This window comes from Arthrobacter sp. K41 (genome assembly GCF_059089645.1).
In genome coordinates this window covers 172,395-285,875 of record NZ_JBNHEW010000001.1, presented here as the reverse complement: position 1 = coordinate 285,875, position 113,481 = coordinate 172,395, and the positions used below count along the sequence as shown (strand labels likewise).

102 protein-coding genes, 4 tRNA genes and 1 riboswitch (2 of these 107 running past the window's edge) are annotated in these 113,481 nt (G+C 65.1%); of the genes, 32 read left to right on the top strand and 74 right to left on the bottom strand.

The features are described 5' to 3' along the window. From AC5RTE_RS01300 to AC5RTE_RS01275, 6 genes are all read right to left on the bottom strand, one after another. Positions 1-458 carry the 5' portion of an HAD hydrolase-like protein gene (locus AC5RTE_RS01300; RefSeq protein WP_494039609.1) on the bottom strand. 256 nt of this gene lie to the left of the window's left edge, so the window shows 458 of its 714 coding nt (coding positions 1-458); its start codon is at positions 456-458; the stop codon falls past the left edge of the window. A gap of 78 nt (positions 459-536) precedes the next feature. Further along, on the bottom strand, positions 537-3,461 hold the full coding sequence (uvrA, locus tag AC5RTE_RS01295; RefSeq protein WP_494039608.1) for an excinuclease ABC subunit UvrA: 2,925 nt from the start codon (positions 3,459-3,461) through the stop codon (positions 537-539). A gap of 48 nt (positions 3,462-3,509) precedes the next feature. Continuing rightward, complete coding sequence (locus AC5RTE_RS01290) at positions 3,510-3,890, bottom strand: GntR family transcriptional regulator (RefSeq protein WP_494039607.1); 381 nt, start codon at positions 3,888-3,890, stop codon at positions 3,510-3,512. Beyond that, positions 3,887-5,701 carry an ABC transporter ATP-binding protein gene (locus AC5RTE_RS01285; RefSeq protein WP_494039606.1) on the bottom strand — a complete coding sequence of 605 codons (1,815 nt, stop codon included), beginning with the start codon at positions 5,699-5,701 and terminating at the stop codon, positions 3,887-3,889. The genes AC5RTE_RS01290 and AC5RTE_RS01285 overlap by 4 nt, the downstream gene beginning before the upstream one ends. Further along, positions 5,698-7,461 (bottom strand): ABC transporter ATP-binding protein, encoded by a 1,764-nt coding sequence (locus AC5RTE_RS01280; RefSeq protein ID WP_494040128.1) that lies wholly within the window; start codon positions 7,459-7,461, stop codon positions 5,698-5,700. Before AC5RTE_RS01280 ends, AC5RTE_RS01285 begins: the two co-directional genes overlap by 4 nt. Positions 7,462-7,622: 161 nt before the next feature. Then, positions 7,623-8,402 (bottom strand): trans-aconitate 2-methyltransferase, encoded by a 780-nt coding sequence (locus AC5RTE_RS01275; RefSeq protein WP_494039605.1) that lies wholly within the window; start codon positions 8,400-8,402, stop codon positions 7,623-7,625. A 94-nt stretch (positions 8,403-8,496) separates the two neighbouring features. Here AC5RTE_RS01275 and AC5RTE_RS01270 point away from each other — a divergent pair, with 94 nt between their 5' ends. The 3 genes from AC5RTE_RS01270 to AC5RTE_RS01260 all read left to right on the top strand — a co-directional run bounded on the left by AC5RTE_RS01270 (position 8,497) and on the right by AC5RTE_RS01260 (position 12,971). Then, positions 8,497-11,043 (top strand): DEAD/DEAH box helicase, encoded by a 2,547-nt coding sequence (locus AC5RTE_RS01270; protein ID WP_494039604.1) that lies wholly within the window; start codon positions 8,497-8,499, stop codon positions 11,041-11,043. 97 nt (positions 11,044-11,140) lie between these two features. Then, on the top strand, positions 11,141-11,641 hold the full coding sequence (locus AC5RTE_RS01265; RefSeq protein ID WP_494039603.1) for a GNAT family N-acetyltransferase: 501 nt from the start codon (positions 11,141-11,143) through the stop codon (positions 11,639-11,641). Beyond that, positions 11,634-12,971, top strand: coding sequence for an alpha/beta fold hydrolase (locus tag AC5RTE_RS01260; protein WP_494039602.1), 1,338 nt, complete (start codon positions 11,634-11,636; stop codon positions 12,969-12,971). The genes AC5RTE_RS01265 and AC5RTE_RS01260 overlap by 8 nt, the downstream gene beginning before the upstream one ends. A gap of 15 nt (positions 12,972-12,986) precedes the next feature. On the opposite strand, the gene AC5RTE_RS01255 is transcribed toward AC5RTE_RS01260, so the two are convergent. The 4 genes from AC5RTE_RS01255 to coaE form a co-directional block, all read right to left on the bottom strand. Further along, positions 12,987-14,336, bottom strand: a complete 1,350-nt coding sequence (locus AC5RTE_RS01255) for an MFS transporter (protein WP_494039601.1) — start codon at positions 14,334-14,336, stop codon at positions 12,987-12,989. 106 nt (positions 14,337-14,442) lie between these two features. After that, positions 14,443-15,471, bottom strand: coding sequence for a TerC family protein (locus AC5RTE_RS01250; protein WP_494039600.1), 1,029 nt, complete (start codon positions 15,469-15,471; stop codon positions 14,443-14,445). A gap of 202 nt (positions 15,472-15,673) precedes the next feature. Next, on the bottom strand, positions 15,674-17,770 hold the full coding sequence (uvrB, locus tag AC5RTE_RS01245) for an excinuclease ABC subunit UvrB (protein WP_494039599.1): 2,097 nt from the start codon (positions 17,768-17,770) through the stop codon (positions 15,674-15,676). A gap of 104 nt (positions 17,771-17,874) precedes the next feature. After that, positions 17,875-19,095, bottom strand: a complete 1,221-nt coding sequence (gene coaE, locus AC5RTE_RS01240; RefSeq protein ID WP_494039598.1) for a dephospho-CoA kinase — start codon at positions 19,093-19,095, stop codon at positions 17,875-17,877. A gap of 146 nt (positions 19,096-19,241) precedes the next feature. Here coaE and AC5RTE_RS01235 point away from each other — a divergent pair, with 146 nt between their 5' ends. Together AC5RTE_RS01235 and AC5RTE_RS01230 are read left to right on the top strand one after the other, a co-directional pair. Then, a complete protein-coding gene (locus AC5RTE_RS01235; protein WP_494039597.1) occupies positions 19,242-19,931 on the top strand; it encodes an IMPACT family protein in 690 nt (229 codons plus the stop codon). Next, positions 19,915-20,481: a GNAT family N-acetyltransferase gene (locus AC5RTE_RS01230; RefSeq protein WP_494039596.1), complete on the top strand. Its 567-nt coding sequence runs from the start codon at positions 19,915-19,917 to the stop codon at positions 20,479-20,481. Before AC5RTE_RS01235 ends, AC5RTE_RS01230 begins: the two co-directional genes overlap by 17 nt. Positions 20,482-20,595: 114 nt before the next feature. Here the strand turns inward: AC5RTE_RS01230 and rpsA are convergent, their stop codons facing one another. From rpsA to polA, 3 genes are all read right to left on the bottom strand, one after another. Beyond that, the gene (rpsA, locus tag AC5RTE_RS01225) at positions 20,596-22,074 is read right to left on the bottom strand and encodes a 30S ribosomal protein S1 (RefSeq protein WP_139029088.1); all 1,479 of its coding nucleotides are present in this window, start codon (positions 22,072-22,074) and stop codon (positions 20,596-20,598) included. A 215-nt stretch (positions 22,075-22,289) separates the two neighbouring features. After that, positions 22,290-23,576, bottom strand: coding sequence for a GNAT family N-acetyltransferase (locus tag AC5RTE_RS01220; protein ID WP_494040127.1), 1,287 nt, complete (start codon positions 23,574-23,576; stop codon positions 22,290-22,292). Between the two features lie 99 nt (positions 23,577-23,675). Continuing rightward, positions 23,676-26,318 carry a DNA polymerase I gene (polA, locus tag AC5RTE_RS01215; RefSeq protein WP_494040126.1) on the bottom strand — a complete coding sequence of 881 codons (2,643 nt, stop codon included), beginning with the start codon at positions 26,316-26,318 and terminating at the stop codon, positions 23,676-23,678. Positions 26,319-26,523: 205 nt separating this feature from the next. Between polA and AC5RTE_RS01210 the strand changes: the two genes are divergently transcribed. Then, positions 26,524-27,000, top strand: coding sequence for a hotdog fold thioesterase (locus AC5RTE_RS01210; RefSeq protein WP_494039595.1), 477 nt, complete (start codon positions 26,524-26,526; stop codon positions 26,998-27,000). A 56-nt stretch (positions 27,001-27,056) separates the two neighbouring features. After that, positions 27,057-28,622, top strand: a complete 1,566-nt coding sequence (locus AC5RTE_RS01205) for an HNH endonuclease signature motif containing protein (RefSeq protein WP_494039594.1) — start codon at positions 27,057-27,059, stop codon at positions 28,620-28,622. Positions 28,623-28,761: 139 nt separating this feature from the next. On the opposite strand, the gene AC5RTE_RS01200 is transcribed toward AC5RTE_RS01205, so the two are convergent. The 6 genes from AC5RTE_RS01200 to AC5RTE_RS01175 all read right to left on the bottom strand — a co-directional run bounded on the left by AC5RTE_RS01200 (position 28,762) and on the right by AC5RTE_RS01175 (position 32,831). After that, complete coding sequence (locus AC5RTE_RS01200; RefSeq protein ID WP_494039593.1) at positions 28,762-29,328, bottom strand: dihydrofolate reductase family protein; 567 nt, start codon at positions 29,326-29,328, stop codon at positions 28,762-28,764. Positions 29,329-29,413: 85 nt separating this feature from the next. Then, the gene (locus tag AC5RTE_RS01195) at positions 29,414-29,635 is read right to left on the bottom strand and encodes a hypothetical protein (RefSeq protein WP_494039592.1); all 222 of its coding nucleotides are present in this window, start codon (positions 29,633-29,635) and stop codon (positions 29,414-29,416) included. Further along, a complete protein-coding gene (locus tag AC5RTE_RS01190) occupies positions 29,632-30,951 on the bottom strand; it encodes an inorganic phosphate transporter (RefSeq protein ID WP_494040125.1) in 1,320 nt (439 codons plus the stop codon). The genes AC5RTE_RS01195 and AC5RTE_RS01190 overlap by 4 nt, the downstream gene beginning before the upstream one ends. Before the next feature lie 152 nt (positions 30,952-31,103). After that, positions 31,104-31,613, bottom strand: a complete 510-nt coding sequence (locus AC5RTE_RS01185) for an HAD domain-containing protein (RefSeq protein ID WP_494039591.1) — start codon at positions 31,611-31,613, stop codon at positions 31,104-31,106. 16 nt (positions 31,614-31,629) lie between these two features. Then, entirely contained in the window at positions 31,630-32,313 is a 684-nt protein-coding gene (locus tag AC5RTE_RS01180; RefSeq protein WP_494039590.1) for a hypothetical protein, read from the bottom strand. Positions 32,314-32,405: 92 nt separating this feature from the next. Then, entirely contained in the window at positions 32,406-32,831 is a 426-nt protein-coding gene (locus tag AC5RTE_RS01175; RefSeq protein ID WP_494039589.1) for a VOC family protein, read from the bottom strand. A 163-nt stretch (positions 32,832-32,994) separates the two neighbouring features. On the opposite strand from AC5RTE_RS01175, the gene AC5RTE_RS01170 reads away from it, so the two are divergent. Further along, positions 32,995-33,615, top strand: a complete 621-nt coding sequence (locus AC5RTE_RS01170; protein ID WP_494039588.1) for an L-threonylcarbamoyladenylate synthase — start codon at positions 32,995-32,997, stop codon at positions 33,613-33,615. 49 nt (positions 33,616-33,664) lie between these two features. On the opposite strand, the gene ligD is transcribed toward AC5RTE_RS01170, so the two are convergent. After that, on the bottom strand, positions 33,665-34,687 hold the full coding sequence (gene ligD, locus AC5RTE_RS01165) for a non-homologous end-joining DNA ligase (RefSeq protein ID WP_494039587.1): 1,023 nt from the start codon (positions 34,685-34,687) through the stop codon (positions 33,665-33,667). A 69-nt stretch (positions 34,688-34,756) separates the two neighbouring features. On the opposite strand from ligD, the gene AC5RTE_RS01160 reads away from it, so the two are divergent. Continuing rightward, positions 34,757-35,434, top strand: a complete 678-nt coding sequence (locus tag AC5RTE_RS01160; RefSeq protein WP_494039586.1) for an alpha/beta hydrolase family protein — start codon at positions 34,757-34,759, stop codon at positions 35,432-35,434. Positions 35,435-35,470: 36 nt separating this feature from the next. On the opposite strand, the gene AC5RTE_RS01155 is transcribed toward AC5RTE_RS01160, so the two are convergent. From AC5RTE_RS01155 to AC5RTE_RS01140, 4 genes are all read right to left on the bottom strand, one after another. Continuing rightward, positions 35,471-35,623 carry a hypothetical protein gene (locus tag AC5RTE_RS01155; RefSeq protein ID WP_494039585.1) on the bottom strand — a complete coding sequence of 51 codons (153 nt, stop codon included), beginning with the start codon at positions 35,621-35,623 and terminating at the stop codon, positions 35,471-35,473. 151 nt (positions 35,624-35,774) lie between these two features. Beyond that, a complete protein-coding gene (gene hrpB / locus AC5RTE_RS01150) occupies positions 35,775-38,423 on the bottom strand; it encodes an ATP-dependent helicase HrpB (RefSeq protein WP_494039584.1) in 2,649 nt (882 codons plus the stop codon). Between the two features lie 25 nt (positions 38,424-38,448). Further along, positions 38,449-39,084, bottom strand: a complete 636-nt coding sequence (locus AC5RTE_RS01145) for a hypothetical protein (protein ID WP_494039583.1) — start codon at positions 39,082-39,084, stop codon at positions 38,449-38,451. Continuing rightward, positions 39,074-39,385 carry a hypothetical protein gene (locus tag AC5RTE_RS01140; protein WP_494039582.1) on the bottom strand — a complete coding sequence of 104 codons (312 nt, stop codon included), beginning with the start codon at positions 39,383-39,385 and terminating at the stop codon, positions 39,074-39,076. Before AC5RTE_RS01140 ends, AC5RTE_RS01145 begins: the two co-directional genes overlap by 11 nt. 266 nt (positions 39,386-39,651) lie before the next feature. Here AC5RTE_RS01140 and AC5RTE_RS01135 point away from each other — a divergent pair, with 266 nt between their 5' ends. Next, entirely contained in the window at positions 39,652-40,065 is a 414-nt protein-coding gene (locus AC5RTE_RS01135; protein ID WP_494039581.1) for a CBS domain-containing protein, read from the top strand. 40 nt (positions 40,066-40,105) lie between these two features. On the opposite strand, the gene AC5RTE_RS01130 is transcribed toward AC5RTE_RS01135, so the two are convergent. Next, the gene (locus AC5RTE_RS01130; protein ID WP_494039580.1) at positions 40,106-40,621 is read right to left on the bottom strand and encodes a flavin reductase family protein; all 516 of its coding nucleotides are present in this window, start codon (positions 40,619-40,621) and stop codon (positions 40,106-40,108) included. 261 nt (positions 40,622-40,882) lie between these two features. Between AC5RTE_RS01130 and AC5RTE_RS01125 the strand changes: the two genes are divergently transcribed. The 5 genes from AC5RTE_RS01125 to AC5RTE_RS01105 all read left to right on the top strand — a co-directional run bounded on the left by AC5RTE_RS01125 (position 40,883) and on the right by AC5RTE_RS01105 (position 45,763). Next, the gene (locus AC5RTE_RS01125; protein WP_494039579.1) at positions 40,883-41,707 is read left to right on the top strand and encodes a DUF4397 domain-containing protein; all 825 of its coding nucleotides are present in this window, start codon (positions 40,883-40,885) and stop codon (positions 41,705-41,707) included. A 160-nt stretch (positions 41,708-41,867) separates the two neighbouring features. Further along, on the top strand, positions 41,868-42,611 hold the full coding sequence (locus AC5RTE_RS01120; protein WP_494039578.1) for a class F sortase: 744 nt from the start codon (positions 41,868-41,870) through the stop codon (positions 42,609-42,611). A 140-nt stretch (positions 42,612-42,751) separates the two neighbouring features. After that, positions 42,752-43,288 carry an RNA polymerase sigma factor gene (locus tag AC5RTE_RS01115; RefSeq protein ID WP_494040124.1) on the top strand — a complete coding sequence of 179 codons (537 nt, stop codon included), beginning with the start codon at positions 42,752-42,754 and terminating at the stop codon, positions 43,286-43,288. Further along, on the top strand, positions 43,275-44,012 hold the full coding sequence (locus tag AC5RTE_RS01110; protein ID WP_494039577.1) for an anti-sigma factor domain-containing protein: 738 nt from the start codon (positions 43,275-43,277) through the stop codon (positions 44,010-44,012). The genes AC5RTE_RS01115 and AC5RTE_RS01110 overlap by 14 nt, the downstream gene beginning before the upstream one ends. 53 nt (positions 44,013-44,065) lie before the next feature. Beyond that, positions 44,066-45,763, top strand: a complete 1,698-nt coding sequence (locus tag AC5RTE_RS01105) for an alkaline phosphatase D family protein (protein WP_494039576.1) — start codon at positions 44,066-44,068, stop codon at positions 45,761-45,763. Between the two features lie 19 nt (positions 45,764-45,782). Here the strand turns inward: AC5RTE_RS01105 and AC5RTE_RS01100 are convergent, their stop codons facing one another. The 4 genes from AC5RTE_RS01100 to AC5RTE_RS01085 all read right to left on the bottom strand — a co-directional run bounded on the left by AC5RTE_RS01100 (position 45,783) and on the right by AC5RTE_RS01085 (position 49,815). Further along, positions 45,783-47,963 carry an elongation factor G-like protein EF-G2 gene (locus tag AC5RTE_RS01100; protein ID WP_494039575.1) on the bottom strand — a complete coding sequence of 727 codons (2,181 nt, stop codon included), beginning with the start codon at positions 47,961-47,963 and terminating at the stop codon, positions 45,783-45,785. Positions 47,964-47,996: 33 nt separating this feature from the next. Then, a complete protein-coding gene (locus AC5RTE_RS01095) occupies positions 47,997-48,422 on the bottom strand; it encodes a ChaB family protein (RefSeq protein ID WP_494039574.1) in 426 nt (141 codons plus the stop codon). A 117-nt stretch (positions 48,423-48,539) separates the two neighbouring features. Then, entirely contained in the window at positions 48,540-48,713 is a 174-nt protein-coding gene (locus tag AC5RTE_RS01090; RefSeq protein WP_494039573.1) for a hypothetical protein, read from the bottom strand. A 157-nt stretch (positions 48,714-48,870) separates the two neighbouring features. Further along, positions 48,871-49,815, bottom strand: a complete 945-nt coding sequence (locus tag AC5RTE_RS01085; protein WP_494039572.1) for a 5'-3' exonuclease — start codon at positions 49,813-49,815, stop codon at positions 48,871-48,873. Between the two features lie 126 nt (positions 49,816-49,941). Between AC5RTE_RS01085 and AC5RTE_RS01080 the strand changes: the two genes are divergently transcribed. Further along, complete coding sequence (locus AC5RTE_RS01080) at positions 49,942-51,225, top strand: MFS transporter (protein WP_494040123.1); 1,284 nt, start codon at positions 49,942-49,944, stop codon at positions 51,223-51,225. A 33-nt stretch (positions 51,226-51,258) separates the two neighbouring features. Here the strand turns inward: AC5RTE_RS01080 and AC5RTE_RS01075 are convergent, their stop codons facing one another. From AC5RTE_RS01075 to AC5RTE_RS01035, 9 genes are all read right to left on the bottom strand, one after another. Further along, a complete protein-coding gene (locus AC5RTE_RS01075) occupies positions 51,259-53,265 on the bottom strand; it encodes a vWA domain-containing protein (RefSeq protein WP_494039571.1) in 2,007 nt (668 codons plus the stop codon). A 35-nt stretch (positions 53,266-53,300) separates the two neighbouring features. Continuing rightward, the gene (locus AC5RTE_RS01070; protein WP_494039570.1) at positions 53,301-54,689 is read right to left on the bottom strand and encodes a sigma 54-interacting transcriptional regulator; all 1,389 of its coding nucleotides are present in this window, start codon (positions 54,687-54,689) and stop codon (positions 53,301-53,303) included. A gap of 149 nt (positions 54,690-54,838) precedes the next feature. After that, positions 54,839-55,534: a cyclodeaminase/cyclohydrolase family protein gene (locus AC5RTE_RS01065; RefSeq protein ID WP_494039569.1), complete on the bottom strand. Its 696-nt coding sequence runs from the start codon at positions 55,532-55,534 to the stop codon at positions 54,839-54,841. A gap of 377 nt (positions 55,535-55,911) precedes the next feature. Then, positions 55,912-56,616, bottom strand: coding sequence for an AfsR/SARP family transcriptional regulator (locus AC5RTE_RS01060; protein ID WP_494039568.1), 705 nt, complete (start codon positions 56,614-56,616; stop codon positions 55,912-55,914). Positions 56,617-56,810: 194 nt separating this feature from the next. Next, entirely contained in the window at positions 56,811-57,701 is an 891-nt protein-coding gene (locus AC5RTE_RS01055) for an SMP-30/gluconolactonase/LRE family protein (protein ID WP_494039567.1), read from the bottom strand. 202 nt (positions 57,702-57,903) lie between these two features. Then, on the bottom strand, positions 57,904-58,611 hold the full coding sequence (locus AC5RTE_RS01050; protein WP_494039566.1) for a DUF4397 domain-containing protein: 708 nt from the start codon (positions 58,609-58,611) through the stop codon (positions 57,904-57,906). 119 nt (positions 58,612-58,730) lie between these two features. Then, positions 58,731-59,360, bottom strand: coding sequence for a dihydrofolate reductase family protein (locus tag AC5RTE_RS01045; RefSeq protein ID WP_494039565.1), 630 nt, complete (start codon positions 59,358-59,360; stop codon positions 58,731-58,733). A gap of 137 nt (positions 59,361-59,497) precedes the next feature. Continuing rightward, entirely contained in the window at positions 59,498-59,776 is a 279-nt protein-coding gene (locus tag AC5RTE_RS01040) for a YciI family protein (RefSeq protein WP_494039564.1), read from the bottom strand. Positions 59,777-59,963: 187 nt separating this feature from the next. Further along, the gene (locus AC5RTE_RS01035) at positions 59,964-60,845 is read right to left on the bottom strand and encodes a CAP domain-containing protein (protein WP_494039563.1); all 882 of its coding nucleotides are present in this window, start codon (positions 60,843-60,845) and stop codon (positions 59,964-59,966) included. An 88-nt stretch (positions 60,846-60,933) separates the two neighbouring features. Between AC5RTE_RS01035 and AC5RTE_RS01030 the strand changes: the two genes are divergently transcribed. After that, positions 60,934-62,271, top strand: a complete 1,338-nt coding sequence (locus AC5RTE_RS01030; protein ID WP_494039562.1) for a cation:proton antiporter — start codon at positions 60,934-60,936, stop codon at positions 62,269-62,271. Here AC5RTE_RS01030 and AC5RTE_RS01025 read toward each other — a convergent pair. Continuing rightward, entirely contained in the window at positions 62,235-62,399 is a 165-nt protein-coding gene (locus tag AC5RTE_RS01025) for a hypothetical protein (protein WP_494039561.1), read from the bottom strand. The two genes, AC5RTE_RS01030 and AC5RTE_RS01025, sit on opposite strands and share 37 nt — an antisense overlap. Before the next feature lie 245 nt (positions 62,400-62,644). Here AC5RTE_RS01025 and AC5RTE_RS01020 point away from each other — a divergent pair, with 245 nt between their 5' ends. The 7 genes from AC5RTE_RS01020 to pntB all read left to right on the top strand — a co-directional run bounded on the left by AC5RTE_RS01020 (position 62,645) and on the right by pntB (position 71,665). Next, complete coding sequence (locus tag AC5RTE_RS01020; protein WP_494039560.1) at positions 62,645-63,070, top strand: YciI family protein; 426 nt, start codon at positions 62,645-62,647, stop codon at positions 63,068-63,070. A gap of 4 nt (positions 63,071-63,074) precedes the next feature. Beyond that, the gene (locus AC5RTE_RS01015; protein WP_494039559.1) at positions 63,075-64,328 is read left to right on the top strand and encodes an RNA polymerase sigma factor; all 1,254 of its coding nucleotides are present in this window, start codon (positions 63,075-63,077) and stop codon (positions 64,326-64,328) included. A gap of 230 nt (positions 64,329-64,558) precedes the next feature. After that, entirely contained in the window at positions 64,559-65,641 is a 1,083-nt protein-coding gene (locus AC5RTE_RS01010) for a TerC family protein (protein ID WP_494039558.1), read from the top strand. Between the two features lie 717 nt (positions 65,642-66,358). Continuing rightward, positions 66,359-67,558, top strand: a complete 1,200-nt coding sequence (locus tag AC5RTE_RS01005; RefSeq protein WP_494039557.1) for a pyridoxal phosphate-dependent aminotransferase — start codon at positions 66,359-66,361, stop codon at positions 67,556-67,558. Continuing rightward, positions 67,555-68,514 carry a 2-hydroxyacid dehydrogenase gene (locus AC5RTE_RS01000; protein ID WP_494039556.1) on the top strand — a complete coding sequence of 320 codons (960 nt, stop codon included), beginning with the start codon at positions 67,555-67,557 and terminating at the stop codon, positions 68,512-68,514. Before AC5RTE_RS01005 ends, AC5RTE_RS01000 begins: the two co-directional genes overlap by 4 nt. Positions 68,515-68,639: 125 nt before the next feature. Then, positions 68,640-70,193, top strand: a complete 1,554-nt coding sequence (locus AC5RTE_RS00995; RefSeq protein ID WP_494039555.1) for a Re/Si-specific NAD(P)(+) transhydrogenase subunit alpha — start codon at positions 68,640-68,642, stop codon at positions 70,191-70,193. After that, on the top strand, positions 70,190-71,665 hold the full coding sequence (gene pntB, locus AC5RTE_RS00990) for a Re/Si-specific NAD(P)(+) transhydrogenase subunit beta (protein ID WP_494039554.1): 1,476 nt from the start codon (positions 70,190-70,192) through the stop codon (positions 71,663-71,665). The genes AC5RTE_RS00995 and pntB overlap by 4 nt, the downstream gene beginning before the upstream one ends. A gap of 394 nt (positions 71,666-72,059) precedes the next feature. Here the strand turns inward: pntB and AC5RTE_RS00985 are convergent, their stop codons facing one another. Then, positions 72,060-74,201 carry an amylo-alpha-1,6-glucosidase gene (locus AC5RTE_RS00985; RefSeq protein ID WP_494039553.1) on the bottom strand — a complete coding sequence of 714 codons (2,142 nt, stop codon included), beginning with the start codon at positions 74,199-74,201 and terminating at the stop codon, positions 72,060-72,062. Between AC5RTE_RS00985 and AC5RTE_RS00980 the strand changes: the two genes are divergently transcribed. Then, positions 74,200-74,703, top strand: a complete 504-nt coding sequence (locus tag AC5RTE_RS00980) for a hypothetical protein (RefSeq protein ID WP_494039552.1) — start codon at positions 74,200-74,202, stop codon at positions 74,701-74,703. The genes AC5RTE_RS00985 and AC5RTE_RS00980 overlap by 2 nt on opposite strands. Here the strand turns inward: AC5RTE_RS00980 and AC5RTE_RS00975 are convergent. Genes AC5RTE_RS00975 through AC5RTE_RS00965 form a run of 3 tightly spaced genes read right to left on the bottom strand, consistent with a single transcriptional unit; the run spans position 74,700 to position 77,055 of the window. Beyond that, entirely contained in the window at positions 74,700-75,629 is a 930-nt protein-coding gene (locus tag AC5RTE_RS00975; RefSeq protein WP_494039551.1) for a sucrase ferredoxin, read from the bottom strand. The genes AC5RTE_RS00980 and AC5RTE_RS00975 overlap by 4 nt on opposite strands. Further along, positions 75,619-76,824: a cupin domain-containing protein gene (locus tag AC5RTE_RS00970; RefSeq protein WP_494039550.1), complete on the bottom strand. Its 1,206-nt coding sequence runs from the start codon at positions 76,822-76,824 to the stop codon at positions 75,619-75,621. The genes AC5RTE_RS00975 and AC5RTE_RS00970 overlap by 11 nt, the downstream gene beginning before the upstream one ends. A 3-nt stretch (positions 76,825-76,827) precedes the next feature. Next, positions 76,828-77,055: a BatC protein gene (locus AC5RTE_RS00965; RefSeq protein ID WP_494039549.1), complete on the bottom strand. Its 228-nt coding sequence runs from the start codon at positions 77,053-77,055 to the stop codon at positions 76,828-76,830. 1,259 nt (positions 77,056-78,314) lie between these two features. Between AC5RTE_RS00965 and AC5RTE_RS00960 the strand changes: the two genes are divergently transcribed. Continuing rightward, the gene (locus tag AC5RTE_RS00960) at positions 78,315-78,815 is read left to right on the top strand and encodes an HAD domain-containing protein (protein WP_494039548.1); all 501 of its coding nucleotides are present in this window, start codon (positions 78,315-78,317) and stop codon (positions 78,813-78,815) included. Between the two features lie 14 nt (positions 78,816-78,829). Here AC5RTE_RS00960 and AC5RTE_RS00955 read toward each other — a convergent pair whose 3' ends face one another. From AC5RTE_RS00955 to AC5RTE_RS00940, 4 genes are all read right to left on the bottom strand, one after another. Beyond that, positions 78,830-79,054 (bottom strand): helix-turn-helix domain-containing protein, encoded by a 225-nt coding sequence (locus AC5RTE_RS00955; protein ID WP_494039547.1) that lies wholly within the window; start codon positions 79,052-79,054, stop codon positions 78,830-78,832. Next, on the bottom strand, positions 79,051-79,686 hold the full coding sequence (locus tag AC5RTE_RS00950; RefSeq protein WP_494039546.1) for a hypothetical protein: 636 nt from the start codon (positions 79,684-79,686) through the stop codon (positions 79,051-79,053). The genes AC5RTE_RS00955 and AC5RTE_RS00950 overlap by 4 nt, the downstream gene beginning before the upstream one ends. Positions 79,687-79,786: 100 nt before the next feature. Continuing rightward, entirely contained in the window at positions 79,787-80,095 is a 309-nt protein-coding gene (locus AC5RTE_RS00945) for a hypothetical protein (RefSeq protein ID WP_494039545.1), read from the bottom strand. Between the two features lie 68 nt (positions 80,096-80,163). Beyond that, the gene (locus AC5RTE_RS00940; protein WP_494039544.1) at positions 80,164-80,598 is read right to left on the bottom strand and encodes a DUF7793 family protein; all 435 of its coding nucleotides are present in this window, start codon (positions 80,596-80,598) and stop codon (positions 80,164-80,166) included. Positions 80,599-80,654: 56 nt separating this feature from the next. Between AC5RTE_RS00940 and AC5RTE_RS00935 the strand changes: the two genes are divergently transcribed. Next, on the top strand, positions 80,655-81,314 hold the full coding sequence (locus AC5RTE_RS00935) for a hypothetical protein (RefSeq protein ID WP_494039543.1): 660 nt from the start codon (positions 80,655-80,657) through the stop codon (positions 81,312-81,314). A gap of 58 nt (positions 81,315-81,372) precedes the next feature. Here the strand turns inward: AC5RTE_RS00935 and AC5RTE_RS00930 are convergent, their stop codons facing one another. Further along, positions 81,373-82,035, bottom strand: a complete 663-nt coding sequence (locus AC5RTE_RS00930; RefSeq protein WP_494039542.1) for a maleylpyruvate isomerase family mycothiol-dependent enzyme — start codon at positions 82,033-82,035, stop codon at positions 81,373-81,375. A gap of 843 nt (positions 82,036-82,878) precedes the next feature. Between AC5RTE_RS00930 and AC5RTE_RS00925 the strand changes: the two genes are divergently transcribed. Beyond that, entirely contained in the window at positions 82,879-83,328 is a 450-nt protein-coding gene (locus AC5RTE_RS00925) for a hypothetical protein (protein ID WP_494039541.1), read from the top strand. 1,244 nt (positions 83,329-84,572) lie between these two features. Here AC5RTE_RS00925 and AC5RTE_RS00920 read toward each other — a convergent pair. Continuing rightward, a tRNA-Leu gene (locus AC5RTE_RS00920) sits at positions 84,573-84,654 on the bottom strand. A gap of 203 nt (positions 84,655-84,857) precedes the next feature. Between AC5RTE_RS00920 and AC5RTE_RS00915 the strand changes: the two genes are divergently transcribed. Further along, positions 84,858-85,463, top strand: coding sequence for an ANTAR domain-containing response regulator (locus tag AC5RTE_RS00915; protein WP_163163231.1), 606 nt, complete (start codon positions 84,858-84,860; stop codon positions 85,461-85,463). A 102-nt stretch (positions 85,464-85,565) separates the two neighbouring features. On the opposite strand, the gene pyk is transcribed toward AC5RTE_RS00915, so the two are convergent. The 11 genes from pyk to hisI all read right to left on the bottom strand — a co-directional run bounded on the left by pyk (position 85,566) and on the right by hisI (position 100,866). Continuing rightward, positions 85,566-87,056 carry a pyruvate kinase gene (pyk, locus tag AC5RTE_RS00910; protein WP_494039540.1) on the bottom strand — a complete coding sequence of 497 codons (1,491 nt, stop codon included), beginning with the start codon at positions 87,054-87,056 and terminating at the stop codon, positions 85,566-85,568. A gap of 64 nt (positions 87,057-87,120) precedes the next feature. Then, a complete protein-coding gene (locus AC5RTE_RS00905; protein ID WP_494039539.1) occupies positions 87,121-88,578 on the bottom strand; it encodes a glutamate synthase subunit beta in 1,458 nt (485 codons plus the stop codon). Then, on the bottom strand, positions 88,571-93,184 hold the full coding sequence (gene gltB / locus AC5RTE_RS00900) for a glutamate synthase large subunit (RefSeq protein ID WP_494039538.1): 4,614 nt from the start codon (positions 93,182-93,184) through the stop codon (positions 88,571-88,573). The genes AC5RTE_RS00905 and gltB overlap by 8 nt, the downstream gene beginning before the upstream one ends. A gap of 264 nt (positions 93,185-93,448) precedes the next feature. Further along, positions 93,449-94,612 carry a prolipoprotein diacylglyceryl transferase gene (gene lgt / locus AC5RTE_RS00895; RefSeq protein WP_494039537.1) on the bottom strand — a complete coding sequence of 388 codons (1,164 nt, stop codon included), beginning with the start codon at positions 94,610-94,612 and terminating at the stop codon, positions 93,449-93,451. Positions 94,613-94,616: 4 nt separating this feature from the next. Further along, complete coding sequence (gene trpA, locus AC5RTE_RS00890; RefSeq protein WP_494039536.1) at positions 94,617-95,426, bottom strand: tryptophan synthase subunit alpha; 810 nt, start codon at positions 95,424-95,426, stop codon at positions 94,617-94,619. Beyond that, entirely contained in the window at positions 95,423-96,751 is a 1,329-nt protein-coding gene (gene trpB / locus AC5RTE_RS00885; RefSeq protein WP_494039535.1) for a tryptophan synthase subunit beta, read from the bottom strand. Before trpB ends, trpA begins: the two co-directional genes overlap by 4 nt. 122 nt (positions 96,752-96,873) lie before the next feature. After that, positions 96,874-97,695, bottom strand: coding sequence for an indole-3-glycerol phosphate synthase TrpC (trpC, locus tag AC5RTE_RS00880; protein WP_494039534.1), 822 nt, complete (start codon positions 97,693-97,695; stop codon positions 96,874-96,876). Further along, the gene (locus tag AC5RTE_RS00875; protein WP_494039533.1) at positions 97,695-97,982 is read right to left on the bottom strand and encodes an HGxxPAAW family protein; all 288 of its coding nucleotides are present in this window, start codon (positions 97,980-97,982) and stop codon (positions 97,695-97,697) included. The genes trpC and AC5RTE_RS00875 overlap by 1 nt, the downstream gene beginning before the upstream one ends. A gap of 103 nt (positions 97,983-98,085) precedes the next feature. Continuing rightward, a complete protein-coding gene (locus AC5RTE_RS00870) occupies positions 98,086-98,739 on the bottom strand; it encodes a Trp biosynthesis-associated membrane protein (RefSeq protein WP_494039532.1) in 654 nt (217 codons plus the stop codon). Further along, positions 98,739-100,301 carry an anthranilate synthase component I gene (locus AC5RTE_RS00865; protein ID WP_494039531.1) on the bottom strand — a complete coding sequence of 521 codons (1,563 nt, stop codon included), beginning with the start codon at positions 100,299-100,301 and terminating at the stop codon, positions 98,739-98,741. Before AC5RTE_RS00865 ends, AC5RTE_RS00870 begins: the two co-directional genes overlap by 1 nt. Before the next feature lie 112 nt (positions 100,302-100,413). Beyond that, entirely contained in the window at positions 100,414-100,866 is a 453-nt protein-coding gene (gene hisI, locus AC5RTE_RS00860; protein WP_494039530.1) for a phosphoribosyl-AMP cyclohydrolase, read from the bottom strand. A gap of 112 nt (positions 100,867-100,978) precedes the next feature. Here hisI and AC5RTE_RS00855 point away from each other — a divergent pair, with 112 nt between their 5' ends. Then, positions 100,979-101,623, top strand: coding sequence for a TIGR03085 family metal-binding protein (locus AC5RTE_RS00855; RefSeq protein ID WP_494039529.1), 645 nt, complete (start codon positions 100,979-100,981; stop codon positions 101,621-101,623). Positions 101,624-101,689: 66 nt separating this feature from the next. On the opposite strand, the gene hisF is transcribed toward AC5RTE_RS00855, so the two are convergent. The 14 genes from hisF to AC5RTE_RS00785 all read right to left on the bottom strand — a co-directional run bounded on the left by hisF (position 101,690) and on the right by AC5RTE_RS00785 (position 112,985). Continuing rightward, positions 101,690-102,466, bottom strand: coding sequence for an imidazole glycerol phosphate synthase subunit HisF (gene hisF / locus AC5RTE_RS00850; protein WP_494039528.1), 777 nt, complete (start codon positions 102,464-102,466; stop codon positions 101,690-101,692). Positions 102,467-102,515: 49 nt separating this feature from the next. Beyond that, positions 102,516-103,376, bottom strand: coding sequence for an ATP phosphoribosyltransferase (hisG, locus tag AC5RTE_RS00845; protein WP_494039527.1), 861 nt, complete (start codon positions 103,374-103,376; stop codon positions 102,516-102,518). Between the two features lie 89 nt (positions 103,377-103,465). Then, a complete protein-coding gene (locus AC5RTE_RS00840) occupies positions 103,466-103,729 on the bottom strand; it encodes a phosphoribosyl-ATP diphosphatase (RefSeq protein WP_015936881.1) in 264 nt (87 codons plus the stop codon). A 105-nt stretch (positions 103,730-103,834) separates the two neighbouring features. After that, positions 103,835-104,323, bottom strand: coding sequence for a 6,7-dimethyl-8-ribityllumazine synthase (ribH, locus tag AC5RTE_RS00835; protein WP_494039526.1), 489 nt, complete (start codon positions 104,321-104,323; stop codon positions 103,835-103,837). Positions 104,324-104,341: 18 nt separating this feature from the next. Continuing rightward, positions 104,342-105,073, bottom strand: a complete 732-nt coding sequence (gene ribA, locus AC5RTE_RS00830) for a GTP cyclohydrolase II (RefSeq protein ID WP_494039525.1) — start codon at positions 105,071-105,073, stop codon at positions 104,342-104,344. Continuing rightward, complete coding sequence (ribB, locus tag AC5RTE_RS00825; protein WP_494039524.1) at positions 105,070-105,810, bottom strand: 3,4-dihydroxy-2-butanone-4-phosphate synthase; 741 nt, start codon at positions 105,808-105,810, stop codon at positions 105,070-105,072. Before ribB ends, ribA begins: the two co-directional genes overlap by 4 nt. After that, a complete protein-coding gene (locus tag AC5RTE_RS00820; RefSeq protein ID WP_494039523.1) occupies positions 105,807-106,451 on the bottom strand; it encodes a riboflavin synthase in 645 nt (214 codons plus the stop codon). Before AC5RTE_RS00820 ends, ribB begins: the two co-directional genes overlap by 4 nt. Then, a complete protein-coding gene (ribD, locus tag AC5RTE_RS00815) occupies positions 106,451-107,566 on the bottom strand; it encodes a bifunctional diaminohydroxyphosphoribosylaminopyrimidine deaminase/5-amino-6-(5-phosphoribosylamino)uracil reductase RibD (RefSeq protein WP_494039522.1) in 1,116 nt (371 codons plus the stop codon). Before ribD ends, AC5RTE_RS00820 begins: the two co-directional genes overlap by 1 nt. Positions 107,567-107,742: 176 nt before the next feature. After that, positions 107,743-107,896, bottom strand: a riboswitch (FMN riboswitch). Between the two features lie 39 nt (positions 107,897-107,935). Continuing rightward, on the bottom strand, positions 107,936-108,613 hold the full coding sequence (rpe, locus tag AC5RTE_RS00810) for a ribulose-phosphate 3-epimerase (RefSeq protein ID WP_494039521.1): 678 nt from the start codon (positions 108,611-108,613) through the stop codon (positions 107,936-107,938). 104 nt (positions 108,614-108,717) lie between these two features. Further along, positions 108,718-110,343, bottom strand: a complete 1,626-nt coding sequence (locus tag AC5RTE_RS00805; protein WP_494039520.1) for an RsmB/NOP family class I SAM-dependent RNA methyltransferase — start codon at positions 110,341-110,343, stop codon at positions 108,718-108,720. Then, the gene (gene fmt / locus AC5RTE_RS00800) at positions 110,340-111,260 is read right to left on the bottom strand and encodes a methionyl-tRNA formyltransferase (RefSeq protein WP_494039519.1); all 921 of its coding nucleotides are present in this window, start codon (positions 111,258-111,260) and stop codon (positions 110,340-110,342) included. Before fmt ends, AC5RTE_RS00805 begins: the two co-directional genes overlap by 4 nt. After that, entirely contained in the window at positions 111,257-111,871 is a 615-nt protein-coding gene (def, locus tag AC5RTE_RS00795) for a peptide deformylase (protein ID WP_494039518.1), read from the bottom strand. The genes fmt and def overlap by 4 nt, the downstream gene beginning before the upstream one ends. 86 nt (positions 111,872-111,957) lie before the next feature. Continuing rightward, positions 111,958-112,818: a cytochrome gene (locus AC5RTE_RS00790; RefSeq protein WP_494039517.1), complete on the bottom strand. Its 861-nt coding sequence runs from the start codon at positions 112,816-112,818 to the stop codon at positions 111,958-111,960. 95 nt (positions 112,819-112,913) lie between these two features. Beyond that, a tRNA-Val gene (locus AC5RTE_RS00785) sits at positions 112,914-112,985 on the bottom strand. 353 nt (positions 112,986-113,338) lie between these two features. On the opposite strand from AC5RTE_RS00785, the gene AC5RTE_RS00780 reads away from it, so the two are divergent. Beyond that, positions 113,339-113,411: transfer RNA gene (locus AC5RTE_RS00780), tRNA-Gly, on the top strand. Positions 113,412-113,459: 48 nt separating this feature from the next. Next, positions 113,460-113,481: transfer RNA gene (locus tag AC5RTE_RS00775), tRNA-Cys, on the top strand; it runs 49 nt beyond the window's last position.

Genomic DNA, 113,481 nt, shown 5'->3' with positions numbered 1-113,481 from the left:
ATCTCAGTTTTTCCCAGCGGGACGCCGGCCACGGCGGATTCGTCATCGGACGATCCGTGGATTCCGTGGAACAGGCCGTCGATGCCATGGTGCTCCAGCACCGTGCGGGCCAGCCCCTGGGGTTTCTGGGTGGCCACGGCAAGGGGGCGCCCGGCGGCGACGAAGGACTCCAGGAGCTCGCGGACCCCGGGGTAGATCCGGCCCTGGCCGATGCCGGTAGCCACGTAGTACTCCCGGTAGCGGCGGATGACTTCGTCGAGCAGCCCGGCAGGAACCTGGGCCACGTTGAGCAGTGAGTCGCTCAGCTTGGGGCCGATCATCGCTTCCAGCAGGTCCTCGCCGGGAACCGGAAGCCCCACCCCGCGAAGGGCCGAAGCTATTCCATCTGTTATCCCACCGGCGGGGTCGACAAGAGTGCCGTCCAGGTCAAAGATCACGGGCACTGTTGTTTGAGTCACCGGGTTAGTTTCTCACGACAGCAGGGGTGCCTGAAACTCGCATACGCGCAGCGGAATACTTCTGGAAAAACTTCGGTCCTACGGCAGGATTTCGGCGAGGAACGCGGCCGTGTGGCTGGTCGTGGACTTGGCAAGCTGTTCGGGGGTTCCGGCAGCAACCACCTGGCCACCGCCCGAGCCCCCGTCAGGACCGAGGTCAACAATCCAGTCGGCACTCTTGATGACATCAAGGTTGTGTTCGATGGTGATCACCGTGTTGCCTTTGTCCACCAATCCCTGCAGGACCATCAGCAGCTTCCGGATGTCCTCAAAGTGGAGGCCCGTGGTGGGTTCGTCCAGGACGTACACGCTGCGCCCGTTTGACCGTTTCTGAAGTTCCGCCGCCAGCTTGACGCGCTGGGCTTCGCCTCCGGACAGTGTAGTAGCGGGCTGTCCGAGACGGACGTAGCCAAGGCCTACATCCACCAGGGTGTTCAGGTGCCGCGCAATTGGGGAGAATGCGGCGAAGAACTCCGCGCCCTCCTCGATTGGCATGTTGAGTACGTCCGCGATGGTCTTGCCCTTGTAGTGCACTTCCAGGGTTTCCCGGTTGTACCGCGCACCGTGGCACACCTCGCACGGAACATAGACGTCCGGCAGGAAGTTCATTTCAATCTTCAGCGTGCCGTCACCGGAGCAGGCTTCGCAGCGCCCGCCCTTGACGTTGAAGGAGAACCGGCCAGGGAGGTAGCCGCGGACCTTCGCCTCGGTGGTCTCGGCGAAGAGCTTGCGGATGTTGTCAAAAACACCCGTGTAGGTGGCCGGGTTGGAGCGCGGGGTGCGGCCGATGGGGCTCTGGTCCACGTGCACCACCTTGTCCAGGTGTTCCAGGCCCTGCACGGTTTTGTGCCGGCCGGCTACTTGCTTGGCGCCGTTGAGCTTGTTGGCCAGCACCTTGTACAGAATCTCGTTCACCAGGGTGGACTTGCCCGAACCGCTGACGCCGGTTACGGCAGTGAACAGTCCCAGCGGGAAGGCGGCGTCGACGTTGAGGAGGTTGTTTTCCCTCGCGCCCACCACCTTCAGTTCACGCTTCTTGTCGTACTTCCGGCGCTTTTGGGGGACCTCGATCTTCTTGCGCCCGGACAGGTAGTCGCCCGTCAGGGACGAGGTGTTTTCCAGCAGCTCCTTATAGGAGCCGGAGTGGACCACTTGGCCGCCGTGCTCGCCGGCGCCGGGTCCGATATCCACCACCCAGTCGGCCACGTGGATGGTGTCCTCGTCATGCTCCACGACGATAAGCGTGTTGCCCATGTCCCGGAGCCGGGTAAGGGTGTCGATCAAGCGCCGGTTGTCGCGCTGGTGCAGTCCGATGGAGGGCTCGTCGAGGACATAGAGAACGCCCACGAGGCCGGAGCCGATCTGGGTAGCAAGGCGGATGCGCTGGGCCTCACCGCCGGAGAGCGTGGCTGAGGCCCGCTCGAGGTTCAGGTATTCCAGCCCGACGTCCAGCAGGAAGGTCAGCCGGGCCTGGATTTCCTTGAGCACCTGGTGCGCGATCTGGGCCTCACGGCCGGTGAGCACGAGGTTGTTCAGGAAATCGGCGCAGTCGCGCATGGGGAGGGCGGCGACGTCGGCGATGGACTTGCCGTTGATCAGCACCGAGAGGGAAGCGGGGTTCAGGCGCGCACCGTTGCAGGCGGGGCAGGGAATCTGCCGCATGTATTCTTCGTAGCGGTCCCGTGCCCAGTCGGAGTCGGTCTCGCCGTGCTTGCGGTGGACGTACTGGATGGCGCCTTCAAAGCCGGTGCTGTATTTGCGTTCCCGGCCGAAGCGGTTACGGTACTGCACCACCACTTTGTGGTCCTTGCCGTGCAGGACCGTCTGGCGCACGTCCTTGCCCAGCTTTTCCCACGGGGTGTCCATGGAAAAGCCCAGTTCCTTCGCCAAACCTTCCAGGAGCCTGTTCCAGTATTCGGTGGTGGCAGTTCCCAGGGACCACGGCGCGATGGCTCCTTCGGACAGTGAGAGCTCCGGGTTGGGAACGATGAGTTCCTCGTCCACCTCCAGCTTGGTGCCAATGCCACTGCAGGCAGCGCAGGCGCCGAAGGGGTTGTTGAAGGAAAACGACCGCGGCTCGATTTCGTCAATGGCCAGCGGGTGTTCATTCGGGCAGGCAAGGTTCTCGGAGAATGCCCGGAGCCGGTGCGGATCATCTGCGTCCAGGTCAACGAATTCGGCGAGGACCCGGCCCTCGGCAAGGCCAAGGGCGGTTTCGATGGAGTCTGTAAGCCGCTGGCTGATGCCTTCCTTGACTACCAGCCGGTCCACCACGACTTCGATGGTGTGCTTGAACTGCTTGCCCAGCTTCGGCGGATCGCTCAGCTGGACAAGGTTGCCGTCCACGCGGGCGCGGGAGTAGCCCTTGGCTGTGAGCTCCTTGAAGAGGTCAACAAACTCCCCCTTCCGGCCGCGGACCACCGGAGCGAGGACCTGGAAACGTGTGCCCTCATCCAGCTCCAGCAGCTGGTCAACAATTTGCTGCGGTGTCTGCTTGGCCACGGGCTCGCCGCACACGGGGCAGTGCGGGCGGCCCACACGCGCCCACAGCAGACGCATGTAGTCGTAAATCTCGGTGATGGTTCCCACGGTGGAGCGGGGGTTCTTGCTCGTGGACTTCTGGTCGATGGAGACGGCCGGTGAAAGCCCCTCGATGAAGTCGACGTCAGGTTTGTCCACCTGGCCGAGGAACTGCCTGGCGTAGGCGGAGAGCGATTCGACGTAGCGGCGCTGCCCCTCGGCGAAAATGGTGTCGAAGGCGAGGGAGGACTTGCCGGAGCCGGACAGCCCCGTAAAGACGATCATGGCGTCCCGCGGCAGGTCCAGGTCCACATTGCGCAGGTTATGCTCACGGGCGCCCTTGACGACGAGGCGGGAAAGGTCGGGGCGCTTCGGCGGCGTGGAGGGCACTACTGTGACTTCAACGGATTCGATGGCAGATTCTTCAGCTACGGCTTTAGGCACCTACTAATGCTAATCGAAAACTTTTTCGAACACTGACGCCTCGGGCCGTCAGCCGCGGTCGTAGGCTGCCGCGAGCAGCTGGACCGCCTCGGCGAACGACGCGCCCTGGGCTTTGGCGGCGCCTGCGTAGGCTGCGGCGGCCTCTGAAAGTCCGCCGAGGCGTTCATCACGTGCGCACATCACCGTGCCGTTCCTCCCGCGGGTAGCCACCACGCCGGCAGCCTCGAGCTCCTTATACGCCCTGGCCACCGTATGCGGGGCAACATCCAACCGCGCGGCCAGCGCCCTGACAGCGGGAAGCCGCGTGCCCGGCGGCAGCTTCCCGCCGTCGGCAAGATGGATAACCCGGAGCCGCAGCTGCTCGAAGAGCGGCACCGAGCTCGCCGCGTTCGGCTTCCACGAACCCGGGAAGTCCGCTGCCGGGTTCAAATGCCGGCCTCAAGCACGCCGGTCCGCCCCGCCTGCCGGGAGAACTGCGCGTTGTACAGCCGGGTGTAGTAGCTGTTCGCGGCCAGGAGGTCCTGGTGGGTGCCCTGCTCGACGATGCGTCCGTGATCCATGACCACGATTAGATCAGCGTCGCGCACGGTGGACAAACGGTGCGCAATAACAAAGCTGGTCCTGCCGCGGCGCAGCCGCTGCATGGCCTTGCGGATCAGCAGCTCTGTCCTTGAGTCCACTGAACTGGTGGCTTCATCAAGGATCAGCACCGCCCGGCCCGCCAGCTGCGCCCTGGCGATGGTAATGAGCTGCCGCTGGCCCTGGCTCAAACCGTCGCCGCCGTTCTCAAGCACTGTGTCGTACCCCTGCGGCAGTGACCTGACAAAGCGGTCCACGTAGCTGGCCTCCGCTGCCGCCAGGATGTCGGCTTCTGCGGGGTCCGGATGTCCATAGGCGATGTTTTCGCGGATGGTGCCCGCAAAAAGCCATGCGTCCTGGAGCACCACGCCGAATTGGGCCCGAAGGACGTCGCGTGGGAGCGCCGCGATATCCGTCCCGTCGATAGTGATGCGGCCCGAATCCGGTTCGCAGAAGCGCAGCAGGAGGTTGATGACGGTGCTTTTGCCGGCGCCGGTATGACCGACGATTGCCACCGTCCGGCCAGGCTCGACGGCAAAGGCAAGGTCGCGGACCGCCGGCGCTGCCTTCGCATAACCAAACGTCACATTCTCGAAGACGATGCGTCCATGCAGCGGCACGGGCGCAGCCGCTGCCGGCGGGTCGCCGGGCTCTTCCTCTGCGTCAAGCAACGCAAAGACGCGGGCTGCAGAAGCCGTGCAGGACTGCATGAGGTTGAGCATGCCTCCGATTTGCCCGACCGGCTGAGTGAAGAGTCTGCTGAATTGGATGAAGGCCTGGATGCCGCCGATGGTCATTGCCCCGGCGAGAACCTGAAGGGCGCCCACCACTGCCACGGCGATGTAGTTGAGGTTGGACATCAGGACCATCAGCGGCTGCACGATTCCGGCGGAATACTGCGCGCGGGCGGCAGCACGGGCATGCCGCTCATTGCTCCGGGCGAAGACGTCCGCGGCCTGCGACTGCTGCCCGAACGCCTTTATGACCTCGTGGCCTGTGACAAACTCCTCGACGTGCGCGTTCAACTGGCCGGTCTCGGTCCATTGGGCGGCGAACTGGGTTTGCGACTTCCTGGCCACCAGCACGGTAAGAAGGGTGGAAAGGGGAACGGTGGCAATGGCGATCCCAGCCAGCAGCGGCGAGATCCACAACATCATGGCCAGCGAACCGCATAACATCAGGACGGACATGATCAGCTGTGTCAGGAGCTGGTTCAGCGCCTGCGTGATGTTGTCGATGTCGTTGGTGGCACGGCTGAGGATGTCTCCCCTGGAGCGCTCCCGGAAGTAATTCACGGGCAGCCGGTGCAGCTTGCCCTCCACCGACTCCCGGAGGCCGTACATCAGGCCCTGCACCGAGTGGGCGGTCAGCGCCCCCTGGATCCAGTTGAAAAGGGAAGCGCACACGTACATCAGCGCCACTGCTGCCAGAAGGATCCCGAGTCCTTCCTGGTTCAGGGAACGGCGCATGACCCCGTCCACCACAACGTCGGTGGCGTCGCCGAGGAACTTGGGCGCTGCAACGTTCAGCCCGGCGAAGGCGCAGGTGGCAGCAACGGCACCGAGCATGCGGAGTCGAAAGGGCCCCAGCAGGGCAAGGAGCCGGCGTGCGGTGGGCCAGAACCTTGCCGGGGCCGCATCGACGACGGTTGCATCACTCATGCGGGCCCGTCCAATGCCAGCTGGGAGTCGGCTATTTCGCGGTAGGTGCCGGATGTCTCCAGCAGTTCCTGGTGCGTTCCCTGCGCGACGAGGCGGCCGCCGTCGAGCACCAGGATCAGCCCCGCATCTTCCACCGCGGAGATACGCTCCGCGACCATTACTACTGTTGCTGCAGCGAGCGTGGTCTGCAGTGCCTGCCGCAACCGGGTGTCGGTGTCGTAGTCCAATGCTGAGAAGCTGTCGTCGAACAGATACAGGGACGTTTTGCGGAGCAGGGCGCGGGCAATGCACAACCGCTGCCGCTGCCCGCCCGAGAGGTTGGCGCCGCCCTGGCCCAGGGGCGTGGCCAACCCCAGCGGAAGGTCGCGCATAAAGCGCATGGTCTGGGCTGTTTCAAGGGCTTCCCAGAGTTCCTCATCCGTTGCCTCCGGCGCAGCCATGCGGAGGTTGCTGGCGATGGTGCCGGTGAAAAGGTGGGAATGCTGCGGAACTACTGCCATCGCGGCGCGAAGGCTGTCGAAGGAAACGTCCTTGATGTCCACTCCCCCGAGGCTGATGGTCCCCGCCGTGGCATCGAGGAAACGAGGGATCAGGTTGAGAAGGGTCGACTTTCCGCTGCCGGTAGAGCCAATGATTGCCGTCGTAGTGCCCGGGCGGGCGGTGAAAGAGACCCCCGTTAGAACGGGCTCCTCGGCGCCGGGGTAGGAAAAGCCCACTCCCCGAAACTCCAAAGTCCCCGGCGGCACGGAGGGGAACTGCAGGCCGGCCGTGGCGGGACGGCGGGTCTCCTGGTCCAGCCCTTTCGGGTACTGCGGTTCCCGTACCGAGGGCTTTGTGTCCAGGACCGCGCTGATCCGCTCCGCGCAGACCGCTGCCCGGGGTGCTGTCATGAGCACATACATTGACATCATGATGGCCAGCAGGATCTGCATGATGTAGGCAATGAATGCTGTCAGGGCTCCAAGGTTCATCAGTCCTGCCTGGATCCGGTCTCCGCCGAACCAGACCACAACCACCGAGGAAAGGTTAACGACCAGCATGACCAGCGGGAGCATCCCGGCGACGAGCAACGCGGACTGAAGGTTGTTGGCAGTCAGGCTGCCGTTGACCCGTGCGAAGCGGCGGACTTCATGGTCCTGGCGGACAAAGGCGCGGATGACGCCCGCGCCGATGATCTGCTCACGGAGGATCCCGCCTTCGCGGTCCAGCAGGTCCTGCCCTTCCCGGTACAGCGGGATCATCCTGCGGACAAGGAGGTACATGATCAGCAGGAGCAGCGGAACGATGACAATTACCACCGCAGACAGTGCTGCGTCCTGCTGCAGGGCCAGGATTACTCCGCCAACCCCCATGGCCGGTCCTGCCACCAGCAGGGTGAACACGAGTACAGCGAAAGCCTGGACCTGCTGGGTGTCATTGGTGGCCCGGGTGGTCAGGCTCTGTGTTCCGAAGGATCCAACGTCCTGGGAGGACAGGGACTGGATCTTGGCAAAGATCTCGCTTCGCATCTGCTGCCCGATCTTCATTGCAACAACGGCACCCAGGTATCCGGCTGCGATGGCGGCCGCAGCCTGCAGAACGGCAATGACGGCCATGACTGCGCCCAGGCGGGTGATCACGGCGGTCTCACCCGCCACGATGCCGTCGTCGATAATCGCCGCATTGACGGTAGGCAACAGAAGGTTCGCCGCCGCCTGAACAAGCTGCAGGAGGACGACGGCAGCCACGGCAGGTTTGTGGTCCGCCAGCAGCCGCCTCATCAATGCGATCAGCACCATACCTCCACTGCGCTCAGGGAAGCCGCCAACGGCGGTAGTGGCCTCCCCCATCGGCCACCTCCGCAATTGTAAGCTACGTCACTGGCGTTTGCTGTCATATCGTATGACGGGCCTGTGGAGGTCCTCCAACGAATGGACTTTTGTCATCCGTCCTTGCGCCCCACTGCGAAGATCCTGCGGAAGGGAAAAACGGTGCCGTGCACGCCGGATGGATAGGCTTCCCTCAGCGCGGCTGCGTAGCCAGCCTCGAACTCAGCGCCCTCCGCCGGGGAAAGCGCCGCCAGCACGGGCCGCAAGGCGGTACCGCGCACCCACTCCAGTACCGGGTCGGGGCCGGGCAACACCTGCTGGTAGGTGGTCTCCCACGCGTCTGCGGTGAACCCGGCGTCCAACAGTATCCGGAGGTAGTCCGCCGGTTCGCCCACCGACTCTCCGCCCCGCAACACCCCCTGCAGTTTGGGCGCCCACCGGGAGGAGGCTGCACGTTGACGCATCAGCGCGTGGGACGGGGCATTGAAGTTGCCCGGGACCTGCATCGCAAACCAGGACCCGGGACGCAGCGCTGCCAGCCAGGCCCGCATCATGTCCTGGTGGCCGGGCACCCATTGCAGGGCCGCATTGCTCACCACCACGCCGGTTTCCGCAGCGGGCGTCCACTCCGCGATGTCCATGAGCTCAAACCGCAGGGAAGGAGTGCCCGGGGTGGCGTTGCGGGCTTTGCTGAGCATCTCGGCTGAGGAATCCACCCCCACGACGTCGGCCCCGGGCCACCGCTCGGCGAGGGTTGCGGTGAGGCTTCCCGGACCGCAGCCCAGATCCACCACCTGCGCTGGCGACTCCGCATGGACCCTGCCCGTCAGATCGAAAAACGGCCGGTCCCGGTAATCGCCGAACTGGACGTACTTAACCGGATCCCATTTCATATCTGTCTCCACGTTCTGGTTCTGCAGGTACGGCGAAGCCTAACCCGATGGCGGCGGAATCCCGCGGAGCGTCAGGGCACTAAGCTGGAAATCAATGAAACTCGTTGACCAACTGCCCCTTCTGTCCGCCGGGGACCTGCCCGCTGCTGCCGTCGATGCCGATGCCCTTTACACCCGGTTCGTTGAATGGACGGAAAGCCGCGGGTTGGAGCTGTACCCTGCCCAGGACGAAGCGATCATGGAGCTGGCAACCGGGGCCAATGTCATCCTGGCCACGCCCACCGGTTCCGGGAAATCCCTGGTGGCCATCGCAGCACATTTCCAGGCCATGGCGCAGGGCAGGCGCAGCTACTACACCGCGCCCATCAAAGCACTGGTGTCGGAAAAGTTCTTTGCCCTCTGCGACATTTTCGGCGCGGAAAACGTGGGGATGATTACCGGCGATTCCGGAGTCAACCAGGACGCGCCCATCATCTGCTGCACTGCGGAAATCCTGGCCAACACCGCGCTCCGGGAAGGGGCGGCCGCCGAGCTGGGCTCGGTGATCATGGACGAGTTCCACTTCTACTCGGACCCGCAGCGCGGCTGGGCCTGGCAGGTGCCGCTGCTGGAGCTCCCGCAGGCGCAGTTCCTCCTGATGTCCGCCACGCTCGGCGACGTCAGCAGGTTCGAAGAGGGCCTGACCGGGCTGACCGGACGCGCCACCACCACGGTGAGCTCCGCGGAGCGGCCCATCCCGCTGCATTACTACTATCACGAGACCCCGGTGCACGAGACGCTGGAAGAACTGCTCTCCACCAAACAGGTGCCGGTGTATGTAGTTCATTTCAGCCAAATCGAGGCGATCGACCGCGCGCAGACGCTGATGAGCATCAATGTCTGCACCCGCGAGGAAAAGGACAGGATCGCGGAGCTGATTGCCAACTTCCGCTTCGCCGCCGGGTTCGGCAAGACCCTCAACCGCCTGGTCCGCCACGGAATCGGGGTGCACCACGCCGGCATGCTCCCCAAGTACCGCCGGCTGGTGGAGCAACTGGCACAGGCGGGGCTGCTGAAGGTCATCTGCGGCACGGACACACTGGGGGTGGGCATCAATGTGCCCATCCGCACTGTGCTCCTGACCGCTCTGAGCAAGTACGACGGCGTACGCACCCGGCCGCTTAACTCCCGAGAGTTCCACCAGATTGCCGGCCGGGCCGGACGTGCAGGCTACGACACTGCCGGGACCGTGGTGGTCCAGGCACCCGAGCACGTCACCGAGAACGTGAAGGCCATGGCCAAAGCCACCGCCAAGTTCGGGGACGACCAGAAGAAACTGCGCCAGGTGGTGAAGAAAAAGCCGCCGGAGGGTTTTGTGTCCTGGGGCGAGCCCACCTTCAAGCGCCTGGTTGAATCGGTGCCGGAGCCGCTCAGTTCGAGCTTCACGGTGACGCATGCGATGCTGATGAACCTGATGGAACGGCCGGGCGATCCCTTTGCTGCTGCCCGCCGCCTCCTCACCGAAAACCATGAGACCCGGTCCTCGCAGCTGCAGCTGATGAAGAAGGCGCTGGGCATTTACCGGGAACTGCTGGCCGCCGAGGTGGTGGAACGGATTCCGCCCGAGCAGCAGGGCCGGGACGGCCGCACCGTCCGCCTCACCGTGCACCTGCAGCCAAACTTCGCACTCAACCAGCCCCTGTCCCCCTTCGCGCTCGCTGCGCTGGAGCTCCTTGACCCGGAGTCGCCGTCGTACGCCCTCGACGTGGTGTCCGTGATCGAGGCGACGCTGGAAAAGCCGCGCCAGATCCTCTCTGCCCAGCAGAAAAAAGCCCGCGGCGAAGCGATAGCTGCCATGAAGGCCGACGGCATCGAGTACGACCAGCGGATGGCAATGCTGGAGGCAGTGACGTACCCGCAGCCCTTGGCAGAAATCCTGGGCGAAGCGTTTGAGGTGTACCGCAAGGCCGCCCCATGGGTGGGGGATTTCGAACTGGCACCCAAGTCCGTGGTGCGGGACATGTACGAGCGCGCGATGAATTTCGGCGAGTTTGTGCAGTTTTATGGCCTGGCCCGCTCGGAAGGCATCGTTCTGCGGTACCTGGCGGACGCCTTCAAGGCGCTGCGGCAGACAGTGCCGCAGGACATGTTGCGCGAAGACCTGGAGGATCTGACCGCCTGGCTGGGTGAGCTGGTCCGCCAGGTCGACTCCAGCCTGCTCGATGAGTGGGAGGAGTTGGCGTCCGGCGGAGCACCCACGCCGCACGATGCTCCGCCGCCTCCGCCGCCGTCGCTGACGTCCAACATCCGGGCCTTCCGCGTGATGGTGCGCAACGAGATGTTCCGGCGGGTGGAACTGTTTGCGGACGAGGACGCAGCAGCGCTCGGCGAACTGGACGGCAGTGCAGGCTGGGACGCCGACCGCTGGGAAGACGTGCTGGACGACTACTTCGACGAGCACAATGACATTGGTACCGGCCCTGACGCCCGCGGGCCGGGCCTGCTCATCATCACCGAGGAGCCCGGCGTGTGGAAGGTCAGGCAGATTTTTGACGACCCTGCCCGGAACCACGACTGGGGCATCTCCGCCGAGGTGGACCTGGAAGCCTCGGATGAAACCGGAACAGCAGTGCTGCGGGTGACGGACGTGAACCGGCTCTGATCTCCTGCGTGCCCGCGCTGTGGGGCGCCGCTCTTTTGGGGGCGCTTTAGGGGGCGGGCTGACTGCAGCGGCGGGGTCCCGGCGGTAAGCTCGAACAATGAGTGTAATCCGCCCGGCAACCCCTCACGACGTCCCCGCGATCCTCCGCATGATCCATGAACTGGCGCAGTACGAGAAGGAACCCGATGCAGTCCGGAACACCCCGGAACTGCTGGAGCAGGTTCTCTTTGGCAGCAATCCGCGGGTCTTCGCCGCCATGGCCGAGAACACTAACGGCGACGTCCGCGGCTTCGCCCTGTGGTTCCTGAACTACTCAACGTGGGAAGGCGTCCACGGGATCTATCTAGAGGACCTCTACGTCAGCCCGGAAGCGCGGGGCGAGGGGCACGGCAAGGCGCTGCTCCAGCACCTGGCCGGAATCGCGGTCGAGAAGGGCTACGCCAGGGTGGAGTGGAGCGTGCTGGACTGGAACGAGCCGTCCATCAACTTCTACCGCCGCCTGGGCGCCAGGCCCATGGACGGGTGGTCCACTTTTCGACTCACGGGTGACGCCCTCGAGCAGTTCGGCTCCGCCGTGCCGGCCGCCGCCAATGGCTGACGTGAAGACAGCCGCCGCACGCAGCCAAGCCCGGCACGAGGTCAGGGCGCGGCACGAGTTCCGCGGCATGCGCACCGTTGAACACTACTTTTCGGTTCCGTTGGACCACTTCTCCGCCAACCCGGAAACCATCAATGTCTTCGCACGCGAATATGTTTCGGCTTCACACAGCGAGGAAGAGGCCGCCAGGCTGCCCTGGCTGCTGTTCCTGCAGGGTGGTCCTGGCGGGCGGGGTAACCGGTTCGGTGCGCTGGGCGGCTGGAGCAAGGCTGCTGCCAAGGAATTCCGGATCCTGATGCTGGACCAGCGCGGCACCGGCCTTTCCACTCCCCTGGACCGTCATACCCTTCCCCTGCAAGGGACAGCGGACGGGCAGGCGTCGTACCTGGAGCACTTCCGGGCTGATTCAATAGTGGCCGACGCGGAACTGATCAGGGAGGCTCTGGGGGCACCGCCCTGGAGCATTTACGGACAGAGCTATGGCGGTTTCTGTGCGCTCACCTACCTTTCGTTTGCACCGGAGGGCCTGCGCGAGGCGCTTATCACCGGCGGCCTGGCCCCGCTGACAGGGCCGGCTGACGAGGTGTACCGGGCCACCTTCCAGCGCGTGGCCGCGCGGAACACTGAGTACTTTGGCTGGTACCCGGAGGACCGGGCAACGGTGGACCGGATTGCGCGGCACCTCCGGAGAACCACAGAGTCCCTGCCCGACGGCAGCCCGCTCACCGTGGAGCGTTTCCAGATGGCCGGCGCCTTCCTGGGCGGCAACATCCGGGTGAACAGCCTGCACTACCTGCTGGAGGACGCCTTCACGGAAACCGCCCTCGGTGCCAGGCTTTCGGATCCTTTCCTCGAACAGATGCACGGGATTGTGTCCCGCCGTTCCAACCCCCTGTACGCCCTGATGCACGAGTCCATTTACGGCCAGGGTGAAGCCACTGGCTGGTCCGCCTGGCGCGTTCTGCGCGAGTATCCGGAGTTCGGGCCGGACGCTGACCCGCTGCTGCTCACCGGCGAAATGGTCTACCCGTGGTACTTCGACCAGGACCCCGCCCTGCAGCCCTTGCGTGAAGTGGCAGGCCTGCTTGCGGCCAAGGACGACTGGAAGCCCCTGTACGACGTTTCCCGGCTTGGTGTCAACACTGTGCCTGTAGCCGCCGCCGTCTACTCCGACGACATTTACGTGGACCGGGACCTGTCCCTGAAGACGGCCGCAGCTGTCCGCGGGCTGCAGGTCTGGGAGACACCGGACTTCCATCACGACGGGATCGCCGATGACGGCGAGGGGATCTTTACCCGCCTGCTGGGAATGGCACGCGCCGAAAGCTGAGGTGCGGTGGCTGCTCTACCGCGCCACTGTCCCCCGCCGCCGTGCCAGCACTGTGACCGCAGCAGCGGCGAGGACCACCGCCCCCACCAGCGCGCCTGCCATGTTCAATCCCAGGTAGCCGGCTTGGCTCAGGACCAGGCCGGACATCGCCCCGCCCACCGCGCCTGCGGCCCCCATCAGCATGTCCGAGACGCCCTGAACCACTACCCGGGAATCCTGGCCGACGCTCTCAGCCAGGAGCGTGGAACCAGAGATGGTGGACGCGGACCAGCCCATCCCCAGCAGGACCAGCCCCACCGCGACGGCCACGGTGGACTCCTGCCCGAACCCGGCAACGGCGACAGCGCAGATCAGCACGCCAAAACCGATCATGATGGTTTCGGTCCTGCCCGCCTTGTCCGTCAACCAGCCCATGACCGGCGACAGCGCGAACATGCCCGCGATGTGCAGGGAGATCGTGAACCCGATGATCACCAGAACATCTCCCGACGCCGTGTGGCCGGCATGGGAGGCGGCAGGACCTTCCACAAGATGCTGCAGGTGAAGGGGCGTCATGGACATCACGCCAACCATCACGGCATGGGCACCGACCACTGCGGACACGGAGAGCAGTGCCATGGGCGAACTGCGGATGGCACGGATTCCTCGGGACAGGGAGCCCTGCCGCACCGAGGGGGCGGCCGCCGTCGGCGCCGGCACCGGTGCCTGGGCCGCAGGGTGCGCCGTGGACGCGAGGCTGCGCGCGAGCAGCAGGGGGTCGGGCCGTAGGCCGGCGAAAAGCAGCACCGTGGCCACGAGGAGTCCCGCCCCGGAGATCACGAACGGACCGGCGACGGGCGGCAGGGCAAGCGCCTCACCCACCACGGTGCCGGGCTGAATCAGGTTGGGTCCGGCCACGGCACCGACGGTCACTGCCCAGACGACGGCCGACAGGGCCCTTCCCCGGTGTTCGGCTTCAGCAAGGTCGACGGCGGCGAAGCGCGCCTGCAGGCTCGCAGCGGTACCAACCCCGATACCGGCCGCACCGAGCACGAGTAGCACAAAAAGGCCCCAGACAACCGAAAGCACCATCAGCAGCGTGCCGAGCAGCGCAGCACTCAGCCCTGCGACCTGGCCAATGCGGCGCCCCCTGTGGTCGGCAAGGGCGGCGAGGGGCAGGGCAGCCAGCGCGGCGCCCAGCGTCATCACCGTGGCCACCGCGCCCGCCCAGGCGCTTGATCCGGAGAGTTCGACGGCGAGGATGGAACCTATGGAAACCGTGGCGCCGGTTCCGATTCCCCCGAACACCTGGGCTGCACTGAGCAGCATCACGGTGCGCCGCTGGACTTGGCGCACTTCGCTTTCCGTCATCAAAGTGCCGGCCATGATCAGAGCATAGTCCTTGGCGTGCAGGTCCTGAAGGTCCGCGTTAAAGCCGACAATCCCGGCCGCAGGGCGGCCGGGATTGCAGGTTTGTCAGGAGGGGAAGGAGCTACTCGACGTCGCTGTGGCTCTTCTTGACATCTTCCTCAAGGCGCGGATCCAGGTGGGCTTCCTTGGCTTTGGAGCTGAGGAGGCTTGCAATCACCGCGATGATGATGGTGCCGACGATGACCGCCAGGGACACAAACGTGGGGATCTCGGGAGCCCATTCGATGTGCTGGCCGCCATTGATGAACGGCAGTTCGTTGACGTGCATGGCGTGCAGCACGAGCTTGACACCGATGAACGCCAGGATGAAGGACAGCGCGTGCTTCAGGTAGATCAGGCGGTTCATGAGGCCGCCCAGCAGGAAGTACAGCTGCCGCAGGCCCATCAGGGCGAACAGGTTGGCCGTGAAAACGATGAACGGGCTCTGGGTCAGGCCGAAGATGGCGGGGATGGAGTCGACGGCGAAGAGCAGGTCGGTGAGGCCGATGGTGATGAACACGATCAGCATTGGGGTGAAGACCTTCTTGCCGTTCACCGTGGTGCGGAGCTTTCCGCCGTCGAACTTCTCCGACATGGGGATGACCTTGCGGATCTTGGCGATCAGCGGGTTCTCGCGGTCTTCTTCGTCTTCGCCCTCATCCTGGGCCTGCTTCCAGGCGGTCCACAGCAGGAAAGCGCCGAAGATGTAGAACACCCAGCTGAACTGCTCGATCACGATGGCACCGAGCAGGATGAAGATGCCGCGCAGGATCAGGGCGATGATGATGCCCACCATCAGCACTTCCTGCTGGTACTTCCGGGGCACGGAGAACCTGGCCATGATGATGATGAAGACAAACAGGTTGTCGATGCTGAGGCTGTATTCCGTTACCCAGCCGGCGACGAACTGACCGCCATATTCAGGACCGGTGAAGGCGAACATGGCGCCGGCGAACACCAGGGCGAGGCTGACGTAGAACGCCACCCACAGGCCTGCCTCCTTCATGGAGGGTTCGTGGGGGCGGCGGACCACCAGGAGAAGGTCGATCAGGAGGATCAGGCCGAGGACGACAAACGAGCCGACCTCAAACCACACGGGTAATTCGAGCACAGGGCAGCCTTTCGCAGGTACAGAGATGCAGTGTAAGTCTCTCCGGCCTGCCTGTGCACTTGGTGCTGATGTGGCGGCCCGCTACGCCCGGCGGGGCAACCATGCCCTGCGTGTTGACGATCGTAGCGCTTGGGATACTCCCCTACGTGCCATTAACTGTACCCCAGGCCGGTCCCCGGGCTTTCCAGCGTTGAGGATTGCGTCAGGCGTGCCCTGCCGCCTGCATCTGGCGCAGTTCCTTCTTCAACTCGCTGACCTCGTCCCTGATCCGCGCTGCCACCTCGAACTGCAGCTCGGCGGCGGCCCCGTGCATCTGTTCCGTCAGCTGTTCGATCAAGCCCACCAGGTCCTCCGCCGGCGCCGCAGCGAGGCCGTCGGAGCGGACCTGGGCGGCACCCTTGGCCGCGGCCTTGCGCTTGCCGCCCTTGGCGAGCCGGTTGTTGTTGAGCAGCTCCTGGGTGTCGGCGTCTTCCTTGGCCAGCTGGTCGGTGATGTCGGCGATTTTCTTCCGCAGCGGCTGGGGATCGATGCCCTTTTCCTTGTTGTACGCCACCTGGATGGCGCGCCGACGGTTGGTTTCGTCGATGGCATGGGCCATCGAATCCGTAATGCGGTCAGCGTACATGTGCACCTGCCCGGAGACGTTGCGGGCGGCGCGGCCGATGGTCTGGATGAGCGACGTGGCGGACCGGAGGAAGCCTTCCTTGTCAGCGTCCAGGATGCTCACGAGGGAGACTTCGGGCAGGTCCAGGCCTTCCCGAAGCAGGTTGATGCCCACCAGCACGTCGAAGGTGCCCATCCGGAGCTCGCGGAGCAGTTCCACGCGCCGGAGGGTGTCCACGTCGGAGTGCAGGTACTCCACCTTCACGCCGTGGCCCATCAAGTAATCGGTCAGGTCCTCCGCCATGCGCTTGGTGAGCGTGGTGACCAGGACCCGCTCGTTCTTCTCCGTGCGCGTCCTGATTTCGCCCAGCAGGTCATCGATCTGGCCCTTGGTGGGCTTGACCACCACCTCGGGGTCGATCAGGCCGGTGGGCCGGATGATCTGCTGGACCGTGCCGTCCGCCTTGCCGAGCTCGTATTTGCCGGGGGTCGCGGAAAGGTAGACGGTCTGGCCGACGCGTTCGAGGAATTCGTCCCACTTGAGGGGGCGGTTGTCCATGGCGGACGGCAGCCGGAAGCCGAAGTCCACCAGGTTCCGTTTGCGGGACATGTCGCCTTCATACATGGCACCGATTTGGGGAATGGTCACATGGGACTCGTCCACCACCAGCAGGAAGTCATCGGGAAAGTAGTCAAGGAGGCAGTGCGGCGCGGTCCCCGGGGCACGGCCGTCAATGTGCGAGGAGTAGTTCTCGATGCCGTTGCAAAAACCCATCTGCTGCATCATCTCGAGATCGTATGTGGTGCGCATCCGCAGCCGCTGCGCCTCGACGAGTTTGTTCTGGCTTTCCAGGACCTTCAGGCGGTCCGCGAGTTCGTCTTCGATCCGCTTGATGGCCCTGGCCATCCGCTCGGGTCCGGCTACGTAGTGCGAGGCCGGGAAGACGTACATCTCTTCTTCGTCCCGGATCACTTCGCCGGTCAGCGGATGCAGCGTGTGGATGTTTTCAATCTCGTCGCCGAAAAACTCAATCCGGATGGCCAGTTCCTCGTACATGGGGATGATTTCGACGGTGTCGCCGCGGACCCGGAAGGTGCCGCGGTGGAAGTCCATGTCATTGCGCGTGTACTGCATGGAGACGAATTTCCGCAGCAGGTGGTCGCGGTTCATTTCCGCCCCCTTGCGGAGGGTCACCATGCCGGCGATGTATTCCTCAGGGGTGCCCAGGCCATAGATGCAGGACACCGTGGCCACCACAATGACGTCGCGGCGGGTCAGCAGCGCATTGGTGGCGGAGTGGCGAAGCCTCTCCACTTCCTCGTTGATGGAGGAGTCCTTCTCAATGAAGGTGTCCGTCTGGGCGACGTAGGCTTCGGGCTGGTAGTAGTCGTAGTAGGAGACGAAGTACTCCACCGCGTTGTTGGGCAGCAGTTCGCGGAATTCATTGGCCAGCTGCGCCGCGAGGGTCTTGTTCTGGACCATCACCAGGGTGGGCCTCTGGACCTGCTCGATCAGCCACGCCGTGGTGGCGCTTTTGCCCGTGCCGGTGGCACCAAGCAGCACCACGTCCTTTTCGCCGTTCTTGATGCGCTCCGTCAGCTCTGCGATGGCCGCGGGCTGGTCGCCGGCGGGCTTGAACTCGCTGATGACCTCGAAGGGCGCTACAACACGGTTGATATCCTGCGCAAGGCTCATGGTTCCAATTTACCGTGGAGCACCGACACCACGGGGCGAGTCCGTTGTGGGCGAACACCCCCGCCGGTACCGGCAGAACCACGGGGCTGCCGGGCCAGGACCGCTCAAGACCCGGACGACGGCGGCTGCCAGCCCGAGTGCGCGGCCCACCGTTCAAGGGATTCCTCAACGGCTGTGAACCAGTCTTCTTTGGCTTCCGCGTAGGCCGTGGTGGACGTGTCCCCGGCGTGGGCGGCAGCGAGTCTGCGCTTAAGGGCCAGGTACTCAGCCGCCGCTGCCGGTTCGGCCCGCAGCCAGTCACGGAAGCAGAAGGCAAAGCGCCAGCCGGGTGAGCCGGCGGCACGGATGTGCAGATTAACGGGGCGGCCCGGATCGGCGTTGGCGTGGATGCGCTTGGCCCAGTCATCCGGGCTGGGGTGGCTGGGCTTGGGGGTGTCGGCGGTAATACCGGGGACCGCCGGAAACCCGGCGGCGGCAAGGGCCGGTGCAAGGGCGTCGGCAACGCCGAGGTCAGGGACGGTCAGCTGCAGGTCGATGACGTCCTTGGCGTCCAGTCCGGGGACTGAGGTGGACCCGATGTGGTCGACTGCCACCGTGTCCTGCTGCGCGGCAGGAACAGCTTCGACAATTCTGTTCATCAAGCGCCGGGCGTCGTCCGCCCACCTGGCCCTCGCCGGAACCAGGACCGGTCCTCCGGTCCTGGCGGCCCTTTCTCCTGTCGAGAGGTTTCGGGCAAACGGCGCCAGCCGGTCATCCCAGAGGTGATCCACTTCCGCCACCAGCTGCTCCAAGGTGCCGGAGTTATCGAGGACAGCGTCAGCCTGGGCAAGGCGTTCCTCACGTGTGGCCTGCGCTGCCATCCGGGAGCGGGCGGCCTCAGCAGTCATACCCCGGTGCTCCAGCATGCGCTGCAGCCTCACCCCGTCCGGGGCGTCCACCACCAGGACCAGGTGGAAATTGCTGCCTTGGCCCGTCTCCACCAGCAGCGGGATGTCCTGCACCACCACGGCGTCCCGGGCAGCCGCTTCGACCATGGCAGTAGCGCGGGACCGGACCAGCGGGTGCACAATGTCGTTCAGTGCGGCGAGGCGCGCGGGATCTCCGAACACCAGCGCGCCGAGCTTCGGCCGGTCCAGGCGGCCATCAGCAGCCAGGACACCACCCCCGAACTCGGCCACGACGCGTTGCAGGCCTTCGGTGCCGGGTTCCACCACCTCCCGCGCCAGCACGTCAGCGTCCACCAGGACTGCTCCGCGTTCCTTCAGCCGCAAGGCAACTACTGACTTTCCCGAAGCGATACCGCCCGTCAAACCAATCTTCAGCACTCCCCTACAATAATCCCCGCCGCTACCCTGACCTCGCTTCGCTCGCCCGGGGAACCCTCGCGGCGTGGGCCCACCCGCCGCTACCCTGACCTCGCTTCGCTCGCCCGGGGAACCCTCACGGCGTAGGCCCATCTAGACTGGGGCGGGTGCAAGAGCAAGCGAGCCGCGCCACCAGCTACACCACCCTGGCGGCAGGGCCGGACTTCCGCCACGAGCTGGAGATCAAGCGCTCCAGGTTCATCACGGTGTTGCGCCGGGCCGACAGCGAAGAAGCGGCGCGGGACCTGGTGGCAGGCCTTCGCCGCGAATTCCACGACGCCCGGCACCACTGCTCCGCTTTCATCCTCGGTCCTGACCGGGACATCCAGCGCTCCAGCGACGACGGCGAGCCCTCAGGAACCGCAGGCGTCCCCATGCTCGAGGCCTTGAGCAAAAGGGAAACGGCACCTGGTGTGGCTGACCTCAGCGATGTCAGTGCCGTCGTCGTCCGCTATTTTGGCGGCATCCTGCTGGGGGCGGGCGGGCTCGTGCGGGCGTACTCTGAGTCCGTGTCTTCGGCGCTCTCCCTGGTGCCGTTGGTGCGCCGGAGCCGGTTGCGGATCTGCTCAGCGGAAGTGCCGCACGCTGCTGCCGGCAGGCTGGAGAACGATCTGCGGGCAGCGGGCTTCGTGATGGCAGAAACAAGCTATGCGGCGCAGCATACGGTTCTGCGCGTGGCGGTACCGGACGACGCGCAGGATATCGCAGTTGCTGCGGACCGCCTGCAGTCGTTGACTTCGGGCGCCGCTGCCCTCATCCCCGAAGGAACGGAGTGGGTGGATGTCCCGTTCCCCTGAGGTGGTGTCCCTGGTGGACGTGGACGAAGCAGTGGTGGACCAGCTCCTGGCACTGGCCAAGCGCGACGCCTCACCGGACGAGGTGGCTCCCCCGCTCGGCGGCCCGGGCTGGAACCTGGAACGCACTGCGTGGTTCTTCAGTTACCACCGCGCCGCTGCCCAGGGCCTCGCCGGGGACGCCGGGGAAAAGGCGTGGGGCATAGTCGCGGACGGCAGCCTCGCCGGTTCCATCCGCCTCCGCATCGTCAAACCCTCCGCTGCGGAAGCCGGCAGTGCCGGGCCAGGGAGTGCGAAGTCGGGGTGTGCTGAATCGGGCAATGATGCAACTGTTGCCGAGACGGGCATCTGGCTGGGCAGGAGCTATCGGTCCCGCGGCATCGGAACCGCCGCACTTCGCCTGGTCCTCGTCGAGGCCCGCAAGGCCGGCATCACCCGGGTGACGGCCCGCACCCTCACCGGCAACCTTGGCGCCCAGCGTATCCTCGCCTCCGCGGGCGCGGTACTCACGCCCGACGACGACGGGACGGTCAGCGCCGTCGTCGTGCTCTAAGTGCCTGCTTGCCGTCATCGCGATGGTCCATTACAGCGTTAAAGCAACAGGCCCCCTGCCTTGCGGGCAGGGGGCCTGTTGTGTCGGCCCGGAAAATTTCCGGACCGGTGGCAATTAGTTGCCGGTCAGCTTCTCGCGCAGTGCGGCGAGGGCTTCGTCGGATGCAAGCGTGCCTGCACCGGCGTTGGACTCAGCAGCCGGCTCCGAGGAGTAGCTGGTGGTGCCGGAATCACTCTCACCGGACGTTGCAGCTGCAGCGTCGTCGGCAGCGTGCTGGGCGACCTGCTTCTTGTGGGCTTCCCAGCGGGTCTGGGCGTCAGCGTACTGCTGCTCCCAGGCGGCGCGCTGGTTCTCGTAGCCTTCAAGCCACTCGTTGGACTCGGGATCGAAGCCCTCGGGGTACTTGTAGTTGCCCTCTTCGTCGTACTCTGCGGCCATGCCGTACAGAGCCGGATCGAATTCGGTGCTGTCGGCGTCGACGCCCTCGTTGGCCTGCTTGAGGGAGAGGGAGATGCGGCGGCGCTCGAGGTCGATGTCGATGACCTTGACGAACAGCTCGTCGCCCACGGAGACAACCTGCTCTGCCAGCTCCACGTGGCGCACGGCCAGCTCGGAGATGTGGACCAGGCCTTCAATGCCGTCTTCGACGCGAACAAACGCACCGAACGGAACGAGCTTGGTGACCTTACCCGGAACAACCTGGCCGAGGGCGTGGGTGCGGGCGAAGGTCTGCCACGGATCTTCCTGCGTAGCCTTGAGCGACAGGGAAACGCGCTCGCGGTCCAGGTCCACCTCGAGAACCTCGACGGTGACTTCCTGGCCAACCTCGACAACCTCGGACGGGTGGTCGATGTGTTTCCAGGACAGCTCGGAAACGTGAACCAGGCCGTCTACGCCGCCCAGGTCCACGAATGCACCGAAGTTGACGATGGAGGAAACGACACCGGGACGGACCTGGCCCTTTTCCAGCTTGTTGAGGAACGTGGAGCGGACCTCGGACTGGGTCTGCTCGAGCCATGCACGGCGGGACAGCACAACGTTGTTGCGGTTCTTGTCCAGCTCGATGATTTTGGCTTCGATCTGCTGACCGATGTACGGAGCAAGGTCGCGCACACGGCGCATCTCGACGAGGGATGCGGGCAGGAAGCCGCGCAGGCCGATGTCGAGGATAAGACCACCCTTGACAACCTCGATGACGGTACCGGTGACAACACCGTCTTCTTCCTTGACCTTCTCGATGTCGCCCCAGGCACGCTCGTACTGAGCGCGCTTCTTGGAGAGGATCAGACGGCCTTCTTTGTCTTCCTTGGTGAGCACCAGGGCTTCGACCTGATCGCCAACGGAGACGACGTCTCCGGGATCAACATCGTGCTTGATGGACAGCTCGCGGGAGGGGATGACACCTTCGGTCTTGTAACCGATGTCGAGCAGGACTTCATCGCGGTCGACCTTGACGACGGTACCTTCGACGAGATCTCCGTCGTTGAAGTACTTGATGGTCGCGTCGACTGCTGCGAGGAAGTCCTCAGCGGTACCGATGTCGTTAATGGCGACTACGGGGGTACCGGGCTTCTCGGTGGAGGTGATGGTCATGTAGTAGGGGCTCCGTTGTGGATAGTTAGTCGGTCAGGCAAACCGGCGCGCCCGCGTTATGGAACGCAGGCGCGATGTGCGGCGAATCCGAACGGATCCTCCGGGTCATCCTGATTTGTGGATTTCAGAAATCGTGCACGTGGTACACGCCCGTTTAGTCTAGTCGCTGCCCGCAACACGGGTCAAAGCGGCCCGTAAAGCGTGAAGGTGTGCCCCTAGAAGTGCGTGAGGCAGTGCGTTGACCGCTCCACAGCGAACATTTGCCTAGCCTTCAGGGCCGCACCCGCCGTGTTCTCCCGGATCCTGCCGGCTGCAGCCAGGGTCACAGGGCATACTGCGCCCAGGTAGATCGAGGACAGGGCAGAGACATCCAGCACCAGGTCCGCTGCGGTTTCCGGCAGGCGTTCGACGGCGGCCCCGCCGCCGTCGACCTGCAGTGCGAAGGTTCCGGGCGTGAGGCCCAGGGGGTCATAAACTTCGAGAACCAGCCGCCCGTCCACAGGGTAGTGCCTCGCCTCCAGTGCCTTGGCGGCGTCCAGGACGCGGAGCCACAGCATGTCCCGGCTGTCCGACGAGTCAATGCAGCGGGGGTCCGTCAACGCCCAGGTCAAGGGATCGTCCAACGGCGCTTCGTCCCAGGACACGCGCTCCACCAGGTCGATTGCGCCGAGGAACTGCCAAAGTTCCAGGTAGGCGTCATTGCCGGCGGCCACCAGATCCACCACCTCCACGGTGTAGGGTTCCGTGTCCCAGCCGAGGAACTTGTACGAGACGTAGCCGTCCACGGCCCCGTCCGCCGAGTAGTGGAGCGCCACCTTGATGGCGGGATCCTCCTTGCCGTCGCGGCCGAGGGTCCCTGAAGCGAACTGCCGGTACATGTCCTGCCGGCCGAGGGACCCGGGGGTGAGGCGATGGACGCGATCGAAGACCTCCGGTGCCAGCTGCAGCAGGATCTTGGGATCGGCGATTTCCACGCTGCCCGTGGGCTGGTGCGCCAGAATGAACCGCGACGTGGTGTCCACCTTTACGGAGCGTTCGAAGCTTGCGACGCCGTAACCGAAGCGCCCGTAGATGGTTCCCTCCGAAGCGGTGAGGGCGGCCATGGCAATGCCGTCCTCCTTGGCCAGGTGCAGGTCCTCGCTCATCATCCGGCGCAGCAGCCCGCGGCGGCGGTGCGATGTCCGCACCGTCACAGACGTGACCAGCTGGCTTTCAAGTGAGCGGCCAAAACCGATGTTGAGATCCTTGCGGAACGTGGCGAACGTGGCCACCGGCACCTCCGCCGGAAGGGATCCCGGGGCCACCCCACCCGTTTGGTACACGCCGGTCAGGACCCGGCCATCTGCTTCGTAGGTGGCAAGCGACTTTGCCACGTGCTCCGGGGTGCGCGTTGATTCGTGGAACCCGAACGCCACGGCCCTGGCCCAGGTCTCGGCCTCCGCATAGCCGTCACTGTTCCTGGACACCGCGCCAAAGCGCCGAATTTCATAGTTCCCGTTCAGGTCAGCCACCCTCCTGAGCCTAGCCAATAACTCCGGAGCCTGGCCAGGCACAACGCGCTTCTGCTGGGAAGCGCCCGGACACTGGTACCCCGTCTGCTCCTAGTGCCCGGCGTCGTACCAGCTGGGACCAACACCGATCTGGACCTCCAGCGGAACGGTGAGGTCCGCCGCGGCTCCCATCTGTTCGGTGACGAGCTTCTCCACGGCGTCCCGCTCCCCCGCCGCGACTTCGAGGACCAGTTCGTCGTGGACCTGCAGGAGCATCCGCGACTTCAGGCCCTGTGACTTGAGCTCTGCATGGACGCCCAGCATGGCGCGCTTGATGATGTCTGCGGCCGAACCCTGAATGGGGCTGTTCAGGGCGATGCGCTCCGCGTTCTCCCGGAGCTGCCGGTCGGTGCTCGTCAGGTCGGGCAGGTAACGGCGGCGGCCTTCGATGGTTGCCGTGTAGCCGTCCACCCGGGCTTGGTCCACCACGCCGCGGAGGTAATCGCGGACGGCACCGAACCGGTCGAAGTAGTCCTTCATGAGGGTGCGTGCCTCGTCCACGGAAATCTCCAGCTGCTTGGACAGGCCGAAGGAAGTGAGTCCATAGGCCAACCCGTAGGACATGGCCTTCACCTTGGAGCGCATGGCACTGGTGACTTCTTCGGTGGGCACATGGAAAATGTTGGAGCCGACAAACCGGTGCAGGTCCTCGCCGTCCTTATACGCCTGGATCAGACCGGCATCGCCGGACAAGTGTGCCATGATTCGCATCTCGATCTGGGAGTAGTCCGCGGACAGCAGGCACTCGTAGCCGTCGCTGACGACGAAAATTCCGCGGACGCGGCGGCCTTCCTCGCTGCGGATGGGGATGTTCTGCAGGTTGGGATTGTTTGAGGAAATCCGGCCGGTCGCCGCCACGTTCTGGGCGTAGGTGGTGTGGATACGGCCGTCTTCGGCAACGGACTTCTTCAGCGATTCGAGCATCTGCCTCAGCTTGGCAGCTTCCCGGTGCGCCATGAGCTGCACCAGGAACTCGTGGCCGGTTTTGTCCAGCAGGTTCTTCAGGGACGCGGCATCAGTGGTGTAGCCGGACTTGATCTTTTTGGTCTTGGGCAGCTGAAGCTCCTCAAACAGCACTGTCTGCAGCTGTTTGGGCGACCCAAGGTTGACCTCGTGGCCGATCGCGGCGAAGGCCTGCTCCTGGGCGTTGTCGATGACCCGGGCGAGGTCGGCGAGCTGCTCGTCCATGCGGGCCATGTCGATCCCGATGCCGGCGAGTTCCATGTCGGCCAGGACACGGCTGACCGGAAGCTCGAGGCTGGACAGCAGTTCCTCCGCGCGGCGCTCCTTCAGTTCCGCCTCGAAGAAGCGGCTCAGTTCAAGGACGACGGCGGCCGCCTGCACCAGCGCGCCCGCGGCTGCTTCGTCGTCCCCGTCAAAGGAAAGCTCCAGCTGGCCGGCTTTGGCGGTGGCAGCCGGGATCCCCACGTTGAGGTGGTGCTGGGCGAGTTCGGCGAGTTCGTAGGTTCGCCGGTCCGGCTGGATGAGATATCCGGAAATCGAGGTATCGTCCACCACGCCGTCAAGCTCCAGGCCCCGGGAGGTCAGGGCTTTCAGCGCGGCCTTGAACCCGTGCATCACCTTCGGCGCTGCGGGGTCGCGCAACCACGCAGCCAGGACGTTTTCGGCCTCGGCGTCCTGGCCGGAGAGATCGACGTAGGCGGCGGCGCCGTCGCGGACGATCGCCAGCCCTGCAGCATCCTCGCCGATCCGGCCAGGCACCAGGTCCACCGCGACGGCGGAGCGCTGGCCGGCACCTGCCTTGAGGAAGCCGGCGAGCTCTGCAGCCCCCGACGGCGCGATGAAGTCAGGCGTTTCGATGCTGGCACGCTCAGGGGCGGGGGCGTCGTCGTCGCCGTACAGTGCGAAAAGCCGGCCGCGGATGGCCTTGAATTCGAGCTGGTCGAACAGGTCCTCAAGGGCTGCCTGGTCAGGACGTGGCTCATACAGGTCATCGAGCGTGACGGGCAATTCCAGGTCCGTGTGGAGCTGGTTCAAGTGGCGGTTACGCTTGACGGCTTCAACGTTCTCCCGAAGCGCGTCCCCTACCTTGCCGCCAATGGCATCCAGGTGTTCGAGGACGCCCTCAAGACCGCCATACTGATTGATCCATTTGGCCGCCGTTTTAGGGCCGACGCCGGGAACTCCCGGAAGGTTATCGGCCGTCTCCCCCACCAAGGCGGCGAGGTCTGAATACCGTGCGGGACTTACGAAATACTTGGCCTCGATGGCGGCGGCATCCATCCGCGGGATATCGCTGACGCCCTTCTTTGGGTAGAGCACAAAAACGTTGTCCGTGATCAACTGAAACGCGTCACGGTCACCGGAGACCAGCAGGACTTCGAAGCCGGCCTTCTCACCCATGGATGCAAGAGTGGCAAGAATGTCATCCGCCTCGTAGCCGGGCATTTTGATGGTCTTGATGCCCCAAGCTTCCATCACCTGGCCGATGAGGTCGATCTGGTTGTTCATTTCGCGGGGGGTTTCATTGCGGCCCCCCTTGTATTCGCTGTACTCGGTCTTTCGGTGGGTGGACTCGTCCGACACGTCGAAAGCCACGGCGATGTGGGTGGGCTGCTGTTCCTTGATGAGGTTGATCAGCATGGAGGTGAAACCGTGGATGGCGTTGGTGTGCTGCCCGTTTGCCGTGGAGAACTTGTCTGCCGGGAGGGCGAAAAAGGCGCGGAACGCCATCGAGTGGCCGTCCAGCACCAGCAGCCGCGGCTGGCCCGTCAGGGGAACAACGGGGGCGGCAGTCGCCGAAACCGATCCAGCCGTGTCCTTAACAGCAGCCTCAGCAAGGGCACTTGAACCTTGCGGAGCGTTGTCCTCCTCCAGGACATTGGACGGGAAAGGGGCCGGTTTGGTTGTTTCACTCACAGGTGCCAGCCTAGTTGCCATGATGGACAATTTCACGCCCGGCCCCTTCTCCGCTGAGCTCACTGCGGCCGGCGTCCCGGAGCATCTGCATGCCTGGCTGGGTCAGTTCGGGATCGGGGCCCTGGTAGTGAAGATGGGGATACGTTTTCTGGAGATGAGCCCGGAACGGACCGTAGCCACCATGCCGGTGGAAGGAAACACCCAGGTAGCCGGAATCCTTCACGGCGGCGCCCATGTTGTCCTGGCTGAAACGCTCGGATCGTTCGCATCAGGAATGCACGCAGGGCCTGGCCGGCATGCCGTGGGTATCGAGGTCAGCGCCACGCATCACCGGTCCATCGCAGCGGGCACGGTGACGGGTACCTGCTCCGCCATCCACCTCGGCCGGACCCTGGCGACGCACGAGATCGTCATGACGGACGAGCAGGGGCGCAGGCTGTCTACAGCACGCATCACCAACATGATCCGGGATAACGCCGCTCCGCAGCAGGGGTAGGGACCCCTCCCCTGGCACTTCCCTTAATTGTCTGACCCCTTTGCCATGATGAGTTCATGGGTAAAGCGGCGGTGGTGAAGGCGTTTGAGGACATCAACGCCGCCCTTGCCGTGCTTTATGCCGAAGCGGCGGCTCCGGGTTCCGGGGCGGTTGATGGTGCTGATCCGTTGGCTGCCCTGGCTGATGGTTGCCTGGACATTCTGTCCGGCGCGGCAGCCGTGGAGGCACGGGTCGCGGGGCTGAAGGCCTGGGCGGCGGTGACGTACGCGGACACGGTTCATGCTGTCGCGGCGCCGGGAACCCCGATGCAGGCGCGAGAGATGGCGGTCGCGGCGGAAATCGGTACCCTCCTGGCTCTTGGGGGCCGGGCCGCGGGTTCCTTCCTGGCGACCTCCCACGCCCTGGTGGCCACGCTGCCGCTGACCCTGTCGGCCCTGCGCGCTGGGACGGTTTCGTGGCGGCACGCCCAGGTCATGGTGGAGGAAACGGCCACCTTGGACCTTGCCGGCGCCGCCGCCCTTGAAGCCCACTTCCTGGGTCCGGACACCCCCGTACCATCCACGGCCGCGCCGATCGGGGACGTTCCGGCGTACCGGTTCAAAGCTAAAGCCCGGATCTGGCGGGAACGCCACCACGCCGAGTCCATCGAACAGCGGCACACCAGGGGTGTGGCGGACCGGCGGGTGGAATACCGTCCTGACCAGGACGGGATGGCATGGCTCTCCGCCTACCTGCCCGCGGACCAGGCCTGCGCGATCTGGAACCGCACCACGGCCCTCGCCCGTGGACTCCAGGGCCCCGACGAGCCCCGCACCCTCACACAGTTGCGGGCCGACACCGCCGCCGGTTTGCTGCTCACGGCCCCGGGCGCAGGTACCGCGGACCGTGGGGATGGGGGCGCTGCAAGCGGGGGCGGGAAGGGGGACGGTGAAACTGCTTACGTTGCGGGCATGGGAAAGGTTCCGGCCCCGAAGGCGGACGTGCTCGTCACCGTTCCGGTGTTCGCGTTGATGGGACTGACCGTGGAACCGGCCATGCTGGACGGCTACGGCCCTATCCCGGCGTCGATGGCACGCAAACTCGTCGCGGACGGCGCCAACTCGTTCTACCGGGTCCTCGTTGACCCCCGCGACGGCGCGCCACTGGAGATCGGCCGGACCAGCTACCGGATCACCAAAGCCATGAAGAAAGCGCTCCAGCTCCGGGACGGCAAATGCACGTTCCCCGGGTGCAGCAACAACTCCCTGGACAACGAAGCCGACCACCTCACCGCCTGGCACCACGGCGGAACCACCGGAATCAGCAACCTCGGCCAGCTCTGCCCCAAGCACCACCGCCTCAAACACGCCACCGCCTGGAAACCCACCCCGGCCACCACAACCGCACCGCCCGGCTGGACCTCACCCACCGGCCGGCACTACAAACCCGAACACCACCACTGGGAACCACCACACTGGCCCCAGGAGTTGGCAGCGCAAACGAAGCCGAGCCACACATCGAGCAGGTGCTGGCCTCAGCGGGAGCCCGGCGATTTTCCGCGCGGCCACGTGGACCTTGTCCGCACCGGCTACTCCCTTGGAGAAGACGGCATCGAACGGTTCCTCCACGCCCGCGGCGGATGAGCTCAGCCGGTGCGGCATGGAAGCGGGCTCAGCCCAGCGATGGGTGTTGGCGCGGCTAAACCACCGGGTCACCAGGACTGCCGAGTCTTGCTCCCCAACTTCGCAAGGTCAGTGAGGGAATCCCGCAGCCCGCGCAGGGTTAACCACCAGAACCTGAAGCTGAATCGCCGTTCAGCGAGTACCGGAGCTCTACTATGCCCCTGCCCAGGGAGCGCGAGGCAGTCAACTCAAGTGGCGGCGTCGGGCCCGTCAAAGGAAGAAGCCGCTTGCCGTCGCCGAGAACCACCGGGATGACGGAGAGGATCAGCTCATCCAGCAGCCCGGCGTCGGCGAACTGGGCGGCGAGGTCCCCGCCGCCCACCACCCAAACGTTCTTGCCTCCCGCGTCCGCCTTGAAGTCTGCAACGAATTCCGAGACGCTGCCGCGAACGAAAGTGAGGTCCGCCCCGGGAGGCGCCTGGTACTCATGCCGCGTGAAGACGTAGCAGGGAGTCTCGGGGTATGGCCATGTCCCTGGCTCGTGCTCCATAAGCCAGGCGTACGTCCCGCCGCCCATCACGATGCAGCCGACACCCCCCATGAACGTCTCGTAGCTTTCCTTACCGCCCTCGAAACCGTCGAACTGCAGGAGCCAGCCAAGGTCATCTGTAGGCGTAGCAATGAAACCATCGAGGGACGCGGCTACAAAGTACTGGATCCGTGACATGGGTCCAGCCTAGTGATCGGACCCGGTCTGTCCAACGGCGATGGCTACCCTGTCAGCAGCCCCATCCGGGGCCTGGCGAGGGGATTTAGCCGGAGAAGTAAGGGATGATCAGGTACAGGCCAAAGAGGACGGCGAGTCCGCACAGCCCGAAGCAAACATACGCAAGGGACCGCTTCACGCCGGGCGAGGCTTGGCGTGCGTCACCTGCAATGGCGGTCAGCCGAACTCCCAGCGAGTAGAGAACCACCACGGTCACTGCGGCCGCCAGGGTGGCACCGGCCACGGTCAGCAGTTCCAACCACTTCATCGCTGGGCATCCTTCGTTGTAACGGCTTCGGCTTCGGTCTCGGCATCAGTATTGGTGTTGGCTTGGACGCTGGTGCTGGTTCCGGCAACGGATGTGGCTTCAGCGTCAGCCTTCGCGTGCGACTTCGCCTTGGCACGGGCACGGGCCATTGCCTTCTTCTTTGCGAAACGCACTGTCTGGCCTGCCTCTTCAACTTCGATGGCGTTGTGGTGGCCGACGGCGGACTTACGTGAATAGAAGAACATGAACAGCACTGCGGCGGTGCCGGCGACGGCCGCGATCAGCACGCCTATTACGCCGGTCTTGACCAGCAGTGCAGTCAGCGCTCCCACAATGCCGGCTGCGGGAAGGGTGAAGAGCCAACCCAGCGCGATCTTGCCCACCATGCTCCAGCGGACACTGGTTCCCCGCCGGCCCATTCCGGAGCCGATAACAGAACCGGAAGCCACCTGAGTGGTGGATAGTGCAAAACCGAGGTGGGACGAGGCAAGGATGGCCGACGCGGTGCTGGTTTCGGCAGCGAAGCCCTGGGCCGGCTTTACTTCGGTGAGCCCGGCGCCCATGGTGCGGATGATGCGCCACCCGCCGGCGTAGGTACCGATGGCAATGGCGAAGGCACAGGCGGCGATCACCCAGAACTGCGGGCCGGAGCCCGGCGTCTGGGTGCCGGCGGCAATCAGCACGAGCGTGATGATGCCCATGGTCTTTTGGGCGTCGTTGGTGCCGTGGGCCAGTGCCACCAGGCTGGAAGTGAAGATCTGCCCGGTACGGAATCCGCCGCGTTTCTGGGTGAGCTTGCTGCCGGTCTCGGGATCGTGCCGGGAGGTCAGGGCATAGGCCAGGCGCGTGCAGATGTAGGCCACGATGCCGGCGATGAGCGGCGCAAAGATCGCGGGCAGGATGACCTTCTGAAGCAGGCCCTCAAGATTAATGGAGTTAAATCCGATGCCGGCGATGGCGGCACCGATCAGCCCGCCAAACAGGGCGTGGGAGGAACTCGACGGCAGGCCCTTCAACCACGTGATCATGTTCCACAGAATTGCTCCCATAAGGCCGGCGAAGATGATCTCCGGCGTGATCTGTACACCGTCGGACCCTTCACGGATGATGCCGCCGGAGACCGTTTTAGCCACTTCCGTGGACAGGAAGGCACCCACCAGGTTCAGGATGGCTGCGAGGGTGACCGCAGTCTTCGGCTTGATGGCACCGGTTGCGATGGGCGTGGCCATGGCATTCGCTGTGTCGTGGAAGCCGTTCGTGAAGTCGAAAAATAGTGCCAGTGCGATGACCAGCGCCACCATGAAGGTGATATCCACCTGTTGCCCAATCTGCAGAGTCGACGTCAAGCAGTTTCTTTCCCCCGGCTGCCTTGCACAGCATAATTCACCAGCTGTTCGCTTGGAATGACTTGCGCTGTTAACACAACCGGCGTGAAACCCTATCGATCGTACGCGCCCCCGGCAGGAGGTCAAAACATCGGCGCCTTGAGGAAGGCTGCGACGGCGTCCAGCTCGGCAGGTGAAATTCCGCACCTGGGGTTCGGCGACAGTGCCAGCAAACGCCGGCCCATGACCCCCGCCCAGGCCTGCGCCTCGGCCTCGAAGGCGAGCTGATCATCCGCCCAGGCCACAGCCACGGGTCCGGTCTCCTCAACATCGGCCTGAATGGCCCGGAGCTTCCACCAATCCGGCCCGCTTCCGGAACCGAAAGCCGTTAGAAAGGGCCACCGGCTGCCCTCCAGGCCGATGGCCGGGCAAAGGTACTGCGGTGCCAGTTCCTCCCAACTGGTCAGCCAGACGCACCGCAACTCCGACGTTGCAGCAAGGCTGTTAAGTCCCTTCACCAACTCAGCGGCGAATGCCACCGGCAACAATCCCGCGGCCGCGCGCCGCCACGGCGTTCCCCAGCCGGTGCACCCGTCGGGTCCGAACGGACAGATGACACCGTCAACGTCCAGGTAGAGCGTGCGGACAGCCACAGTGTCTCCCGGATAATCAGCGGCGGGAATCGGAGGGCCGCGCGCCCCCGTCCAGCATGGGTGCGATTTTTTCCTCGAGGGCCGCCATTGCCGCATCCGGCAGGACGATAAGGCCGTCCAACTCGCGTCGGGCCCGCTTGTAGGCTGCCTGGCGTTCTGCCGGAGTGGCTGCATGGTTTTCCGCGATCCTCAGCAACTGCCGCGCGGTGGCAAGCCGTTCCCGTTCGGGCCCGGTGAACTTGCTGTCCCTGATGCGCCTGGCTTCGCGCTCGGCCACCTCCAGCGCCACGTTGAATCCATCCACCGCCCTACGGTACGCCTGGAGGCGGGAGGGCGACGTCACCTCTGCCGCTGATCCCGGCCGGAGTCCGTCGGCCTCACGTTTGGCCCGAAGGAAGGCCACCGTGAGGGGTTCCCGGACGTCTGTCATAAGCGGGAATTCAATCAGCTTGCCCACGTCAAGTTCATAATCCAGCCAGCGCCTGCTGGTGGCATCATGGGCTGCCAGCAGTGACTCAACCTCCGCGGCCGAGACTTTCTCAGCCTCATGGGCCTGGTTCTTGAGCTTGTACAGCTCCACCTTCCGCTGGTGCCTGCGGTCGCTGGCTTTGCGCCACGAATTCGCCCAGTGGCCGGCAAAGGCCAAGGCGGGGAAAACGAGCCACCATTTATCGTCAAGGATCTCGAAGAGGGACTCCACGCGTACATCGTCCCATTGCGTGGCGCCCTCCTCAAGGAAGCACTGTCGGACCGGTCAGCCGGCTCTCCAGCTGCCCTGCCCCGGCAGGTTGGTCAGCCGGCTGCCTGGGGGTTGTTGACGTTGACAAGCCAGGCCACGCCATAACGGTCCGTGCACATCCCGAAGACATCTCCCCACGGCGCCTGCTCCATGGGCACTGTTACCGTACCGCCGTTGCCGCTCAGCTTTTCGAAGTAGCCACGCAGTTCCGCTTCATCATCCCCGCTGAGTGAAATGGAGATGGACGACCCTCCGCTGAACTCCATGCCGTTTGGCGTGTCCGCTCCCATCAGCACCAGGCCTTGGGTGGTTGTCAGCATGGCATGCATGATTTTCTCCGCCTCTGCCGGATCCTCGCTGGCCTGGAACTCACCGAAGGTGCTCAGTGTCAGCTCCCCGCCAAAAACTGACTGGTAGAAGTTCATGGCCTCGCGGGCGTTGTCGCGGAAGCCGAGGTACGGGTTGAGGGTGGTGGGCATGGCTGGATCTCCTTGAGTTGTACCGAAAGAGGATGGAACCAGACAACATCCTGCCCCAAGGGGCTGCCCCGGGGTAGGGGCAGCTGCCCCTATTGAATGCGTTGGGGACGCCCCGGGCGGCCAAAGCGTGCGGCGTCAGGGCAGGGAACGTAGGCTCGGGTGCATGGCCAGATACTTTGACGTTCATCCGCAGGATCCTCAGCCACGTGCCATCACGCAGGCAGTGCGCATGGTGCTTGACGGCGGGCTGATCGCCTACCCCACGGACTCCTGCTATGCGCTGGGCGCGCAGTTGGGCAATAAAGACGCCCTGGACCGGATCAGGGCCATCCGCAGCCTGGACGACAAGCACCATTTCACGTTGGTGTGCAGGGATTTCGCCCAACTGGGCCAATTCGTGAACATCAGCAACGACGTTTTCCGCAGCATCAAATCTGTAACTCCCGGCAGCTACACCTTTATCCTGCCTGCCACCAAGGAGGTCCCCCGGCGCCTGCTGCACCCGAAGAAGAAAACCGTCGGCGTCAGGATCCCGGACAACCGGGTGGTGCAGGCGCTGCTCGCCGAACTCGGCGAGCCGCTGCTTTCAAGCACCCTGCTGATGCCGGACGATGAAGACCCGATGACCCAGGGCTGGGAAATCAAGGAGCGGCTGGACCACCAAGTGGATGCCGTGATCGACACCGGCGACTGCGGTTCCGAGCCCACCACCGTAGTGGACTTTTCCGGCGGCGTGGCAGAGGTAGTCCGCCGCGGGATGGGTGACCCGTCCCGTTTCGAATAACCCTCAGGTCCTGCTGCCGCGTTTCCCGTCCTGCTGCCAGGCGTGCCTGCTAATCCTGCTTCCGGGCACGGCTGGGCTGCACCCGCGGCGGCTCCCCCGGCATCTTTGGGTAGTCCGGAGGAAACGGCATTTCCCCAAGACCGTTCCTGAGATCGCGGTCCCACCACTCCAGCAGCGTGTCGATGGTTCCCGGGTTGCTGTGCATGTCTGCCCAGGGGTCACCCACGGTTTTCAGCCGGTCCGGAACGGTGAGGATGGTGAAGTTCTTCGGATCCGCCGTCTCCAGCTCCGCCCAGGTGATGGGGCATGACACCGAGGCGTGTGGCAGCGCCCGCGGGCTGTAGGCGCCGGCAATGGTGCGGTCGCGGTTGGCCTGGTTGAAGTCGAGGAAAATTTTTTGGCCCCGTTCTTCCTTCCACCATGCAGTAGTGACCTTCTCCGGCATCCGGCGTTCCACTTCCCGGGCGGCGGCAATGACGGCATGGCGGACATCAAGGAACTCGCGGGTGGGCTCGATGGGCGCGTACACGTGCAGTCCCCTGTTACCGGAGGTCTTGACGAAGCAGGTGAGCCCTGCCTCAGCCAGGACCTCCTTAAGGACCAGCGCAGCCGGGACGGCATCGTCAAAATCAGTGCCCGGTTGGGGATCCAGGTCGATGCGCAGCTGGTCCGGGTTGTCGGTGTTGGCGGTACGGGAGGGCCAGGGGTGGAAAACGATGGTGTTCATTTGTACTGCCCAGATGGGCGCCGCGGGTTCGTCCAGCACCAGCATGGGATGGGAACGCGCGCTCGGAAAGACCACCTTCATGGTCCGGATGAACTCCGGCGTTCCCTTGGGCGGGTTTTTCGAGAAAAACATGTCGCCGTCAACGTTGTCCTTGTACCTCTGCAGCGCCACCGGCCTGTCCCCGTTCGCTGCGATAAAGGCCGCACCGATGTCCGCGAAGTAGCGGGCGAGGTCCAGTTTCGTGATTCCGAGGTCTGGCCAGAGGACCCTCCCGGGACTGGAGATGCGCATCTCCCGTTCGCCGTGGGGGCCTTGAACCGTGATGGTGGTCTGTTCGCTCGCCATGGGGACAACGTACACCCCGGCCGCGGACGGCGGACGAATTTGGGCTCCCGGGTCCGGCATGATGGAGGCATGTCCGTCTCAGAAACGCCCCTGACCCTCGCCGTCGGAGGCCTTAGTGTCACTGCTGCCTACTCCCGCCCGGATAATACGTCCGCGACCGTTGTGGTGGCCCACGGTGCCGGGGCCGGCATGGAGCACCCGTTTCTCCGCGGGTTCACCGCAGCCCTGAATGCGCTGGGAACAGCAACGCTGCGGTTCAACTTTCCCTACCGGGAAGCAGGCCGGAAATTCCCGGACCGGCCGCCCGTGGCCATCGCCGCATGGCATGCGGCCTTTGCCATGGCGGCGGAGCAGGCAGCGGCCCATAACGACGCCGGCCCTATCTGGGCGGCGGGTAAGTCCTTTGGCGGGCGGATGGCCTCCATGGCGGTGGCTGAAGGAATGGAAGCCGCCGGGCTTGTGTACCTGGGCTATCCCCTGCATCCGCCGGGCAAGCCGGACAAGCTGCGGGACGAGCACCTCTACGGGCTCACGACGCCCATGTTGTTTCTGCAGGGCAAACGGGACACCTTCGCCACACCTGAGATCCTGGCGGGCGTGGTGTCGCGGATCGGGCCCAACGCTCTCCTGCAGTGGGTAGAGGGCGGCGACCACTCATTCGGTGTCGCCGGCCGGAAACGTACTGCGGATGAGGTGGGTGCTTCCCTCGCCGCGCCGGTGGCTGACTTTATCCGCGGCCGTCCCTGATTCAGGCAGTCCGACAGTTGGCGGACTGCACAGCGGCTAGGCGGCGTCGTCCTGCCACCAGCCTTCCCAGGCGGCGGAGCTCAACTGGCCCTGGGAGGAATCCGACGTTCCGTCACTACCGCTGGCGGATCGGTTGTCGTCTTTGCGCTGGCCGTCGAGCAAGAGGTTGAGGCTGGTGATAAGAAACATCTGCACGTCCTTCGGGTTGAGGTGTGGACAACGGCGTCCAGGTGGGAACGAGCCTAGCCACCTGATGTTTCAGTGCATCGACCCCGGGTTTCAACTGTGTATCGGAGATCTCACGCCGCCTTCCCGCCGCAGCTGAGCCAAACGCGTAGCGCTATTTCCGGCGTTTGACGTGTGCGGTTGCCGGGGCGCTCCACGGGTCCTCGGGCCAGGGATGTTTGGGATAGCGGCCGCGCATTTCGGCCCGGACCTGCGCATAGGGGCCGGACCAGAAGGATGTGAGATCGTCCGTTACCGCCAGGGGGCGCCGCGCCGGCGACAGCAGGTGGAAGAGGACCGGCACCCGGCCGTCCAGCAGCCGGGGCGTTTCTGCCCATCCGAAGCACTCCTGCAGCTTGACGGCCACCACCGGCCGGGCGGTGTCGTCTGATACCACAGGGTACTCGATCCGGATCCGCGATCCGCTCGGAACTTCGAGCCACTCCGGGGCGAGGTCATCGAGCCGGGCGGCTTCAGGCCAGGGCAGCAGCCGGCGCAACGGATGGGCAAGGTCAATGGCGCGCGCTGCCGCTCCGCCGGCGAGTGCTTCCAGCTCCGGTCCGAGCCAGTCCTCCAACCGGAGCAGCAGCGCCTGGTCCGAGACGTCCGGCCACGGCACGCCCAGTCCGCGGTACAGGAAGGCCAGACGGCGGCGCAAAGCATCGGTCGCCGTCGACCAGTCAAGGACGCCAAGGCCCTCAGTCTGCAGTGCTTGCGCTACTGCCGCGCGCCCTTCGGCCGGTGAGGGGCGGACCGGCGTCGATGCCAGAACGATCGCCCCAAGGCGGCGCACCCTGCGGGCAAAGAGGCGGCCGGCCGTGAATTGCGCCTCGACAGTGTCCGCCAGGAGGTGTGATGCGGCAGCCTCGGCCAGGTCGGGAGAGAGGGGTGCCGCGGACCGGATCACCGCTCCGGTGCCGGCCGAGTCCCGCCCGTCCGCCCGGGTTACTTCGGCTACCGCCAGCCATTCCTGGCCGGAAAGGGGGCTGCCAGCGGGCAGCCCCGCGCGGGTCCCCGAGGACAGGAGGTAGCGGTTTGGGGTATCGCCATCCACCCTGCGTGCCACCCGGTCAGGGAAGGCGAGCGCGACGACGGCTCCCACCACCGCCGCGCCCGCGGCGCTAGCCGCGTGCGCCGGCGGCGTCGGGGAAGCAGGCAACGCTGCCTGCTTTGCCAAGGCAGCCAGGCGGCGGGATTCCTCCGCCCAGCGGCGCGCTTCCGGCCCTGTTTCGCTCCGCAACCCGGACAGCAGGCGGGTGAGGTCCGCGCCCGGTGCCCGGAGATCCCCCGTTACCAGCGCCACGGCTTCGGCGGCGGGCAGGTGTCCGGCAAACGCTGCGCCGTGAAGCAGGGCCCTGGCCAGGCGGGGATCAGCCGGAATGGTGGCCAGCAGTTTTCCCATGGGGGTGATGTGGCCATCGCCTGACACTGCGCCAAGTTCACGCAGGACCTCCATCGCATCGTCCATGGCCTGCCGGGGTGGCTGGTCGGGCAGTGCGAGTCCGGCTCCCCGCGGGGAGCCCCAGGATGACAGGATCAGGGCGGCCCCGGTCAAGTCGGCCACCCTTATCTCCGGGGTCACGTGGGCCGGGGCAGCTCCAAAGGCTTGCTGGTCATAGCAGCGGACCACACGCCCCGGACCCTGGCGGGCGGCCCGCCCGGCACGTTGATCGGCTGAGGCACGGGAGCAGGAAACGGTGACCAGTCCGCTCATGCCCCTTCCGGCGTCGCGCCGCGGTTCCCGGGTGAGGCCGGAATCGATCACCAGCCGGACACCGGGAATGGTGAGGGAGGACTCGGCGAGATCGGTGGACACGATGACCCTGGCGCTGCCGCCGGCAGCGCGGCCCGAAACTGCGCGGTCCTGTTCGGCCGGGCCCACCTGGCCGTGAAGCTCGAGGATCTCCACGCCGGAGCCGAGCCGGCTGCGAAGTCCCGCTGCCACCCGGGATACTTCCCTTGCTCCGGGAACGAAAACCAGGGTATCTGCCGAGCTGTCTTCACGGAGGGCATTGGTGACTTCCGCCGCGGCTGTCGCCGAAAGGTACTCGAGGTAGGCGGGCGTGACTCCCCTGCCGTCCAGGCGCGGTCCGCCGGCAGGGCGCCACTGCGTCTGCAGCGGGTGAACCACCGAGGGACACTCCACAACGGGGGCCAGAGTTCCGTCCTCGTTGTTGACGAGTAACGCGGCAAACCGGGGCGCGTCCAGCGTTGCGGACATGGCGACGACGGTAAGGTCACCGCGCAATTCCCGCACTTCCGCGAGCATGCCGATGAGCAGATCGGTCTCCAGACCCCGTTCGTGAACCTCGTCCAGTACCACCGCTGCCACCCCGTCCAGCCCTGGATCGGACAACAGGCGGCGCAGCAGGATTCCGGGCGTTACGAACTCGATGAGCGTCTCCGGACCGGCCTGCCGCTCTCCGCGCACCGTGTATCCGACCCGGCTGCCCAGGCGGCTGCAGTCCAGAACCGAGAGCCGGCGGGCGGCGGCACGGGCAGCGACCCGGCGCGGCTGGGTAACCACCACGCGTCCGGCGGCCAGCCCGGGCAGGTTTGCCAGCAGCGGCGGAACGAGTGTGGTCTTACCGGTTCCAGGCGGTGCCTGCACTACGGCTGCGCGTGGAGGTTCGCCGCTGCCACTGCCAGCGAGGGCGTGCGTCAGTGGCCGCGCCGAGTTGGCGAACGCCAGGCCGGCGCCAATGGCCCCGATGTCGAAGGGTGCGCCGGCGGTTGGCTGCTGCTGACGGGCCCGGGAAGTCATCAGTCCATTGTGCCCGGTCGTTGGCTTAGGGCTTTCCCGGCCCCTTGCCCTTTTCCTTGGCTTCCTTCGCCGGTGCCGGCAGGACAGGTTCTTCCTGGGCGGCAGCCGGAGCGGCAGCCGGAGCGGGAGCAGGAGCGGGAGCAGGAGCGGGAGCCGGCGCAGGAACGGGGGGCGGAACCACGACGGGCGGCTGGGCTTCAGCCTGGACCGCCGGCTGGGCCTCCGCCGGTCCGGGAGTGGCGGAGGTGGTCTCCGCGATGCTCCCCGTAGGGGCCACGGCAGCGGACGCCGCCGCAAGCTGGGTGGTGATGTCCGTACGGACCGACTCCACGGCTGCCTCAATTCCGCGGTACCGGGATAACGAAATCTGGCCCTGGGACGCGGCGTCGTTCAGGTCTTTTTCGAGCGCGTCCAGCGCGGCAAGTGCCCCGTCCAGCCGGTTTTCCGCTGCAGCCTGGCTGATTGTCAGGACTCGCACCTGCAGCCCGCGGAGCGTGCCCTGATCCGAATCAACGGGCCGCAGGATCGGAGTGGCAGTGAACAGTGCCACTGCAAGACCTGCTGCTGCCGCCAGCGCCGCGGCTGCCCGCCAGGAGCGGAGAGGCTTCAGGCGCGGCATACCGTCTTTGCCGTTATGCCGCGGCTGCGTTTCAGGCGGCATGCCTGCCCCGCAGCGGAACCATCACCGCGGGCCTGGCTGGCAATGCGGTGACTGTGGCCATATGTGCCGGAGTTGGCACGGCACCCGCTGTTTCCTTGCCGCCCGAACGTCCGGCTACAAAACGCCTGGTGGCGATCCGCAGCAGGATGGCGATGGTGTGGCCGAGGCCCAGCCCGAGCAGCACATGGCCGGCGAGATACTGGCCCCCGTTCCCGGCAGCGCCAAAGGGGGCACTGAGAGCCGCGGCTGCTCCGGCGACGGTAATGGCCAGAGCCGAGGCGGCAGCAATAACTGTGCCCATGGCGCTTCTCCTGTCCTCAATTAATCAGCAGGCTTACGAGTATTGATCAGCAAGCTTACTACTTGATTGCGGTATGGCAAGAACGGCGCCGTTGTGCACCGCACCCACCAGTGACGGCGTGACACTGCTCTGGACACTGATAATCAGCAGGCTTAGCATTTTTCCATCGGCTGGTTCTTCAGCGCTGTGAACCACGGGCAAATCGCCGAAGGGCCACCGGAACGGGCCGCAGAGACGGCAGGGCATCTTGGACGAAGGAGACCAACATGGCAACGGCACGGGAAATCATGACCGGCGGCGCGGAGTGTGTGGGAGAGAAAGAGACGCTCGAGGCAGCAGCCCGGAAGATGAAGGAACTCGACGTGGGATCACTGCCGATCTGCGGCGAGGACAACCGGCTCAAAGGCATGCTGACGGACCGGGACATTGTCGTCAAATGCCTGGCAGCGGGCGGGGATCCGCGTACGGCGACGGCCGGGGAATTTGGAGAAGGCAAACCCGTTACCATCGGCGCTGATGATTCGATTGAAGAAGCCATCCGGACGATGCAGGACCATCAGGTGCGGCGGCTGCCCGTAATCGATGGGCACGACCTGGTGGGGGTTGTGAGCCAGGCTGACATAGCCCGCAACTACCCGGAGGATCGTGTCGGGGAACTCGTAGCCTTCATTTCATACTGACCCCCAAGCGCGGCGCGGCACGACGGCGCCATCAGCAGGCTCAGCTGGCCGCTTCGAGGAGGCGGCCAGCTGGAGCAATCCCGGCATACCGGCCCTTGAAAAACAGCAATGGCTCCGCGTCCTGCCGCGCCCATAAGTGCCTCACGGCAGCCACCACTATGGTGTGGTCACCGCCGTCATACTCGGCGTGGAGCTCGCAATCGAACCAGGCAAGGGCGTCGTCCAGGACAGGGCAGCCCAGCGGTGAAGCCTGGTAGCCGACGCCGGCAAACTTGTCCGTCCCCGACTTGGCGAACTGCGCCGCGAGATGCTGGTGTTCGGCCGGGAGCACGTTAATAACAAAGGATCCCGCCTGCCGCAGCACCGGCCAGGTCCTGGAGCTCCTGGCGGGGCTGAAGGTCACCAGCGCCGGCTCGAGGGACAGCGACGCAAAAGACTGGCAGGTAAAGCCCGCCGGCCCCTCCTCCGTGGTGCCGGTGATCACTGTCAGACCGGTGGCGAAAGTTCCAAAAATGTCGCGAAGCCGGCGGGGAGCAAGATCTGATGTGGCTGTCATGGATGGCCCTCTCGTTGGATCGTTACCTCACCAGACCACCGGCCCCTCCTTCTGTTCAACCGCTGGTGCAACGTACCGACGCCGGCCGAAACGGAGGGTCATACCGGTACATCCGCCGTAATGGGCCAGGCGTGCCTTCAGGAGCGGGACCAAAAAGGTTTTTAAAGATTTTTCATGCATGTGCATCCAGATGACCTTCGCCGCCGGTAGTAGGGGTGTAAGCAAAAACCGCCCGCCCAGCGGGCCGCAGAAGGAGGAATCATGCGCACCAGCATTTTCGCATCAGGAGCAGTGGCAATCGCGGCGGCACTGGCTTTCGCCGGCCCGGCACAGGCCGCGGAAGGAGACGCCCAGCTGTCCGTCCTGCACGGAGTCCCGGGCCTGACAGTGGATGTCTGGGTCAATGGTGAACGGACCCTGGACGATTTCACGCCCGGCACCCTCGCCGGCCCGCTGGCCCTTCCGGCCGGAAGCTACGCCCTGGCTATCACCGCCGCCGACGCGGCAGACGCAACTGCCGCCGTCATCGGTCCTGTCAACGTGACCCTCGCCGCCAACGGCAACTACACGGCAGTGGCCAACCTTGATGCAGCCGGCAAGCCCACCGCAAACCTCTTCACCAACGACGTCTCCCAAATTGAAGCCGGCAAGGGCAAGCTGACCGTCAGGCACACCGCTGCCGCTCCCGCCGTCGACGTCCTGGCCGGCGGCAGCGCCGTCATCTCCAACCTGGCCAATCCGAACGAGCAGACCCTGACCCTCGACCCGGGCACCATCCCGGCAGCTGTGGCAGCGGCGGGAACCACCCAGCCCGTTATCGGCCCGGCTGACGTTACGGTCGCCGAGGGCACCCACACCATCGTGTACGCCTGGGGTAGCCTCACGGACCAGAACCTGCAGCTCGCCGTGCAGACCATCGAGGGCCTGCACTCAGCCCCGGGTGCTGTTCCGGGCGGGCGTTCCGGTGCTGCTGATGAGGGTGCCGGCCAGGTTATGGCGATTGCCGGATTCGGAGCCGCAGGCATCGCCCTCCTGCTGGGAGCCGCGGCAGTATCCCGTTCGGTGGCTTTGCGCAGGGCAAGCTAGCGCACCGCTTGCAGGAGCAGGGTGACCGCCCAAAGCTCCGGCACCGAGACCCCGGCCGACCGGCTATCCCCTCCGGTCGGCCGGCTCGGCACGTCCGCCCCTGGTGTTCCAACCCACCAGGCCGCGGAGCTCCCGCAGACTGGATAGAGGAGGCAGTCCCATGAAAAGCACGACGACGGAGGAGTCATTCCAAGTCGATGCCCGGGATCCGGCGGTGACGCGCATTGGACGCAAGGCAGCGGGGGCACGCGGGGCGGGAGCCGCCGTCGTCTTTGCCGCGGCGGTACTGCTGTCCGGTTGCGGCACTCCCGCAGCGCCGCCGCCGCCCGAAGCTGCTGCGCCCGCCGCAACAGCCGGCGCCGTTCCCTCCCCCACACCGCCACCGGCTCCCACCGGCACCCCCGCCCCGCTGCCCGACATTCCCGTCCGCCAGGTCACCCCCGCCCCGGCCGCTCCCCGGGACCCGGCACCCCGGTTCCTGACAGTCGAGGGCACCACCATCAGCCTGGACATCGTGGAAGTCAGCGTGTCTCCTGACGGGGCCATGGAGATCCCGGACGCCTTCGACCAGGCCGGCTGGTACCGGCACGGGCCGGCCCCCGGCGCAGCGGCGGGGGCAGCAGTGGTGGCGGGCCACGTGGACACCACTTCTGATCTGGCGCCGTTGTCGCAGCTGAAGGGCCTGGCGCCGGGCACGCGCGTCACTATCGAGCGCCACGGCGCACCCGCCCTCAACTACCGGGTTCGCTCCGTTGAACTGATGGCCAAGGACAAGTTCGACGGCGGCTCCCTCTTCCGCCGTGACGGGCCGCACCAGCTCAAGCTCGTGACCTGCGGAGGCCGTTGGCTGGACGAGAAACAGGACTACAGTGACAATGTCATTGTCACTGCGGAACCGGAATGATCGGCTCCGCAGCCTTGACACTCAACGCCGAGGGGAAGGAGGCCAATGTGGCACCTTCCGGCCCGGCGCCTTCCGGCGGAACCCAGCACGAAGGCGGAGCCGCAGAACGTCCACCCGGCCCCGGCGGCTGGGACCCCCAGCTGAGCCGCTTGTTTTCCGCCGGCGACGAGACAGCGCTCGCCGAAGCGTACCGCCAGTTCTCTCCCCTGGTGTACACACTGGCGCTCCGGGCTCTGAGGAACCGCACTGCAGCAGACGACGTCACGCAGGAAGTCTTCATCCGCGTCTGGAAATCACGGTCGGCGTTTGATCCCCGCAGGGCGGAATTGCCGGCGTGGATTGTGGGCATCACCCGTAACGCCGTCACCGATGCCCTGAGCGCGTCTGCCCGGGAAAACCGGAAAGTGTTTGCGGCCGCGGAACTCCAACCGGAGGCGGAGGACGCAGCGGCCTCCGCCTCCGCCGAAGTCCTGGCCGACCGGCTGCTGCTGGACGGGGAGCTTGACCGGCTCGGCGAACCGCAGGGTTCCATCATGCGTTTGGCGTTTTACGATGACCTGACCCATGACCAGATTTCACGGCAACTGAATCTTCCGCTTGGTACGGTCAAGAGTCACATCCGCCGCAGCCTTAGCCATTTGAGACACAGATTGGAGGTGGATCATGCAGCACCTTGACCCCGAAGTCCTGAGCCTGTTCGCCCTGGACGAGCCCGTGGACACCCGCAGCACCGACCACCTCCGGTCCTGCCCCGAATGCGCAGCCGAGTACGCCGCACTCCGGCGCGCCGTCAACGCGGTCCGGACCACCCCCGACGCCAGTTCCCTGGAGCGTCCGGGCGCGAATGTCTGGGAAGGAATACACCGCACGCTGGGACTCTCCGACACCGTCGCGGCCGACCCGCTTGGCCCGGCCCGCACTGCGGAGAAATCCGTTGCAGAACCGCAGCCGGTCCAAACACCGGCCAAGGTAACGTGGCTTCGCCGTCCGGCGACGTGGCTTGCAGCTGCTGCCGCCGCCGCAGTCATCACCACCGGAGTTGTTGTGGCCGTCAACCAGACGGTCGCCCCGGTTCCGCTTGCCTCGGCACGCCTGGAACCGCTGGACCGGTTTTCCGCCACGGGTTCAGCCACGGTGACCGAAACCAGCGACGGTTCGCGGACCATCGAGGTGCAGCTGGATAAGACCGAAGCCCGGGGTTACCAGGAAGTCTGGCTTATTGCCCCGGACCTTTCCCGGCTGGTCAGCCTGGGCATCATGAATTCCTCGTCCGGCCGCTTTGACGTTCCGGCAGGGCTGGACCTTTCCGGCTACCCCATCGTTGATATTTCCGATGAACCGCTGGACGGCAATCCGGCGCACTCCAGCGTGAGTATCGTCAGGGGCACCCTGAGCTCCTGACCGGCTGGTGTCCAGCCATGGCGCCGGCGCCGCCGAGCGGGTACAACTTATTCATGACGTCGCCCCTGGTGCTCGGCCCCATGATGCGGTTCGTGGATGAAAACTCGGCGAGTATCTGGGTGGAAACCCGCAGCGCCGCGGAGGTCACGGTCCGCGGTAACGGAACCAGGTGGGCCGCCCGTACCTTCGCCGTTCACGGGCACCACTACGCGCTGGTGGAGGTGACCGGGCTGGGGCCTGGAACTGTCACCCCCTACACCGTCGAAGTCGACGGGACCCAGGTGTGGCCTGATCCGGAATCCGACCTGCCGGCGTCGAAAATTGCCACCCTGGCTCCCGGCAGGCCCCTTCGCCTGGCCTTCGGCTCCTGCCGCACCAGCATCCCCCACGATGCCTCCGGAAACCGAAGCCACGGCGTCGACTCCCTGCGCGCCTACGCCCTGCAGATGGCCTCCGACGACGGCACCCCCTGGCCGGACCTGGTGGCCTTCCTGGGCGACCAGGTGTACGCGGACTCAACCAGCAAGCACATGCAGGAGTTTATCCGCTCCCGGCGGGACATCAAGGAAGCGCCGGGAAAGGAGCTCAAGGACTACGAAGAGTATGCCCACCTCTACTATCTGGCGTGGTCCGACCCCGCCAACCGGTGGCTGCTGTCCACCCTGCCCAGCAGCATGATTTTTGATGACCACGACATCCGTGACGACTGGAACGCATCCCTCACGTGGAAGCAGGACATGGCCGCCACCCCCTGGTGGCGGGAACGGGTGGTCTCCGGGCTGGCGTCGTACTGGGTCTACCAGCATTTGGGGAACCTGTCTCCGCAGGAACGATCCCGGGACGCCCTGTGGCAGCAGGTGGTTCACCATACCGGCGACGGCGAATTGGACATCAGTGCCGAACTGGACCAACTCGTGGAACGGGCTGACGCCGACCCCGGGACCTACCGGTGGAGCCTCTGCCGCGACTTCGGCGACACCCGGCTGATTGTGGTGGACTCCCGTGCGGCCCGGGACCTTTCGCCGGACCGAAGGGCACTGCTGGACGAGGTCGAAATGGGCTGGCTGGACGACAGCATGCGTGGCGGTTTCCGCCACCTCCTCATCGCCACGTCGCTGCCGTTCCTCCTGCCGATGGGATTGCACCACGTGGAATCCTGGAACGAGGCCATTGCCGAGGGCGCGTGGGGACGTCTGCCGGCCAAGGGCGCAGAAAAGCTGCGCCAGGCATTGGACCTGGAACACTGGGCGGCCTTCCAGAAAAGCTTCCAGCGCCTCGCCGCCCTGGCCAGCGAGGTGGCGGACGGCAAGCGCGGGGACGCGCCGGAGGCCGTGGTGTTCCTCTCGGGGGACGTCCACTTTTCCTACGTCTCCGAAGTGCAGCGGGCAACCGGGAGCAGGATCATCCAGGCTGTCTGCTCGCCGATCCGTAATCCGCTGCCCCGGCTGATGCGGTTTGTCACCGCCATCTCGTCCTACGGGCTTGCGGCATCGCTGGGGGCCCTCGCGGCGCACTCTGCCAAAGTCCCGGACCCGCCCTTCAACTGGTCCGGCATCAAGGGGCCTTGGTTCGACAACAACCTGGCCTGCCTTGAGGTCACGGCAAAAGGCCTGGACCTGTGGTGGCAGAAAGGCGTGGTGGAAGGCGGTGACCAGCTCCACCCTCGGCTGAAGCGTGTCGCGTCGCTCACCATTACGCCCAGAAGCACCACTCCCAGGAAAGCGGAACAGCACGCGCCGCAGGCGCCTTGAGCCCGCCGAAGTCCCAGGATCACCTGCCCGCCCCGGCAGCGGCCAGGTTGCCGGGCACGGGATCATGGCGGATGTACTGACGGCTGAAGGTGCCGGTCCCCGCCGTTAGGGCACGCAGTTCCACCGCATATTTCAGGAGTTCCTGGTCCGGCACTTCGGCCGTGATTTCGGTCCGGTCCCCGCCGGCGGAGGTGGTGCCGGTAAGGCGGCCGCGGCGCCCCGAAAGGTCACTCATCACGGTCCCCACATGTTCGTCAGGGACGCTGATCGCCACGGAGGAGACAGGTTCCAGTAGCTGGATTTTGCCCGCCGCTGCCGCTTCCCGCAGGGCAAGGGCACCGGCTGCCTGGAAGGCCGCGTCAGAGGAGTCGACGCTGTGCGCCTTGCCGCCCACCACCGTCACACGCACATCCACTACCGGGAAGCCGGACGCAACGCCTCTCTGCATCTGCGCACGCACGCCCTTCTCAACGGAAGAGATATAGGTGCCGGGAATCACGCCACCTACCGTTTTGTCCAGGAATTCGAAGCCGGATCCCCTCGGCAGGGGCTCAACTTCGATGTCGCAGACGGCATACTGGCCGTGGCCGCCGGATTGCTTGACGTGGCGCCCGTGCCCTGCGGCGCGGGTGGAAAAGGTTTCCCGCAGGGGCGTCACGACGTCCACGGTGTGCAGCTTGACGCCCTGGTCCCGCAGCCGGTCCAGCACCACTTCGGCGTGGGCCTCCCCCATGCACCAGAGGATCAGCTGGTGGGTTTCGGCGTTCCGGTCCACCCGCAGCGTTGGATCGCCGGCCGCTACCTTGCCCAGGCTGCGGGCCAGGGCATCCTCGTCACCATGGGAATCGGCTTCAACGGCCACCGGCATCAGCGGTTCCGGCATCTCCCAGGTGGCCAGCAGCAATGGCTGGTCCTTGGCCGAGATGGTGTCTCCGGTCTCGGCGCTGCCCAGCTTGGCTACCGCGGCGATGTCGCCGGCGATACAAAAGGGCACCGGCCGAAGCGTGGCTCCGAGGGGTGAGTAGAGGTGGGTGAGCCGTTCGTCGGTGTCGTGGTCCTGGTGCCCGCGGTCAGCCAGGCCGTGTCCGCTTACGTGTACCGGCGTGTCCCCCCGCAGGGTTCCGGAGAACACCCGGACCAGGCAGACGCGGCCCAGGAAAGCGTCCACGGTGGTGCGGACCACCTCGGCCGCCAGCGGCCCCTCCGGGTTGCAGGCAAGGGTCCGGACGGGCGCTCCGTTGAGGTCCGTCGCCCGCGGCAGCGGCCGCTCCGGTGGTGACGGAAACGCCTTGGTGAGCAGCTCCAGCAACTCCGCCGTGCCCAGCCCGGTAAGCGCGGAGGCCGGCACCGCCGGGAAGAAGGAGCCGCGGGCGACGGCGGTCTCCAGGTCTGCGATGAGCACGCCGGCGTCGATGTCCTCGCCCCCAAGGTAACGCTCCATCAGCGTTTCATCTTCGCTTTCCGCGATGATGCCCTCGATCAGCTCGGCACGGGCAGCGTCCGCTGCCGCGATCTCCTGCGGCTCCCCGGCACGCGCTGCGCCGCCCGGGGTCTCGGGGGCATACTCAAAGACCGTGCCGGACAGCAGGCCGAGGAGGCCGCTTACCTCCCCGCCGGCCCTGACGGGGACGTACAGCGGGAGCACGGTGTCGCCGAACGCTGCGCGGCAGGCGGCCAGGACGCCGTCGTAATCAGCGCGGGGGTGGTCCAGCCGGGTGATGACCACAGCGCGGGGCATTCCCAGGTACTGGCACTCCTGCCAGATCGCTGTGGTGCCCGCGTCCACGCCGTCAACGGCGGAAACGGCGAAAAGGACGGCGTCAGCAGCGCGAAGGCCGGCCCGTAGCTCACCGATGAAGTCCGGGTAGCCTGGAGTATCGAGGAGGTTGATTTTCATGCCTGCTACCGGCAGCGGGACCACCGACACTGCCACGGAGCGTTGCTGGTGGATGGCGGCGGGATCGGAATCGCTCACGGTGGTGCCGTCAACCACGGAGCCCTTCCGGGTGATCATGCCATTGGCCTCAAGCAGGGCCTCGACCAGGGTGGTTTTGCCGGCACCGGAGCGGCCCACGAGTGCTACGTTCCTGACCATGGCAGGGTCCCGCGGCGAGACCGCGGCGGAACCGTTGCCGGGCCGGCCTTCCGGCCCGCCCCGTCCTGCAGTACCTGCTGCGTCCTTGGTGCCTTTCACGGACATCGGAACCTCCTGGCGTCTTTGCCTGGTTGTTTGCTACTTTTCGCGGGCCTTACGGGTGGCGGCGTCGTTCGCCTTTTGCAGCGCTTTGACGAGTTCGTCCTTGTCCATTTTTGAGCGGCCGGCGATCTCCAGTTCCCGGGCCCGCTCCAGCAGGTGTTTCTTTGTGGCATTTGCGTCCACGCCGCCGGCGGTGGGCTCGGCTGAACCGGGTCCCTTTTCCGCCCGCTTGTCCGAGGGCCCGCGTTGCTCTTTGGGCTCCCAGTGGTCCCCCACTTTTTCGTAGCTGTGTTTCAGGGATGCGTAGGCGGTGCGGGCAGCGCGGCTTTCGTCCTGGTCGTAGGACTCCATTGCGGAATCGTAGGTTTTGGCGAACGTATCCTGCGCTTTGCGGTCCGAGCGCTGCAGGGTTGAGGGAAGCTCGTCCTTGCGGGCGTGGTGGTTTTTTCCCGTCTTCGGCATTGCACTCACCGCGCTTTCGTCAGCAGGCTGATGGTCCGGACACACCAAGCTTAGCCACGCCGTGGTTGGCTTGTCTGCTGCCGGTCCCGGCCTGCCGGGCCCGTCCGGGTTCCGGCATCAACCCAGCTCCGGCCAATGGTCGGGGTCGTAACCGTAGAGGCGCGGACGGCGGGGCTTATCTTCCGGCGCGGCAGCAGGAGCTTCTGCCTGCTGTTCCTCCTCTGCCTCGCTGGCAGCGTTCTTCTTCGCGTCCCCGTTGGAACTGTCGTGCCGGTCCTGGCTCTCAGCCATGAACACTCCATTCCCCCCAATGTTGCGGTCCGGCTGCTTGAACCACTGAAGCCCACCCTAACGGCCCCGAAGGCGGCAGAACATGTCACTTTTGCTCAAGAAATGGGCAGTTTCGGGCCGCCTGGCGGGAACACGGCCGCACCTGCACCGCCGCGTTTCAGCTTGGCCCGGTGCGGTCCAGCGCGTCGAGCAGGCGCCGGACCGAACCGCCGAGGTTCCATTCAGTGGCGAGGCTTTCGAGTTCTGCGCGGGCCTCCCCCGTGACGGGGTGCAGCCGTGCGCCTGCTTCCTCCAGCGAAGGCAGGGTGAGGTCCCGCACAAGGCGGACGACGGCGGGCGCGGCCATGAGGTAGTCAGCGGCAGCCTCCAGCTTGGCCCGGACGGGTGACGAGAGGCCGCTGTGCGGGTCCGCTGCAGCTTCGAGCAGGTTTTCGAGGGTGCCGTATTTCAGGAGCAATGATGCTGCCGTCTTCTCGCCGATCCCGGCCACACCCGGCAGGCCGTCCGATGCGTCACCGCGAAGCGTGGCGTAATCGGCGTACTGCTGGGGCAGCACGCGGTACTTCCCCACCACCACCGCTTCGGTCATGATCTCAAGGTTCCTCATGCCGCGTGCGGTGTAAATGACCCGGACCTGGCGGGCGTCGTCGCAAACCTGGAACAGGTCGCGGTCCCCGGTGACCACGTCGACAGGAAGCCCGGCCTGGGTGGCGTAGGTGCCCACAACGTCATCGGCCTCATGGTCGGCAGCACCGACGACGGCGATTCCGGCCAGGCCGAGTACGCGCCGGATCATGGGGAGCTGCGCCTCGAGTGCGTCCGGCACCACCTCAACGTCGGGGGCGTCCGTGTTGGTCTCGGCGACACGATGCGACTTATAGGTGGGAACCAGGTCCACCCGCCACTGCGGCCGCCAGTCATCATCCCAGCACGCAATGAGATGCGTGGCCCCGTAATCCGTCGTCAGCCGCGCGATCATGTCCAGGAGTCCCCGAACGGCGTTAACGGGTGTCCCGTCTGCCCGGCGGATCGAGTCGGGCAGGCCATAGAAGGCGCGAAAGTACAGCGAAGCGGTGTCGAGCAGCATCAGGCGGTCAGGCATACCCTGATCCTGACATGGAATGCGGCTGCTGTGGCGGCAGCGGCGCCGTTCCCACTGGCACAGGAGCATGAACAGGGCGACAATAACCTCGTGTTCCTTGCACGCAGGGGCCGGGCCGCCGAACCGATGAACTCCGCGGCCCGCAGGATCCAGCGCATCTACCTGACGCTGACGCTGGGCAATACGCTCGCGGCCTCGTTTATCTGGGGCGTTAACACGCTGTTCCTGCTGGATGCGGGCCTGAGCAATCTCGAGGCCTTCGCCGCCAACGCGTTCTTCACAGTGGGAATGGTGATTTTCGAGGTTCCCACCGGTATGGTTGCGGACGGCTGGGGGCGCCGGGTTTCGTTCCTGCTCGGCACCGTGACGCTGGCGGGCTCCACCTACCTCTACTACCTGCTGTGGCAGTTCTCCGCCCCGTTCCCGTTGTGGGCGGTGGTATCGGTATTGCTTGGCCTGGGCTTCACGTTCTTCTCTGGCGCCGTTGAAGCCTGGCTCGTGGATGCGCTGCGCTATTCCGGGTATGAAGGCGGGCTGGAAGGCGTCTTCGGGCGCGGTCAGATGGTCTCCGGGGTGGCGATGCTGGCCGGTTCAGTTGCCGGCGGCATGATAGCCCAGGCCACGGATCTTGGCGTGCCGTTCCTGGTGCGCGTGGGGGTGCTGCTGGCCATGTTCGCGGTCGCCTTTTGGCTGATGCACGATGTCGGGTTCACCCCTGAGCGCTCCACCCACCCACTTCGGGCAACACAGGCAGTACTCTCCGCTTCCATTGAGAACGGCCTGAAAATCCCGTCCGTACGGTACGTCATGCTGGCCGCCCCCTTCAGTGCCGGCGTCGGGATTTATGTCTTTTACGCCCTGCAGCCCTACCTGCTGGAGCTCTTCGGCGACCCACGCGCTTATTCAGTAGCCGGACTGGCGGCGGCCATCGTGGCCGGTGCGGAGGTGGTGGGCGGCTGGCTTGCACCCTACGTGCGGGCCTGGTTCCGCAAGCGCACATCCGTGTTGATCCTCAGCGGCAGCATCAGTGCCGTCCTGCTTGTGGTGCTCGGCTTTACCCGGGTGTTCTGGGTGGCTTTGGCCCTGTTGACGTTGTGGGCCGTCATTGATTCCGCTGCCACCCCGGTCCGGCAGGCCTATGTCAACGACATGATCCCGTCCAAGCAGCGCGCCACCGTGCTCAGCTTCGACTCGCTGATGGGATCCAGCGGCGGCGTTGTGGTTCAGCCGGTGCTTGGCAGGAGCGCGGACCTGTACGGCTATCCGATGTCACTGGCTCTCGCCGGATTCTTCCAGAGCCTCGCGGTTCCGTTCCTGGTGGCCAGCCGGCGGCAGGGTTCTCCCGCTGACCGTGCCACCGCCGCAACGGATCGTCCGGACAAGGGATCAGCCGGGGAACCCCTTCCCTAAAGCGTGGCGGGGACGTGCGCCCTCGCGCGGAAGCTAGGAAGCCCAGTCGGAGTCGCCGAAAACCCGGCCGCGGAAATGCGCCCGCAGGTACTCGCCCACAACAGCGGCCCCGAGTCCGCCGAGGTCGGGCGCGACCACCCGGCCGCCCACCCGCCGCGCCATCCGCTGGACGAACCGCTCTAGGCTGGGGTCATCACCGAGCCGGAAAAACGTGGCCTGCGTCCCCGCACGCCCAAGCCGGTCCAGCTCAGCGACCGTGACGCGGATGGTTTCCGGATCTGATGGCCAGCAGAACCACGGCTCACCCTCCGGCAGCAGATGCGCTGTCGGTTCGCCGTCGGTCACCACCAGGAGTACAGGCTGCATGGACGGGTGCCGGCGGAAGAAACGGCCGGCCAGCAGCAGCCCGTGATGCAGGTTGGTCCCCTGCTCCCGCCGGACAGGCAGGGCCGTCAGTTCACCGATATCCATCGACTGAGCCTGAAGGCCGAACGTGATGAGTTCCAGCCGGTCGCCGCGGAAGCGGGTAGAGACCAGGTGGTGCAGGGCCAGGGCGGTGCGTTTCATCGGCACCCACCTCCCCTCGGCCGCCATGGAGAATGACACGTCGACGAGCAGGACGACGGCGGCCTGGGTCCGGGCCTCCGTCTCACTGACTTCGATGTCAGCCGCCGTGAGCTTGAGCCTGCTCCCGGGGTTGCCGCCGTCGGCTACGGTCCGGCTGATTGCGTTGGTGAGGGTACGGGTGACATCCCACGGCTCCGCATCGCCGAACTCCCACAGACGGCTGGACCCGGTTTGCTCCCCGGCCGCTCCGGCCACGCGCGTGTCGCGCCGCCCCTGCCGGCCGGAGAGCTGCTTTGCGGTGTCACGCAGCAGCGACCTGCCGAGCCGCCGCATTGCCTGCGGTGACAGCCGGAGGTCCCCGTCGGTACCCCGCTTCAGGTAGCCGCCGTCCTGCATGGCGCGTTCAATTTCTGCGAGCGTCCGGGCGGTCACGGCGGCGTTCTGCCCCAGTTGCCGGGCGAGGGCATCCAGATCCAGGTCGCCGAGGTTTGATCCGTTGTAGGACTGGGACAATTGTTCAGCCAGTCCGTCCAGTTCGGCGATGTCCTGCAGCACCCCGGTGCCGTCGCCCAGGCCCAGGCCTTCCTGGCCCTCGAAGCCTTCGGAGCCGGTCCAGTCCTCGCCGGGGCGCAAGGCGCGCAGGCTCGAGTCGAGTTGATCAAGCTGGGCCATCAGTTGGGGTGATCCGAAAGCCTGCGCGGACAGCCGCATTAGCTCATCGCGCTGCTCGGCGGACATGGACTGCAGGAGCCGCTGGGCCGCGGCCGCGCGTTTGGCGAGGGCGTCGATCAGTTCCTCGACTGACCGCGGGTTTTCCGGGAAAAAGCCGCCGTGCCGGGCCATAAACTGCTCGAAGTCGGCGTCCGTGTCCTCACCGCGCCGGTGTTTGTCCAGCAGGCCGTTGAGATCCTGCAGCATCTCGGCCACAACTGCCCGGTCTTCGTCCGTGGCGTTTTGAAGCGCCTGCTTCATCCCGGCGAACCGCTGGTCCAGGACCTCGCGGCCCAGCAGGTCCTTGATTTGTTCGTAGGCTTCGCGGGCGGTGCTGGACTGCCAGTCGTACGAGGCGAGCTCGTTGACGGCAGCCGCCGTGGATGCCGGCAGGTTTTGGAGCTGCATTTCCCGGAGGGCGCGGTCGGTGTTGTCCATCATGGCGTCGCGGGCCAGCTGCTTGCGTTCTTCCAGGACTGCCGTTTCCAGCAGCTTTTGCACCTCGTTCAGGGTGCCGTCCAGCCGATGCCTGCCCAGCAACTCACTGCGGCGCTGCCGGACACGTCGGGCCAGATCGTCCAGGCCTTCCAGGTTACGGCCGCCGCGCCGCAGGAACTCCTGTAGCGCGTGGCGGGGCGAGTAACCGGCCATGACGTCCTCGGCGACAGCGTCGAGGGCCTCGGCGAGGCCAACGGGCGGCGCGAGCGGATCGGGTCCGCCGGCGTACCTGCCATATCTGGCGGAGTGGTGATGGATGGCCATGTCGCCTCCTGGTTCTGCTTCCGGCCGCGCCCAAGCTAGCTGTAAATGGTTTCCTCGTCGTCGGATTCCTTGGAAATCCGGCGGGCGAGGTAGAGCCCTTCCAGGGCGAGTTCGATGGCGGCGGCGCGCTGCCCCCGGTTGACCGCCCCGAGTCGCCCGCTGATCTGCTCGTAAAGTCCCGATCCGTTGAGGGACGGCAAATTTTCAAGGAACTCCTGCGCCGTGACGTGTTCGCCGGTTGTGACGGTGATGTGGCCGTCCAGGGCGGCGACGAGCGGGCCCAGGTCGATGCCGTGATAATGCGCCCGCACTGTTTCAGCGGTGGCGGTACGGAGGAGGTGTGCCAGGATGTCCTGTTCCCGGCCTTCCTCTCCCGACTCGAACTCGATCTTGCCTGTGAGGACATCCACGGCTGCGCCCAGGTCAACGATCCGCGCCACTGCTTCTTCCTCACCCCGGACACTGGCCCGACGAAGTGCTGCCGCGGCGACGGTCTCGGCCCCTGCGATGCCGAAGCGCGCTGACACTCCCGAGGTCTGGTTGACCGCCGGGGACTGCCGGAGCGCGCGGGTGTAGCGGGCCAGGATCTCAAGGATGACCGGCGGAACATCGGCCACCAGCTGGCCCTCCTGCCGGATGACCGCTACTTCGTCGTCCAGCTCTATCGGGTAGTGCGTCCGGATCTCCGCGCCGAACCGGTCCTTCAGCGGCGTGATGATCCGGCCGCGGTTGGTGTAGTCCTCCGGGTTGGCGGACGCGACGACGAGCACGTCCAGCGGCAGCCGCAGGACGTAGCCGCGGATCTGGATATCGCGTTCCTCCATCACGTTGAGCATTGCCACCTGGATTCGCTCGGCGAGGTCCGGCAGTTCGTTGATGGCGATGATTCCGCGGTTGGAGCGGGGGACCAAACCGTAGTGGATGGTTTCGGGGTCGCCCAGGCGGCGGCCCTCAGCCACGCGCATCGGGTCCACGTCCCCGACAAGGTCGGCAACGGAGGTGTCCGGCGTCGCAAGCTTCTCCACGTACCGCTCGGAGCGGTGGCGCCACGCCACCCGCAGCCGGTCCCCTTCAGTGAGCGCCCGGGCCCGGGACTGCTCCGTGATCGGCCCATACGGGTGCTCGTTCAGTTCCGAGTCCTCGATGACCGGGGACCACTCGTCCAGCAGTCCGGCCAACGTGCGCAGGAGCCGCGTCTTGCCCTGCCCGCGCTCCCCCAGCAGGACCACATCGTGGCCGGCGATCAAGGCGCGCTCAAGCTGGGGAAGGACCGTCCGGCTGAAACCGTACAGCCCCGGCCAGGGGTCCTGGCCGGAGGCGAGCGCCGCGAGCAGGTTGTCGCGGATCTCGCGGCGCAGGTCCTTCTGGACGTGGCCGGCGGCACGCAGTTCCCCAAGGGTGAAAATATCGGGTCGATCAGTCACCCCTCCACGGTAAGCCCCACCTGTGCCGCGAATCGAGGAAATTTTTGACCGCTGCCTGCCACCTTCCTGTCCGGCTGCCGTGAGGCTTGGCCAGACTTTCTCCCCGGCGACTGACTGCCCTGCCGCATAACCGTTACGAAACCGGTTTATCAGGCCTGACTCTGACTGCCCTGCTGGTCCGGGGTGTTGCCGGCGTCGGTGGGGGCGGCGCGGTGGTCCACGGCAGCTGTCAGTTCATCGATCCGGTCCAGCGCCGAGTTCAGCTGCTGGACAGTGGCCCACAGGACGGGATGCTCTTCGCGGATCTGCTCAAGGGTGGCACCGGCGGACCGCAGCGTTGCCAGGTCGAAGCTGACGTTCGTACGCGCCCCGGTTACTGCTGCCCGAAGGGCGCCGAAAGCAACCACGACGTCGGCGATCAGCGCCGGGTTACCGTTGGCGGCAAGCCAGCCGAGGTCGTCGATGGCTTCAATAGCCCTTTCGCCCAGCACTGCGGAAGCTTTCGCGGCGTTCACGGACGCTTCGTGGATCGCGTCGTCGCGTTCCCGCCCCGGCTCCAGGCGGAAAGCTGCGCCGAATGCTTCGGAGGCGGCAGCGTCGTCGTCGGCCAGTTGCAGGGCGGTCTTCCGGAGGAAACGCGCCCGGGCGTGAATATCGGCCAGCTCCCCTGCCTGATCCTGGCTTGGTTCCGAGTAGCCGGCCACCATTGACGCCAGGGACGCGGCGATGGCGAGCATGACTCCTGTTCCTGCCCCTCCGCCCGGCGAACCTTTGGACTCTGCCAGCGCCTGTGTCCATTCCTCAACTGTGGAGCCTTGGGTTGTTACCGCTTCAGATTCAGCCATGGCACCTATTGTGCCCCTTGTTCCGGAGGATCTTGAGCAGATTTTGGGCGAACCCAAGCTAATTCCTGATTCTTGTTGAGCAGGATCAAGGCAGGTGCCCCCGACTAAATGAGAGTAAGGTGACATGTCATGACAACGGATGATCCTCTGTCAGGACCTCCTGGCGGAGACGAATCAGACCGGGCAACGCCGTCGATGGGTACTCTGGTGATCCGCACCTGGAACGAACCCGACCAGGCGCCGGGGTTTCGCGCAAGGTTGACTTTCAGCCAAGTCCCCACAGCTGACCCGGCCACCGTTTATGCGGTCGATCCGGAGGAAGTCCTCAGGTTGGTGCGTCAATGGGTTCTGTCCCAGGCCGAGCCCCCGCGGGAGGTTTAGGCAGATTCCGGTTGGTTGGCCCGTGACGCAATTTCCCTTGCGAGGCGCCGCAGATCCTCCGAAGGCACAAGACCCAGGTCCTCCTTCAACCGGCATTGGAACTTTTCATAGGCCCGAAGCGCGGCAGCGCTGTTTCCCTGGCGCCGTTCGGCCTCGATGAGCAGTCCAACCGCGCTCTCACGAAGCGGCTCAAGGGCCAGCGCGGCCTCCGAAGCCTGCAGCGCCGCCTCATAATCGCAACGGACCAGCGACTGTCGGGCGATCAGGTGGTAGGCGTGGAGCCGGTCCTGCTGCAGCCTGTTCTGTTCGAAAAGCACCCAGTCCTCATACCAGCCGGGGAGCAGTTCCGCTTCCCGTAGCTGCTGAAGAAGGAAGGCGGCATTCCCGTCGAGCCCGGCCTGCCCCAGTTCCCGGATCCGGGTTCGAAGCCTGTGCAGGTCCACGTCCACCCGTTCGCTCAGGGACAGTACTGAACCGCCGTTGACCAGCAGGCCCGGCACCTGCCGCGAGATGAGGTGTACGGCAACACGAACGCTTTCGAGTGCCTTTTGCTCGGCAATTTCCGGCCACAGCAGGCCAGCGAGAAAGCTTCGGGGACGGGGACCATGGATGGCCAGCGCGGTAATAAGCCGCTGTTGCCGCGTGGCGACGTGCAGGACCTCGCCGTCCTGGCGAAGCTGCCACGACTGCAGCAGCCTCACATGAAGACCATAGCCGTTATTGCCCATGGGTACCCCCGAACTCCAGCGCAGGGCTGGAACAGATGCAACAACCACTTTCCGCAGTCCGCGCCGGGCTGTCAATGATCGATGCCTTCTGAGACCAGTTGAAGTTTCCTTCACGCGTGCAAGCCCAGGGACCTCCCCGGCCTGTTGCCCGGGCAGAAGCGGGCGGTCTATGGACTTCCCGCTTGGGCCGGGGCGGCCGCGTCACGCGTGGTGGTGCGGATCCGGTACAGGCTGCTGGTGGCGGTGATGTAAAGGTCCTTACCGTCCGGGCCTCCGAAACACACGTTCGATACCCCCTCGGGCACGTTAATGGTTCCGAGGAGCTCGAAGGACGGCGAATATATTCGTACCTCCTGGCCGGCCGAGGTCCAAATCCTGCCTTCGACGTCAACCCTTAATCCGTCAGCGGCGTGGCCTTCCTCAAGCTCGAGAACGGCTCCGCGGGGGCTGCAGGCGGCACCGGCCACATCGTAGGCTGCGATCCTCAGCGGAACGCCGAGACCCGGACCGGCCGTGTCCGCAACGTACAGGACCGATTCGTCCGGTGAAAAGGCCAGTCCGTTGGGGTACACGAGGTCCGTGACCGCAGCCTCAAGGGTCCGGGAGGCGGGCTCGAAGCGGAATACGTAGCAGCCTCCGTATTCCTGCTCTCCCTCGTGCCCTTCCCTGGTGCCCGGAAGAATCCCGTACGGAGGGTCCGTGAACCAGATGCTGGAGTCACGTGCAATAACCACGTCGTTCGGTGAGTTCAGCCGCCGGCCCCGGAAGGAATCGACGAGTCCTGTCACCGTGCCGTCGCGGTCCCGCTCAACCCGGCGGCGCCCGTGGCTGCATTGCACCACGCTGCCGTCACCATCTAGGGTCCGGCCGTTCGTGAACTCGACGCCGGCTGCGTATTCGCTGGTGATTCCCGTGGCGGGGTGGAACTCGAGGATGCGGTTATTGGGGATGTCGCTCCAGCGCAGGCTCTGGGACGCCGGCACCCAGAGGGGGCCTTCCGCCCATGCCGACCCGGTGGCCAGGCGCTCCAGCCGGCCTGTCGTCAGTTCATCACCCATCGGACCTCCTTTGCCTCCAGTTCTCCAACCATGCGTTGGAGATTGTTTCGCAGGCAGCACGACGGCGCGCCCGGAATATGGAAACGATAGCGCGGCAGGAGGTGTTGGCCGTCAAACGCCGCAGCGGGGCCACCGGCAAGGTGGCCCGCTGCGAAGGATGATAAGTGTCGGCGCTCCTGCCGCGCACGCCGGTGTCATGGAGTCAGTGGCGGCTGCGCCCCTTCTCGGAGTCGACCACCTGGACCGCGGTGGCCAAAGTACCGTCAGCAAGGCTGCCCCAGGCGTACACGATGGTGTTCTTGCCGCCCTCCACGGTGATGTTGGCCGGTCCGATCACGGGGTTGGTGGTCCCGGCAGCGGCAACGGAAGCCGAAATGGTTCCGGCCTTCAGCTTCAGGGTGGCTTCGTCAGGATTGTTGAGCTCCTCAATCGCTGCTGTCCCCCCTGCCAGGACGTCAACGGAGGGCGCCGCTGCTACGTGCCTCACCGTGAGCTTGCCCTTCGCGTTGTTGCGGGGAGCCTTGGTGTCATTGGTGAAGAGCGTCGCTGTTGGGACGCCGTCAGCGTTGAGGTGGGCCACCGCCGTATAGTTTTCCCCTTCGTCGAGTTCGACAGTAACGGGCCCGATCACCGGATTGCTGGCGCTGGTGGCGTCTGCGGCGGTGATGGCGATTTCGTAATCGCCGGCGGAGAGTTCCAGCGGGCCGGCCAGGCTTCCGGGCGTGAAGTCGTCCAGGGTGCGGTTTCCATCCACCCATACGTCCACAGTCGGGCCGGGAACACCGTGCAGGACCGAGAGTTTTGACAGGTCTTCGCCGTGGTGGTGCCAGCCGCCGGCCTGTGCCGGGCCCGCCAAGGCCAGTACGGCCGCGAATGAGAGTGCTCCGGCAGGGTAAATCTTGTTGCGCATTTCAAACTCCTCAGAGGGACGCCCGGGGGACGGGCTGTGCTTGTGCGGACACCTCTACTACCGGAGCAGCAGCCTCTGTGGATGCAAACTGTAGAACTTTTTGGTGCGCTGGCCTGCCCTCAGGCCCGGCTCCTGCCTGGCGGCCCGTCAATCACGGTAGGAACGTACTCGAGCAACTGAAGGCGGCCGTCAAACGTCCTGCTGTCCACCATCTCCAGCGAGACATCCGGGTAGCCATCGTAAATCCGCTCCTGCCCTGTTCTGCCGGTGATAACAGGGAAGACGACCAGCCGGAACCTGTCCACCAAACCGGCGGCCAGCAGGGAACGGCAAAGGCTGATGCTGCCGAGGGTGCTCAAGGGCCTGTCCCCGGTCCACTTCATTTCCCTCACGGCCTCTACAGCGTCCCCGGCGATCAGCTCCGAGTTCGGCCAGGCGAGGGGCGCCTGCAGGGTGGAGGAGAAGACAATCTTGGGCACGGCGGCCAGGCCGGAGAGGCTGGCCCCCTCCTCCTCTGAAAAACCCGAGCTGTTGGCTGCGGCTTCTTCCGACATGCCGGACATCAGCCGGTAGGTGTTCGCGCCCATCAGGAAGGTGTAGTTCTTCTGCCCCTCCTGCTCGAGCCACGCAAGATATTCCGGCCCCTCCAGACCCCACCACCCGGGCCATCCAACGGCCGAGGCATACCCGTTCAGGGAAATGATGAACTCGACCATCAGGCCCGCCGAGGGCGCCTCTGTCTCATCCATGACCGTCTCCTTTGATGGCAGGTGCGGGCGCTGCTATCCCTGCCGTGAGCGGGCCCTCAAGGGGTACGCGGGTTCGGGACTGGCGTTGCCGCTGTTTGCCGCTGAAGCGGTTTATAAGCAGCCGGGATCCCGGGGAGCTAGGCGAAGCGCACCGGGTCCCATTCAAGGATCCGTGGGACAGCCAGCCCCTCGACCACAAACGGATCATCCTCGATGAACCGTTCGGCATCCGCCCGTGAGGAGAAGATTCCCATAGACGACCCGGCCGGATCCGGTGTCAGGAAGGGACCCAACGCAAGCAGCCCGCCGCCGTTTGCGTGGAACGCCTCGAAATAGGCCTGATGGCGGGGGTAGGCTTCCATAACCCGTGATCGGTCAACGCCCTCAGCGAGGCTGTACATAACGATGGACTCCATGCGGCCGATCCTACCTGCCGCCGCCCCCTCAGGCGGCAGGTAGATGCATACCTTTCGGCCGCCGTCGAACGCTGTTAGCGGTGCAGGAAAGCCCACAGATACAAGGAACGACGGCGGTATACCGCCGTCGTTCCTTGTATCTGTGCGGGCATCCCCCGGGTTCTACCGCCGGGCAGGATGCGTTGGCCTACCTCGCGTAGGTGGCGAAGTTCTGGGTCGCCACCAGCTGCGCCCCGTAGGGTGAGCCGGCGGAGAGCCTGGCTGAACCAAAACCGAAGTCCGTCAGGCTGGCGTTGAGCATATTGGCGTTATGTCCAGGAGAGGCCTTCCACGCTGCGAAGAGCGCGTCGGCGTCAGCGTTCACTGCAATATTTTCCGCGGTACGGGTCCAGCCGGACGGGATCTGGCTGGATGCGTCAGGATTGTGCCGGAAGCCGGAGCGGCCCTGGGCGTCGATGTCCGCCTTCATGGTGTTTGACCAGTTCTGGGCTACGGTTTCCAATCCCGCGTTGTACCGCAGCGCGGCAAGGCCGTTGGCTGCGCGGTACTCATTGACAAGCGCGAAGGAGCGCTGGGCGACGGCGTTGGATGAGGTACCCGTTGCGGCAGGCGCTGCCGGGGCAGGCACAGCCGGGGCGGGTGCGGGCGCCGGTGCGGCCGGAGCCGGCCGGGCCGGAGCGGGGGCCGGGGCCGGAGCGGGGGCCGGGGCCGGAGCGGCAACCGGTGCTTTAACCGGGGCGGCCGGGGCTGGAGCCGGAGGTGCAGCCACAGGCGCCGCTGGGGCTTCGGGAGCTGCTGCCGGGGCCGCAGCGGGAGACGACGTTGCGGGCGCTGGTGCTGGAGCGGCCGACGCAGGAGCACTGGCGGTGGGTTTGGCCGCGGCCGATGGAGCCGCGGAAGCCGACGCGGCACCAATGGATGACGGGGACTGGATAGCGGCGGCAGTCCACGCGGGCCAGTCAAAGGGCCAGGAAAAGGTGCCCGCCGAAGCGGAACCGGCGGTCAGCAATCCGCCGGCCAGGACGAGGACGGTCAGGGAGGCAGCGACATGTTTCTTCTGTTTTCGCATCAGAAGACCGTATCCGCTGCTCCGGTCCCCCTGCATATTGCGTGACGCCACTCACTGCGGACACGCGGGCGGGGGCGCGGGCAGGGGTTTGGCCGGCTACTTTCTGCTGTATATCGGCTGGAAGTTCAGCATCGGGCGGGCACCGTCCCGGACCAGCATGGCGCCGTCGCTGATGGTGGCGGTAGCTTTGGGTTACCTTTCCTTCACAGCAGCCGAGGTACCGGAGGTACCGCTGATGCCTGGCCTGTCCACATCATTGGTCCTGATTGCCCTGCTTGCTGTGGCAGCGCCCCTTGCGGCCCGCTTCCTTGACCGCGTAGTCAAGGTACCGATTGTGGTGTTTGAGATTGTCCTCGGTATCCTGCTTGGTCCCAGTCTGTTGGGGTGGATCCAGTCGAGCCAGTTCACCGATACGCTGGCTGACTTTGGGCTGGCCATGCTCTTCTTCGTTGCCGGTAATGAGATTGATTTCGCTGTGATACGAGGCCGCCCCGCGAACCGTGCAGCCCTTGGCTGGGTTGTTTCACTGGCGGCCGGCGTTGGGGCGGGTCTACTTGTGGCTCCCGCGCCGGAAGCTGCGGTGATTATTGGAGTCGCCTTGTGTTCGACTGCCTTAGGCACGCTGCTGCCCATCCTTCGCGACGCCGGCGAGTCCAGGACGCGTCTTGGTGTCGCGGTTACTGCTTTGGGTGCTGCCGGGGAGTTCGGTCCCCTGGTGGCCATCTCGCTGTTCTTCAGTGGGAGGGAGCTGGGACCGGCAACGGCGGTCCTGGTCGGGTTTGTTATCCTCACGGGGCTGGCAATTTATTTTGCCTCCCGCGCGCGGCACTCCCTGCTCCACTCCCAGGTCACCAAGACCCTGCACACCAGCGGCCAGTTCGCCGTCCGGTCCATCATGCTCATTCTCAGCGTGCTCGTTGTGTTGAGTATGGTGTTGGGGCTGGACATGCTGCTGGGCGCGTTCGCCGCCGGAGTCCTCTGGAAGGTCGCCATCGCGAGGGCTCCCGAACACGACCGGCATGTCATTGAAATGAAAATCGACGCCATCGCGTTCGGGTTTCTGGTGCCGGTCTTCTTTATCAATACGGGCATCGACTTCGACCTGAGGGCGCTTACCGGTAACCCTGCCGCCCTCGCGTTGGTCCCCTTGTTCCTGGTCCTCCTGCTCATCATCCGAGGTCTGCCGTCGCTGCTGGCCGCTCCCCCTGGCTCAACCCCCGCCGGCAAGCGTGCCATCATGCTGTTCGGGGCAACGGGGTTGCCCATTGTCGTGGCGGTGACAGCCATAGGCCGGGACGAGGGGCTCATCCCAAGCGGCGTTGCGTCCGCGCTGGTGGGTGCGGGAATGCTGTCTGTGCTCCTGTTTCCGTTGCTCGCCCTGGGTCAGCTTCAACGGAGTCCCTCGGGCACGTCACCGCGGGACTGAACTTCTACGCCGCGGAGGAAAGCCAGGCCGCTGGCGGCCAACTCGTCCTGGCTCGGTGCGAGCGGCCGCCAGATCGAGGCGGCGACGGCGATGGCGGCATTATCTGCAGTGAAACTTTCTATGTTCACCGGTCCGCTGTAGCCCACCTCGTCCAAAGCCTGCAGAAAGCGCGTTCTTTTCCGCCAAGGGATAAACGACTGCCAGCTATCAGGGCAATAAGCGCAGTTTCTGACAATAAACACGTTCCGGGCAAAGCTTTGCCGTGAAGAATCTTTGAATAAAATTCTTCTGGTCCTTGTCGATCCGGTGTCCGCCTATTCGACGCGATAGTAGAAGGACGCATCAGGTGTCCTCAACACGAAGGAGAAGAACAGTGAAGTTCATGCTGATAATGCGCGCTACCGATGAGGCAAAAAAGGCATACGAAATCGCCGATATCGAACAGATCATCAACGCGATGGGCGCCTACAACGAATCGCTGATGAACGCCGGGGTGCTGCTGGCCGGTGAAGGGCTTTCCGATGACATGAGCGAAGCGTTTGTTGTCGACTTCTCGGCCGAGCAACCCATCGTAACGGACGGTCCCTATGGGGAAACCCACGAGCTGTTCAATGGCTTTTGGATTATCCAGACCGCCAGCAAGGAAGAAGCGGTCCAGTGGGCCAGCCGGTGCCCCCTTGGCCCGGGCAGCAAACTCGAAGTCCGCCGCGTGACCGATATGAGCGACTTCGAAGACTTCTCCGACAACGAGTTCCTTCAGAAGGAGGCCGGCTGGCGCGAGGAACTCAACCAGCCCTGACCCCATGGCCGACAAGCACGTCACCACCTCAGCACCCGTGCTCCAGCGGACCCTGGACGCGGTGTGGCGGATCGAAAGCGCGCGGATCGTTGCAACACTGGCCAAGGTGACCGGCGACGTCGGTCTGGCGGAAGACCTCGCTCAAGAAGCCCTGATCGACGCCCTGAGGCAATGGCCCGAGTCTGGCGTCCCGGAGAACCCGGGCGCCTGGCTCACGGCCATAGCCAAACGCAAGGCGATAGATGCCTGGCGCCGCCGGGAGCGGCTCGACGAACGCTACCGCGCCATCGCCCACGACCTCACGGAGATGACCGAGGACCAGTGGCAGCCGATCCCGGATGATGTGCTCCGGCTCGTCTTCATCGCCTGCCACCCCGTGCTTTCCCGCGAGGGGCAGGTCGCCTTGACGCTGCGAACCGTCGGTGGCCTGACCACCGAGGAAATCGCACGGATGCTGCTCGTACCCGTCGCCACCGTCCAGCAGCGCATCGTCCGGGCCAAAAAGACTCTCGCAGCCGCGCAGGTCCCCTTTGACACGCCTGAGCCCAACGAGTGGAACGCCCGCCTGAGCGCGGTGCTTGCCGTGCTGTACCTCATCTTCACGGAAGGTTACGCCGCAACAACCGGTGACCGATGGATCCGCACCGAAGTTGCCAACGAAGCGCTGCGCCTGGGCCGCGTCCTGGCCGGCCTGCTGCCGCGGGAGCCCGAAGTTCACGGACTCCTTGCCTTAATGGAGTTCCAGGCGTCCCGGTTCGCGGCGCGCGTCAACCCCGACGGCAGCCCAATCCTGCTTGCAGACCAGGACAGAGCACGCTGGGACAGGACCCAGATCGGCCGCGGCCGTGCATCCCTGGCACGTGCCGACGCGCTCGGCCGCGGAAGGGGAAACTACTGCCTGCAGGCTGCCATCGCTCAATGCCACGCAACCGCCCGCAGCTTCGAAGAAACCGACTGGCACAAAATTGTGCTGCTCTACGAAGCCCTCGGACGCCTGGCGCCGGGCCCCGTCGTCGAACTTAACCACGCCGTAGCGGTTTCCATGGCCACCGGACCTGCTGCCGCCCTTGAAATCGTGGACCGCCTCGCCGCCGAGGGGGCCCTCCGCCGCTCACACCTCCTGCCCAGCATCAGGGGAGAACTGCTCACCAGGCTGGGAAGAACGGCTGAAGCCAAAACCGAACTGCTGCAGGCAGCCGCCTTCACCGCCAACGAACAGCAAAAAACAATCCTGCTGGCCAAGGCAGCCGGCCTCTGATATTGCCTCAGGTGCCGGCGGGACCGCTGAAGCGGCACCGACGGTGACCGGGCGGGTGGAGCTAGCAGGTGCCTGTGCGTTAGCATTTTTGTATCAAGGGGAGTACTCCCGTCGCGATTGACCCGTCACTACGGATGCAGCAATGCATCCCGGGTCGTCGGTTCCGGTTATGTCCGGGCGGAGGAGACCTTGGCGCCTATGTCCGACGCCTACCCTTTGGAGTGCCCACCATGCAGGTCACACCCCTAATCTGGTTAATCACTATTGCCGTGACTGTCCTCTTCTTCGTCTACGAGTTCTTCGCGCACGTGCGCAAACCCCACGAACCGACCATCGCCGAATCCGCGCGCTGGTCCGCCTTCTACATCGGGCTCGCCCTGTTGTTCGGCGCCGGCATCGGACTGGTCTCGGGCTGGACGTTCGGCGGCGAGTATTTCGCGGGCTATCTCACCGAGAAGGCCCTGTCGATTGACAACCTCTTCGTCTTCCTCATCGTCATGGCCGGCTTCGCGGTACCGAAGAAGTACCAGCAAAAAGTGCTGATGATCGGGATCGTCATTGCCTTGGTCCTCCGAGGCGGGTTCATCGCCATCGGCGCGGGACTCATTGCAAACTTTTCGTGGATTTTCTACATTTTTGGCGCCCTGCTGCTCGTTCTGGCCTACAAGCAGGCGTTCGGCAGCCATGACTCCAACCCGGCTGACGGCAGGTTCATGCGGCTCGTGCGCCGCATCCTGCCGGTGACCGATGAGTACCACCAGGACAAGCTCACCGTGAAGAAGGGCGGCACGCGGTTCGCCACACCGATGCTGCTGACCATCATCGCGATCGGCTTCGTGGACCTCATCTTCGCCGTCGACTCCATCCCCGCGATCTACGGCCTGACCAACGAGGCGTACATCGTCTTTACGGCCAACGCCTTTGCGCTGATGGGTCTACGCCAGCTCTTCTTCCTCATCGGCGGACTGCTCGAACGCCTGGTCTACCTCGCGCAGGGACTCGCCGTCATCCTGGCGTTCATTGGCGTGAAACTCGTCTTCCACGCACTGCACGTCAACGAGCTGTCCTTCATTAACGGCGGGGAGCCGCTCCTTTGGGCGCCCGAAATCCCCATCTCGTTCTCGCTGCTGTTCATCGCAGCCACCATCGCCGTCGCCACACTTGCAAGCCTTACCAAGACCCGCGGGGAGGCGAAAATGAACGACCGTCACCTGGTGGACAGCGAGCAGGTAACCGCAGCCCATGCGGAGGACGGAAACGCGGAACCTGACGCCGGCGGGACCACGAGTGCCACTGCGGAAGCCTTCAAGTAGCTGCGGCACCGGGGGCCTGACAGGGCGGACGGAAGGAGCAGACCGGTAGCTAAGAAAGACTGGTTGTAAGACAAAGAGTGGGGCGGCGGGCAGAAACCCGCCGCCCTACTCCGGTGGTTCGGGCCTTCTTGGCCCGGGCCACCCAGGCATATCCACTCTCCCTGCATTAGCAGGTAATCACAGGAGCTGTAGCAACGGTCAGGAAACGATTCTGCGCCTTAGCCGTAAGGGGAAAAAACATGTTGACGTCCGGCTCAAATCGTCGGGTCCGGTGACCGTTTGGCTGCAGCTGGATGCTGGCTGCAATTGCCAGACGGTACCGAAAAGGCCCGGGTTCGTACGTCGACAGCGATCTCGGCGTCCGCTAACCGCAGCCGCACCCGCCGCCCTGCACCGCCCTAAGGCGGGGGCCACATTCAGGCAGGCACCCGGCAACCTTCCCTTTTCATACTGCAGGCCGCAGACGGCCTGCAGTATGGGCAGGATCAGCGCCTGCGGGAGCGCGCCCCACCCGACGTACTGGAGTACGACGGCGGAAAGCGGAAGGTAACCAAGCGTCCCGAACTGTTCTGGGAACCAAGGATCACCGCCTTCGAAAGGTAACCTTCCCGTTAGGAAACATCAACGGTATATTTATTGCTGGCAACTGATATATAAGTTCTGTAACAGTTGGTTTGCTGAAGGATCGATCGTCCACTCGATGAGGAGTAAGACAGAATGAAACAACTCGCGCACCGGCTCGAACGGCTGGGCACTGAAACCGCCTTCAGCGTCGCCCAAGCGGCCGCCGCCTGGAAAGCGAGGGGGAACCCCGTCTACCCCTTCCATCTGGGCGACATCAACATCCCTACCGCCCCGCATATCGTCGAAGCCATGAACCGGGCGATCGCCGACGGCTATACCGGCTATTGTCCCGGCCCGGGCATCCCGCAGTTGCGGGAGGCCCTTGCAGAAGATATCGGAGCCCGCCGAGGTATTGAGTTCTCCCCGGACAACGTCGTGGTAATGACGGGAGGCAAGCCCGTTATCACCAAGTTCCTGCAGGCGGTCATGAACCCTGGCCAGGAAGTGCTCTACCCGAACCCCGGCTTCCCGATCTACGAATCGCAGATCGAGTATCTCGGTGGCACTGCCGTGCCTTACCGTTACCTGCCCACGCCCCAGGGCTTCGCGATTGATCTCGACCAGGTCCGCGCATCAATCACACCCAATACTGTCGCAATCATCTACAACGACCTGCAGAACCCCATCTCGGCCGAGTCGACCGCTGCTGAGCGGGAGGCAATCGCCCAGCTCGCGCAGGAGCACGACCTCTGGGTACTCTCCGATGAGGCGTACTTCGAGACGCGCTACGAGGGTCTCTCGAGCTCGATCGCGTCGCTTCCCGGCATGGCGGAGCGCACCGTGATCCTGTACACCTTCAGCAAGAAGTTCGCCATGACCGGATCCCGCCTGGGCTGTGCCGTCGCCCCAATCGAGATCGCCAAAATCCTCAGCACACTTAACACCAACGATGAGTCGTGCACGACGCACTACGTGCAGTGGGCCGGCATCGAAGCGCTGCGCGGCAGCCAGGAACCCGTGCAGCAGATGCTCGACATCCTGCGCGGGCGCCGGGATGCCGCATGTGAACTCGTCAACGACATCTCCGGCGTACATGTCGCGGTGCCGCAGTCGACGTTCTACCTGTTCCCTGATGTCACCGAGGCCATGGAGCGCATGGGGTATACGGCAGTCGGCGATTTCGCCTCCGCAGCGCTGTACGAAACCGGCGTCTCCTTCTGCACGCGTGAGCATTTCGGCCGCCGCCAGCCCGGCGAAGAGCGGCAGTACATCCGGCTCGCCTACTCGGGCATCGACGTCACCGATATCCACGATGGCCTCGGCCGCCTGCGCAAGTGGATCGAGACGGCATGAGCCGGGTCGTTGTCACGGGACGGGTACCCGAAGCCGCACTTGAGAAGTTGCGTACCGAGCACGAAGTCGATGCCTGGGAGGGTCCGGAGTCGATCGGCCGCGAGGAGCTGCTGCGCCGGGTAGAGGGTGCCGATGCCGTGGTGAGCCTGCTGACCGAACGCATTGACGCCGAACTGCTCGACGCCGCCGGCCCACAACTCAAGGTCGTCGCGAACGTTGCCGTGGGGTACGACAACATCGACGTGCCCGCCTGCACCGAGCGGGGCGTCGTCGCCACCAACACACCGGGTGTGCTCACGGAGGCCACGGCCGACATCGCGTTCGGCCTCATCCTTTCGGCGACCCGGCGGCTCGGCGAGGGGGAACGGCTCATCCGCTCCGGTCAGGCCTGGAAGTGGGGCATGTTCTTCCTGCTCGGCAGCAGCCTGCAAGGCAAGACCCTCGGCGTCGTCGGTATGGGCGGCATCGGCCGGGCGACCGCCCGCCGGGCCAAAGCCTTCGGAATGGAAATCGTCTACCAGTCCCGCAGTGAGATCGACCCCGCGACCGCAGCCAACCTGGGTGCCCGGCGGGTCGATCTCGCTGAGTTGCTGGCCATCTCCGACGTCGTCTCCCTGCACTGCCCCTACGGGCCTGCCACGCATCACCTGATCGGCGTCCAGCAACTCGCGGCGATGAAGAGCACGGCGTACCTTATCAACACGGCGCGCGGACCGATCGTTGACGAAGCAGCCCTCGCTTCTGCCCTCCGCGAGGGACAAATCGCAGGCGCCGGTCTCGATGTTTTCGAGAAAGAGCCCGACGTGCACCCTGGATTGCTCGAGCTTGAGAACGTGGCGCTCGTGCCCCACCTCGGCTCCGCTACTGTCGAAACGCGCACCGCGATGGCGATGCTCGCCGCAGACAACGCGCTCGCCCTTCTCAGCGGCGAACAACCGGCCACACCGATCAATTAGTGGCACCGGGCGGACTTCTGAAGGAACAGCATCTCAGTCGTTCTGCACTGCCCTTGCCTTAGTGGAGCAACTGCTGTCCCCTGCGACGCAACTTCCCAGGCACCACAGCTTAGAGAGAGAAAACAGTGACGCGTATAGGCATCGTGGCCGAGTTGGGTCGCGAAACGAGGGTGGCGGCAACGCCTGTCACCGTGAAACAGTTGTTGGGTTTGGGCTACGACGTTGTGGTCGAGAAGGGCGCGGGTGAGTCCGCTTCCTTCCGGGACGATGCGTATGTCGATGCGGGTGCCTTGCTTGTTGGGGCTGACGAGGCGTGGGGCAGCGACGTTGTGCTGCGGGTCAATCCGCCCACGGAGGATGAGATCGCCCGCCTCGCTGACGGTGCCACTCTTATCGGGATGCTTAGCCCGGGGTTGCGGCCGGAGTTGGTGGAGGCGTTGGCGGCGCGGCCCATCACTGCTTTGGCTTTGGATGCGGTGCCGCGGATCTCGCGGGCGCAGTCGATGGATGTCCTCAGTTCGATGGCGAACATCGCCGGGTATCGTGCCGTCATTGAGGCCGCGCATGAGTTCGGCCGGTTTTTCACTGGGCAGGTCACCGCAGCGGGCAAGGTCCCGCCGGCGAAGGTCCTCGTCGCCGGAGCCGGTGTCGCCGGCTTGGCGGCAATTGGCGCTGCCAGCAGCCTGGGCGCGATCGTTCGCGCTACTGATCCGCGGCCTGAGGTGGCGGATCAGGTGAAGTCCATTGGTGGTACTTACCTCAAGGTTGAGGTAGAGGAGGAGATGAAGTCCTCCGACGGGTATGCAAAAGCAACGTCCGAGGCGTACAACAGGCGCGCAGCCGAAATCTACACCGAGCAGGCGGCTGATGTCGACATCGTCATCACCACGGCCCTGATCCCGGGTCGGCCCGCTCCCAAGCTGCTCACGGCGAACGATGTGGCAGCGATGAAATCCGGCAGTGTCATCGTGGATATGGCTGCCGGGCAGGGCGGGAATGTGGAAGGCTCCGTCGCTGGGGAGCGGGTGGTAACGGAGAACGGTGTGGTGATCCTGGGGTATACGGATCTTCCGGCGCGTCTTCCGGCGCAGGCGTCCCAGCTGTACGGGACAAACCTGGTGAACCTGCTAAAGCTCCTGACCCCGGACAAGGACGGTCAGCTGCGGCTCGATTTTGCGGATGTGGTGCAGCGGTCGGTGACGGTGGTGCGCGAGGGCGAGAAGACGTGGCCGCCACCGCCGGTTCAGGTCTCCGCCGCACCGGCGGCCAAGACCCAGGCTGAGGTTGCCGAAAGTCCTGGGCCGAAGAAGAAACAGGGCCTCAGCACGGCCGGTAAGGCCGGGCTGTTCGCCGCGGGCATCGCCGCGCTGTTCCTGGTCAACGCGGTTGCCCCGGCGCCGCTGCCGCAGCACTTCACGGTTTTGATGCTCTCGATCGTGGTCGGGTTCTATGTGATCGGGAAAGTCCACCACGCCCTGCACACCCCGCTGATGTCAGTCACTAATGCGATCTCCGGAATCATCGTGGTCGGTGCCCTGCTGCAGGTCACCTCCGAGAACATCGTGATGCAAGTGCTCGCCGCCGTCGCGGTGCTGCTGGCCAGCATTAACATTTTCGGCGGATTCGCCGTCACCCGGCGCATGCTCGCCATGTTCTCCGCCGGGAAGGTCCGTTCATGAGCGCCGCCACCGCAACAGCAGCAACACTGACGAGGAGCCTTACCGTGACTGACACCGTCTCCGGTCCATTGACCGCCGACTCCATCGCGGGGGCGGCCTACATCGTCGCGGCCCTGCTGTTCATCCTCAGCCTCGCCGGGCTGAGCAAACACGAGAAAGCGCGCGCGGGGGTCGCCTACGGCATCACCGGCATGGTCATCGCCCTCGCCGCCACCATCTGGCTGACACTCCAGGACGCCTGGGGCACCGGCCACGCCCTGACCGGCCTGGGCCTGCTGGTCGCTGCGGTCGCCATCGGCGGGGCAATCGGACTCTGGCGCGCCCGGGTGGTCGAAATGACCGGCATGCCCGAACTCATTGCCCTGCTGCACAGCTTCGTCGGCCTCGCCGCCGTGCTCGTGGGGTGGAACGGCCACCTCGAAGCCCCTGCGTTGTCTTCAGACCTGATGGCGATCCACCACGCCGAGGTGTTCATCGGCGTGTTCATCGGCGCTGTCACGTTCACCGGCTCGATCGTGGCATTTCTTAAACTTTCCGCCCGGATGAAGTCCTCACCCCTGATGCTGCCAGGCAAAAACGGGATCAACCTCGGCGCCCTCGTTGTGTTCATCGTCCTGACGGTCTGGTACGTCAACGACTCCCAGCTCTGGCTGCTCATCGTTGTCACGGCCCTGGCCCTGGGGCTCGGCTGGCACCTCGTGGCCTCCATCGGCGGCGGCGACATGCCCGTGGTGGTGTCCATGCTCAACAGCTACTCCGGCTGGGCCGCCGCCGCGGCGGGCTTCCTGCTGAACAACGACCTGCTCATCATCACCGGCGCCCTGGTCGGCTCCTCCGGTGCATACCTTTCCTACATCATGTGCAAGGCCATGAACCGGTCCTTCATCTCCGTGATAGCCGGCGGCTTCGGCATCGCCGCCCCAGCCAGCAAAGGGGACACGGACCAGGGCGAGCACCGGGAAATCACTGCCGAAGCCACCGCGGAAATGCTCACCAACGCCTCGTCCGTCGTCATCACCCCCGGTTATGGCATGGCCGTCGCCCAGGCCCAGTACCCCGTCGCTGAACTGGCCAACCAGCTCCGCGAAAAAGGCGTAGACGTCCGGTTCGGCATTCACCCCGTCGCCGGGCGCCTGCCCGGGCACATGAACGTCCTCCTTGCCGAAGCCAAAGTCCCGTACGACATTGTCCTGGAAATGGACGAAATCAACGACGACCTCGGCGACACCTCCGTGGTCCTGGTCATCGGCGCGAACGACACCGTCAATCCCGCCGCCGCCGAAGACCCGGGAAGCCCCATCGCCGGGATGCCCGTCCTCAAAGTCTGGGAAGCCGAGAACGTCATCGTGTTCAAACGCTCCATGGCCGCCGGCTACGCCGGCGTCCAGAACCCCCTGTTCTACCGCGACAACTCCCAAATGCTCTTCGGCGACGCCAAACAACGCGTCGAAGACATCCTCCGCGCCTTCTGACCGAACGCACCTTCGAAGATGAGAAGAGAGACCATGCCCAGACGTCGAACAGCAGTCCATAGCGGAGCTCAGACAGCACTTCCACCAGGTAGGCCCAATCAGGGTCTTGGCGCTGAAGACGCACTTTTTGCGCAGGCTTTTGGCATTGACGACTATGCAGCATCTCCTTGGATAGGCCTTCACTACAGACACGAGTTGTTGCTGCACTGCAATCACGAATTATTGGAGCAGCGGAAGGACTAGGCCGGAACTGGGCCCATGGTCACTCCTCCTCGTTTCGTACAGCGGTTTCCAGCTGAATCGATGACCGGTGGTGGCGATCGACGTTGGGGCCGCGGTGGGCAGTACCTCCGCGCCCGCTCCGCCGCTTGTGTGACGACGCCGGCTGGGCGCTTTAGCCTTTGACGTCCAGTCCGGCCTGCGAAATAAGCTCGGTCAGCCACGGCCGGTGTTCATGATGGAATGTGATGCCCTCCGGCAGGCCCTGCACCGACGGCCCCGAGTGGGTGATGTCAATGGTGATCCGGCTGCCGGCGAGTGGTGCGTTGGTAATGTGCAGGTCCCCGTAGGACTCCGGCAGGGCTGGATCCATCCAGAAGCCGCCCCGCGAAACGTGGGCGTCGTAGCGCATCAGGTTGGTGATCAGCATGATGGGGGTGGTTGCCGCCCACGCCTGGGGTGAGCAGGCGGTGGGGTACGGCACCGGTTCAGCCACCTGTTCCCGGCTGAAACCGCAGAACAGTTCCGGGAGCCGCCCGTCGGAGTAGTCCGCCGCTTCAAGCAGGGCTGTAGCGATCCGTTGCGCCTCCTCCACGAATCCGTAGCGCATGAGGCCCGCCGCGGTGATCGCGTTGTCATGCGGCCAGACAGACCCGTTGTGGTAGCTTGCCGGGTTGTAGGCACCCATATCCGTGGCAAGGGTCCGGACGCCCCATCCACTGAACATCTCCGGTGACATCAGCCGCTCGGCCACCAGCGGCACCTTGTCATCGTCAACTATGCCGTGCCACAGGCACTGGCCCATGTTTGAGGCACAGGCATTCACCTGGCGCTTCCTGCCGTCCAGCGCGACAGCGAAGTAGCCGCGTTCCGGCAGCCAGAACGCTTCGTTAAACTTCTTCTTCAGCGCCGCCGCCTCTTCGGTGAGCTGCGCCGCCAAAGGCGCGTCGCCGCCGTCGTACGCCATCCACGCCCGTGACAGCAGCGCGGAGTACACCATCGCCTGCACCTCACAAAGTGCTATGGGCGGCTCCGCTAGGGTGCCGTCGGCGAAATTGATGCCGTCCCACGAGTCCTTCCAACCCTGGTTGAGCAGGCCCTGGTCGTTGAGGCGGGAGTACTCGACGAAGCCGTCTCCGTCCTTGTCGCCGTAGTTCCGGACCCAGTCCAGTGCGCGGTCCGCGTTGGGCAGGAGGGCTGCGATGGTGTCCTTCGCGAAGCCCCACCGGCTGACTGAGGCCAGGGTCATCACAAACTGGGGAGTGGCGTCCACGCTGCCGTAGTAGACCGACTTGCCGCCCAGAGCCAGCCCGGAAGACACCCCCAGCCGTACCTCGTGAAGAATCTTCCCGGGTTCCTCCTCACTCACCGGGTCCACCACCTTGCCCTGGCGGTCAGCCAGGGTCTGCAAGGTGCCAAGAGCCAGTGACGGGTCCACAGGAAGGGCCATTTCGGAAGCCCACAGAGAGTCACGCCCAAACAGCGTCATGAACCACGGTGCTCCCGCGGCCACCACAATCCGCTCCGGATGCGCAGGGTCCTCGATCCGAAGTGCGCCGAGGTCGTCGTAACTGCGCCGCAGCGTCCGCTCTATGGACCGGTTGGTCATCTGCAGCCTGGGAATCTTCGCGACCCACTCCTGGTGCCGCCGGTCGCTCGGTGAGGTGCCATGCCGGACAGGGCGCGAAACGTTGCGCTGCCCGGCCGGTGCGACGCTCAGCCGCGTGCCCCAGTGGCCGTAACCGGGTACCGTCGCTTGGTACGTGAGCGCGCCGGCGGTGGCTACGGCCCCGCGTCCCCGCACCAGGACAGCATTCCGCAGGTCCTGCCAGGCAGCGCTGATAATCAGGGAATCGCCGTCGGCTCCACGGACGACCTCCCAGCGCCGCTGGACCCTCGCCTCCTTTACCTCGAACAGGTCCGCGAAGTCCGAATCGACGCCGACGGAGATGTCACACTCCACCGGGTCTCCGGAGTAGTTGCGAATGGTGATTTCTTCAACCACGCCGGCAGCCACTTCCCGCAGGCGCTCCACGATCAGAGGGCTGTCCGCGTATCCGTCCCCGCGCGGAACGCGGCCGATGAAGAGTGCCCGGTAGGGTTCCTTCGTTTCCGCGGCCAGCGGCTCGAGCGGCTGGCCGTTCACCGTCATGCTCCACCCGGACAAAATCCGGGTGTCCTCGTGGAACACGCCGTGGGGAAGTTCCGGGTGGATGTCGCCATTGGCGGCCGAGATGCAGAAAGACGAGCCTTCCACCAGCGTTACCGTTCCCGCCCCCACAGGCCCCGCCGCTGTGTCTGCATTCCATCCAGCCATGACCGCTCCTCTGACGGCTGCAACCGTTCCCGGCGGAATAGACGTTACGCCTCAGGCAGGGCTGGTGAAAGGGGCGGTGCGCAGCAGCGGCAGGACGTCGTCGAGCACATCCTGGTCAACAGCCCTGGTACGCATCGACAATCTCCAGCAGGTGGAGGCCGTACAGCAGCCGCGCGTCGTCGACCAAGCATCGCAACGGCTCGAACACGTCGTTGGAACAAGGGATCCTCAGCCCACCCATCGCCGCCGACGAGCATTCCTGTGTCTAACAGCAGTCGGCTTGCCCGCCCTGCCACGGCGCGTGAATGCGGTTTACTGCTGCCGCGGCGGCCAGTTCTGCCGCCAGTCCCAAAGCGGCAGCTCGGCGGACTGTCCGCCAGCAATGCAGCGCGTCGGTGAAATCAATAAATCGGCGGTGCTCGACCCCCAGGTCCGCAGGATCGTTTGGAACCTTCGTCGGCTTGCCGATAAAGATACTGACTTCGGTAAACCCGTCCTTTAGACCGCGCGTATTGAAATGAGCTCGTAAACCATGGCCGAACTCATCGCCGGTCCGCGGCAGGTCAGCCGGGATCGCGGGCCGCGGCGAGCACGCAGTTCGATGTCGATGCGCGCGGGGTGAGGAGGCGATCCGGTAATACGGATCCGCCAGTGATCACCGTTGCGGGAGGTCTCAACCACCTTGTAGTCATTCCGGCCGGCCGGGCCGAAACGACTGAGCGTGGCCGCCACAGCGGCCTGCTGTGCTGGGACGAGATCTGTGTACCCACGTAGATGCTCCGCATGGATACGGCCCGCGAGGTGTTCTTCGATCGTGGCGACGGATGAGTCCACGTCCAAATTTCCGTAGTAGACACCGTCAGGAGCAACCACTACGTTCGCTGCGAACCTGTCACCTCCTACATGCGAACATTCCCACACCAGCTCCGGCCACCGCTCACTCAGCACACGTCCAACGGGCCGTCCCCACACAGCACAGCATTGGTCATGTTGGCTGTGAGTGCAGACCAGGATGACAGGCGGATAGCCGAGCGTCCCGGGAAGGCTGAGGGCTCTGGCAACCTCCGCCAGATCGCCATCCTTGCCCCACGTTCCCCAGTGCTGACGATAGGCGCCCGAATCCTCATGCCGCAGTACTGCCCAATGGCTCTGACCCTCACGGCGGCGTGGGCCGGGCCGTCGCACCAGCAGCACCCGCGCCCGCGCCGCTTTCGCGGCGGAGAGCAAGAGTGCTTTGATCCCAGGCTCGAGATCAAGCCCCTCGAAGCCATTGAGCGGCCACCCGCCCCGGTACTCGATGAGGACCCAGACGAGGCCATGCGACCCTGTGCCTGCAATAGGATCACCGCGCAGGCGGGCGCCTTCAGAGCAGAAAAAGCGCTCTGTGGCCGCCACTGTGGCGAACTCGCTGTCTGTATCATTGTTCAACGGGAACGAGGACCCCCGCGCGCAACAGTCTTTCAACAAGCTCGACGCCGAGATCACCCGCGGTGTGAACCTCCCCGTCCAGCGCGCACATCACAGATGGCAGATCGGCCTCCGGGAAGTCCAGCCAACCCACGCGTGTGGACAGGCGCGGTCCCTCCAGCCGTGCTTCCAGTGCATCGCGAAGCCGCACCACCGACGTGGGGCTCAGGCTTTTGACAGCCGCGAGCTGGGCCAGCGGTCCCAGCGGCGCGGGACGTCCCTGTCCTCGCCGGGTGCGGTGGAACAACGCAGTGGTATCAGCCTCGGCGAGGGCAGCCGCCAATCGGCCACGGACCATGTCGATCTCACCGTTTGGTCCGTCGACGCCCAACGGCAATGCACGGCGCATCTCAGGATCGTCGCACAGCGCTGCGAGTGCGGCCTGGGCGAGTTGTTCGGCCAATGCGTAGCGGGTCCAGCTGTGGATTCCAAGCGTGAGGTGGATGGAGACCTCGCCCTGCGCCTGCGCGGCATGCAACCAGCCCCGCGGCAGGTAGAGGACATCCCCCGGCTCAAGCACGGTGTCGATATACGCCTCGCCTTTGGCGGCCTCTGTCACGCTGGAGCGGCGATCGGTCCAGGGCTGATCACGCAACGGGTCCGTGTGAATCGGCTCATGGATGATCCAGCGCTTTGTCCCCTCGATCTGCAGGACGAAGACGTCGTGCACGTCGTAGTGAGCGTCGAACCCACGGTTCTGAGGCGGCGTGATGTAGGCATTGGCCTGCACCGGATGTCCAAGCTCCGTGCTTAGTCTGCTGCTGAGGTGGCTGACCGGCTCCCATGTGCGGTGCAGTGCCTGCAGTACGAGTGTGGCGCCGTCGGCGAATTTGCGCCAAAGCGCCGTGTCGTCGAGCTGGTCAGCGATGGTGGCGCCGACGCCGGCGGGTGAGGTGAATGACGAGTCGGGAAATGTAGAGCCGCCCTTGGCAACGCGGAGAAAAGGTGTGCGCAGTCCACGGCGAGAGACCAGTTCGTCGACGGCCTCAGCAGAGAACAGATCGGAGAAGTCGCCTGCGCCACGCGTGAGCAGCGCCGCGCGCCCCCAGACGTCGTCGGCGAACCTTTCACGCCCAATTTTGATCAGGTGTGTCTCCAGGACCCCGCCGCTTTCCAAGGCGTCGGGATCCTGGAAGTCCGTGCGGGTGGTGCTCAAAACTTAGATGCCCCGTTCCGCGGCTCCCCCATCGGCACCACCGTCAGCACCGCCGTCGGCTCCGCCGTCGGCACCACCATTGGCACCGCCGTCGGCACCACCATCGGCACCACCATCGGCACCACCATCGGCACCACCATCGGCACCACCGTCGTGCATGCCGGGGACGCCGTCCGCGCCACCGTCCGCGGGGCCTTCCTGCTGGTTTGGATCCTGCTCTGGACTGGTCATGCTTCCTCCCAAGAATCGAATCTAGAATCAGCTCCATTACTGGCGCCTGGTCACCCAACCGGGCGACCCCTCATCGGCACCGCCCGTGATCACCCTAACCGCACGGGCCAGCCCTGGGAACAACCCTTTTTATTACCCAGGTCCCGGCATCCTGGTACAACGATGGAATCGCCTTGGGCTCGTCATGGTCACAGCTGGCCACGTCATGTGAATATCCCCGGACGGAAGCGACGGGCGCACGGTTCAACCACGCAAAGTCAACACCTTCTTTCGCCCCACACCCTCCCGGTCATGCTGCCTGCTCTTCGCATTCCGATGGATGAGTGGAAGCTGTGTATTGCTGCATCACCATGAACGGCAACAGCATCGGCTCGACCCTGCGAATCGATCTCCCCTGCCAGTCCGGCCAAGAACTCCCCTACGCACACACCGTCGCCCACTACCTGACCAGCGCCACCAAGGCCACATCCATCATGGGTCCTGTCAGCTGGTGGTGCGATGTAGCGGGCCCTGCTACCTCGCCGGTTATGCGGAGATCCAGAACGTGATGCGCCGCGCACCTGGCCATGGACGCGCCGGGCGCCAGCGCCCATAGTTGAAGTGTGGAGACTCCTGATCCGGACACGAGGTCTTGCGGCAGCGCGCGGCTAGTGACTGGTTGAGCAATGCGGCCTCGAGGAACTTGTCACCTGGGAATCCTAGCGGGCGGAATGCTGTGCGGAGCGTGAAGGAAGAGGGCGGGACGAACCCATGAGTGAAGTCGTCGATAGGCTAATAGCCGCTCTGAACGCCCACGACCTCGAAGCGGCAGCGGCGCTGATGCACGACTGTTGCCCTCGGCCCTGGCATGGCGAGATGAAGTCGTCAGCGACCTGCGGGCGGCAGCATCCGCAGCCCACGAATGTCAGTTGAGAACGAACCTGGTCTCCGCTCTATGCCAACATTCACAACTACTGAGCCAGAGAATAAGTCCGGGTTTCATCATAGGATCCTTTATCAAGACGGGAGGAGTTACTCGTCGATGACTTTCGGAGCTCCTGTGAATCGCAGCGGTAAGTGGCCGCATTTCCGCAGCGGTACTTGTCACCTTTGCGTGTGTCGCAGTCGACAGAGCGGCTCGCCAACCGCAGGGCAGTAGGACTGTCTAACAGGGTTGAAACCCTTGCCGCCGGACTGCCCGGTGTAGGTGCAGCTTCGAGGGCAGACGGGGTGCGGTGTTGCCCCTACCGCTGTGCGGGGTGGACAGCTAGTGTCGGGCTATGAAGCCGATCATCCTGCTGGACATCGACGGTGTACTCAACCCGGAGAGCCGTCCGGGTCCCGGTGGACGCACGGAGCTGAAGTTAGCCTGCGGGAGGAAGGCCCTGGTTCAAAGGGTGGCCAGGTGTGGCCGGATCGCAGGGGTGTCGAGTTGGCCGGCGGATGCCACGGCCGGGCTGGAGCAACAGATCGAGCTGGACGTCGAACCGCTGCGGGTGACGCTGCTGGTGCGGCCCGGCGACGAGGCCGAACCGACGCCTAAGCTGAGGTCGGTGACCCGGTGGTTGGAGCGGATGGAGGCAGCCGGTGACGCTGCATGGGACTCGACGGTGTGGATTGATGACGTTCTCGGACCCGGCGCCAAGGACTGGGCGGCCGGGTATCAGGTGCCGATCCTGTTGCAGAAGCCAGCGCCCGATCAGGGGTTGATGGAAAAACATGTCATTGGTGTCGAGGCTTTTGTTGCAGCCCGCGGGGTTCGGGTACCCGCTCCCCGGTAGAGCGGGCCTAATGCTCACTTCTGGGTGACGAGAAGGTCCCCCACTTCGCACTCCAGGGCGTTGCAGACTGCTGTCAGTGTGGAGAATCGGATGGCCTTCGCCCGGTCGTTCTTGAGGACCGAAAGGTTCACCAGGGTCACACCGACGCGCTTGCTCAGCTCCGTCAGTGTCATCCCTCTGGCCGCCAGGAGCTCATCAAGGCGGCAGTGGATTCCGGATTCTTCTACTCCTGCCGTCACACCAGGCCTTCGGTGTCGGCCTGCAGGCGGCGCCCGTAGCGGAAGGCAGCGGCCACGAGCGACAATGCCACCCCGGCAACCAGGGGTGTGAGGTTGATCTGGCCGGTGAAGATGACGGTCTCCTCTACTGCACGCTGGTTGACCCCGATGATTTCGGCCAGCCGGCCCCGGGCAGCCTGGTCAAGGTATTGCCCCACGGTACCGGCGGCCGCCAGGACGATGCCGCAGGCTCCGATGATTTCAGCCGTCGCCCGGGTGAAGAGGTTTTCCGTCCGCAGGCGGAGCGCGAGCAGGAACAGCAGTGCCAGGACGGACAGGATTCCTACAAGGTTCAGGGCGTCCGCCCAGGCCAGCAAAGCCGCCTCAGCGTCAGGCATCGACGGGATGGTCGCCTCGACTGAGGTGTAGTGGGCTACAGCGCCCAGGCGGAGGCCGGCGGGAGACTGCGACGCGGTGGACAGGGGAAGTGTCAGGGTTACCGGCCCAGCAAACGAACCGATGACCCCGGCAACAGTAATGATGGTCATGACGACTGCGGCCCCTGCCGAGGCAACCATGATGGCTGTTGCATCCCCCTTGGACATGACCCGCTTAGCGCCCCAGGCCAGCGGTTCGCTGCTTGTGTTCCTCATGAATCCCCCATATTTGTTATCGACTTTCGATAACCTTCCAAGCCAAACCTAGGGTGCAGCCGTCGTTCCGTCAACACCTCGGCTCGGCAGAATTTGTCGGTCAGGACTTACGCAGGAACCATGACCGGCCGCGCCGCAAGGCGGTGTGAAGACGGTCAACGGCGTGTCCTGCAGCGGCATAACCCACGTCTCTGAACGAGCCCATGCCGCCGCGATAAAGGGTGGGTCCCTGTGCTGATGCTTCTCGGAGACCACACCGATCGGAGACGCCGGCGAACAACTCATCGAGCCAGTCAGCGGTATGAGCTCGCTGCTCGTCCTGGCCCAACCTAGCGGCGGCGCGAACCTCGGCAATCGCGGAAACGATTTCAGTACGGACGGCATCGACGGTGTGGGGCTTACTGCTCATAGGGCAATAGTAAAGACGACACTCTCACAAGAGGGTTGGGGGATCGCCGCGCGGGGCTCGACTCCTCCTTATTGGTCGTGCTCGGGAAAGCTTTGCTCGACGTTATGTCCTGGCCGCTCGGACGCGTCAGGGGTCCCTGTTGACGCTGTCCAGTAATCGCGCCCGTTTTGCTGAGCGAGCCAGCGCAGTGCGCTTTCTTCATCGGTGAAGTACGCGGTGGGAGTCAGTGACTGCTTAGCGAAGGCTGCAAGAACGGTACCCACGGGGTGATCTCCCAGGAGCGCGATGATGGAAAAGCCCCGATAGGCATTCATGCCGGCTCTTGCCTCCGCGGCCAACCCTGTCACGCCCGCAATGTCCACGAGAAGCGGCAGATTCTGCCCGCCACCCAGCTTCTCCAATACACGAGCGGCCTGAACAGCGATCTCGTAGGTAATGAAGGTCCCGGGAGCCCAGTGAAGCCGCAATAGTCCACCATTGAAAGAAGCGGCAAATTTGTGCATAGGTTCTACTGTGGGTGTTCGCGCCCGTACCGTCAAAACTGCTATACGCATCTGACATGGGAAAACATGCCGATGCGGCTTCGAAGTACGGGGATCATAACCAGATAGGGATCCGCTTACGGGCATGCGCCCACGACGTGACATCATCAACCGACCGTGGTCCTGTCCGGCTGCAGATAACGGAGAAAAACTTCATGGCGAATACAGCGAAGATCGGCGGGCTCATTGTCCAGGTAGGCGGGCAATCGCGAACGAAACTTGTTCGGGTTCTGTCCGATGCGGGTGTCCAACTCGATGCTCATGCAGAGACGCTGCTGGCTCACTCCACGTTCGATGACCCGGCGGGCGAAACGCTACGAATTGTAGAGCGAACCGTAGAGCAGCTTGGTTTCGAAAATGGTGCCGTCCTGTCCCAGGTCTTCGCGGCTGCAAGGAATCATGGACTTGAACTCTACCCCTTGGTGGCCGGACCTTACCTCCGCTTGGCGCTGGTAAACCAAGCGAACTCACCGGACCCAGTCCTATCCGCAGGCCACGGACCGGCCGGAGCGATTCACATCGCGTCCGAGCCCGTGAGCGGTGACGTTGAGTACCCCAAGGGGTTCTACCTCCGCGTAATCGACGGACAGACATGGTTGAGGGGTTACTGCTGCGATGATACGTACGTGTGGACCCCGGAGCAGCGGCTCGCGTTCTTATTACTAGATAGTGAGTGACGCTTAGAGGATGGGTGACCGTTCTGCCATCTCGCCATATCGCTTCGGACAGTTCTCGTCATTGACCCGGTTCATGTGCAGCTGGTGTGGCTGCGGCGGCAAGGCGGGATGTCCCGCTGCCTTTGAGGCTCTCCGGGTTCACGGGGCGCCCGGAGACCGCTAGCAGCAAATCAAGTGGATCGGCTTCGACGTCGTCACCCTGGCCCCAGGCCGCCCCGGACCTCCGATTGATCAGTCGGAGTCCTGCGGCACGCTCGCGTCCTCCGCCAAAGGATACGGGGGTGCGCAGCTGGTAGGTGAGGGCCTGAACGACGGCACGTTCCGGGTAACTTCCAGCGATGCCCAAAGGCCGGCGAATGTCCTCACCGTGCACGATGGCCTCGACCAGGCGAGTTGCGAGGTTAGCCGGCGGCGTCCGTGTGAGGTTGGCGGCGTCCTTGAATGCGTTGATGGTGTCCTGCGGGTCCTGCCGTTTCTCTCGGGCGATGCCTCTGACGTTGGCGCGATCGAAGTCCATGCGTGCCATCAGGAGGTCACGGACGAATGAGAGCCGGCTGGTTCGAGCCGTGTCTACAAGGTGGGCCAGGACATCGTGGACATCCCAACCTGGGCAGAGGGAGGGCAAGAGCCATTGTTCGTCGGACAGGCCGGAGAGATCCGCGGCGAGCCGTCGCCTCTCAGAGTGGACGGCCTGCCAGACCACTGCTGCTGCCTTGCCCATGCGGTTCCTTCCCCGGAATCTCGTATTTGTTACTTCGGTTGTTGAAGTAGGGAGGCGCTTCTCGGAAGCGCCAGCGGAAGAGTGTGACGCCCGGGCCTGGGTTTTCGGGATAGCACGGAATCTGTTGTTGAACGCACAGCGAGGAGACCAACGACGTCAGGCATTAGGCGTTCGGCTCGCTGAAACAACAGCAGTAGGCGGCAGCAACTCTCATGCCGATCTGGTCAGCAGCCGCATAGACGTGAGCCGCGCCTGGGCGCTTCTTTCTGAAGTACATCAAGAAGCTCTCGGACTCGCTGTCTTCGAGAACCTTGCCGCGCCGCAAGCGGCCAAAGTCCTCGGCATCTCACCTGTGGCTTTCCGCCTGAGATTGACCCGCGCCAGACGAGCCTTGCGGCTCCTCCTTGACCACCTCCCCCATCAGGCTTCCGAGATGTCGGCGGCAACACCCGAAAAGGCGTCAACACTATGAAAACCGATCAGCATCTCGACCCGCTTCTTCGCTCCCTCGATGCCGCAGCGCAAAGCCCGCTGCCAAACGCCGGCCGGGCTGAAGCCGACCTCGCACGCATACTTAGCTCCCCGCCAGCTTCCACTGGTTCCAGCAGCAGTTCGGGGGTTAGCTACTGCCCGACCAGACCCAAGGTCAAGCGCTTGCGACGAGCCGTCTCTCTGGGAGGTCTGGCCGCTGCAGTCACCGCCGGTTTGCTCATCGTGCCGGCAATCTCAGGAGGTGACCCAGCCTTCGCGACATGGACAGCAGCACCCGGGACACTGATCGGCTTAGAACGCGACAATGCCGTCTCGGACTGCCGCGGATCTACCCAACGTGTAGGCGACGGAATGTACAGGACCGACCTTGCAGCAGCGGAAGTAGCCATTGCTGAGCGGCGCGGAGCCTGGGTGACAGTCATCCTCACCGGCGGTGACGGTTTCGAAGCGAGCTGCACCACCGACGCCACAGCATCCTGGTTCAACAAGGGGTCCTTCGGCACGGTTGGAAAACCAACGAATGCCACTACCCTGCCTGCCCGAGGTATCGCTGTTACTCAACTTGGGACCGGTACCAACGCGGACAACCACATCTCGATGGCGGCAGGTCGCGTAGGAACTGATGTCGCAGCGATGTCCTACACAAGCGCCGACGGCACCAAGGTGCTCGCAACCGTAGCGAAAGTTCACTTCGCCTTCTGGCTACCCGGAAACGAACTGCAAGATGCTTCGGATCACGGAGTGCCAGTTGAAGTAACGTTCAGCGATGGCTTGACTGAAAAGCGAAAAATCAACTTCTAAGTTGGTACGAGGTGCCCCGCCGGCTGGGGATATAGCCGTTGTACTTGCCACACCAGTACAACGCGACGGAACCCACCCTCAGGCGACCCTGCGCCATCAAGTGGTGCCCAATATCGAGCCTGCACAGCATAGCCCGCATCATGACCATCCCTCTTCGAGAACGCGTCGCTCAACCTACCTCAATGATGTTCCTGAACCCTCCGACTAGATCCACGAGCGACCTGAAGAGGGTTGTTCATTAAAGGATCCTTTATCGAGACAGGAGAACCGACCTGTCTGCCGTCTGGAGCCCCTTGCTTCGCAGCGGTTCCAGAGAACGACGGCGTATCAACAACGTGTCTCACTTGGGACTATTTCAACTAAGGGGAAAAGTGACCTTTGATGCCCCGGCGCGCCCCGCCATCGCCCTGCAAGACCTGGTTAGCAACAACGACACGGCCGGCCTGCTCGATGCCGCAGAGGTAAACCCCCTCGCGACCCACCCAGAGGATGTTCCACCAAAACCTTAAGACTTGAACACATCTGGTTGAGCCTAATCTTCATTTGATCCATCAGGTCGTCGAGTATCAGAGCGGACCAATCGGCGGAACAGCACGGTGAAGTGCCAGGTTGGAGGGCGGCAGCACCGGGAGTAACTGCCCTCTGTCCAGACACTCAAGGTGCCAGTTAGCGGTCCACTCCTGTCCGTCCGCCATGGAGCGCTCCTCCCCCACGCTCTTGAACCCCAGGAGCCGGCTTCGCTGTTGTCCTTCTGGCTGCTGCTAGGCGGCTTTCCTGCGCTGTCAGGAGACCAGACACCAACAGTGACCATTAAATTCGCTACGTCAGTCTTCCGCCCGGCTATCAAACAAAGCAGACGTAAGTGTGGACAGTGTCCACACCTCCTTTGGCAGACAAACCGAGCTCATACGGCTCCCGGGCATGTTCGGGGAGCCCTCCAAGACGATGCGCCCCCAACTCGACGAAGTCATGTTGTGACCGCAAAGCCCGAGCCATGAATACGTGTTGGCCACACCCGACCAACCCGATATACCGGAACGAGAAACCGGAACGAGAAACCGCATGAACTCAACCCCAGCAGGCGGAAGACCCACTAGCCAGGGTCTTCATCCCGCCACGCACACACCTGAATAGGCCACCGCGGCGGCCCGGCTACAACCCGCACACCTAGCGTCAAAGTGACGCCACCATAAGCCATGTCAAGACGTTAAAAGCAAAAACCCCCTCTGACGAGGGGGTTTGCGTGCCCGAGGTGGGACTCGAACCCACACACCTTTCGATACCGCATTTTGAGTGCGGCGCGTCTGCCAATTCCGCCACTCGGGCGCGGAATACATGAAGTAAAACGGTACGCCCACAGCTGATTGTGAGCAACGCGATCGCTTCACGTACGCGGAATTACTCTACATGCAGATAGGCTGAATTCCAGAATCGCGCCGCCGTCGCCGCAACTGACCATGCAGATCAAGTACGGGACCGGGCGCACCTAAGATAGTGGTGTCCCCGCCGTACCTTTCCAAGGAGATCCCGTGACTGAACAGACGGAGTCAAAACCCACGTCCCAGCCGGCGCGCCGCGTCGTTGTGGCCGAGGATGAAACCCTCATCCGCCTCGACATCATCGAAATCCTGCGCGGCGAAGGCTATGACGTCATCGGCGAAGCGGACAACGGCGAAAAGGCTGTGCAGCTTGCCGAGGAACTGAAGCCGGACCTGGTCCTGATGGACGTCAAGATGCCCGTCATGGACGGTATCTCAGCAGCGGAGAAGATCGTCAAGGCCCGCATCGCCCCCGTGGTCCTGCTGACCGCCTTCAGCCAGAAGGAACTGGTGGAGCGGGCCCGCGACGCCGGGGCCATGGCTTACGTCGTGAAGCCCTTCACCCCTGCCGACCTTATCCCGGCACTCGAAATCGCACTCTCCCGCCACGAGGAGATCAAGGCACTCGAGAGCGAAGTCTCCGACCTCCAGGAGCAGTTCGCCACCCGCAAGCTCGTGGAGCGCGCCAAGAGCCTGCTCACCACCAAGATGGGCCTCACCGAACCCGAAGCCTTCCGCTGGATCCAGAAAACCTCCATGGACCGCCGCCTCAGCATGCGCGAGGTCGCCGAAACCATCATCAACCAGGTCAACTAGCAGCCAAAGGGTTGGGCCTTTTGGTTCCAGCAGGCCCAACCAACGAAGCCAGCGAAAAGGACCCCTGCCAACCGGCAGGGGTCCTTTTCGCTGCTCGAAAGCCTAGGCCTTCTTTTTCTTTTCCGGCCAGGGGCCGAGCTTTTCCTTGTTGCTGACCGCTTCACCAACACGGGCGGTGTCAGCGAGGTCGCCCACCTTGTGCACCTTCAGCGAGTTGGTGGAGCCGGCCTTTCCGGGAGGGGAACCGGCGGCGATGACCACCAGGTCGCCGTCGTTCACCAGCTCCATCTCCAGAAGGCTGCGGTCCACCTGAGCGGTCATCTCATCCGTGTGGTCCACCATCTGGACCAGCACCGGCTGAATCCCCCAGGTCAGCGCGAGCTGGTTCCAGACCTGCTCCACCGGAGTGAACGCGAAGACCGGCTTGATGGGGCGCAGGCGGGAGAGGCGGCGGGCGGAGTCGCCGGACTGGGTGAACGCACAGATGTACTTGGCGTCCAGCTGGTCGGCGATTTCGACGGCGGCACGGGTGATCGCGCCGCCGCGGGTCTTGGGCTTCGTCCCCAGCGGGGGTACGCGCTCAAGGCCGTGGACCTCGGTGGACTCGATAATCCGGGCCATCACCTTGACGGTCTCGATCGGGTACTTGCCCACGCTGGTCTCACCCGAGAGCATGACGGCGTCGGCACCATCCAGGACGGCGTTGGCGCAGTCGGAGGCCTCGGCCCGGGTGGGGCGGGGGTTGTCGATCATGGATTCCAGGACCTGGGTTGCCACGATGACCGGCTTGGCCCAGCGGCGGGCCAGTTCGATGGCACGCTTCTGGACGATCGGCACTTCCTCCAGCGGCAGTTCCACGCCCAGGTCGCCACGGGCCACCATGATGGCATCGAACGCGTCGATGATCTCCGAAAGCTGCTCCACGGCCTGGGGCTTTTCGATCTTGGCGATGACCGGCACGCGGCGGCCTTCTTCGTCCATGATCTCGTGCACCCGGGTGATGTCTGAGGCGTCACGCACGAAGGAAAGGGCAACCAGGTCAACACCGCGGCGCATGGCCCAGCGGAGGTCGTCCTCATCCTTTTCGCTCAGGGCGGGGACGTTGACGGCAACGCCGGGCAGGTTAATGCCCTTGTTGTTGGACACCATGCCGCCCACTGTCACCTCGGCAACAACCTTGACGTCGTCAACGGCTGTGGCACGCAGCGCCACCTTGCCGTCGTCGATCAGCAGGGCATCGCCCACGTTCACGTCCTCGGTGAGGCTCTTCAGCGTGGTGGAGCAGATGTCCTTGGTGCCGGGAACGTCCTCCGTGGTGATGGTGAAGGTGTCGCCGACGGCCAGGGCGTGCGGGCCGTCAACGAACCGGCCCAAACGGATCTTGGGCCCCTGCAGGTCGGCCATGATGGCCACCGCCTTGCCGAGATCGGCGGCAGCCTTCCGGACGTTCTCGTAGGTGTTGTCGTGCACGGTGTAGTCACCGTGGCTCATGTTCATGCGGGCGACGTCAACGCCGGCCTCCAGCACCGCGAGCGTGTTTTCGTAGCTGGCAATTGCCGGGCCGAACGTAGCCACAATTTTTGCGCGTCTCATATACCTACCCTATTGGTCACTTGCATTGGTTAAGTCGTCGTGGAGGTGAACCCTTGATGCTGCGCTAGAGGACGGCGATGGCCCTGTCGGTTGGCGCCACGGGAGCCGGCAGGATGGTGCTGCCCATCAGGAACTTGTCCACTGCCGCTGCGGCGGCGCGTCCTTCGGCGATGGCCCAGACGATCAGTGACTGGCCGCGCCCGGCGTCGCCGGCCACGAATACGCCTTCGGTGTTGGTCATGTAGTAGCCGTCGCGGGACACGTTGCCGCGGCCGTCGAATTCAGCCTTCACCTGTTCGGTGATGCCGGCAGGCTCAGCACCGGTGAACCCGAGGGACAGGAAGACCAGGTCCGCGGGAATGATCCGCTCCGTGCCGGCCTTGGGTAGGCGCTTGCCGTCAACAAACTCCGTCTCGGCCACCTTGACGCCGGTCAGCTGGCCGTTTTCGCCAACAAACTCAACCGTGGAAGCGAGGTAGGTGCGTTCGCCGCCTTCCTCGTGGGCGCTGGCCACCTCGAACAGCGTGGGGAACGTTGGCCACGGCTGGTGGCCCGCGCGTTCAGCAGGGGGCTGCTTGCCGATGGCCAGGGTGGTCACCGAGGCAGCACCGTGGCGGTGGGCGGTGCCGAGGCAGTCTGCTCCGGTGTCGCCGCCGCCAAGGATCACCACGTGCTTGCCCTGGGCGTGGATCTGGTTTTCCACCGTCTCCCCCGCTACTACACGGTTTGCCGGCACCAGGTAGTCCATCGCGAAGTGGACGCCCTCGAGGTCCCGGCCCGGGATGGGCAGGTCACGGGGCACAGTAGCGCCGGTGCAAACCACGACGGCGTCGTAGCGCCTGCGCAGCTGCTCCCAGGTCACGTCCGTCCCCACCGTTACACCGGTGCGGAAACGGGTTCCTTCCGCCTTCATCTGCTCGACGCGGCGGTCCACCTGCTCTTTCTCCATCTTGAAGTCAGGGATGCCGTAGCGCAGCAGGCCGCCGATTTTCTCGTCCCGCTCGTACACGGCCACGGTGTGGCCCACGCGCGTCAGCTGCTGCGCGACCGCAAGGCCGGCAGGTCCGGAGCCGACGACGGCAACGGTCTTTCCGGTCAGGCGTGCCGGCGGCAGCGGGCTGACCCAGCCGTTGTCCCAGGCCTCATCGATGATGGAAACTTCCACCTGCTTGATGGTTACTGCAGGCTGGTTGATGCCCAGCACGCAGGACGCCTCGCACGGGGCGGGGCACAGCCGGCCGGTGAACTCCGGGAAGTTGTTCGTGGCGTGGAGCCGCTCGATGGCTTCCTCGCCCTTGTCCCGCCACATGAGGTCGTTCCACTCGGGAATGAGGTTGCCCAGCGGGCAGCCCTGGTGGCAGAACGGGACGCCGCAGTCCATGCAGCGGCCGGCCTGGGCCTTCAGGGTGCCCTTTTCCTGCGCCTCGTATACTTCTTTCCAGTCCATGATGCGGACGGGAACGGGACGCCGGGGCTGGGTTTCACGCTGGCGTACTTTCAGAAATCCGCGTGGATCAGCCACCGGTTACCTCCAGGATTCGGGACCACACTTCTTCGCCGTCGGGGTCCAGGCCCTCTTCAATGGCGTTGAGGCGGGTTTGCAGCACAGCCGCGTAATCGCGCGGCAGCACCTTGGTGATGCGGGCAGCGGTGTCATCGAAATTCTCGAGGAGCCGCGCAGCCAGCTGGGAGTCTGTTTCTTCAACGTGCTTGACCAGGAGGCCGTGCACGATGTCGCGGTCCTCGGCGTCCAGCCCGCGGAGCTGGAGTTCGCCGGACTGCAGTGCGTCCTTGTTGACCCGGGCAGTGTCCAGGTCGAGGACGTAGGCGGTGCCGCCGGACATGCCGGCGCCGAAGTTGCGCCCGGTGCGGCCGATGATCAGCGTCTGGCCGCCGGTCATGTACTCGCAGCCGTGGTCACCGATGCCTTCGACGACGGCGGTGGCACCCGAGTTGCGGACCAGGAAGCGTTCGCCCACCTGGCCCCGCAGGAACATTTCACCACTCGTGGCGCCGTACCCGATCACGTTGCCGGCGATGACGTTGGTCTCCGCCTTGAACACATTGGTACGGTCCGGCCGGACGATGATGCGTCCGCCGGACAGGCCCTTGCCCACGTAGTCGTTGGAGTCACCGAACAGCCGCAGCGTGATGCCTGCGGGCAGGAAGGCGCCCAGGGACTGGCCGGCGGTGCCGCTGAGGGTGACGTCGATGGTGTCCGTGGCCAGGACGTCCGTGCTGAAGGTCTTGGTGACCATGTGGCCCAGCATGGTGCCCACGGAGCGGTCAGTGTTGATCACGTCCACCGAGATCTTCACCGGGCTGCGGTCCGTCAGGGCTTCCGTGGCCATGGTAATCAGCCGCTGGTCGAAGTGCTTGTCCAGCTCATGGTTCTGGCCGGTCATGTTCCGCAGCGGGGCGTCGTCGTCGAACTCCAGCCCGTGCAGGATCGGATCCAGGTCCAGGCCGTCGGCCTTCCAGTGGTTGACGGCTTCGCGGGTGTCCAGGACCTCGGCGTGGCCGATGGCCTCTTCGAGGCTGCGGAAGCCCAGCTCTGCCAGGATTTCGCGGACTTCCTCGGCGAGGAACTCGAAGAAGTTGACAACGAATTCGGGCTTGCCGCTGAAGCGTGCCCGCAGTTCCGGGTTCTGGGTGGCCACGCCCACGGGGCAGGTGTCCAGGTGGCAGACGCGCATCATGATGCAGCCTTCCACCACGAGCGGGGCGGTGGCGAAGCCGAACTCCTCGCCGCCCAGCAAAGCGGCGATCACAACGTCGCGGCCGGTCTTGAGCTGGCCGTCCACCTGCACCACCACGCGGTCGCGCAGGCCGTTAAGCATCAGCGTCTGCTGCGTCTCGGCCAGGCCGAGCTCCCACGGGACACCGGCGTGCTTGAGCGAGTTCAGCGGCGAGGCGCCCGTTCCGCCGTCGTGGCCGGAGACGAGTACGACGTCGGCCTTCGCCTTGGTCACGCCGGAGGCCACGGTGCCGATCCCCACTTCCGACACGAGCTTGACGTGTACCCGGGCCGAGGGGTTGGCGCGCTTGGCATCGTAAATGAGCTGGGCGAGGTCCTCGATGGAGTAGATGTCGTGGTGCGGGGGCGGGGAGATCAGTCCGACGCCGGGTGTTGAGTGGCGGGTGCGGGCCACCCACGGGTAGACCTTCTGCGCCATCAGCTGGCCGCCTTCGCCGGGCTTGGCACCCTGCGCCATCTTGATCTGGATGTCATCGGCGTTGGTCAGGTACAGGCTGGTGACGCCGAAGCGGCCGGAAGCGATCTGTTTGACCGCGGAACGGCGCTTGGGATCGAGCAGGCGCTCCACGTCTTCCCCGCCCTCACCGGTGTTGGACTTGCCGCCCAGCTGGTTCATGGCGATGGCCAGCGTCTCGTGGGCCTCCTGGGAGATGGAGCCGTAGCTCATGGCACCCGTGGAGAACCGCTTGACGATGCTGGAGACCGGCTCCACTTCCTCGAGGGGAACGGCAGGACGCTCGTTCTTGAACTTGAGCAGGCCGCGGAGGGTCATCAGGTTGGTGGACTGATCGTCCACTCCCCTGGTGTAGGCCTTGAAGATGTCGTAGCGGCGCTCACGCGTGGCGTGCTGCAGCCGGAAGACGGTCTCCGGGTTGAACAGGTGGGGCTCGCCGTCGCGGCGCCACTGGTATTCGCCGCCGCCAAGAAGCGGGCGGTGCGGCTGCTCAATGCCGCCCTCGGGGTACGCCATCTGGTGGCGCGCCGAGACTTCGGCGGCAATAACGTCCAGGCCTACGCCGCCAAGCTGCGAGTGCGTGCCGGCGAAGAATTCGTCCACCAGCTCCTGGCCCAGGCCGAGCGCTTCGAACGTCTGGGCGCCGGTGTAGGACGCGACCGTGGAGATGCCCATCTTGGACATGATCTTCAGGACGCCCTTGCCCAGGCCCTTGATCAGGTTGTAGACGCCGTCCTGCGGGGTGACGCCGGTGACGTCGCCGGCAGCAATCAGCTGTTCCACGGATTCCATGGCCAGGTACGGGTTGACTGCGGAGGCGCCGTAGCCGATCAGGACCGCCACGTGGTGCGTTTCGCGGACGTCGCCCGCCTCGACCACCAGGGCGGTCTTGGTGCGGTTGGCGCTGCGCAGCAGGTGGTGGTGTACGGCACTGACCAGCAGCAGGGACGGGATGGGCGCCCACTGCGCATTGGAGTCACGGTCGGAGAGCACGATGTACTGGACACCGCGGTTAATGGCGCCGGAGACCTGCTCGCAGATTTCGGTGAGCCGGGCGCGGAGGGCGTTCTCGCCGCCTTCGGGGCGGTAGAGCCCGCGGACCTTCATGGCTACGCGGAAGCCTTCGGCGTCCTCCATGTTGGCAATCTTGGCGAGCTGGTCGTTGTTGATCACCGGGAACGGCAGCTGGATCTGGGGCTGGCGGACCTGCTTGGTGTCCAGGAGGTTGCCGTTGGGGCCGATGGCACAGGTCAACGAGGTGACCAGTTCTTCGCGGATGGCGTCCAGCGGCGGGTTGGTGACCTGCGCGAAGGACTGAACGAAGTAGTCAAAGAGCAGGCGCGGGCGCTTGGACAGCACGGCAACCGGGGTGTCCGATCCCATGGCGCCCAGCGGCTCGGCGCCGGTACGGGCCATCGGGCCGAGCAGGATCTTCAGCTCTTCGGTGGTGTACCCGAAGGTGCGCTGGCGGATGTTCACGGACGCGGCAGTGTGGACCACGTGCTCGCGCTCGGGAAGGTCGTTGAGGTCGATCAGGTTGTCCTTGACCCATTCCGCCCACGGGTTGGCGGCAGCGACTTCGGCCTTGACCTCTTCGTCGTCGATGATGCGGCCGGACCCGGTGTCCACCAGGAACATCTTGCCCGGGGACACCCTGCCCTTCTTGACCACCTTGGAGGGCTCGACATCGATGACGCCCACCTCGGAGGCGAAGACGATCAGGCCGTCCTCGGTGATCCAGTAGCGGCCGGGGCGCAGGCCATTACGGTCCAGGGTGGCGCCGACGAGGTTGCCGTCGGTGAAGGACACAGCCGCCGGACCGTCCCAAGGCTCCATCAGCAGCGAGTGGTACTCATAGAACGCACGCCGTGCCGGGTCCATGGTGGCGTGGTTTTCCCACGCCTCGGGGATCATCATCATGATCGAGTGCGTGATGGGGCGGCCGGAAAGCCACAGCAGCTCGGCCACCTCATCGAAGGACGCGGAGTCGGAGGCCCCGGGGGTGCAGATGGGGTACAGCTCTTCCGGCGAGTCCCCCAGCAGCGGGTTGGCGAGCTGGGACTGGCGGGCGCGCATCCAGTTCCGGTTGCCCTTGACGGTGTTGATCTCACCGTTGTGGGCGATGGTGCGGAACGGCTGGGCCAGAGGCCAGGACGGGAAGGTGTTGGTGGAGAAGCGCGAGTGGACGATCGCGAGCTTGGTCTTGAAGCGCTTGTCCGAGAGGTCCGGGTAGAACGGCTCGAGCTGGGCGGTGGTGAGCATGCCCTTGTACACGATGGTCCGGGAGGACAGGGACGGGAAGTACACGCCGAACTTGTTCTGCGCGCGCTTGCGGATCCGCCAGGCGCGGGAGTCCAGCTCGTTGCGGTCCAGTTCCTCGCCCGTGGCGGACGCCAGGAAGGGCTGGGAGAAGTAGGGCATGCAGGCGCGTGCCATGGCACCGACAAGGTCGGCGACGATGGGCACCTCACGCCAGCCGAGGACCTTGAGGCCCTCGTCAGCCGCGAGGCCCTCGATGCCTGCCTTGGCGGCGTCGGCCTCCCGCTGTTCGGCGGGGAGGAAAGCGGTACCGGCCACGTACTGGCCGGGGGCGGGAAGTTCGAACTCGGTGACCGCGCGGAAGAACTCATCCGGGATCTGCATCAGGAGCCCGGCACCGTCACCGGTGCCTTCGTCCGCGCCCACGGCACCACGGTGTTCGAGGTTGCGCAGGGCGGTGAGGGCGGCGTCCACGATGTCATAGCCGGGCTCGCCGCGGAGGGTGGCGATGATCGCAAGACCGCAGGCGTCCTTCTCCTGCTCCGGGTTGTACAGCCCGCTTGCCTCCGGGAGGGCTGCGAAACGCTTGAACGGCGACATGGCAGCCTCCGGCTGATCCGGTTCAGACCAGCTGGGAGTGTGAAGAGTTTGGGTCATGGGAGACGTCCTTCCTCCTGATCGTGCGTATGGAAGGGACAACGTTGGCCCCACTCGTGCGGCGCCGCGGTTATGGGCACAACAAAGTGTTGATTACTGGAAATTGTAGGTCAGCGTGGCCTGCTGAACTAACAGTTAAGCAGGCCCCTGCCCCGGGCAACACCGGACAGCAGCTCTATGCTGTCCAGGGTGGCCCCGCTGCCACGACGCTGTGGTGATTGGGCGCTTCGAGCGGTGGCTCCGCTGCCCTGCCTGGCCTGCGCGCTACTTGGTAGTGCCGGCTTCCGGCGCGGTTCCTGTGGCCGTGCTGCCGGAACTTCCGTCAGCGGTTGCGTCCTGTCCGGGCTTGCGGCCCGCCGGCGCAGCCTTGGCTTGTTCCGCGGGGACGGAAGCATGCCGGGAACCGCTTTGGTTATCAGGGAGATTATCACGCGATTCACTATCTGAGACAACGGAGTCCGTATCACGGACTGGACTGCCCGCGGCTGTCACTGCACCGGCGTTCGGCCGGCCCAGGTCTTCCACCGGCTCCCGGCCCGGCAGGTACACGCTCTCCGATTCCGTCCGCTTCTTTCTTCCCAGCAGGATGAACGCGGCAAGGGCGGCCAGGAAAACGAAGATGCTGGTCCAGACGTTCAGCCGGGTGGTGATGCCGAAGAGGGAGATCTGCTCGGCGTCATCGATCCGCATGGCTTCGATCCAGACCCGGCCCAGGGTGTAGTACATCGCGTAAAGCCAGAACAGCCTGCTGCGGCGGAAGTTGAACTTCCGGTCCAGGGCAAGGAGGATCACGACGCCGGCCAGGTTCCACAGCGATTCGTAGAGGAACGTGGGGTGGAACAGGGTGTCGGCGGGGACTCCTGCAGGGAAGTTGGCGTTGTCGGCGTCGACTTGCAGCCCCCACGGCAGGGTGGTTGGGCCGCCAAACAGTTCCTGGTTGAAGTAGTTGCCCCAGCGCCCCACGGCCTGGGCCAGCAGCAGCCCGGGTGCTGCGGCGTCCAGGAAGGCGCTGAGCTTGACGCCGCTGCGGCGGCAGCCGATCCACGCGCCCACGGCGCCCAGGACAACAGCGCCCCAGATGCCGAGCCCGCCCCGCTGAATCTGGGGGATCAGGGAGAGGTCCCCGGTGCCGTCGAAGCCGGGGCCGAAGTACGCGTCCGGTGAGGACACCACATGGTAGAGGCGGCCGCCGATGATGCCGAAGGGAATCGCCCAAACAACGATGTCCCAGACGCTGCCTTCCGGTGCGCCCCGCCTGGCCCAGCGGGCCGAGGTCAGCCACAGGCCCACCACGATGCCTGCCAGGATGCACAGCGCGTAAGCGTGGATGCGCAGCGTCCCCCAGGGCAGGGGAATGTCGAAGCCGGACCAGTCAGGGCTGGGGATGCTGGCGGGCACCATCGCGGCCGCGGAAAGGAGCGTCTGCATGAGGTTAGGCTTCTTCCCTGGTCAGTCCGGTGCTGAGGTCTTTGGTCAGGGCAGCGACGGCGTCCACGCCGCCGTCGCGGATGGCTGCCACGAGGGCCGTGCCCACGATGACGCCTTCAGCGTAGGCGGCGATCTCCCGGACCTGCCCGGCGTTGGACACGCCCAGCCCGACACAGACCCGTCGGGCGCCGGCGGCGTGCGCGGCGGCCACAACGTCCTTGGCCGCGGTGCTGACGGAGGTCCGCGCGCCGGTGACGCCCATGATGGACACGGCGTAGACAAAGCCGCGGCTGGCGTCAACGGTCCGCTGCATGCGCTCGGTGGTGGAGGACGGCGCAACCAGGAACACGCGGTCCAGGCCGTACTTGTCCGAAGCTTCCATCCATTCGGCTGCCTCGTCCGGGATGAGGTCCGGGGTGATGAGCCCGGCTCCCCCGGCCTCTGCCAGGCGCCGGGAGAACTCGTCCACGCCCATCCTGACCACCGGATTCCAGTAGGTCATCACCAGGACGGCAGCGTCGGTCTTGCTGGTGATGCCCGCCACCACGTCAAAGACCTGGCGCACAGTGAAGCCCTTGGCCAGCGCCTCGGTGGTGGCGGTCTGGATAACCTGGCCGTCCATGACGGGGTCGGAGTAGGGGATGCCGATTTCGATGAGGTCGGCACCGTTCTCCGCCAGGGCTATGCCGGCGGCGATGGTCTGCTCCACGCTGGGGTAGCCGGCGGGAAGGTAGCCGATGAGCGCGGCGCGGCCTTCCGCGCGGGCCTTGTCGATGGCCGCCGCTGACTTGCTGATGGTCTGTGCAGTGGTCACAGCTGCTCCCCCTCTTTGCCGATCTCCGCCTCGGCGGAGTCCTTGTCCAACAGATCGAACCATTCGGCTGCGGTGGCCACATCCTTGTCGCCGCGGCCGGAGAGGTTCACGATCACGATCTTGTCCTCCGCAGCCCCGCCGCCGGCTACGGCTTCGGCAGCAAGCCGCTGCCCCACCTTGATGGCGCCGGCCAGCGCGTGGGAGGACTCGATGGCCGGGATGATGCCTTCGGTGCGGCACAGGAGCTTGAAGGCGTCCATGGCTTCGCTGTCCGTGATGGGCTCGTAGCTGACCCGTCCGATGTCGGCAAGGTAGGAGTGCTCCGGGCCGACGCCCGGGTAGTCCAGGCCGGCGGAGATGGAGTGGGACTCGATGGTCTGGCCGTCATCGTCCTGCATGAGGTAGGAGCGGGCGCCGTGCAGGACCCCGGGCTTGCCGAGCGTGATGGTGGCGGCATGCCTGCCCGTTTCGACGCCGTCGCCTCCGGCCTCGAAGCCGTAAATCTTCACGGACGGGTCGTCAAGGAAGCCGTGGAAGATGCCGATGGCGTTGGAGCCGCCGCCGATGCAGGCGCAGACGGCGTCAGGGAGCCTGCCCTCCTGTTCCAGGATCTGGGCACGGGCTTCCTCACCGATCACTTCATGGAAGTAGCGGACCATCGCGGGGAAGGGGTGGGCGCCGGCAGCAGTGCCGAGCAGGTAGTGGGTGTGGTCCACGTTGGCCACCCAGTCCCGGAGGGCCTCGTTGATGGCGTCCTTGAGGGTCTGTGAGCCGCTGGTGACCGGAATGACGGTGGCACCGAGGAGCTCCATGCGGGCTACGTTCAACGCCTGGCGCCGGCAGTCCTCCGCGCCCATATACACCACGCATTCCAGGCCCATCAGGGCGGCGGCGGTGGCGCTGGCCACCCCGTGCTGGCCGGCACCGGTTTCGGCGATGACGCGGGTCTTGCCCATGCGCTTGGCCAGCAGCGCCTGGCCCAGGACGTTGTTGATCTTGTGCGAACCGGTGTGGTTGAGGTCCTCGCGCTTGAGGAAGATCCGGACTCCCCCGGCATGCTCGGAGAAGCGCTTGGCTTCGGTCAGCAGTGAGGGACGCCCGGAGTAGTTCTTGTTCAGGTCCGTGATCTGGGCCCGGAACTCGGGATCGTCTTTGGCCTTGTCGAAGGTTTCCTCAAGTTCGTCCAAGGCGGCGATGAGGGACTCCGGCATCCAGCGTCCGCCGTAGCTGCCGAAGTAGGGTCCCGGAGCATGCTTGAGGGAGCCGCCCTGCAGGAATGCTTCCGCGGCATTGTTGTCAGCGTTCGCTGAGGGTGCGTCAACCATCAGACCCGTCCTGTTCGAAGTTGTTCATTCAGTAAGTGTGTGAGGTTCCGGCAGCGGTGCCGGAACAGAATACGCCGGGCGGCAAACAGCCCCTGCCCACAGGGTGTGCAGGGGCGCTCCGGTCAGCGGCGGGCAGCGATGGCGGCAGCCCCTGCCGCCGTGAATTCGGCAATCCGCTCACGCGGGGTGGCGTGGCTGACCAACGCCTCGCCAACGAGGACTGCGTTGGCGCCGCTGGCGGCGTAGTGCCTGACGTCGTCCACGCCGCGGACCCCCGATTCGGCCACCACGAGGGCTTCGGCGGGAATTTGGCCTGCCAGGGAGGCGAAAACGGACCGGTCGACGTCGAGCGTCTTCAGGTTCCGCACGTTGACGCCGATGATGCGCGCGCGGGCTGCGACGGCCCGCTCGATCTCCTCCTCGGTGTGGGTCTCCACGAGGACGTGCATGCCCAACTCGTGGCTAAGCGCGGAGAACTCGGCGAGCTGTGCGTCGGAGAGCGCTGCCACGATCAGCAGGATCAGGTCGGCCCCGTGTGCGCGGGCTTCCCAGATCTGGTACTCGTCAAGCGTGAAATCCTTGCGCAGCAGCGGAACGTCAACCGCGGCACGCACGGCGTCCAGGTCTGCGAGTGCGCCGTTGAAGCGGCGCTGTTCGGTGAGCACGCTGATAACGGAGGCGCCGCCGTCGGCATACTGCTTCGCGAGGGACGCCGGATCGCCAATAGCCGCGAGGTGGCCCTTGGAGGGGCTGCGGCGTTTGATCTCGGCAATGACCTTCAGTAGTTCCCGGGACGGGGAGGGCCCGCCGAGCGCAGCCCAGGCATCGCGGGCAGGTGCCGCGGCCTGGGCCAGGTCCTTCAGTTCAGCGAGGGAAACCTGGCGTTTCCGCGCGTCCATATCCTCCCTGACACCGGCATTGATGTCATCGAGAACAGTTGCCATCAGTGGCCGGAGTTCTTCAGCTTGCTGCCTTCGACGCCGTAGCCTGCCTTGCGCATGATGTAGCCGAGGATGAGGCCAATCACCATCACGCCGATGCCGGCGATGAAGATGGGAGTGCTGGCGATCACAAAGGCGATCGAAGCGATGAGTGCGCCCACCAGCATCACGATGACGCAGGTCCAGGCCGCGGGGCTGTTCCCGTGGCCGAGTTCCTGGCTGTGGTCGATGGCGCCGGGGGCCACCGTGCGGGTGCCTGACTTGGATACGGATGCAGGTGCTTTGCTCATGGAAAATCTCCTCAGGGTGGATACTGCTTACATTCTGCCATTTATTGGCCGGTGCCCGGGTATCGGCGGCCTGCCCGCGTGCGCCGGACGGCGTTGCACCGGCTTAGGTAGGGTCATCGCCGCGGGAGAGCCGGTCCCAGCTGTCAATTTCGTCCACCGGACCTGCCGCGGCGGCGGTGCTGCCCGCGGCAGGTGCGTCGTACTTGGTCCTGGTTTTCCAGTGCCGCCCGGCGGGAATGATGAGCAGGGCTGCCAGTGCCAGCAGACAGCCGGTAACGACGGCGAACACCGGGAAAGCGGTGACAGCCACCTCCGCCTGGCTGCCTGTAATCCCGGTGGCGGCCGCGATGGCCCCCTGGGCTGCGGCCAGCGGATTGGCCAGAACGGTGGCCGCGGCGGCAACAATCCCTGCCGACGCGAGGACGATGATGCCGGCGATGATCCACCGGGCGATCCTGCCTGCGATTGCTGCGGCGAGCCCGCCCGCAAGGGCTACCAGGGCCAGCGCGGTAACGGCGGTGGCGGCCTTGCTGCCCTGGACCTCAAGTGCCGTTTGCGCGGCGCCGGCCTGGCCCACCTGGTTGGGGTCCAGCGTGACAGTCATCCACGTTTGGGTGGTGGTGCCGAAAACGGCCAGCGCCAGGACGGCTACGAGCAGCACCAGCGTGGACTTGCGTGCCCAGGCCCGGGTGCCGGAGGGCTTCCGGCCGGTTGGCTGCCCTGCTGCCTGGCCTTTGTCCTGTTCCTGGTCCTGCATCAGGATTCTGTCCTGCCCGGCAATGAATCGGCGGAAATGTTCTGCAGGGAGCCCGCGGTGTGCACGGCCCGCAGCGGTGCCGCGGCCTTGTTCACGGTTTCGAGGGCTTCCGTCGGGTTGACCGAGTCGGCCACGATGCCGCCGCCGGCCTGGACATAAGCCCGTCCCCCGCGCAGCAGGGCCGAGCGGATGGCGATGGCCATGTCCATGTCCCCGGCAAAGTCGAGGTATCCCACAACGCCGCCGTAGATGCCGCGGCGGTGCGGTTCGAGCTCGTCGAGGAGCCGCAGGGCGCGGGGTTTCGGCGCTCCGGACAGTGTCCCGGCCGGGAACGTGGCCTTCAGGACGTCGTACGCCTTGGCCCGCGGTGAGAGTTGGCCCACCACCGTAGAGACGAGGTGCATGATGTGGCTGAAACGCTCCACCTCCATAAACTGCGTGACGTCAACGGTCCCGGCCACGCATACCTTGGAAAGGTCGTTGCGGGAAAGGTCCACGAGCATCAGGTGTTCGGCGCGTTCCTTCTGGTCCGCCAGGAGCTCCTCAGCGAGTGCTTTATCCGCCTCCACCGTCCTGCCGCGCGGGCGGGATCCTGCGATGGGGTGCGTGATGACTTCTTCGCCGGTGACGGTGACGAGGGCCTCCGGCGAGGACCCGACGATGGAGTACTCCCGGCCCTCGGAATCCTCAAGGCTGAAGATGTACATGTAGGGACTGGGGTTGGTGTTGCGCAGCACCCGGTAGACGTCCAGTGCGGAAGCTTGGCACTCCATCTCGAAGCGGCGGGAAATCACCACCTGGAACACCTCGCCGTCAACGATGGCTTCCTTGCCGCGGTCCAGGGCGGCCAAATACTCGGCTTCGTCCCAGCGCTCCTGAACGCTGGAGGCAAAGTCCAGCGCGGCCGGCGCAAGCACGGAGACGGGCTGCGCCACGGGCGTGCTGACTTTGGCCAGGAGGGCCTTGACCCGCGCCACGGCGTCGTGCCAGGCCTCGTCCACGCGTTCGGAGCTGTCATCGAAGTTGATGGCGTTGGCGATCAGCAGCACCGTGCCGTCCACGTTGTCGTGCACGGCCATGTCCGTGACGAGGTTCAGCGCCATTTCCGGCAGCTGGAGATCATCCTCGGGCGGGCTCACCAGGCGTTCCCAGTGCCGCACTGTTTCCCAGCCGAGGAAGCCCACCAGGCCGGAGGTGAAGGGCGGCAGGCCGTCGAACCTTTCGGTGCGGAGCGCCTCGATGGTGTCACGGACAGCATCCACTGGGCTGCCGTCCACCGGGACGCCTGCGGGGGGCTCGCCCAGCCAGTGCGCGTTTCCGTCCTTGGTGGTCAGTGTTGCCCGGGACCTCGCGCCGATGAAGGAGTAACGGGACCATGCACCGCCCACTGCAGCGGACTCCATCAGGAACGTTCCGGGCTGACCCTGCGCGAGCTTCCGGTACAAACCGATGGGGGTCTCGGCGTCGGCAAGTACCTTGAGGCGCACGGGGATGACGCGGCTGTGGGCGGCAAGTTCCCGGAACTCCTCAAGGCCCGGGGTGATGATTCCAAGGTCCTGCATGGTTATGCTGTTCCGCCTGTTCTAGTAGGGGCCGGCCGAGCCGGCGCCTGTTGGTGTGCTTGCGGGGTTGGCCAGCCCTCCCCCGCGCTCCGCAGCAGCGTGCGGATGAAGGTCAGACTGCCTGGCCTGTTGTGACTGCGAGGTCCCTGCCGTCGAAGCAGGTGCGGGTGCCGGTGTGGCAGGCGGCACCGACCTGGTCCACGCGCACCAGCAGCGCATCGCCGTCGCAGTCCATGGCCAGGGACTTAACCCACTGCACGTGCCCGGAGGTGTCTCCCTTGCGCCAGTACTCCTGGCGGGAACGGGAGTAGAAGGTGACGCGGCCGCTGGTCATGGTGCGGTGCAGTGCCTCGTCATCCATCCAGCCCAGCATGAGCACCTCGTTGGTATCGAACTGCTGCACGACGGCGGCCACCAGGCCGGAGCTGTCGCGCTTGAGGGCCGCTGCCAGCTCCTTGGGAAGGGGGCTGCCCGTCCCTGCGGAGGGCGTTGCCTCCGGGACTGCAGCTGGCGCTGCAGGCACGGTGGAATCAGGGGTTGCGGTGGGGGTGGGCTGCTCAGACATCAGGTCAAGTCTAGTGCCTTGGCCCTGCCCCGATTCCTGTGTGAACGAAGGTAGGCCGGCCCCTGTGGACGTGCTGCCCAACTGCGCGGCTCTCGTGCTAGTTTTCCAAGTGATGCATTTCGTTGATCCGTCCCGAGAAGTCCTGGCCGAAACCCTCATTGCGGCCGGTCCTGACGCGCCCACGCTCTGCAAGGGCTGGCGCACCAGGGACCTCGCCGCGCACCTTTACCTGCGCGAACGCAAAGCCGCCGTGGGACTGGGCCTGATCATCAAGCGGCTGGCAAAAGCGTCCGACCAGGCCACCGCAAAACTCGCAGAAAAGCTGACCACGGCCGAGGCCTACACCCGGCTGGTGAACACTTTCCGTGCCGGGCCGCCTGCGCTTTCGCCCCTGAAGATCAAGGGGCTGGATGAGAGCGCCAACCTGATCGAGTACTTCGTCCACACCGAAGACGTCCGGCGCGCAGTGGACCGGTGGGCGCCGAGGGCACTGGACGAAGCCTATTCGGACGCCCTGTGGGATGAACTCGTCAAGCGCGCGGCCATCCTGTACCGGGGAGTAGACCTGGGCATCGTGCTGGTGCGGCCTTCAGGACCGCGGCATGTTGCCAAGCGCGCCCCCGTTTCTGTAGCCATTGTCGGCGAGCCGGGCGAACTGCTCATGCACGCGCACGGCCGAACACGGCACGCCCTGGTCACTTTCGAAGGCCAGCCGGACGCCGTCGCGCTTCTGCAGTCAGCCGAAGTGGGACTCTAACCCAACTAACTCGCAGTTGTTGTCGTTATCAGCGTCCAAAACGACAACAACTGCCAGTCAGTTGGGTTAGCGTACTTCGAAGCCCGCTTCCCTGATGGCCGTTTTGACCTGGGACATCATGTCGTCCGGGCCCCAGTGGAAAATTGATGCGGCCAGTACGGCGTCAGCGCCGGCTGCGACGGCTGGCGGAAAGTGTGCCGGCTCCCCCGCGCCGCCGGAGGCGATGATGGGCACTTTGACGGCGGCCCGGACCAGGTTGATGAGCTCGAGGTCGAAGCCGTCCTTGGTCCCGTCCGCGTCGATGGAGTTGAGGAGGATTTCACCCACACCCCGGTCGGCGGCTTCCTTTGCCCATGCGACGGCGTCGATTTCGGTGCCGGTGCGTCCGCCGTGGGTTGTCACTTCAAAGCCCGACGGCGTGGGCCGGGACCCGGGGCGGGTGCGCCGCGCATCGACGGACAGGACGAGGACCTGGGAGCCGAAGTGCCGTGTGATCTCGTCGATGACATCGGGCCGGGCAACGGCTGCGGTGTTGATGGAGGCCTTGTCCGCACCGAAACGCAGCAACTTGTCCACCTCTGCCACACCACGGACGCCGCCGCCGACGCACAACGGGATGAAGACCTCCTCGGCGGTCCGGCGGACCACATCGAACGTGGTTTCGCGGTTGCCGGAGGAGGCGGTGACGTCAAGAAAGGTCAGTTCGTCGGCGCCGGCGTTGTCGTAGCGGTGGGCCAGTTCCACGGGGTCGCCGGCGTCGCGGAGACCCTCGAAGTTTACGCCCTTGACGACGCGCCCGGCGTCGACGTCGAGGCAGGGGATGACGCGTACGGCTACTGCCATGGGAACTCCTGGAATTCTGTGGTGCGGGAGTGCTGCTGGGCGGGCGGAATCAGATACGGCAGGCGTGGATGCTGCTCACCAGGATGGCGCGGGCGCCAAGGTCGTACAGCTCATCCATGATCCGGTTGGTTTCCCGCTTGGGCACCATGGAACGCACCGCAACCCATTCAGAATCCCGCAGCGGAGAAACCGTAGGTGATTCCAGGCCGGGCGTCAGGGCAGCGGCCTGTTCCACGAGTTCCTTGCGGATGTCATAGTCCATCAGGACGTACTGGCGGGCCACCAGCACACCCTGCAGGCGCCGGATCAGGACCTCAATTTCCTTGGTGGTGCCGTTCGCGGCGCCTCCACCTTCAGTCCGCCGGATCAGGACGGCTTCGGACTTCAGGATGGGTTCGCCGAAAATCTCCATCCCTGCTGCCTTGAGGGTGTTGCCCGTCTCGACGACGTCCGCGATGGCGTCCGCAACGCCCAGCCGGACCGAGGATTCCACGGCGCCGTCCAGGCGCACCACCTTGGCGTTGATGCCGCGGTCGGCCAGGTAGCCGCGGAGCAGGCCGTCATAGCTTGTGGCCAGCCGCTTGCCCTCCAGCTCCTCCACCTTGGCGAAATCCCCTACCGGACCGGCGAAGCGGAAAGTGGAGGCAGCGAATCCCAGCGGAAGCAGTTCCTCGGCTTCCACCTCCGCGTCCAGCAGCAGGTCCCGCCCGGTGATGCCGACGTCGAGCGTTCCCTGGCCTACATAAACGGCAATGTCGCGGGGACGGAGGAAGAAGAACTCGATGTCGTTGTCCGGGTCAACCATGACCAGTTCGCGGGTATCGCGGCGCTGGCGGTAGCCGGCTTCGGACAGCATGGCGGAGGCGGCTTCGGACAGGGAACCCTTATTGGGGACGGCTACTCGCAGCATGGGAAATCTTTCTGGATTCGGGAGGTCTAAGAAGTCAGGCAATGCAGGCCACGGCGGGCACCGGCGGCAAAGGCACGCCGGACCGGTGGCTACAGATGCTTGTAGACGTCTTCCAGGGTCAGGCCTTTGGCGAGCATCAGAACCTGCAGGTGGTACAGCAGCTGGGAGATTTCCTCGGCCGCCGCTTCATCGGATTCATATTCGGCAGCCATCCATACCTCGGCTGCTTCCTCAACGACTTTCTTGCCGATGCCGTGGACACCGGAGTCCAATTCAGCGACGGTGCGGGAGCCTTCCGGGCGGGTGGCTGCCTTCTCGCTGAGTTCAGCGAACAGCGTCTCGAAATTCTTCACGCCCTCCAGCCTACTTGCTGCGGCGTGCAGGGCGCCTGTCGGGCCGCTGGATGACGGGCACGATGTGAGTGAAGACACACACCGCGCCCGCCGCGGCGCAGATTGCTAGCTGTTGTACTGCTTCAGGACGACGGCGGTGGCCAGCGCCGCCGTGACGGCTTCGTGGCCCTTGTCTTCCTTTGAGCCGGGAAGGCCTGCGCGGTCCAGGCCCTGCTGTTCGGTGTCGCAGGTCAGGACTCCGAAGCCCACCGGAACGCCCGTGCGCACGCTCACGTCGGTGAGGCCTGACGTCGCCGCCTGGCAGACGTACTCGAAGTGCGGCGTACCGCCGCGGATCACGACGCCGAGGGCGACGACGGCGTCGAAGTGCGGTGCCAGCCGCGCGGCTGCGACGGGCAACTCAAAGCTGCCCGGCACGCGCAGGACGGTGGGCTCGGCGATCCCGGCGTCCTTGGCGGCGCGAAGTGCGCCATCCAGGAGCCCGTCCATGATCTGGGTGTGCCAGCTGGCCGCAACGATGGCCAGCCGCAGCTGGGACGTTTCGTCCGGGTTGAGGGTGGTGAGGTCGATATCGGGGGCGCCGTGTCCGCTCATAAGTCAGTGCTGTTCCGTTCAGTCTTGTTGGTGGGTAAAGGTAGTGGGGCTGGCAACAGGCACGGGGGCCACGTGGGTGTCCAGGAGGAGGCGGTGCTCCATCCTGTCCTTCTTCGTTTGGAGGTAGCGGAGGTTCTGGTCCCGGGAAGGGACTTCGGTGGGAACCATCTCCACCACTTTCACCCCGGCCCTGGCCAATCTGTTCTGCTTGTCCGGGTTGTTGCTCAGCAGGCGGACCTCGTGAAGGCCCATCTCGGCAAGCACCTGGGCGGCGGCGTTGTAGCACCGGGCGTCCACGGGCAGCCCCAGCTGCTCGTTGGCCTCTACCGTGTCAAAGCCTGCCTCCTGCAGCGCGTATGCCTTGATCTTGTTTGCCAGGCCGATGCCGCGCCCCTCCTGGCCGCGCAGGTACAGCAGGGTACCGCCTTGTTCACGGATCAGTTCCAGGGCGTACGCAAGCTGCTCGCCGCAATCGCAGCGGTACGATCCGAACACATCACCGGTGAGGCACTCGGAATGGAGCCGCACCAGGGGCGCCTTGCCGTCCCGGGGCGGGTTGGGGGAACTGACAGCCAGATGTTCAGCGCCGGTGACGAGATCGGTCCAGGCCTGGGCCACGAAGTCGCCGAAGGCGGTGGGCAGCTGCACGATGGGCCCGCCGCTGACGGGATGGGGCACCACTCCGCTGCCGGTCCGCTCCGGGTGATAGCCGTTCTGATAGTGGCCATTGCTGGCCGCAGATACCGTCATCGTTCCTCCTTCTCCCCGGCCGGTACCGGCCGGACGCCCTGAACCGGAGCGCCGCCTGTCCCTGCTGCAAGGTAGGCCACCAAATCCTCAATGGAGATCAGTGGACAGCCGTGCTCCGCCGCGAACACCCGGAGCCCGTCCAGGCGCATCATCTCGCCGTCGTCATACACCACTTCGGCGATAACGCCTACGGGCTCGACGCCTGCAAGGCGGCACAGGTCCACCGCAGCTTCGGTGTGGCCCGGGCGTTCCCTCACACCTCCGTCAACTGCGCGGAGCGGGAAAATATGCCCAGGACGGGTCACGGCCGCCGGCCCTGTCCGCGGATCGGCAAGAACCCGGGCGGTGAGGGCACGGTCGGTGGCGGAGATGCCGGTGCTGACGCCGACGGCGGCGTCGCAGGATACGGTGTAGGCCGTGCCTTTGGCGTCTTCATTGACAGCCACCATGGGGGGCAAGGCAAGGGTGTCGGCGCGCTCGCCGGACAGCGGCACGCAGATGACTCCTGAGCTGTAGCGGATGGTCCAGCCCATCAGCGCGGGTGTGGCGTGCTGGGCCGCGAAGATGATGTCGCCTTCGTTTTCCCGGTCCTCGTTGTCCACGACCAGGACCGGCCTTCCGGCGGCCATGGCCGCCACAGCTTCCTCGATGGTGTTTAACGGCACGGCAGCTCCTCCCGGGGCAGCGGGGACGGCAGCGCCGGCCACGTCAGCTTCGAATCCGACGGCGGCGTTCACGGTGTTCCTCCCTCAACAGCGGCAGGAGCGGGGGTGCTGAACGCGAGGAGCCGCTCGGTGTACTTGGCCAGGACGTCCACCTCCAGGTTCACCCTGCTGCCGGTGCTTTTGGCACCGAGGCCGGTTTCGGCAAGGGTGGTGGGGATGAGTCCCACCTCGAACCAGGGGCTTTGTTCAGCTGCGTGGCTGACCATGGTAACGGTGAGTGAAACGCCGTCGATGGCGATTGATCCCTTTTCCGCGATGTAACGGGCCAGGTTGATTGGCACCCCGAACCGGAGCCTTTCCCAGTTGCCCAGGGGCTCGCGTTCGACCAGCACGCCGACGCCGTCCACGTGGCCCTGCACCACGTGCCCGTCCAGCCTTCCGCCGGCAGGGACGCAACGCTCAAGGTTGACGGCATCCCCCGCAGCCAACTCACCGATGGTGCTGCGGACGAGGGTCTCCCCCATCACGTCTACGCTGAATTCCTTGCCGTCGATTTCGGTGGCAGTGAGGCATACGCCATTGACGGCGATGGACCCGCCCAGACCGAGGCCTTCGGTAGTGCCGGGGGCGTGCAGCCGGACGGTGGCGCTGGCGTTCCCGTCCCTCTGAACGGACAGAACGTGCCCTTGCTCGGCGATAATTCCGGTGAACATCAGTAGCCTCCCTGGGCTTGCTCCGCGCTGGGGCGGGACGGTTGTGGGTCTGGGGCAACGGCGCGTTGCGGTCGGAGGTGGAGCCGGAGGTCCCGGCCCAGCGTGCGGACGGCCCCGCCGTCGGACGGGTCCCACTCCCAGTGCTGGGCATCGGCGAGGGTGGTGATGCCCAGGCCGGTGAGGGCGGGGGTTCCGGAACCCAGCAGCGTGGGGGCAAGGTAGATGATGAGTTCGTCGACGAGCCCGGCGGCGAGGAACGCGCTGAGGATGCTTGATCCGCCCTCCACCATCAGGTGGCGGATGCCGGAACCGTAAAGGGTGGCCAGCGCTTCCTGGGGGTCGCGGGTCTGCAGGTGGGTTACCAGGCCGTCGCTCCCGTGGATGGCAGCATCTGCCGGGATGTCCCGCAACCCCATCACGGCCCGCAATGGTTGCTTTTGAGCCGGCGTCCCTGCGGGGCCGCGGGCAGTGAGACGGGGATTGTCCACCAGCACGGTCTGGGTTCCCACGAGGATGGCGTCGATGCGGCCCCGGATGGCGTGGTTGTCAGCCAGGGATTCCGGACTGGAAATCCATTGGCTGGTGCCGTCCTCAGCGGCGATCCGGCTGTCCAGGGTCTGTGCGATGTGCAGGGTGACGAACGGGCGTTTTGCGGCTACTGCCTCAAACCAATGACGGTTCAGGTCCAGTGCTTCGCCAGCACCCAGTCCGCTGCGTACGCGGACGCCCGCCTGCCGAAGGGTGGCGGCACCGCCGGCGGCGGGATCATGGGGATCGTCCACGGCGTAGACCACGTCCGTTATTCCGGCGTCGATGATCGCCTGGGCGCAAGGGCCGGTACGGCCGATATGGTTGCAGGGCTCCAGGGTGACCATCATGGTGCAACCGGAAAGATCAAGCCCGGCGGCAGCTGCCCGGGCAATGGCGTCCGCCTCGGCGTGGGCTGTTCCCGCGCCGCGGTGGAAACCCGCGACGAGTTCCCGGCCTTCGGAATCGACGACGACGGCGCCCACCAACGGGTTCGCGCCGCGGGGACCATGAAGGGCCGCCTTCAGGGCCTTGTCCATGGCGGCGGTTTCGGCAGCAGTAAAGGCCGTCACGACTTCGGCCGTCATGCGGGGGCCTCGCTGGTTGTGCTGCCGGGCATGGCGGCAGCAGGAGTGGTGGCCGATAAGAGCCATCGCAGCAGGTTCATAGTGCTTGTGTCGTTCCTTCCCTCTAGAACCGCGATGGCTCCGGGGATATACGACAGCAGAAGGCTGCGGCGTCGAGTGACGCCGCAGAAACAGCTGTACGTGCTTCTCTCATCCAGACTTTAACTGTCGGTACCGGAATTTCACCGGTTCAACCGTCCGCCGGGGACTTCCTCGGAAGGAAAACCACCGGCTCGCGGGTCGCGGACTGTCACCGCCGGTTCGGACTTACACCGACCCCGGAGCACGTATGTGTGTTGCTATTGTGCCATAACCGCGTGCGGCTCCCGGCTATTCCGCCGCGGAGCGTAACTTTTGGCTCCCGGCTTCCCGCAGCCGGTCAATGGCTGCGGCCGGATCCTCTGCACCGTACACCGCCGAGCCCGCCACGAAGACGTTGGCACCTGCCTCCGCAGCACGGATGATGGTGTCCTCGGTGATGCCGCCGTCAACCTGGATGGCCACGCCAATCCCCGAGCCGTCGATGGCCTTCCTTGCCCTGCGGATCTTCGGCAGGGTCACATCCAGGAACGCCTGGCCGCCGAATCCGGGCTCCACCGTCATGATGAGCAGCATGTCCAGCTCCGGAAGCATGTCCAGGTACGGCTCCACCGGAGTTCCGGGACGGAGCGCCATCCCTGCCTTTGCACCCCGGGCGCGCAGCTCGCGGGCCAGCTTGATGGGGGCAATGGCAGCCTCGGCGTGGAAGGTAACGGAGGCCAAACCCGCGTCGGCGAAACCCGGGGCCCAGCGGTCGGCGTCGGCGATCATCAGATGCGCGTCCAGCGGAACCGGGCTCACGGCCTGGATCCGCTGGACCACCGGCAGCCCGAGGGTGAGGTTGGGCACGAAGTGATTGTCCATCACGTCCACGTGCACGGCATCTGCATTGCTGATCCGCTGCAGTTCGGCCTCAAGGTTGACGAAGTCGGCAGACAGGATGCTCGGGTTAATGCAGCATTGCGTCACAGGGGAGCCTTTCAGGGGTTGCGCTTTTGTGGCCAGTTTTTACCGGCCCGTTCCATGCCGGGCACGGCCTTTTCGATCAGGTTGAACGGATCAAATTAAACGGATCAGGGCATTTTGCGGATCAGGGCAAGGAACATCGCGTCGGTGCCGTGGATGTGGGGCCACAGCTGGGCGGTTGACTCATGTCCGGCACCGAGGTTTCCGGTCAGGCTGACGCTGTCCAAGGCCTGGCCGGCTTCGAGCAGTTCAAGGTCATCGCGTTTGCGCAGGGCGTCGGTAACCACAGCCGTGGTTTCGGCCGGGTGGGGGGAGCAGGTCACGTAGGCCACCACTCCCCCGGGCCGGACTGCTGCCAGTGCCGACTTGAGGAGGTCACGCTGAAGCTGCCCCAGGTCTGCAAGGTCCTTGGGAGTACGGCGCCAGCGCGACTCCGGCCGGCGCCGCAGCGCGCCCAGCCCGCTGCAGGGTACGTCGACAAGCACCCGGTCAAAGACCCCGGGCTTTTCCGTCCCTACCTCCCGGCCGTCCCCGGTGCGGACCTGCCAGGTATCCCGCGGCACCGCCGAAAGTGCCTGGCTTACAAGCTTTGCCCGGTGCGGAGCAGGTTCGTTGGCCAGCAGGGTGGCGCCGCGTTGGCTTGCCAGCGCACCCAGCAGGGCAGCCTTTCCGCCTGGCCCCGCGCACAGGTCCAGCCAGGCCTCGGCAGGGCTCCCGGACCCGTCTGCGTTGGGACGCCCGTCGGCTCCATCCTGCCGCTGTCCGCCGAGGTCAACTGCAGCCATGGCGCGTGCCACCAGCTGTGAACCAACGTCCTGGACCCTGGTGCTGCCTTCCCGGACCGAGGCAAGCCGGCCCAGGTCTCCGCCGCTGGAGAGGGCAGAGCCCTCCACCAGCTCACCGGGGGTGGCACCGCTTTCCAAAGCCTCGTCGAGGTTTCCGATCCCGGGCAGGGCCACCAGATTGACTACGGGTGCGGCGTTGTCAGCTTCCAGAAGGTCAGTGATTTCCGAGGCAGAGCGCCCGTGTGCCACGAGGGACTGGCGCATGGCGCGGACGATCCACTCGGGATGGGCGTAGCGGAGGGAAGCCACCTTGGTCTCGTCGGTTTCTCCCGCAACCAACTGCTCGAGCCACTCCTCGAGGCTGTGGGCAGTGACCTTCCGGAGGACGGCGTTGATGAGGGCCGACGGTCCTGCACCGATGACTGCCCGGGCCAGGCCAACGGTCTGGTCCAGTGCGGCGTGCGCCGGGACGCGCATGGCCAGCAGCTGATGGGCCCCGATCCGAAGGGCATCGAGGATGGCCGGGTCCAGTTGGTCCAACGGACGGTCCACGCAGCGGGCCAGGATGGCGTCGTAGGTGCCCTGGCCGCGGAGAGCCCCATAGCTGAGTTCTGTGGCGAAGCCGGCGTCCCGCTTGTCCAGCCCGTGGTGCCGGATCCGTGCCGGCAGCACCAGGTTCGCGTACGCGTCCTCGGCGGCCACGGCACGGAGGACTTCGAACGCCACCAGCCGGGCCGGATCCGCCCTGCGCGTGCGCTGTGAGGGAGCATTGCCGGTGAAACTGCGCTGGGCGCTGCGGTTCCGTTCCCTGCCCTTGGCGTTGCGATTGCTGGAATCCCGCGGTCCGCCGTTGCCGCGGCCGCCGTCTCCCTTCCCGCGCTGCCCGCCGCCTGAGCCTCCGCCCCCGGCATTGCCGCGACCGCTTTGGTTGCCGCCGGAACCGCTCATTCGAACACCACGCTTTCAAGGGAAGCCATACCGCGTGCCCAATCGGCAGCGGCCATCATCTTTTTGCCCGCAGGCTGGATCCGGGTCAGCTCGACGCCGTGTGAGCCTGTTCCCACCAGGACGCTTTTGCCTTGAAGTGACAGGGACCCGGGAGCCAAACCTGAGATGTCAGGCCGCAGGCGGACGGGCTCGAGCTTGATTCGTTGTCCATCCAACACCGTCCACGCTCCCGGCTCAGGAGTAACCCCGCGCGCCTGCCTGCCAATGGCCAGGGCCGGATGTTTCCAATCGAGGCGCCCGTCCTCGAGGGTCAGCTTGGGGGCAAGGGAAATGTCACCCGTTTGCGGAAGGGCAACGGCCTTACCGGCGTCGAGCGCCGAAAGCGTCTGGGCCAGGAGCACCGCCCCGCTGTGGGACAACCGTTCCAGCAGTTGGCCGGCGGTATCTTCCGGGCCCACCGTTTCGGTGAGGGTTCCGAATACCGGCCCGGTGTCCAGGCCTTCCTCGAGCTGGAAGGTCACGGCACCGGTGACGTCGTCGCCGGCCATAACAGCCCGCTGCACCGGCGCCGCGCCGCGCCAGGACGGAAGGAGGGAGAAGTGCAGGTTGATCCAACCGTGCCGGGGAATCGGCAGGGCGGCCGGGGGAACCAGTCCGCCGTAGGCAACAATCGCGGCCACATCCGGGCTCACCGCAGAGATCCTGCCGATGGCTTCCGCATCAATCCGGGCAGCGTGGATGACGTGGATCCCCAGCTCCGCTGCCCGGGCAGCAACAGGCGACGGAGTCAGGACGCGCTTCCGGCCAATTGGAGCATCCGGCCTTGTAAGCACGGAAACTACGTCGAAACCTGCTTCGACCAGCACATTCAAAGACGGGACAGCGACGGCGGGTGTCCCGGCGAAAAGTACCCTCACCCGTTGGCACCAGCCGCGCTGGCACCGAAGCTTGACCCGGACGCCGTGCCGCCGAAGCTTGAACCGCCAAAACTTGAGCCGACCGTCTTGGCACGCTTCGCCGTCGTCCGTTCCGTGACGGAGTCATAGTTGGCGTTGCGGATGGAACGCAGGGCAGCCTTGCGGTCCTCCCCCTCCAGCCGGTCCGTATAAAGGATCCCGTCCAGGTGGTCGTTCTCATGTTGGAAGCAGCGCGCCAGCATCCCCTCGCCCTCCAATGACACGGGGTTCCCCTGCATGTCCACGCCGGTGACGCGGGTAGAGCGGAAACGCCGAACCGGGAAGCCCAACCCGGGGATGGAAAGGCAGCCCTCCACCTGGTCCGGCTGGAAATCCTCGCTGTTTTCCAGCACCGGATTGATGATGTGCCCTTCCACGCCGTCAATCCGGTAAGTGAACACCCTCTTGCTTACCCCGACCTGCGGTGCGGCGAGGCCGGCACCGTCCACGTCTTCCATGGTCTCGGTCATGTCCGCCACCAGTTTGGCCAGCTCAGGCCCGAATTCCGTAACAGGATCGGCCACTGTGCGGAGCACAGGATCACCGATGATGCGGATATTCAGAATAGCCATGGGCTGTTTTTCCTTAAGGTAGGCGGCAAAGGGGACCAATCCAGTTTAGGCGCAGACGAACAACAGGCAGTTCCGGTCCTGCGCCCTCAGGCGGGCTGCGCCTGCGGCAGCGGCGGCGGGGCAATGGGCAGCAGTGCCGCACCTGCGGACAGGGTGTCCGCGGAAAGCTCCCAGACGCGCCGCAAGGCACAGAACTTCCACCAGTGGTGTTTGAGGACGTCCGGGTTGGCGCGTACCGGGCGGACCTCTGTTTCGCCGATGGCTACAGCCAGCAAGACCGGGTTATCGCCGTACTTCCAGGGCTCCCACGTCCCTGCCACCGGGTCCACCAGGCTCTCTTCGGCCTTCATGCCGGCCACCAGCTGCATCACCACTTTGTCGTCCAGCGGCTTAACCAGGCCGTCTCGGGTGGTGCCCTTGGTTTTGTAGTCGATCAGGCAAACCCGTCCGTTGATCCTCGCCACCAGGTCAAGGGTGCCGGCGTAGCCCACCGCGTTGTTCCAGACCGTGATTTCCGGGGCAATGGGCTCCACCCTGAAGAGCTCCCACCACTCATCGAAGCGGACCGCAAAAGCTTCCTCCCCGTTGGACGCCAGGGCCTCGCGCGCTTCCCTCATGGCGTGCGGCCGGCCGAGGGCACGCAGGGCCACCTGCTCACAGTAGAAGTGGACGCGGTCCCCGCGCCTGGCGGCCTCGTCCCGGTACGTCTCCGCAGCCTTGGCCGCGCGGTTGACCGCCTGCTTGATTTTGGCAGGGCTGCCCAGGCAGTCGGCCAGCAGCGGATCCTTCGCCAGGCTACTCGCGCCCATATACCCAAACCAGCCGTCAAGACCGTGCGGCTGCTGGCCGATCACAGTGGTAATGGACGGCACGGAAAAATGCTCAGAGGTGGACCGGGCGTACATCCGCCCGTATTCCGTGGCGTGGGCAAGAAGTGGAGCAGTCATAACAAAGACTCTTTCACAGGGGGCTGACAGAATGTCCGGGCGCACAAAAAAGGTCCGTTCCCGCTGCGGATAAGCGGAAACGGACCAATATGCGGTGGGCGATACTGGGTTCGAACCAGTGACCTCTTCGGTGTGAACGAAGCGCGCTACCACTGCGCCAATCGCCCTGATGCATTTGAATGGTAGCGGACCTTGCAGCCATTTCGGAAATCGGCGCCCGCCGACGGCAGAAGGGGCATTAGCCCGTGCAGCAGGACCGGTGATACGCGCCGGCGCTGAGCAGGAAACAATGGCGTCCCCCTCCCCTGCACAAGCAGCCCATAAACCGACGGAACGCCCGGGCGCCCTAGTGAATTACACCCATGTAAGTCGGCAGAATCCACGCCGTTGCAGGGAAGCGGCGGCATTGTTCCTTCACAAAGACCCGCCGATTTGGAGAATCCCGGAACCTCCTATATTGTTTTTACTCGTTGGAAAGCGAGGAAATGCCGGGAACGGCAGCGAATCGGCCCTCCAAAATGCGGACGTAGCTCAGCTGGTAGAGCACCACCTTGCCAAGGTGGATGTCGCGAGTTCGAATCTCGTCGTCCGCTCGCAGGACACTGTCACGGCAAAGATTCTTTGTGAATCGACGCTTACACGGTGGGTTGGCCGAGAGGCGAG

What these genes read in the sequence shown, in the direction of transcription:
- hrpB (WP_494039584.1), bottom strand. Translation starts at nt 38,423, where the DNA reads ATGACTTCCCGGGCCCGTCAGCAGCAGCCAACCGCCGGCGCACCCTTC.
- AC5RTE_RS00965 (WP_494039549.1), bottom strand. Translation starts at nt 77,055, where the DNA reads ATGACCAGTCCAGAGCAGGATCCAAACCAGCAGGAAGGCCCCGCGGAC.
- AC5RTE_RS00940 (WP_494039544.1), bottom strand. Translation starts at nt 80,598, where the DNA reads ATGCACAAATTTGCCGCTTCTTTCAATGGTGGACTATTGCGGCTTCAC.
- AC5RTE_RS00985 (WP_494039553.1), bottom strand. Translation starts at nt 74,201, where the DNA reads ATGGCTGGATGGAATGCAGACACAGCGGCGGGGCCTGTGGGGGCGGGA.
- AC5RTE_RS00950 (WP_494039546.1), bottom strand. Translation starts at nt 79,686, where the DNA reads ATGAGGAACACAAGCAGCGAACCGCTGGCCTGGGGCGCTAAGCGGGTC.
- AC5RTE_RS01000 (WP_494039556.1), top strand. Translation starts at nt 67,555, where the DNA reads ATGAGCCGGGTCGTTGTCACGGGACGGGTACCCGAAGCCGCACTTGAG.
- AC5RTE_RS00855 (WP_494039529.1), top strand. Translation starts at nt 100,979, where the DNA reads ATGCATTTCGTTGATCCGTCCCGAGAAGTCCTGGCCGAAACCCTCATT.
- ribH (WP_494039526.1), bottom strand. Translation starts at nt 104,323, where the DNA reads ATGAGCGGACACGGCGCCCCCGATATCGACCTCACCACCCTCAACCCG.
- AC5RTE_RS00945 (WP_494039545.1), bottom strand. Translation starts at nt 80,095, where the DNA reads ATGAGCAGTAAGCCCCACACCGTCGATGCCGTCCGTACTGAAATCGTT.
- AC5RTE_RS00805 (WP_494039520.1), bottom strand. Translation starts at nt 110,343, where the DNA reads ATGAGCGGTTCCGGCGGCAACCAAAGCGGTCGCGGCAATGCCGGGGGC.
- AC5RTE_RS00960 (WP_494039548.1), top strand. Translation starts at nt 78,315, where the DNA reads ATGAAGCCGATCATCCTGCTGGACATCGACGGTGTACTCAACCCGGAG.
- uvrB (WP_494039599.1), bottom strand. Translation starts at nt 17,770, where the DNA reads ATGAGCCTTGCGCAGGATATCAACCGTGTTGTAGCGCCCTTCGAGGTC.
- AC5RTE_RS00870 (WP_494039532.1), bottom strand. Translation starts at nt 98,739, where the DNA reads ATGCAGGACCAGGAACAGGACAAAGGCCAGGCAGCAGGGCAGCCAACC.
- AC5RTE_RS00935 (WP_494039543.1), top strand. Translation starts at nt 80,655, where the DNA reads ATGGGAAAACATGCCGATGCGGCTTCGAAGTACGGGGATCATAACCAG.
- AC5RTE_RS00820 (WP_494039523.1), bottom strand. Translation starts at nt 106,451, where the DNA reads ATGTTCACCGGAATTATCGCCGAGCAAGGGCACGTTCTGTCCGTTCAG.
- AC5RTE_RS00930 (WP_494039542.1), bottom strand. Translation starts at nt 82,035, where the DNA reads ATGGGCAAGGCAGCAGCAGTGGTCTGGCAGGCCGTCCACTCTGAGAGG.
- AC5RTE_RS01270 (WP_494039604.1), top strand. Translation starts at nt 8,497, where the DNA reads ATGAAACTCGTTGACCAACTGCCCCTTCTGTCCGCCGGGGACCTGCCC.
- AC5RTE_RS01280 (WP_494040128.1), bottom strand. Translation starts at nt 7,461, where the DNA reads ATGAGGCGGCTGCTGGCGGACCACAAACCTGCCGTGGCTGCCGTCGTC.
- AC5RTE_RS01010 (WP_494039558.1), top strand. Translation starts at nt 64,559, where the DNA reads ATGCAGGTCACACCCCTAATCTGGTTAATCACTATTGCCGTGACTGTC.
- def (WP_494039518.1), bottom strand. Translation starts at nt 111,871, where the DNA reads ATGGCTATTCTGAATATCCGCATCATCGGTGATCCTGTGCTCCGCACA.
- AC5RTE_RS01195 (WP_494039592.1), bottom strand. Translation starts at nt 29,635, where the DNA reads ATGAAGTGGTTGGAACTGCTGACCGTGGCCGGTGCCACCCTGGCGGCC.
- AC5RTE_RS01125 (WP_494039579.1), top strand. Translation starts at nt 40,883, where the DNA reads ATGCGCACCAGCATTTTCGCATCAGGAGCAGTGGCAATCGCGGCGGCA.
- gltB (WP_494039538.1), bottom strand. Translation starts at nt 93,184, where the DNA reads ATGACCCAAACTCTTCACACTCCCAGCTGGTCTGAACCGGATCAGCCG.
- trpB (WP_494039535.1), bottom strand. Translation starts at nt 96,751, where the DNA reads ATGGTTGACGCACCCTCAGCGAACGCTGACAACAATGCCGCGGAAGCA.
- AC5RTE_RS01045 (WP_494039565.1), bottom strand. Translation starts at nt 59,360, where the DNA reads ATGGATGAGACAGAGGCGCCCTCGGCGGGCCTGATGGTCGAGTTCATC.
- pyk (WP_494039540.1), bottom strand. Translation starts at nt 87,056, where the DNA reads ATGAGACGCGCAAAAATTGTGGCTACGTTCGGCCCGGCAATTGCCAGC.
- AC5RTE_RS01175 (WP_494039589.1), bottom strand. Translation starts at nt 32,831, where the DNA reads ATGCCCACCACCCTCAACCCGTACCTCGGCTTCCGCGACAACGCCCGC.
- AC5RTE_RS01135 (WP_494039581.1), top strand. Translation starts at nt 39,652, where the DNA reads ATGGCAACGGCACGGGAAATCATGACCGGCGGCGCGGAGTGTGTGGGA.
- polA (WP_494040126.1), bottom strand. Translation starts at nt 26,318, where the DNA reads ATGGCGTTCCGCGCCTTTTTCGCCCTCCCGGCAGACAAGTTCTCCACG.
- AC5RTE_RS01095 (WP_494039574.1), bottom strand. Translation starts at nt 48,422, where the DNA reads ATGCCGAAGACGGGAAAAAACCACCACGCCCGCAAGGACGAGCTTCCC.
- AC5RTE_RS01050 (WP_494039566.1), bottom strand. Translation starts at nt 58,611, where the DNA reads ATGCGCAACAAGATTTACCCTGCCGGAGCACTCTCATTCGCGGCCGTA.
- AC5RTE_RS01255 (WP_494039601.1), bottom strand. Translation starts at nt 14,336, where the DNA reads ATGGCCGGCACTTTGATGACGGAAAGCGAAGTGCGCCAAGTCCAGCGG.
- AC5RTE_RS01200 (WP_494039593.1), bottom strand. Translation starts at nt 29,328, where the DNA reads ATGTCACGGATCCAGTACTTTGTAGCCGCGTCCCTCGATGGTTTCATT.
- AC5RTE_RS00980 (WP_494039552.1), top strand. Translation starts at nt 74,200, where the DNA reads ATGACCGCTCCTCTGACGGCTGCAACCGTTCCCGGCGGAATAGACGTT.
- AC5RTE_RS01015 (WP_494039559.1), top strand. Translation starts at nt 63,075, where the DNA reads ATGGCCGACAAGCACGTCACCACCTCAGCACCCGTGCTCCAGCGGACC.
- AC5RTE_RS01155 (WP_494039585.1), bottom strand. Translation starts at nt 35,623, where the DNA reads ATGTTTCTTATCACCAGCCTCAACCTCTTGCTCGACGGCCAGCGCAAA.
- AC5RTE_RS01265 (WP_494039603.1), top strand. Translation starts at nt 11,141, where the DNA reads ATGAGTGTAATCCGCCCGGCAACCCCTCACGACGTCCCCGCGATCCTC.
- trpC (WP_494039534.1), bottom strand. Translation starts at nt 97,695, where the DNA reads ATGGCAACTGTTCTCGATGACATCAATGCCGGTGTCAGGGAGGATATG.
- hisF (WP_494039528.1), bottom strand. Translation starts at nt 102,466, where the DNA reads ATGGCAGTAGCCGTACGCGTCATCCCCTGCCTCGACGTCGACGCCGGG.
- AC5RTE_RS00790 (WP_494039517.1), bottom strand. Translation starts at nt 112,818, where the DNA reads ATGACTGCTCCACTTCTTGCCCACGCCACGGAATACGGGCGGATGTAC.
- hisG (WP_494039527.1), bottom strand. Translation starts at nt 103,376, where the DNA reads ATGCTGCGAGTAGCCGTCCCCAATAAGGGTTCCCTGTCCGAAGCCGCC.
- AC5RTE_RS00925 (WP_494039541.1), top strand. Translation starts at nt 82,879, where the DNA reads ATGTACAGGACCGACCTTGCAGCAGCGGAAGTAGCCATTGCTGAGCGG.
- AC5RTE_RS01040 (WP_494039564.1), bottom strand. Translation starts at nt 59,776, where the DNA reads ATGGAGTCCATCGTTATGTACAGCCTCGCTGAGGGCGTTGACCGATCA.
- AC5RTE_RS01005 (WP_494039557.1), top strand. Translation starts at nt 66,359, where the DNA reads ATGAAACAACTCGCGCACCGGCTCGAACGGCTGGGCACTGAAACCGCC.
- AC5RTE_RS01090 (WP_494039573.1), bottom strand. Translation starts at nt 48,713, where the DNA reads ATGGCTGAGAGCCAGGACCGGCACGACAGTTCCAACGGGGACGCGAAG.
- AC5RTE_RS01230 (WP_494039596.1), top strand. Translation starts at nt 19,915, where the DNA reads ATGTCCCGTTCCCCTGAGGTGGTGTCCCTGGTGGACGTGGACGAAGCA.
- AC5RTE_RS01085 (WP_494039572.1), bottom strand. Translation starts at nt 49,815, where the DNA reads ATGCCTGACCGCCTGATGCTGCTCGACACCGCTTCGCTGTACTTTCGC.
- AC5RTE_RS01100 (WP_494039575.1), bottom strand. Translation starts at nt 47,963, where the DNA reads ATGTCCGTGAAAGGCACCAAGGACGCAGCAGGTACTGCAGGACGGGGC.
- AC5RTE_RS01110 (WP_494039577.1), top strand. Translation starts at nt 43,275, where the DNA reads ATGCAGCACCTTGACCCCGAAGTCCTGAGCCTGTTCGCCCTGGACGAG.
- pntB (WP_494039554.1), top strand. Translation starts at nt 70,190, where the DNA reads ATGAGCGCCGCCACCGCAACAGCAGCAACACTGACGAGGAGCCTTACC.
- AC5RTE_RS01275 (WP_494039605.1), bottom strand. Translation starts at nt 8,402, where the DNA reads ATGAAATGGGATCCGGTTAAGTACGTCCAGTTCGGCGATTACCGGGAC.
- rpsA (WP_139029088.1), bottom strand. Translation starts at nt 22,074, where the DNA reads ATGACCATCACCTCCACCGAGAAGCCCGGTACCCCCGTAGTCGCCATT.
- AC5RTE_RS01285 (WP_494039606.1), bottom strand. Translation starts at nt 5,701, where the DNA reads ATGAGTGATGCAACCGTCGTCGATGCGGCCCCGGCAAGGTTCTGGCCC.
- AC5RTE_RS01140 (WP_494039582.1), bottom strand. Translation starts at nt 39,385, where the DNA reads ATGGGCACAGTTATTGCTGCCGCCTCGGCTCTGGCCATTACCGTCGCC.
- AC5RTE_RS01065 (WP_494039569.1), bottom strand. Translation starts at nt 55,534, where the DNA reads ATGGCTGAATCTGAAGCGGTAACAACCCAAGGCTCCACAGTTGAGGAA.
- ribA (WP_494039525.1), bottom strand. Translation starts at nt 105,073, where the DNA reads ATGACGGTATCTGCGGCCAGCAATGGCCACTATCAGAACGGCTATCAC.
- AC5RTE_RS01205 (WP_494039594.1), top strand. Translation starts at nt 27,057, where the DNA reads ATGGGTAAAGCGGCGGTGGTGAAGGCGTTTGAGGACATCAACGCCGCC.
- hisI (WP_494039530.1), bottom strand. Translation starts at nt 100,866, where the DNA reads ATGTCTGAGCAGCCCACCCCCACCGCAACCCCTGATTCCACCGTGCCT.
- AC5RTE_RS01055 (WP_494039567.1), bottom strand. Translation starts at nt 57,701, where the DNA reads ATGGGTGATGAACTGACGACAGGCCGGCTGGAGCGCCTGGCCACCGGG.
- AC5RTE_RS01170 (WP_494039588.1), top strand. Translation starts at nt 32,995, where the DNA reads ATGGCCAGATACTTTGACGTTCATCCGCAGGATCCTCAGCCACGTGCC.
- AC5RTE_RS01105 (WP_494039576.1), top strand. Translation starts at nt 44,066, where the DNA reads ATGACGTCGCCCCTGGTGCTCGGCCCCATGATGCGGTTCGTGGATGAA.
- AC5RTE_RS01160 (WP_494039586.1), top strand. Translation starts at nt 34,757, where the DNA reads ATGTCCGTCTCAGAAACGCCCCTGACCCTCGCCGTCGGAGGCCTTAGT.
- ribD (WP_494039522.1), bottom strand. Translation starts at nt 107,566, where the DNA reads ATGACGGCCGAAGTCGTGACGGCCTTTACTGCTGCCGAAACCGCCGCC.
- AC5RTE_RS01210 (WP_494039595.1), top strand. Translation starts at nt 26,524, where the DNA reads ATGATGGACAATTTCACGCCCGGCCCCTTCTCCGCTGAGCTCACTGCG.
- AC5RTE_RS01260 (WP_494039602.1), top strand. Translation starts at nt 11,634, where the DNA reads ATGGCTGACGTGAAGACAGCCGCCGCACGCAGCCAAGCCCGGCACGAG.
- AC5RTE_RS01145 (WP_494039583.1), bottom strand. Translation starts at nt 39,084, where the DNA reads ATGCCGCCTGAAACGCAGCCGCGGCATAACGGCAAAGACGGTATGCCG.
- AC5RTE_RS00865 (WP_494039531.1), bottom strand. Translation starts at nt 100,301, where the DNA reads ATGCAGGACCTTGGAATCATCACCCCGGGCCTTGAGGAGTTCCGGGAA.
- AC5RTE_RS01075 (WP_494039571.1), bottom strand. Translation starts at nt 53,265, where the DNA reads ATGGCCATCCATCACCACTCCGCCAGATATGGCAGGTACGCCGGCGGA.
- AC5RTE_RS01035 (WP_494039563.1), bottom strand. Translation starts at nt 60,845, where the DNA reads ATGCGAAAACAGAAGAAACATGTCGCTGCCTCCCTGACCGTCCTCGTC.
- AC5RTE_RS01120 (WP_494039578.1), top strand. Translation starts at nt 41,868, where the DNA reads ATGAAAAGCACGACGACGGAGGAGTCATTCCAAGTCGATGCCCGGGAT.
- lgt (WP_494039537.1), bottom strand. Translation starts at nt 94,612, where the DNA reads ATGCAGACGCTCCTTTCCGCGGCCGCGATGGTGCCCGCCAGCATCCCC.
- ligD (WP_494039587.1), bottom strand. Translation starts at nt 34,687, where the DNA reads ATGGCGAGCGAACAGACCACCATCACGGTTCAAGGCCCCCACGGCGAA.
- AC5RTE_RS01080 (WP_494040123.1), top strand. Translation starts at nt 49,942, where the DNA reads ATGAACTCCGCGGCCCGCAGGATCCAGCGCATCTACCTGACGCTGACG.
- AC5RTE_RS00875 (WP_494039533.1), bottom strand. Translation starts at nt 97,982, where the DNA reads ATGAGCAAAGCACCTGCATCCGTATCCAAGTCAGGCACCCGCACGGTG.
- AC5RTE_RS01130 (WP_494039580.1), bottom strand. Translation starts at nt 40,621, where the DNA reads ATGACAGCCACATCAGATCTTGCTCCCCGCCGGCTTCGCGACATTTTT.